This is a genomic window from Deinococcus roseus (assembly GCF_014646895.1).
GTDB lineage: Bacteria > Deinococcota > Deinococci > Deinococcales > Deinococcaceae > Deinococcus_C > Deinococcus_C roseus.
The window spans coordinates 111159-196348 of sequence record NZ_BMOD01000008.1 but is presented as its reverse complement, the minus strand read 5'-3'; the positions used below and the strand labels follow the sequence as shown (position 1 = coordinate 196348).

Here is an 85190-nt window from a genome sequence, read left to right as displayed (position 1 = left end):
CCGCCTTCGTTTCTGCATTGCTGCTTCCTCTCGGGCGAAGAAAAGAATACTACGGATACCCGGTTATGTCAACACCTGCAGATCAGGGTTTTTGGCTGCCCGATCGAATGCGTGCCACACGGGGTTTTCAAAGCACCAAATCCCCACAACAAAACATCTGGACTTGGTATAAAAATAGCAGATCTGACCGATTTGCCTGTGAAATCCGCTGATACTGAAAGCTTATGTCCCTGAAAAGACAGCAATGGATTTTGCTTAAGCCAGACGAACAAATCCACCTGGTTTCACAGGGCTTCCAGCAGGTCTACATATATAAGTGGTTCTGATGCAGCAAGCCCACCTCTGAAGAACAGTCTCACCAGATTAGCTGTAGACATAATTTCCACATAAGATATGCTATAATTCAAAAAGCGAGGTTTAGCCCTCCAGGAGCACTGACATGAGTACACGTATCTACACCACCGAACATCCAGAACACGGAGATGTGGCTGTGATCAGTGGCTGGGACCCGGAAGATCGGAAATATTATCTGCTGGTTCAGCTGCTGGATTCCAAAGACCCGCCTCTGTATGACAGCCAGAACCGCAAAACCACTCCCTCTGGAATCATCCAGAGACTCAAGAGCATGGACCTCTCTCCTCCCCTGGTGCTGCAGGAAGACCTGGAAGATGATGCCGTCAACCAGCGGGACGGGTATTACCAGCACTACGGGTACATCAAACCCATCAAGAAAAGAAAGAGAACCCCTGCTTCATCCCTGGCTGCTCGTTAACCCGAGCAGTTTTTTGATTTCTGCTCCTGCCGCTGCAATGTCCTTCACTGGGCTTGCTGAAAATCCATGGGCGACAAACGGCACCTGAGCAAAGGTGTGGGTTTTGATGGTGGTGTCTTCCATGTTGCCGTGGTCTGAGGTCATGATGATTTTGACCTCCTGCTCCAGCAGACCTTCCAGAAAAGCATTCAGATGCAGCAGGTAATTTCTGGCAGCCATAACATCCTGGGCATGCCCCAGAAAATCGCTGAACCACAAATCCAGCAACACCAGATCCAGCTGCTCTGCAGCCTGGGCTGCCTGTCTTCCCCACTGTCTCACTTCCTGCAATGAAAGATAAGGGGCATACGGAGGCTCAAAATTCAGTCCCAGGGTGGTGCGAATCCCGGGAAAACCGGCTGGGTTGCGCACCTCTCCAGCATCCAGTACCGCCTGCACAATGGCTCCATGCTTGCCTGCAGGAGGGGCGTAGGTGGACGGATAGAAATTGAGCAGTTTAAAACTGCCTCCTGCCTGCACCAGTTGCCCTGGCGTTCCATGCTCCCTGATCACGGCCCTCAGGGTAGGACCAGGAACAGGTCCATAATGACGGTCCATGTGTTTTGCACCATTGATGCCTGTGATGATGCTGGTCTGTCCGGTTCCAGATTGGGGCAAGCCTGCTACACCCAGGGTGGCGTCGACTTTCTGTCCAGCCTGGATCAGCGGCAACAAAGCAGGCAAATCCTGCTCCCAGCAGCTTCCAACTGGAGCAGCTTCGGGATGGCCAATCCCATCCAGACACAGCCAGACCACAGGCATCAGAGGGCCTTCTGATGTTTCACGTGAAACAGGAGGGCATCAAAACCAACAGAAAAACAGCAGAGGACCCAAAGGTCTTCTGCTGTGCAAACACAAGGGAAAAGTGGCATTACCCTTCCAGTTTAAAGTCCTTGAATTGATCCCGCAATGCGCGTTTGAGGAATTTCCCGACTGTGGTTCTGGGAATCTCCTGCACAAACACGTAAGCATCTGGCAACCACCATTTGGCAAACTTCCCGATCAGGAAGGCATCCAGGTCTTCTTTGGAAGGCTGGTCATGGCCGGGTCGGACCACCAGCACCCCGAGAGGGCGCTCTTCCCATTTGGGGTGGGGCGCTGCAATCACTGCAGCTTCGGCAAGGGATGGATGGCCCATCAGGGCGTTTTCCAGGTCCACACTGGAAATCCATTCCCCTCCGCTCTTGATCAGGTCCTTGGCGCGGTCCTGAATGCTCATGTAGCCTTTTTCATCAATGGTGACGATGTCTCCGGTGTCAAACCACCGCTGGCCATCCAGTTCCACCTGGGTGGCACGGGTGCCTTCCGGGTTGTTGTAATACTCGCCACTCACCCAGGCCCCCCGGATCAAAAGTGCCCCCATGGTTTTGCCATCATGAGGCACATCTTGCAAATCCCCATCCACAGCCCGTACATCCACCAGAGGCACAGGAATCCCCTGTTTGGCCCGAAAGTGATAGCCCTCATCGCTGTCCATTTCGATGCCTGAAGGCACGGAGGCGCAGGTGCCCAGTGGGTGGGTCTCGGTCATGCCCCAGGCATGGAAAAGGTGCAGGCCCACCCGGTCACAGGCCCGGATCAGGGATTCGGGAGCGGCACTTCCTCCCACCACCAGCAGTTCCAGCTGGCTCAGGTTGTAAGGGGTGCCTGCAGCAATGGCCCTTTCCACCTCCTGCAGCAAACCCATCCAGATGGTGGGAACCCCGGCTGTGCGGGTGCACTTCTCCTCTGCCAGCAGTTTTGCCAGCGAAGCCCCGTCGCTGAAGATGGAAGCAAAAACCTGTTTGGCCCCCACCATGGTTGAGGTGTAAGGCAAACCCCAGGCATTCACGTGAAACATGGGCACCACAGGAAGCAGGGAATCTGAACGCTTGAGGTTGAGGGAATCAGGCAGAGCAGAAGCCAGGCTGTGCAACAACGTGGAACGGTGGGAATACACCACCCCTTTGGGATGCCCGGTGGTTCCAGAGGTGTAGCACATGCCTGCAGCATCGTTCTCATCCAGGGCTGGAGGGGTGAAGGTGGTGGGCTGGTCTGCAATCCACTGGTCGTAATCCAGCATTCCCGGGATGGGCTGGGGGGTGGGACCCATGATCACCACTTTTTCAATGCTGGGGCAGTGGGGCAGCAAGGCTGGCAACAGCCTTGCAAACACATTGTCGATCAGCAGGATGCGGTCCTGGGCATGGTTGATGATGTAGACCAGTTGCTCTGGATGCAGCCTGACATTAACGGTGTGCAGCACAGCACCCGTGATGGGAATGCCAAAATAGGCTTCCAGGTGCCGGAAGTGGTTCACGGCAAAGGTGGCCACACGGTCTCCCTTCTGGATGCCTGCTGCAGTCAGGGCATTGGCCAGCTGTCTGGCCCGTGCCACCATCTGGGCATAGGTGTAGCGGTGTTTGCCCGGAATGGGCTGTCCGGCTTCGTTCATGCCTGCCGGGATCAGGGAGATGATCTCACGGTCTGCAAAATACTTTTCGGCCCGGTCCAGGATGTGGGGGATGGTCAGGGGAAAATGCATGATGGTGCTGTGCATGAAAACCTCCAGGTCTGCCGTGAAGGGCAGCGAAGATGAAATTTTGAACTTGGTTCCATTTTATCAGTCTGGCTGCCTGCAATGGCAAACCCGGACACATGCTGCACCCCCATCAAGGTTTTGTCTCCAGGTCCTACCCCCGATGGTAAGGTTCTCCTTTGGCGATGGTGCTGGCCCGGTACAGGGCTTCGAGCATCACCACCATGGCCAGATCATGTGGAAAGGTGAGTTTTCCCATGCTCCACAAAAAATGGGCTTTGCTGCGCAGCTCATCGCTGTGACCATCGGGGCCGCCAATCACCAGGGCCATCTCTCCATGTCCAGAGAGCGCCACCTGTTCCAGATGCATGGACAGTTCCTCGCTGGTGAACTGCTTGCCTCTGGGGTCCAGCAGCATCAGGTAAGCGTTTCCGGTGGCTTTGAGGATGTCCTGGGTGGGATCTGCTCTGTCTTTCAGGCGGGTGGTCTTCAATTTGTGGTAGCGGGTCAGACGCTGGTGGTACTCCTCCCAGCCGCGTTTCGCGTAATCCAGGCGGGGTTCTCCCACCGTGATGAAATGCAGTCTCATGACTTCACCCTAGCACAAGCACAGAAGCCAGGAAAAACCCTGTTCTGGTGAATAAAAATACCGTTCTCCCCTTTGGAAATTCAGGCTTTTGGAGTACACTGACCAGAGAAGTATGAATTATGCGGCGGTTCTGGCATTTGTGATGGTGTTCGCGTTTTCCTTTCCAGTGCTGGTGAGGATTGCGAACAGCGTTGGCGTGGCCAGGTCCACCATTGTGATCACGGTGGTGCTGCTGGCGTTCCTGCTTTTCCTGACCCAGTGGGTCAGAATGCGGGTTTCCAGGTACCGCAACACCGTCAGCAAGATCGAGCAGGCAAAAGCACAAACCTCACAAAGTCCAAACTCAGACAGTGCATACTATGTGGGAGGAGAACACCTGGGGGAATTGCTGCTCAGGGTCGGCAAACGCCGCGAGGCCATTGCCGTTTACCAGCGTTATCTGGAGTTGCAGAGGTCCGAGGGCAAAGACGGGCAGGCCATCCTGACCCGACTGCAAGCCCTGAGATCGCAGGAGGAAGTATTGTGAAGGCTTACAAAGGCGTGGTGGTGGACGGCGTGGTCGTTCTGGAAGGGGTCAAACTTCCCGACGGCACAGTGGTCACTGTCACTGTGGGCGAAGCAGAACTGTTGCGCGCCACCATCAGCAACGCACTCCGTATTCGTCGCAACAAACGTGCCAAAGTTCGCATCAAGACCCAGCCCATTTATGCTGAAAAGCTGTCGCTGGAATGACTTGAGCCTCTGATTTCAACTTCTGCTTCACCTGGTGGCAAAATCACCCTTTAGACTGTAAGGGTGATTCATGTCACCCTTGTTCCCACGCCAGTAGGCAATTTATCGGACATCACCCTCAGGGCCCTGGAGGTCCTGAAAAACTGTGATGCCGTTGCCGCCGAGGACACCCGTCACACCGGCATCCTCCTGAAGCACTTCGGCATCGACAAGCCCCTGGTCCGCCTGGACCAGCACACCATCAGAGACCGCGCAGAGGGGGTGCTGGAAAAGTATCCCAGGCTGGCTTTTGTCAGCGATGCAGGCACCCCTGGGATCAGCGATCCCGGTGCAGAACTGGTTCAGATTGTGTTGAACCTGGGAGGGCACATTGAGGTGCTGCCCGGTCCCACTGCATTGATTCCTGCCCTGGTGCTTTCTGGTCTGCCCACCCAGCCTTTCACCTTCGAGGGGTTCTTGCCCCGTTCTGGCTCTGAGCGCAAGAACCGGGTGCAGACCATGATCGAACGCACCCACACCAGTGCTTTCTATGAAAGCCCACACCGTTTGCTGGACACCCTGGAGGAACTCAAAAAGCTGTGTGGTCCAGAACGTCAGGTCAGCATCACCCGTGAGCTCAGCAAGAAATTTGAAGAAACCTACCGGGGCAGCTTGCAGCAGGCCCTGGATCACTTCCAGAAGGGCATCAAGGGAGAGATTGTGGTGGTGCTCTCCCCTGCCGCTGCCCAGGATCCCACTCAAGGACTGGATTTCCGGGAACTGGCCCGCAAGCTCTATCAGGATGGCCTCTCCACCCGTGAGGTGCGGGACGAACTCATCAAGGCAGGTTTGCGTAAGAATGACGCTTACATGGTAGCCTTAGAGTTGCGTGAATCGTCCAGCTGAAGGACAAAGCCGTGGGCATTCAGGAAGAGGGATAGAGACATGAAACGAATCGCTGTGTTTACCAGTGGGGGCGACGCCCCTGGCATGAATGCGGCTGTGCGTGCTGTGGTGCGTGCAGCCACTGGAAAAGGAATTGAAGTGGTCGGCATCATGCGCGGCTATCAGGGCATGATTGAAGGCGACATGCGGCTGCTCGGCCCCCGGGATGTGGCCAACACCATCCAGCGCGGAGGCACCATCCTGCTGACCGCCCGTTCCAAAGAGTTCCGCAACCCTGAAGGGCGTGCAAAAGCTGCCGAGCAACTGAAAAAATGGGACATCGACGGTCTGGTGTGCGTGGGTGGAGACGGCAGTTTCCACGGTGCCCATTACCTGCACACCGAACACGGATTCAAAGTGGTGGGCTTGCCTGGCACCATCGACAACGACCTGTACGGAACCGATTACACCATCGGATACTTCACAGCGGTGGACACGGCCCTGGACTGCATTGACAAGCTGCGGGACACCGGAGCCAGCCACGAGCGGATTTTTGTGGTGGAAGTGATGGGACGCCACGCTGGCTTCATTGCCCTTGACGTTGGTATCGCTTCCGGTGCAGAGGAAGTGCTGCTTCCCGAGCACCCTACCCCCATTGAAGAGGTGATCCACACCCTCAAAGAAAGCGAAGCCAAAGGCAAGAAATCCAGCTTTGTGATTGTTGCCGAGGGTTATCCTGGTGGTGGTCAGGGCGTGCAAGATGCCATCGAAGCTGCAGGTTTTGAATCCAGATTGACCATTCTGGGTCACGTGCAACGTGGAGGCAGCCCCAAAGCCGAAGACCGCATTTTGGCTTCCCGTCTGGGAGAAGCAGCTGTGCAGGCGCTGGTGGAAGGCAAAAACGATGTGATGATCGGGGTCACCAACCACGACATCTCCCACACCCCTCTGGCCGACACCTGGGAAAAACGCAAAGATGTCAACGCACACCTGAGAAGCTGTGTCAAAACCCTTTCTGTGTAATCCCACAAACGTTCTTCAGACCTCCTGTGTGTTTCAGGAGGTTTTTTGCTGGTCTTTTGGTCCAGAATGAAGGCATGTTGCTTTCAAGACTTCAACTCATGCAGCAGGAACAGCAGGCCCTGCTCCCTTATGCCACATTGAATTTGCACACCAGAGGCAGGCTCCATCCCGAGCCAGAAAGCGAGCACCGCCTTCCCTTTCAGAAAGACCGGGACCGCATTTTGCACACCACCGCTTTCCGTCGGCTGGAGTACAAGACCCAGGTGTTTGTGAACCACGAGGGGGATTATTACCGCACCCGACTCACCCACACGCTGGAAGTGGCCCAGGTGGCACGGTCCATGGCGGTGGCCCTTGGCGTCAACGAAACCCTCACCGAGACCATTGCCCTGTCCCATGACCTGGGTCATCCGCCTTTTGGTCATGCCGGGGAACACCAGCTCGACCACTGGATGAAGTCCAGAAACGCTGGAAGCTTCAACCACAACGAGCAGGCTTTTCGCATTGTCACAGAACTGGAGAAGCGCTACCAGGATTTTTCTGGACTGAACCTGAGCTGGGAAACCCTGGAAGGCATGGTCAAGCACGATGCAGATGCAGAACGCTTTCCAGCTTTTGCAGCTCCCTTTGAACCCCAGTTCCGGCCTGGCCTGGAAGCCCAGATTGCAGCCATCGCAGATGGTGTGGCCTACAACACCCATGACCTCGATGATGGCCTCAAAGCGGGCATCCTGACGCCCCACCTGCTGCAAAACCTGCCCATCTGGCAAGAATTGACCGACAAACTGCAACTGGACACCACCCCCCTCAGTGAATTGAGCCGCAGAAGACTGATCCGGGAGTTGCTGGGCTGGATCATCAACGACATCCTGCAGGAAACCGAAAAGCGCTTGCAGCAAAACCACATTCAAAGTCCCCAGCAGATCCGGGATCACCCCGGAGTGCTGGTGGCTTTCAGCCCGACCATGCAACAACACATGGCAGAATTGAAGGCTTTTCTGTATCAGCACCTTTATTACCATCCCAGCAAAATCCAGCAGACGTTCAGGGCAGAGCATTTCATTGATGGGTTGTTTTCGGCCTACCTGAAACACCCCAGGCTGCTTCCCCTGCACGTGCAGGCTTGTGTGCCTCTGCTGGGTTTGGAACGCACCATTTGCGATTACGTTGCAGGCATGACCGACCGTTTTGCCATGGATGAATACAGCAAGCTGTACTCTCCCAGAGAGCACTAATGCGCCCAGAGGAACCGACCAATTGACAGTTCGCACATAAGCTGCTATTATTTCTTTCGCCTTGTGCGGGAGTAGCTCAGCTGGTTAGAGCGCACGCCTGATAAGCGTGAGGTCCCCAGTTCAAGTCTGGGCTTCCGCACCAAACCAGAACAACAGAAAGCCGCGTCCAAAAGACGCGGCTTTCTGTTGTGGGGCTGCTGGGTCACGGCGTTGGTGTTCCCGCCAACAATTCGCTCATGTTTTTCAGATTTCTCTCAGATGTTTTCAGCGCAACATAAGCCAGCAGCGCTAAACTGATCTCATTCATTGAGAAAAGGAGGGCAGCATGCTGATCACCGCCCTGGTGTTTGCAATCATTTGTGCAATTGTGCTTTCCCTGATGGTGATGGGGGTGTATTCATTGCTGGAAAAAATCTTTGAACATCTGGATGCCCATCCTCCCACCCATCACCACCAGCCCTGAAACACCTGGGGGTTTTAAAGGTTATGTTTCAGGGTTGATGTTTTTTCAGATTGGAATAAGGGAAATCCCGATGTGCTGAAAACCACAGGACTTACGCTTGTGGCACAGTAAACTGAAAAAATGCAGCTGTATTTATTTTTGATGGGATGGGGTTTCTGATGCCCGCATCGCAGGCCAGCACTTCACAAATGGGCACGTTTCAGGCCCAGGGTTTAAAGCAGGCTGTGGTGATTGGTGCCAGTTTCAGTGGTTTATGCGCTGCCCGTGTATTGAGTGAATTTTTTGAACGTGTTTTGATTCTGGAAAAAGATCCCCTGGATGAAACAATCCGCAGGGGTGTTCCACAATATTTGCAATCGCATGTTTTGCTGGGTCAGGGCTTTCAGCAGCTCACTGAGCTGTTTCCAGACCTTGAGCGGGAAATGCTGCAGCAAGGAGCCCACAAAACCGACATTGGAACCTATGCCCACTGGTACCAGTGGGGAGGCTGGAAACGCAACATGCGCACCGGGGTGTCTGCCCTCTCCTGCAGCAGGGCCCTGCTGGAAACCACCCTCAGAAAACAGGTGGAAAAACTGCAGAATGTGCAATTGCTGCCTGCCCACAAGGTGCTGGGGTTGCTTTCAGAGGCATCACCCAGAGAACAGGCCATCCATGGACTGAAAGTTCAAACCCCCCAGGGAGAACAGGAGTTGTCTGCCCAGCTGGTCATCGACTGCTCTGGTCGGGGTTCCCATGTCAAACAGTGGTTGGTTCAACTGGGTTTTGTCGCTCCTAAAGAATCGGAAATCCCGGCCAAAGTGGGGTACGTCACCTGCAGGTACCGGTTTCCTTCTCCTGATCCCCTGAAAGGACAGGCCCTGGTGATCACGCCGGCAGCACCGGCAGAGACCCGCGCTGGCATGGCCTTGCCCATTGAGGATGATCAATGGAGTGTCACCCTGGCGGGATGGTGTTCTGACCATCCTGAACCCACCCCGGAAGGCATCCTCAAATTTGCCCAGTCCCTGCCTGTTCCTGACCTGCATCAGGTGTTGCTGACTGCAGAACCCCTGACCGACCCCCTGCGCCACCTGATCCCCAGCAGCATCAGAAAACACTTTGAAAAATTGAAAACCTTTCCCAGAGGTTTGCTGGTGATGGGAGATGCCCTGTGCAGCTTCAATCCCACCTATGGACAGGGCATCACCGTGGGCGTGCTGGAAGCGCAACATCTGCATGACTGTCTTTCCGAAAGCCAGGGGGATTTGCGGGATTTGTGGCGCTGGTTCTTCAAAAGAATTCAGCCTGTCCTCAAAACCGCCTGGAGCATGGTGGAGCTGGAAGACAGCCGTTTCTTTCCTGAGCACACCATCTCTCCCATGGACCGCGTTTTGCAACGTTATCTGGTTCGCATGCAACAGGCAGCCACCCGCAGCGAAGAGGTGGCCGAGGCTTTTTACCGGGTTTTAAACATGATTGACCCGCCACAGGCCCTGTTTCATCCCAGGGTGTTGTGGCGGGTGCTGCTCAGGGGCCAGAAGGTTTCCAGTCAGGCTGTACCGCTTTACCAGCGCAGTTCCAGACTGTAACGTCCTTTGTTCTTGAATTTGAGTTTGACGGTGATGGTGTCGTCTTCCTGCCCACCTTTGCGGGTGAATCGGGCATCCACATCGTTCTTTTTCTGGTTCAGGCTGACCAGACGGTAGCCCTGATTTTCCAGGTCATGCTGGTAAAAGTCCCACACCGAATCGGTTTCATCTGCAGTGGTAAAGTCCAGCACCAGACGGTCATTTTTCTTGCTCTGCACGCTGACCCGTGCACCAGGATAGTTGCTGAGGTGTACATCACCATAAGAAGGGGCTGGAGGTGGAGCAACCACACCGCCCACCACTTTGTACAGCGTGGTTGCAGTGATCCAGTTGTCCTGCGGGATGGGTTTCACAATGATGGAAAGCTTCTGGGCCAGTTGCTCTTGACCCTGCACATTGCTCTGGGCAAAACCATTGCTCTGGCCCGACTGAAAGCGGGCAATGTCGTTCACATTGAGCTGGGTTTTGCTGGCCAGGGCCAGCACCTTGTTGGTTCCGTAAGGTGCAGTGATCTCATATTCAAAAGGATCGTTCCTGTCTGGGAAGGTCTTGGTGACATTGGCCTTGATGAAGTTGCCTCCACCTGCGTATTTGTTGGGAAGGATCATGTCCACCCGACCATCCGGGTCCACATTGAACAGGTAAACGTAAGCGTCCTGATTGATCCGGGTGAAAATCTTGATTTTCTCACCGGGGGTGTATGCAGGATTGGTTCCGCTCTTGTCCAGCCAGACACTGACTTCCAGGTTGGTGGGAACGGGGTTGACGATGATGCGCTGGGGGCTCACCTGGGGAGCAGCAAGGGCAAAACCCAGAAGAAGTGTGCTTAAAGTTGCAGCATGGCGTTTCATGTCCTTAGCGTACAGAGTCAGGCAGATCTGACGGTGAAAAAAACCTTTTCATTTCTTAAGCAAGACTGAAGTTTGCCTTGATCCAGCCTGAAGACCGCTGGCTGTGTCCGTCCTCAGTTTCACGTGAAACAAATTGAGCTTTGTTGCAAACCCTGATATAATCCTTTGATATTGCGTCTTTGACGCCATTGAAATTTTAAGCATTGAGACACCACAAGCGACCCCAAGGAGCACAATGAGCGAAAAACACCTGGAAATCATTCCGCTGGGCGGAATGGGCGAAATTGGCAAGAACATGTTCGCCTTCCGTTACGCGGATGAAATCATGATCGTGGATGGCGGTCTGGCCTTCCCCGATTCCCACATGCCTGGAATTGACCTGGTCATTCCCCGCATCGACTACCTGCAGCAACATGCCAGCCTGATCAAAGGCTGGGTGCTCACCCACGGTCACGAAGACCACATCGGGGCCATACCATACATCCTGCCCCGCCTGCCCCGTGTGCCCATTTACGGAGCAAAACTGACCCTGGGCCTGCTGAAAGAAAAACTCAGTGAATTCGGGGTCAAGGAAGCCGATCTGATGCTGAAAGAGGTCACCACCGACGACCGCATCAAGCTCAGCAAATACTTCACTGTGGACCTGTTCCGCATGACCCACTCCATCCCCGACAACTCCGGAATGATCATTCACACCCCCGTGGGCCGCATCGTGCACACCGGTGACTTCAAGCTGGAACAGCACCCCACCGACGGCAAACCCTCACACCTTTCCAAGCTGGCCCAGGCTGGCGCAGAAGGTGCCCTGGTCCTGATCTCAGACAGCACCAATGCCGAAAGGCCCGGTCAGACCACCAGTGAACAGGAAGTGGCCAGTGCCATTGAGAAAATTGTGGCCGGAGCCAGAGGCCGGGTTTTTGTGACCACCTTCGCTTCCCATGTGCACCGCGTACAGAACATCGTGCACATCGCTGAAAAACACCGTCGCCGCGTGGTGATGGAAGGTCGCAGCATGGTCAAATATGCCCAGGTGGCCCAGACCCTCGGGTACCTGACCCTCAAAGATCCCCTGATCAGCACCGACGAGATGGGCGATCTGCAGGACGATCAGGTGCTGTTCATGTGCACGGGTTCACAGGGGCAACCCATGAGCGTGCTGTCCCGTCTGGCCATTGGCACCCACGCCAAACTGAGCCTCAAAGCCGGGGACACCGTGATCCTCTCCTCGAGTCCGATCCCAGGCAACGAGGAAGCCGTGAATGCTGTGATCAACCGCCTGTACTCGCTGGGTGTGGATGTGTACTATCCGCCCACCTACAAGGTGCACGCCTCTGGACACGGCAGCCAGGAAGAACTGAAGATGATCTTCAACCTGGTCAATCCCAAATACTTCCTGCCCTGGCACGGCGAGCCCCGCCACCAGATCAACCATGCCCGTCTGGCCCAGGCCCTGCCCAACCCCCCCAAACGCATCATCGTGGCCCAGAACGGCGACATCATCCGCATCAACAAAGATGAATTCAAGATCTCTGGTAAAGTGCCTGCTGGCGATGTGTACGTGGATGGCCTGGGTGTGGGAGACATCAACGATGAGATCCTGCTGGACCGCCGCACCATGTCTGAAGACGGCATCCTGATCATCACCGCTGTGCTGCACCCCGAGCCCCATGTGGAACTGGTGTCCCGTGGTTTTGTGCGCACCAACCGCGACCTGGAGAACAGCATTCGCAATGTGGCCCTGGAAGTCATTGAAATTGGCACACGCGAAAAACGCTCTCTGGAAGACATTCGCGATGACATGTACTCTGCAGTGCGCAAATTTGTGCGCAAAGTCACCGGGCGCACCCCTGTGCTGATCCCCATGCTGGTGGACTGAACCTCAAAATTCTCCAACTTTCACCACCTGCTTTGATCAAAGCAGGTGGTTTTTTGATGTAACTTTTGAACATGGAACTCAAACGCATGCGCAGTTTGTGGGGGGTCGAAGCCCCTCTTGAAGAAGCCCTGCCTGATTTCAAAACCAGAGGCTATCAGGGCATTGAAGTGGCAGTCATTTTCACCCCTGAACTGGAAAACCTGGCAGCCCTATGCAAAGACCAGAATCTGGAAGTCATTGCTCAAATTTTGACAGCTTTTCCGGGGACACCCAGAACCCCCAAAGCCCACCTGCAAGCCCTGAAAGCCCAGGTGGAACTGGCCCGTCCTTTAGAACCCATCCTGTTCAATGTGCAGGGAGGGTGTGACAGCTGGAGTGAGCTCGAGCAAGATCAGTTTTACGATGCCGCCCTCAGGTATGCCTCCACCCTGGAAGCACCCCTGGCTTTTGAAACCCACAGGGGCCAGCCCACTTTCACACCCTGGACCACTGCCCGGATTTTGCAGGCCTTTCCAGAAATGCGACTCACCTGTGACCTCAGCCACTGGGTCAACGTGTGCGAGAGGTTGTTGGAAGACCAGGAAGACAACATCAGGCTTGCAGCCCAGCACTGCATCCACATTCATGTCCGCGTGGGTTATGAGGAAGGACCGCAAGTCACAGACCCCAGTGCGCCAGAATTTGCCACCCATCTGACCGCACATGAACAGTGGTGGGAATGGATGTGGGAAGCCCAAATGGCCCGCGGGCAACAGTTCAGCACCCTGACCCCTGAATTTGGACCTCCTGGTTACCAGCACACTTTGCCTTTTTCTGGAGAGCCTGTGGGACAGCTGGATGCCATCTGCAACTGGATGGCAGAGAAACAACTGCACCACTTCAATTTCTGGAAATCCTCCATCGAAATTTCTCAATAAGATACACCAGGGTGATTTTCAGTAATCCAACAAAAGCAGCCCAACAAAAAGGGAAGAGACAGCAATGTTCTCTTCCCTCCTGCTCAGAAATGAAAATTCAGGTCTGGTAGCCCAGCAATTCCAGCAAGCGTTCCAGTTCTTCCTGGGAGTGGTAACTGAGTTCAATCTTGCCTTTTTCCTTGCCAGCAATCCTGACTTTGGTCCCGATGTGACGTGCCAGTTCCAGCTCAATGCTCTTGAAGGTCCGTTCTTCCAGGGCTTTGGCGGTGCTGGCTTTTTCAGGCCTTTCCCGCTTCAGGGCCTCGGCATCCCGCACATTCAGACCCCTGGAGAGGATCTGCCCCAGTGCCCACAGGCGGTCGTCTTCTGGAAGGGCCAGAATGGCTCTGGCGTGCCCTGCAGTGATCTGTTTCTGCTCCAGAGCGTCCAGGGCTTTCTGGGGCAGGGTGAGGAGGCGCAAAGCATTGGCCACCGTGCTGCGGCCTTTGCCCAGTGCTCTGGCAATGCCCTCCTGGCTGAGGCCCTGCTCCAGCAGTTTCTGGTAAGCCACTGCTTCTTCCACAGGGTTCAGGTCTTCGCGTTGCAGGTTCTCAATGATGGCAATTTCCAGGGCTTCCAGATCATTGAAGTTTTTCAATATTACCGGAACTTCAGTCAGCCCTGCCAGTCTGGCGGCCCTCCAGCGGCGCTCTCCAGCAATCAGTTCGTATTTGTCCCCTTGCTGGCGCACCAGAATGGGTTGCAAAACCCCTTTTTCCTTGATGCTGGCAGCCAGCTCAGAAAGTGCTTCAGGGTCAAACACCTGTCTGGGCTGATACGCTGCCTGCTGGATCTGGTCGAGGGGGAGTTGAAGCAGCTTTTCCCCTTTTTCAGCTGTTGCAGCAGTGTTCAGCGGAGATTTTCCGAGCAGGGCGTCCAGACCCCGACCCAGGTTAGATCTTTTTGACACGCTGCATCACCTCGTCTGACAGGCGCTTGTAAGCCCCGGCCCCACTGGACATCGGAGAATACAGGTTGATGGGTTTGGCGTGACTGGGAGCCTCAGAAAGGCGCACATTGCGGGGAATCACACTCCAGAACACCAGATCCCCGAAGTGGTTGCGCACGTTCTCCTCGATTTGCACGGACAGATTGGTGCGACCATCGAACATGGTGATCACAATGCCCAGCACCTGCAAAGCAGGATTGAGTCCGCCCTTCACCCGTTCGATGGTGTCCATCAGGCCTGCGATGCCCTCCAGAGCGTAGTATTCAGCCTGCAAGGGCACAATCAGGGCGTCTGCTGCCACCAGGGCATTGATGGTCAGGGGCCCCAGGCTGGGAGGAGCATCAATCAGGACCAGATCGTACTTTTGCAGCCCTGAGAGCAGGTTTTTCAGGGCATCGGGATCATCGGTGAGCTCCACCCCTGCACCTGCCAGATCCGGGGTGGCAGGGAGCACATGCAGGTTCTTGATTTCGGTTTGCTGGATGAAGTCTGTAAGGCGTTCAGGTTCCCGCAGGGCATCGTACACACCCACCTCTGCCCCACGCACCCCCAGACCGCTGGAGGCATTGGCCTGCGGGTCAATGTCCACCACCAGGATCCGGCGGCGGGTGTTGGCCAGATAGGCCGCCAGATTCACTGCAGTGGTGGTTTTCCCCACGCCACCTTTTTGATTGACTAACGCAAGCACTTTCATTGTGCTCCAGTATACCCAACAGGGGTTTCATTTTCGGGAGAGATGTAAAACCACCAGATCAGCATCTTCATCCAGGCCTTGGCGCTCTTGCTCAACGCTGTATGGCCCAACTTTTTCCGGGACAACCCAGTCCTTTGGGCGTCTGGAAAGCAAATGCCATTCATCGGTGACGGTGTGTTGAATGAGTTTCAACAGCACACCCAGATCTCCCACTGCCTGCGCTGTCACCCAGGAAACAGGCTCTTTGAATTTGCGCACATCGCCTGCAAAAATCCGCACATTGGAAAGGCCCAGCTGTGAACGGGCAATGTTCAGAAAAGACGCCCTGCGCTGGCGAATTTCACAGAGGATCACTTTGATGTCTGGGCGGGCCAATGCAATGGGAATGCCAGGGAGTCCTCCACCAGACCCCACATCAAGCAGGGTTTCACCTTCTGGGATGTACTTTGCATATTCTTCTGCACTGTCCATGTGCATGTCAAAATGGATCTCCACCGAGGGACCGAACAAATCCAGGGAGCGGGAGTACTGCTTGACCAGTGCCTTGTACTTCTGTTTCACGTGAAACATTGTAGCAAGTGGGCGATAGGCAGGGTTTTCACGGATGGATACAATAGATGAAAATGGACTGCACCACAGTCATACAAGCCCTCATGGAATCAGAACATCCTGAAGGATATCCTGAAGGTACAACGTTGGATGAAATTCAGGCTTTTAGCACCCATACAGGGATTGTTTTTCCACCAGAATGGATTGCCTGGTTGTTGAACGTCAACGGAGCCTTTGTAGGTGGACAATTTTTGACAGGTATAAACACCAAAAATTCACTTACCATAGAACTTGTTTTTCAGAGACATCCTCTCTGGAAAACCAAAAAATACATTCCTGTAGCAGGAGATGGGCTGGGCAATTTTTATGTCATTGTTACCCAACAGGAATATGGCTCAGGCCATCCAGTCTGTTTTATGGACCGCGAATGTGGGCCACAAAAACCGACCTTTCTGGTGGCATCCAGATTTTCAATTTTCATCACGCAATGGATCAAGAAAGAAACTACGAAAGAGTCTTTTTGGCCTTTTGATCCCACCACTACAGCCAGAGTCGACCCTGATCTTCTCAATTTTTCAGGCATTGATCTGCCCTGGAGCAAATAAAACCACCCCAGTTTCCTGAGGTGGCACCATTGATGAATGAAATCAGGGGTGCTGGGTTTTCAAATACACCAGCAGTGCACTCAGGTCAGAAGTGCGAACCCCTGGTACCCTGGCAGCCTGGGCCACGGTTTGAGGTTGTGCTTTTGAAAGCTTCTCGCGGGCCTCATTGGACATGGCTGTGATCTGGCGGAAATCAATCCCAGACAGACTGCGCTCACCGTATTTGCGTTCAGCTTCCAGTTGCTGGCGGCTGCGCTCGATGTAGCCCGCGTATTTGACGTGGATCTGCACGCTCTCCGCTTCCTGCCAGGAGGCCATGCCCGTCAGTTTGATGCCCAGCGCTTCAAGATCACTGAGGTTCATGTCCGGGCGGCGCAAAAGTTGCTCTCCGGTGATCCCCTGATGCCGCTGGGTGCGCAGTTGCTGGATGCCTGCTTCAATGCGCTGGTACTTGTTCTGCACGGCTTTCAGGGCATCATCACCCACCAGACCCAGTTCATGGGCAAAGGGGGTCATGCGCTGGTCTGCATTGTCCTGGCGCACCAGCAGGCGGTGTTCCACCCGTGAAGTCATCATGCGGTAAGGTTCATCGGTGCCCTTGTAGACCAGGTCGTCCAGCATGACCCCGATGTAACTGCCTTCACGGGTGAAGAAGCGGTCTTCCAGACCCAGTGCCCTGCGTGCAGCAGCGGTTCCAGCCACCAGTCCTTGCGCGGCAGCTTCTTCATAGCCACTGGTCCCGTTGATTTGACCCGCAGTGAAAATTCCGGGCATGAATTTGGATTCCAGGTTGGGGGTGAGCTCCAGAGAATCCACCACGTCATATTCCACAGCGTAGGCATAACGCTGGATCACCGCGTTCTCAAAACCAGGAAGGGTTCGGACCATCTGGTCTTGCAGTGCAGGGGGCAGGCTGCTGGAGAAACCTTGCAGGTACACCTCACTGGTGTCTACACCGTCTGGCTCGACAAAAAGCAGGTGTCTGTCATGGTGTGCAAACCGCACGATTTTGTCCTCAATGCTGGGACAGTACCGGGGACCCAGCCCCTCGATGTCACCCGCATACATGGGAGACAGGTGCAGGTTTTCCTGAATCAGGCGGTGGGTTTCCGGGGTGGTGTGGGTCTGCCAGGTGGGGCTTTTTCTGGCCTCAGGACCGGGGTTTCCGGTGAAACTGTGCACCTGATCATCACCAGGAAGCTCCAGCAGAGCGGCGAAATTCACCGAATCTGCACGCACCCGGGGAGGGGTTCCTGTCTTGTAGCGCTTGAGCTTGTGGCCTCCACGTTCCAGGGACTGGGACAGAAAACGGGCAGGAGGTTCACCCTGACGGCCTTCCGGGCGGGAATGGCGGCCATACCAGGTCAGACCCCGCATGAAGGTTCCAGCAGCGATCACCACGGTTTTTGCAGGATAAGCGCGGCCATCGATGGTCTGCACCACCCAGGTCTCCCCTTCCTGGTACACATCTGCGGCCTCACCCCGGATGATCTCGATGGCGGCATTGCCCAGCACGTACTCCTGGGCTTTTGCAGCATACTGGTCCCGCTCGTTCTGGACCCTGAGGCTCTGGACGGCAGGTCCTTTGGAGGCATTCAGCATGCGGCTGTGGATGGCGGTGTCATCGGCCACACGGCCCATCAGGCCCCCCATGGCGGTCAGCTCAAACACCATCTGGCTTTTGCCTGGACCTCCCACAGCAGGGTTGCAGGGCATGCGTCCAATGGTGGCAGGGTTGGAAATCATCATTGCGACAGTGCCGTATTTGGAGGCCGCCCACGCAGCTTCGATGCCTGCATGGCCTCCCCCAATCACGATCACGTTGAAAACTCTCGACATAACCCATACACTTTACCCTAGTTTTTAGTAGGGGTACTATGAGGCGTGCCACGTTAGATGAACAACCCTGGCCGCCTCATTTTCGTTTGCCGCGAAAGGGGCCCTGGCTGAAATCAAGCGACATCAACAAGGGAGGCTGTAATCTCTTTGGACATCTGGTCTAACATTCTCGACTACGTGCGGCAGAACATCTCCGATGTGGAGTACCACACGTGGTTCAGGGACGTGAAGCCGCTCGGTGTGGAGCAGGGTGAATTGATCCTCGGGGTCAAAAATGCCTTCTCACAGGAGTGGTTCAAGTCCCATTACGTCAAGCTCATCGAGATGGCCATGCGGGACATGGGGGCACAGAACCCCAAAGTCAATTTTCAGGTGCTGCCTGCTGTGCAGGATGCCATGTTGCTGGCCAGTGCACCCACCCCAGCCCCCAAAGCAGAGCCCCGTTCTGTGCCCACCGTGAACATGGTCACCGAGCCCAACCGGGTCAACCTGAATGCCAAGTACATTTTCGACAACTTTGTGGTGGGTCCCAACAACAACCTGGCCCATGCTGCTGCAGTCGCAGTTGCCGAATCTCCTGGCAAGGCCTACAACCCCCTGTTCATTTATGGGGATGTGGGACTGGGGAAAACCCACTTGATGCATGCTGTGGGGCATTTTGTCTCTGAGCGGCATCCCCACATGCGAATCGAGTATGTTTCCACCGAGTCTTTCACCAATGACCTGATCAATGCGATCCGCGATGACAAAATGACGGCCTTCCGCAACAGGTACCGTTCCATTGATTTGCTGCTTGTAGACGACATCCAGTTTCTGGCGGGTAAGGAAAGAACGCAGGAAGAGTTCTTCCACACTTTCAACGCCCTGCACGAGAACCACAAGCAGATCATCCTGTCCTCAGATCGCCCACCCAGAGACATTGAAACACTGGAAGCCCGACTGAGGTCTCGCTTTGAATGGGGCCTGATCACCGACATCCAGAGTCCGGAATTTGAAACGCGGGTGGCCATTCTGAAAATGAATGCGGAAATCCGCCGGATCAGTGTGCCGCAGGATGTGCTAGAGCTGATTGCCAAGCATGTTACCAGCAACATCCGTGAACTCGAAGGTGCCCTGATGCGGGTGGTGGCTTTTGCCAGCCTGAACAATGTGGAAGTGAACCGTTCTGTGGCAGCAAAAGCCCTCTCTGAAATCTTCACCCCCAACACAGTGCAACTGGACATGAACGATATTCTGCGTGCTGTGGCCAATTATTACGGCGTGACCCCTGAAGCCCTGAAAGGTTCAGGACGGGCCAGAGAGATCGTGATTCCCCGTCAGATGGCCATGTACATGATCCGGGAACTCACCACCCATTCCCTGCCTGAAATCGGTCAGTTCTTCAGCCGTGATCACTCCACAGTGCTGTATTCCATTCAGAAGTTGACCGAGCAGATCCAGAAGGACACAGAACTGACCAAAGTGGCCCAACAGCTGTCCCAGCGCCTGAAACAGAGCCCGATATGAAGGGTTCTGTAAGCATGTGCCAAAAATCACTTTCTGTGGATAAGTCTGTGGATAAGTCTGTGGATAACCTGTGGATAACCCTGTGGATAACCTGTGGATAACTTTGCCTGTGGATAACTCCCCCACTTATCCACAGGTTATCCACAGGAAAGTGCCAGTTATCCACAGACTTATCCACAGGCACTTTGTTGTCTGAGAGAGGAAAAAAGTGGGTTATCCACAGTATCCACAGGCCCTATTACTACTACTACTGTTTAAAATATCTATATATATAATCCTTAAAAGAGGAGAAAGCCATGCAGATTCAGGTCACCAAAAAGTTCCTCAGTGATGCCCTAAGCACCCTGGAAAGAATCATTCCTGCCAGAAGCAACAACCCCGTGCTCTCTTACGTCAAGATTCAGCCCTCTGACAGAGGAATTTTCCTGACTGGAACCAACCTGGAACTGGACATGGAAGGTTTTGTTCCTGCTCAGGTGGAAAACGGACAGCCTGTGATAGTTCCTGCCCACCTGTTTGCCCAGATTGTCAGAAACCTGCCAGGAGAACTCGTTGAGATCAACCTCAACCAGACGGAAATCACCCTCACTTCGGGGGGAAGCAACTTCAAACTGCAAACCGGGGACCTCTCTGCGTTTCCAGAAATTCAATTTCCTGCCCACTCTGATATGGAAATGGATGCAAAAGAACTGAACCGCTCGCTGAGCAGTGTTCGCTATGCCACCGCCACCGAAGCTTTTCAGCAGGTTTTCCGGGGCATCAAGTTCGAGCTTCGTGCAAAACAGGTGCGTCTGGTGGCTTCAGATGGTTTCAGGCTGGCCCTGCGGGATTTCACCGGGTCAGGTGTGGACAGAAACCTGATTGTTCCGGCCAAAAGTGCCGATGAACTCAACCGCATCCTCAAAGAGGGTCTGGTCAAACTGACCTTTGGAGACCACCTGCTTTCGGTGTCCTCAGACCGCACCAAAATGAACATCAAGTTGCTGGATGGTGAATTCCCTGATTATGAGCGGGTGATTCCCAGCAGCATCAAAGTGACGGTCCAGCTTCCAGCCTCCAAACTCAAAGAAGCGGTTTCACGGGTGGCGGTGCTTGCGGACAAGAACGCCAACAACCGGGTTGAATTCCTGGTCTCGGAGTCCAAGCTGCAATTGATCGCCGAGGGGGATTACGGACGCGCTCAGGAAGTTTTAGAGGTACTTCAGGAGGGGAGTGAGCCCGCCATTTCGCTGGGGTTCAATGCCAAGTTCGTTTCTGATGCCCTGGGTCCCATGGAAGGGGATGTGGTGTTGCAACTTTCCGGGGTGACCACGCCGGCCCTCTTCAAAACCACCGATGAGTCGGGTTACCTGGCTGTGGTGGTGCCCCTGCGCATCTGAGTGGAGGACCCAGAAACTGAAGTTTCAAAGCTGAAGTTGCGCTGTAGGAGGGGCAAATGTCCCCAAGTTATCCACAGGTTATCCACAGCAGGTTGTGGAAAACCTCGATTTCAGCAGAGGATTTGTCCCTTTGGACAGGACGGCAGATCTCTAGAGGACTTGAATCTCCGACAAGACAATTTGACGAAGTGGTCTTAAAAATCGGTTATAGTGTCACAGGTACACTTCCCTAGGGAAGTTTTTTAATGGAGGTCATCATGACGAAAATCGCTAACATCATCGCCCGTGAAGTGCTCGACTCCCGTGGTAACCCCACCGTCGAGGCTGAAGTTCACCTTGAGAGCGGTTTCGTTGGGCGCGCCATCGTTCCCTCGGGAGCCAGCACCGGCAGCCACGAAGCCAACGAGCTGCGTGACGGCGGCAAACGCTACCTGGGCAAAGGTGTGGAAAAAGCTGTGGAGAATGTGGAAAACCTCATTCGTCCTGCCTTGATTGGCACCGACGCCCTCGACCAGGTTAAAGTTGACCAGATCATGCTGGACCTGGACGGCACCCCCAACAAGAGCAAACTGGGGGGCAACGCCATCCTGGCCGTGTCTCTGGCCAATGCCCGCGCTGCAGCCAACGCGCTGGGCGTTCCCCTGTACCGTTACCTCGGTGGGAACAACGCCAAGGTGCTGCCCGTTCCCATGATGAACGTGATCAACGGTGGCGCACACGCCGACAACCGTGTGGACTTCCAGGAGTTCATGGTGATGCCCCTCGGTGCACCCAGCTTCAAAGAAGCCCTGCGTTACGGTGCAGAAGTGTTCCACGCCCTGAAAAAAGTGCTTAAAAAGCGCGGCTACAACACCAACGTCGGTGACGAAGGTGGCTTTGCTCCTGACCTCCAGAGCAACGAAGAAGCCCTTGAAGTGCTGATGGAAGCCATCAAGGACGCTGGCTACGAAGCAGGCAAGGACATCTTCATCGCCCTTGACCCCGCCACCAGCGAGCTGTACAAAGACGGCAAATACCACCTGGAAAGCGAAGACCGCATCCTGACCAGCGAAGAAATGGTGGACTTCTGGGCCGACTGGGCTGCCCGTTACCCCATCGTCTCCATCGAAGACGGCCTGCACGAAGACGACTGGGCTGGCTGGGAACTGCTGACCGCCAAAATCGGCGACAAGGTGCAACTGGTCGGTGACGACCTGTTCGTGACCAACGTCAAGCGCCTGCAGCAGGGCATCGACACCAAAGTGGGCAACTCCATCCTGGTGAAAGTGAACCAGATCGGCAGCCTCACCGAAGCCATGGACGCCATCGAACTGGCCCAGAAAAACGGCTATACCGCCGTGATCTCCCACCGCAGTGGCGAGTCCGAAGACAGCTTCATCGCTGACCTGGCCGTGGCCACCAACGCTGGACAGATCAAAACCGGTTCTGCCAGCCGTTCTGACCGCATTGCCAAGTACAACCAACTCCTGCGCATCGAGCACGAACTCGGCGCAGCCGCAAAATTCCTGGGGAAAGATGCTCTTTAAACGATCCACCAAAATTGTTGCGACCATTGGTCCAGCAAGCGAAAACCCCGAAGTCCTGGAGCAGATGATTGACGCTGGCCTGAACGTGGCCCGCCTCAACTTCTCCCACGGCTCCAAAGAAGACCACCAGAAGCGCGTGGACATGATTCGCGCTGCTGCTGCAAAAAAAGGTGTGAACATCGGCATCCTGCAGGACCTGCAGGGCCCCAAAATCCGCACCGGCAAATTCAAGGACGGCCCCATCACCCTGGTCAAGGGCCAGCAGTTCATTCTGACCTCCGATGATGTGGAGGGCAACGCTGAAAAGGTGTCCACCACCTACAAGCCCCTTCCCCAGGACGTCAGCGTTGGAATGACCCTGCTGCTCGATGACGGCAATCTGGAACTCCGCATCAGGGAGATCAAGGGCAACGACATCATCACCACCGTGGAAATCGGCGGCGTGCTCAGCAACAACAAGGGCATCAACGTCCCCGAAGCTGACCTCTCTGCCCCTGCCCTCTCGGACAAGGACATTGCAGACCTCGGTGTGGGCGCAGAAATCGGCGTGGACTGGGTGGCCCTCAGCTTCGTGCGCACCCGTGACGACCTGATCCTGGCCCGTCACCACCTGCGCATGCTGGGCTCCAGCGCCAAACTGATGGCCAAAATCGAGAAGCCCCAGGCTGTGGACCGCTTCGACGAAATTCTGGCTGAAGCAGACGGCATCATGGTGGCCCGTGGGGACCTCGGTGTGGAAATGCCCACCGAACAGGTGCCCATCATCCAGAAGATGATCATCCGCAAGTGCCGTGAAGCCGGAAAACCTGTGATCACCGCCACCCAGATGCTGGAAAGCATGCGCACCAACCCCCGTCCCACCCGTGCAGAGGCCAGCGACGTGGCCAACGCCATCTTCGACGGCACGGACGCAGTGATGCTTTCCGCAGAATCTGCCAGCGGCATGTACCCTGTGGAATCTGTGGGCATGATGTTCAAAATCGCTGAGACCGCTGAAGGCACTTCCCAGTACGAAGAAGAACTCATCAAGATCCCCGAGGACCGGCACACCACCCAGGACGCCATCTCCCACTCTGCCAGTGAGATTGCAGGCTTCCTGAATGCCAAGGCCATCGTGTGCTTCACCTCCTCTGGAGCCACTGCAGCCCGCGTGTCCCGCCGCCGTCCCCGCAAACCCATCCTGGCCCTCACCCCCAACGAAAAAGTGGTGAACCAGCTGGCCCTGATGTGGGGCGTGGTGCCCCTCCTCACCCGCGACCCCAAAGACACCGATGACATGGTGGAAATCGCCGTCCAGACCCTGCAGGAGCTGGAACTGGTGCAATCTGGTGACCGCATCGTGATCGTCGCTGGCGTGCCGTTCGGCATGAAGGGGACCACCAACACGCTGCGTGTGGCGCGGATTCCTTAACCTGATCCCCCACCCTCACCCTGACCTCACCCCGGCCTTCGGCCTCCCTCTCCACTTAAACGGAGAGGGTTTCTGTTGTCTTCCTGTCCACCCAATGAAAAACCTCTCCCGCGAAAGTGGGAGAGGGCGCGAAGAGACGCTGTCTCAAGCGGGGTGAGGGTGATTACGCAGGCACAATCCGTGCACTGTTCGCCAGATGCTCGCCCTGTTCCATCTGGTAGTAACGCCCGAAACGGTTCTCCAGGAAAGCCTGCAGGGGCACATCTTCCTGACGCACAAAGCCCTGCAGGGGCAGGAATTCTTCGGCGTGGAGGTCCAGGATAGCGCACAGGGAGGCGGCCGTGGTGAGCTGGATGGCGCTCCAGTGCTGACCGTGCACCATCTGGTCGTAGATCTTGCGGGCATCACTGACCTGGGTCAGGCGGCCATCCTTGTAGCCTGTCACAGTGCAGAAGGTCAGGACCACATCCTGAGGGGTGATGGGGAGGGCATTCTCCAGGATGTCTTTGAGCATCTCGCGTCGCTCGGAGAGGCGCAGGTCGCGGATCAGGAACTGCATCAGGTAGCGGTGGCCAGGGTAACGCACGGACTTGTAATCCAGACGTTGAACTTTGCCTTCCAGGGTTTCACAGAGGGTGCCCAGACCGCCAGAGGTGTTGAAAGCCTCATACGTGATGCCGTCCAGAGAGAAGCTCTCCAGTCCTTCCAGGGCCTGCATCTCGACAATTTTGCCGTCCTGTAGGGCTTCACAGGGGTTGATGTACTCGTTGACCACCCCATCGGTGGACCAGGTGAGGTTGTACATCAGCATGTTGGTGGGGAACTGCGGCAAGGCCCCCACACGCATTTTGATGTCCAGAATGCTGTCAAATTCTCTGGCAAGGTCTGCAGCCAGAATCCCAATGAAGCCCGGGGCCAGACCGCACTGGGGCATGAACACCTGACCGGGTTTTGCATGCTTCGCCAGGTCACGGATGTGGGCGGTGGTGTCCCGGTCCTCGGTGAGGTCGAAGTAACTCACCCCGGCGTTCAATGCAGCTTCTGCAATGAATTTGTTGACGAAGTAAGGACCGGCGGAGACCACCTGATCCACTTCTTTGAAGGCCTCCTGCATCATGCCAATGTCGGTGGCGTCCAGCACCACGCTTTTCACGGGCACGGTTTTGACGGCACGCTCCAGGGCCTGTTCACTCTTGTCTGCGAGGGTGACCTCGTAATTCTGGGCGTGGTGCAGCAGGTGTGCGATGGTGGTGCCGACTTTTCCGGCACCGAAAATCAGGACTTTGCGTTTCATGGTGTGTGACCTCCCTGCCAGGGAGGCAAACCCTCTCTGACACTTTTTTGGATGTGGGTTTTAAGGGGTAATGGAAAAGGTTGCTGAAGAGAAAATGTAGGGGCGAGGCATGACTCGCCCTTTACGGGTTTACAGCTCGGAAACGTTTACAGGGGCTTTCACATCGGCGTATTCGGTTTCCATCTGGGCCAGTTGCAGCTTGCCCGAGATGTCGTCGTTGACGCCGTGCCAGTAGGTGTAGTTGTCGATCACCCAGATGCCAGATTCACGGGTGCCGTTGCCGGAACTTTTGGTGCCACCGAAGGGCATGTGGGCTTCTGCACCGGTGGTGGAGTTGTTGATGGAGGTCATGCCTGCCTGGATGTTCTCGCGGAACTTGTAGGCCCATTCGCGGTTGTTGGTGTAGATTGCGCTGGAGAGGCCGTATTCCACGCTGTTGGCCACTTCCAGGGCTTCGTCGATGCCGTCCACTTTCACCAGGTTGATGGTGGGTCCGAAGCATTCACGCTGGAAGATCTGCATGTCTTTGGTGACGTTGTCCCAGACGGTAGGCCAGCCATAGAAGGCTTCTTCAGGGTCGCCCTGGAAACCTTCGGGTTTGTTGTCACGGGTGATGCGTTTGTTGCCGTGCAGCAGGGTTGCACCATCTTTTTCGCCGAGGTCGTAGTGGGCTTCCCAGCTCTTGAAGAAGCGCTCGTTGATGAAAGGGCCATAGAGTACGTCATCGTGTTCGCCAGGGTTGCCGATTTTGATTTTTTGCACTTGTTCGAGGTATCGCTTCTTGAACTCCTCGTAGATGGGGGCGTCCAGAATGATGTTGCCTGCACTGGTGCAGCGCTGGCCTCCGGTGCCGAAAGCGGCCCACAGGGCACCTGCCACGGCATTGTCAAGGTCTGCATCGCGCATGACCACCAGGGGGCTCTTGCCGCCCAGTTCCAGGGTGGGGTGGGTGAGGTTGCGGCCTGCCACCTCGCCAATTTTGCGTCCCACAGTGCTGGATCCGGTGAAAGCGATCTTGTTCAGGCGCTTCTCGTCCATCATGTCCACCAGGAATTCACCGGTGGAGCCTCCGCCGTATCCGAACACCAGGTTCATGACCCCATCGGGCAGACCGCCTTCAATCAGCAGCTGGGTGAAAGCGTAACTGGTCAGGGGAGCATCTTCACTGGGCTTCCAGACGATGGTGTTTCCAGTCAGCAGGGCCGGGATGATTTTCCAGGCAGGCACGGCCACAGGGAAGTTTCCTGCGGTGATGATGCCCACCACGCCCAGAGGACGGCGGAAGGTCATCAGGTCTTTGGTGTGCATCTCGCTGGGCACGGTCTGGCCGTACAGGCGGCGACCTTCAGACTGGAAGAAGTGGCAGGTGTCGATGGCTTCCTGTACGTCTCCACGGGCCTCTTTCAGGGTCTTGCCCATTTCACGGGAGAGCAGGCGGCTCAGGGCTTCTTTTTCACGCTCGATGGCCTTGCCGATGTTCCCGATGATGTTGCCCCGGATGGGAGCAGGTGTTTTGCTCCATTTTGCAAAAGCAGTTCTGGCAGCGATGCAGGCTTCACGCACCTGCTTTCTGGTGGCGACGGGGAATTCTCCAAGCACGTCGCTGAGTTTTGAGGAGTTGTGGCTCAGGTAATGCTCCTGGCTGTCCACACTTTTTCCATTGATGATGTTGAGGTAACGCTTCACGGTGTGTTCTCCAGTGTGTGGTTTCTGAGCAGTCTGGGTCACTTCACGACCTCCCTTTTCTGGGTCTGGGTGGTGTAGGTGCTCTCGAAGATTTTATCTGCATTTCCAGCTTCAAAACCCTCACGGCGGTGTTCGCGCTTCAGTTCGGATTTTGAGAGGTGGCTGTAGGCAGGGAGCACCCGTCTTTCAGCAAATTCCACGTAGGAACCGCTGATCATTTTCTTTTTGCCTTCGGCGAATTCGGCCTCGATCATCTCTGCAACGGTGGAGGACTGCAGCAGCAGGCCATCAGGACTGACCTTGATCTTGCCGCCAGAGTCATTCAGCTTGAAGCCGTTTCTCTCCAGGAAGTCGTTGTAGCCCTGGATGCTGTTGTAACCCTCAGGCAGGCTATGGATGGACACGGTGAAGTGGTTCAGGTAATAACGGTTGTAGATCACCCAGGCAGCGTATTCGGATTCCTGCTGCAGGCGCTCGTAATCTTCCAGCGTGGGAAGCCTCCAGAGGGCCTTGTGCAAGAAGGCATCCACTTCTTCCCAGTGGTCGAGGTTGAGGTCATCCACTGGATCAGATTTCACTTCATCGGTGTAGCTGTAGATGATGCGCTGGGCCACTTCGGAAAGTTCATGGACGCGCAGCTCGGACACAAAGATTCTGGGGAACTCCGGGGAGGGGGGAGCGTACCAGAAGGCGTTCAGCTTCTTGGCCTGAAAGTTGTAGCGTTCCTGTTTGCGGTAGCCGTAGTGCAGGAAGATCTTTTCAAAGGACTGGATCCCAAGCTGGGGCACGCCCATTGTTCTGAAGGCGATGTGGTCGTTTTCAATCTGGCTGAGGTCTGCGATGGTGCCTTCTGCCAGCATGGCTGCAATCACGCCTTCCACATCGGGAACGCGGTCCTGGTAGCGGCGCATCAGGCCATCCAGCACTTTTTTCAGGGTTTCATGCATGTGCAAGTTCCTTTCTTCATGAAGACACCATACCCTCTGGGAAATCCATCCCAGAGAAGTTGATTTGTCCTGTGTTGGGACGTTTATCCTGTTCTTGTCTTCATGCTAGCACCCCGCTGAAAACACCCTGACCTGCCATTTGAAAAGTGTATACAATCTGAAATCCCCAGAAGCCTGGGGTGGGCAGATCCCAAAAGTTAACGCCCGCTGTGGAAACGGGCGCAGGGGTTTGCAAAAGCCAAGTGTGAAACTTACATGAGAATCAGAGGTCACGCCGTCGGAAGACCACAATCGCCAGGCCCAGCAACGCCACCAGATAGAAAAAAGCCCATACCAGATCACCGCTCTGGACTTCTGTGCTGCCCACCAGGGGGTTGCCATCCCTGATCCCTGGAGGCAAATCCCGCATGGTGCGGGTTTGCAGGTAATAGCTGGCAAAACGCCACATGGCATCGCTCGGAAAGATGTAATGCGAGTACAGCCCGATTTTCTCCATCAACGGGGTGTCCGTAAATTTCCCCAGATTTCCCACCAGTCCGCCTGTCCAGGACAGCGCATACACCATGAACATCACCACGCCACTGGTCAGCACCGGAAAAACGGCACTGCACAGCACCGTGCTGGTGAGCAAAATCCAGGTGCCCAGGGCCATCAGCAGGATGGTCTTGAGGTAATCTGCAGGCAGGTAACCGGTGATCCAGTACGTCCCATACACCACCCCCAGACCCAGCAAAGCCAGATACACCAGGCTGACCAGACTGAGGCCCAGCCATTTCCCAAGCACCAGTTCGGCCCGCCTGAGGGGTTTGATCAGGATGGTCATCAAGAGGCCACTTTCCACCTCTCCAGAGAGCGTCGAAACCCCCAGCATGATGCCCACCAGACTCCCCAGAAAGTTCACCACATACAAACCCATGATGCTTAGGGTGGCGTAAATCTCATCTGCACGGCGCAGGCGTTCTCGGCCCAGTTCTGCAGCCCTTTCGGTCAGGTTTTCTTGCAGGGCGTGGGCCCCATAAAAATACAAACCCAGAAAAACCACGGTCAGAATGAGTAAAGCCAGAATCAGTTTTTTGGCGAAAGCCTCCTGCAAGGTGAAAGCAGCCACTTTGAAGATGTTGTTCATTTCGCCTCCATTAAAGAGACATAGAGGTCTTCCAGCGTGCGTTTCTGGGGGGTCAGGCCATAAATTGGACACTGGTGTTTGAACATCACTTCTGCAATGCGGGCCACTTCCTTCTCCTCAGAAACCCTGAGCAGGGCCATGTGTGCAGAGAAAGACAGAACCTCGGCAAATGAAGCAAACTCCTGCTGGAGGTCTGTTGTCATGTTCTCGCTGTGGACTTCCACCTCCAGCGTTCCTTTCAGGAGTTCCTGCAGGGTTCCTGTGCGCAGCACCTGCCCGTTTTGCACGATGCACACCCGATCACAGGTCAGTTCCACTTCCGAAAGCAGATGGGAATTCAGAAACACGGTGGTTCCCTGTTCCTGCAAGTGGTGAATGATGTTGCGCACCTGCCGGCGACCCAGAGGATCGAGAGCAGAGGTGGGCTCGTCCAGAAAGACAATTCTGGGTTTGTGCAAGATGGCCTGGGCCAGTCCGACCCGTTGCTGCATGCCTTTGGAATAGCCTTTGACCTTGCGGTCTCCATGCGGCGAGAGGCCCACCTGATCCAGCACTTCTGGAATGCGCTGGTCCAGCTGCTGATCGGTCATGCCACACAGCCTGCCGTGCCATCTGAGCAGGTCCTTGCCAGACAGCCAGTCATGGAAACGGAAAAGCTCTGGTAAAAACCCCACCTGCCGTTTGACTTCCACATCTGAAATGGGATGGCCCAGCAGGGTTGCACTGCCCTTGGTGGGGGAGGTCAGGCCCAGCAGCATTTTGATGGTGGTGGTCTTTCCGGCTCCGTTGGGGCCCAGAAAGCCAAACACCTCCCCCTGTCCCACCGAGAAACTGATGTCCTGAACGGCCACCTTCCTGGGATACGCTTTGTGCAGATTTCTGGCTTCGATGTCCATGCTGATTTCAGGGTACGGGGTTTTTTCTTGAGAAATGCTGTTGCAGCCTGACTTCAGCCAATTCCAGCTTCCGCAAACGTGGCCATATTTTTCAGAACACTGGCTGCTGCCTGCAGGATGGGCACGCAGAGCACCCCTCCTGTGCCTTCTCCCAGACGCATGTCCAGGTTCAGCAGGGGTTCCAGACCCAGGTGGATCAGTTGCCGGATGTGTCCGATTTCCACACTCTGGTGGCTTGCAAAGAAATACTGGGCGGCCAGGGGAGAAAGGGCAGCAGCAATCAGGGCTGCGGATCCAGCAATGAAGCCATCAATAACCACCGGGACACGGTGGGCTGCACCTGCCAGCATCACCCCGGTCATGGCTGCAATTTCCAGACCCCCCAGGTCTGCCAGCACCCCCAGAGGATCCTGGTTGTCGCTGGCTTTGCGGCCCAATGCATCTGCAATCACCTGAATTTTGTGGGCCAGGCCTTCGTCAGAAATCCCTGTGCCCCTTCCTGTGACCTGAGCAGGATCAAGGTCCAGCATGCGGGCGGTGATGGCGGCAGCAGGGGTGGTGTTGCCAATGCCCATCTCGCCGGGAACCAGGATGCCTGCTCCTGCCTGAATGGCTTGTCGCGCTACCTCTGCCCCCAGCAGCACGGCCTGTTCTGCTTCTTTGCGGGTCAGGGCGCTTTCCAGGCGCAGATTGCGGGTTCCTTTGCTTACAGGTGTGTTGACCAGTGCAGGATGGTCCGGCAGGTCTGCATTCACACCAGCATTGATGACCTGCACTTTTGCACCCACAGTGCGGGCAATGGCATTCACTGCTGCTCCACTGGCCAGAAAGTTCAGCACCATCAGGGGGGTCACACTGGCAGGAAAGGCGCTGACGCCTTCCTCGCACACGCCGTGATCTCCGGCACACACGATGGCCACAGGGTTTTTGATTTCGGGTTTTTCGGTGCCCAGAATGCCTGCCAGACGGATGCCCAGGGTTTCCAGTTTGCCCAAGGATTTCGGGGGTTTGGTGAGCTGGTTCTGACGTTCCAGTGCGTTCTGCAAGGCCTGTGCATTGAGGGGTTGAATCTGATCCAGTAAAGTCTGCATTTCAGACAACAGCCTAGCAAATCATCTGGCAAACTATTTTGTTTTCAAAGCCTGCCCCGAGATGCAAAAATAACTTTCCTGGCAGGTGGTTGCAAACAACTGGTTCACCCGTCCCAGAACATCGCGGTAATCGCGGGCCAGTTTGTTGATGGGAACAATGCCCAGTCCCACCTCGTTGCTGACCACGAGGGTCTCACCCGTTCTGGATTGGATTTCTGCACACACTGCAGCAGCACGTTCCAGAATTTCTGCTTCAGAAAGCTCCTGCAGCATCAGGTTGGAGACCCACAAGCTCAGGCAGTCAATCAGCAGGGTTCCTGAAGTTTGCTGTACAGCTTCCAGCAGGTTTACAGGAGCTTCCAGGGTCTGGAAGTGCTCTGGACGGTCTGCCTGATGTCTGGAAATGCGTTCCTGCATCTCTCCGTCAAAGGCCTGTGCCGTGGCAATGAAGGTGACAGGGCCATTGGTTTCAGCGGCCAGCCTTTCAGCAAATGCACTTTTGCCGGATCTGGCTCCTCCAGAGATGAAGGTTCTTGTGGGTTGGGTTTCTGGGAAAGTGATATTTAAATGCTTCAATGTCCAGATCCCCTGATGCTCGGTCAGCACGGTCAGGCTGGCTGGGGAGAGTTCAAAATGCTGAAAGTCCAGGGTGAGGCGCAGGATGGCCCGGATCACCCCCAGGTGGCTGACCAGCACTGTGTTGCCTTCTGGAAGCTGGTTCAAGACCCCCTCCACCCGCTGAAAGAAGGCCTGCCCGGATTCTCCTTCAGGAGCACCAGAGGTTGCTGCTGGATCCTGCATGTCTTCCAGCCATTTCAGCGGTGCGTCACCATGCAGTGCTTGCAGTTCTGCCCAGGTGTGACCTGCCATGATGCCAAAATCCATTTCTCTTAAATCTGAATGCACGACAGGAGAGAGGCACAGGGCCTGACAGCTTTGCAGGGTGCGCAGGCTGGGGGAACTCAGGACATGGGCTTCTGGGAGCAGAAAAGGTTTAAGTTTGCCAACAGCCGTTTTTCCTGCTGTGCTCAAAGGTGAGTCTGTGCTGGGGTAGCGTTTCAGGTGGTTGTCTTCTGTGCTTCCATGTCGAATCAAGAACAGGATGCGGCTCATTTGTGTCCTCCTGACACCAGCACCCACAAAAGAAGCACAGCAATTTCAGTGCATTCGATGATGGCCCCATACACATCCCCATTGATGCCCCCTCCCAGCCTGCCTGCAGCAAAACGGGCCACCAGCAGGGCTGACAGCATTCCAGCCAGCAGCATCCACCAGCCACCTGGAAAAACCAGCACTGGAAGGATCAAAAGGAGCCCCATCTGCCACCAGCCTTCTCTGGACCTGGCCCCCAGGGATTCTTCTCTGGCTGCAGGAAACAGGTTCATGGGGATCAATACGGAAAAGCGGGCAATGGCTGGAACAAGGACCAATGGAAAAAGTGTGGTCCATTTGTGGCCATGCAGTTCGGTCAGCAGGCTCCATTTGAACAGCAAAGCCACCACTGCAACAGCCAGCCCAAAAGCCCCGATGTGCACATCTTTGAGGATTTCCAGGCGCTTCTGGGGGGATTTCATGACCAGCAGTGCGTCTCCAGCATCCACCAGACCATCAAAGTGCAGCATTCCGGTGATCCACAACCATGCTGTGAGGGCCAGGGCACCACTGACACCAGCAGGAAAGAACTGACCCAGCAGCAGCACCAGAAACAGGACCAGACCCACAGCATAACCGGCCAGAGGATAGAATCCACTGGCTTTCTTGAATTCTCCTTCCCTGACCTCACCCACGTCTGGGAGAGGCAGGGTGGTCAGGAAAGTCAGGGCGAGGTGGGCGTAACGCAACATTGCCCCACAGTATCACCCTGAACGGGAGGAACCTCGAACAGTTTTGACCCCCGAACATAAAGCATTTTGCATCTGGGACATTTGAAAGCCAGCTCATGGGACCTGCGAATGTACCATTCCAGCGGTCCTCCACACCCAGAACAGGGTGCAACTGCTGGACGTTCGGATTTGCGCTTTACAGGATCCTGCATGATGCGCCTGAGCTTTCGGAGGTAACTCTTTTTGTGGATGATCTGGGGGTTTTTGTGCCAGTAATTCTTGCGCCAGTAGAACCAGGTTTCGGGATCAGAAGAGAGGTCCATTTGCAGGCAAAGCCTGTTTGACATCAGAAAATCTTTTCTCAGGATCAGGCGAAATTCTGGATCAAATTCAATGGCCTCTTGTTCATGTGCCTTGGTCATCAGAGAGCATTTTGATGCAGCCCGCTGGTGCCTGTAGAGATGCTGGGTGCTCCAGAAGGAATCAAAGATCAGAAATCCATCCAGATCTTCTGTCCAGCCACACATTGGACATTTGGTGTCATGTGAATAAGGGGCAATGATGGCCTGCTCGGTGTGCACCAGAGCGCCACAGCCACGACAGGGCAAAAGTTTGTTTTGAGGCATGTTTTCAAGAACTCAAATGGATTTGGGCTGACCCCGTTGCGGAGTTCTTCTTTTCCAGTTTACCCTTTTTGGCTTCTGCCTTCTGTTTGACCCTGACGACGTGCCTCCATAGCGGTCTGGTCGGCACTGGGTCGTTGCCCTTGGCTCTCGGCCCTCGGCGTCTTTAGCGCCTTCTGCTCCCGAATGTTTCACGTGAAACACCCACCCCCGACTTTCCCACTGCAGTGTTAAGCTGTGAGGTGCTGGGAACCGCTCCGCGTAGGACGGTTTGAGGGTGAAAACCCAAGTGGGGAATCTGGTGCGCGGTGCAGGAGATGCTGCGGGCAAGTCCAGAACTGACGCGCAACGGTGATAGATGCAGCAAAAGTCTTCAGTCCGAATGCCACCCCAGTGAATGCCTCGCGATTGGGTGCGTGCAGCGCAATTCAAACCCGCTCGTGTGTGGAGAACCATGCAGAGTCTGGAAACCGAGCAGGTCTGTCTGACCCTCAAACCCTCAAGCCTCATTCTGGATTTTCTGGAGCCCAGAACCGTCCTGTCCAGTGCCCCTTTCAATGGTGGCCTGACCCGCGCAAGGTATGTGCTGAACCGCACGGTGGGGATGGATTTCTGCCCTGTTGATGTTCAACAGGCGGTGCGTGAAGAAATCAGGGCGGTGAACCTGCCTCCCGAACAGACGGTGTGCTGCCTGACTGCAGTGGACGTCTGGAAATTTGGAGAGGGCAGGGCAGAGGAGCAGGGCATCAACGTCACGGCTTTTGTGACGGCGGGACTGGGCAACCTGAGTGCTCCAGGGCTGACCCCAGTCAGTGATCACAAACCAGGAACCATCAACACCATTGTGTGCATCGAGGCCCACCTGCCGGATGCTGCCCTGGTAGAAGCCGTGCAGATGGTCACCGAGGTCAAAGCCCGTGTGCTGCAGGGCCGTGAAACCCGTGAAGGTTTTCCTGGCACCGGAACCAGCACCGACACCGTGACCGTGGTGATGCTGGGAGGCAAAGAAGAGAAATACTCGGGTGCCGTGACCCCGGTGGGCCGTGCAGTGGCCCGTGCCTTTGAAGATGCTTTCAGAGAGGCGATCAAATGAGCAGCCAGCCTCACACCACCAAACCTTACGAGAAACCCCAGGGAGAGCGCCGGGGTCTGCTGATCATCAACACTGGAAATGGCAAGGGCAAGACCACTGCTGCGCTGGGCCTGCTGGTGCGTGCCCAGGGTCGCGGTCTGAGAACCCGCCTGCTGCAGTTCATCAAGCATGAAAGTGCGAATTTTGGAGAGCACCGCAGCCTGAAAACGCTGGGCATTCCTTTTGCAGGGCTGGGAGATGGGTTCTCCTGGACCAGCAAGGACCTGGACCGCAGCAAAGAGATGGCGCAGATGGGCTGGCAGGAGGCAAAAGAGGCCATGCTGTCTGACCAGTATGACCTGATTGTGCTGGATGAGGTGACCTATCCCATCAACTGGGGCTGGATTGATGTGCAGGATGTCCTGGCCACCCTGAAAGCCCGTCCGAAGATGCTGCATGTGGTGCTCACGGGTCGCAATGCCCCTGCTGCACTGATCGAAATGGCTGATACAGTCACCGAGATGACCCCCATCAAGCATGCCTTTGAGGCTGGAATCCCTGCCCAGAAAGGGATTGAGCACTAAACCATGCGCACGTTGCTTTTCCTCGGGGTGGCCCTGGTCTATGTCCTGATCACGGTGCAGGTGATCAGGAAGCCTTCCAGCGTGATGCAGGACCTGGGCCTCAGGTTTGACAACATAAATGGCCTGAGTGAATTTCACGCCATTTATGTGGGGGTGTGGTCGGTCACTGCAGCCATGCTGATTTATGCGGCTTTTTTGCCCCATGAAAGACCTGTGGCCATTTTTGCTGCCCTGATGGTGCTGGCCCAGCCCATGGGGCGCATTGTGGCTTTGTTTCGGGGTGGGGCACCCCGGGGAAAAATGCAGCTGATGTTCATTCTGGAAACCATTGGGGGATTGTGGCTCTGTTTTCTGGCCTGACCATCCTGCTGGCTTTTGGGCTGGACCATCTGGGAGAACCCCCCAGCAAACTTCACCCGGTGGTCTGGATGGGCAATTATTTGCAACTGGCCCGCAGGGTTTTGAAGAAGGGCTTCTTGCCCGGTTTGCTGGGCTGGGGTGTGGGTGCTGGACTGGTGGTGCTGGTTGCTCTTGTGGTTCAGATTCTGCTTCAGCTTTTTCCCACAGGAATCCAGTTGCTCTTGCTGACCCTGTGCCTGAAACCCCTGATGGCCTGGAAAGCCCTGAAACAGGCAGGAGAAAAAGTGCTGGATGCCCCCACCTTGCCAGAGGCCAGACAGGAACTCTCCTGGCATCTGGTGAGCCGCAACACCTCAGAACTGTCTGAAAGTGAAGTGATGGGTGCAGCCATGGAATCCGTGGCCGAAAACCTCTCGGATTCTCTGGTGGCCCCACTGTTCTGGTTTCTGGTGGGAGGGTTGCCCATGGTGGCCTTCTACCGTTTTTGCAACACAGCAGATGCCATGTGGGGTTACCGCAGCCTGGAACTGGAACATTTTGGTAAGGTGGCGGCCCGCATGGATGATGTGCTCAACCTGATTCCTGCCCGGCTGACCGGCGGGCTGATCTGTGCGGTGGGCAAGTCTGAGCGGGCTTTCCAAACCATGTTGCGGGATGCCCAGATGACCCCCAGCCCCAACTCGGGGTATCCGATGGCAGCCCTGGCCGGTCTGCTGGGGGTCAAACTCAGCAAACGGGAAACCTATGTGCTGGGAGCAGAATTCAGGGAACCTGAGCGCAAAGATCTGCAGGAAACGCTGTCTGTCCTCCATCGGGTGGCCTGGGTGGCTGTGGCTTTACTGGCTGTGGTGGCATGTTTCCGCTGATCCCAAAAGCCCTCCACGGGGGCAAACAAGCCGAAGATCAGCCGCTGGATTTCTCGGTGAACAGCAATCCTCTGGGACCCAATCCAGTGTTGCTGCAGGCCTGGAAAGCCGCAGACCTGACCGAATATCCAGAGCCCACCTACCTGCACACCCGCACCGTTCTGGCCCACTGGCATCAGGTCAGACCAGAACAGGTGGTGCTGGGAGTGGGGGCCAGCGAACTGATGTACCGCATCTGTTTTGCCCTGCTCCGTCCTGGAGATGAAGTGCTGTCTGTGGGTGCGCCTTTTGGAGAATTTGCCCGTGCAGTGGAGTTGTGCAGAGGCAAGCTGCAGGTCACAGACCGCCTGAACCCACAGCTCAAACCAGTGAAATTGCTTTACCTCTCCAACCCCCACAACCCAACAGGGCATTTCTGGGAAGACCTGCAACCCTTGCTGGATCAGGCAGAGCATGTGTTGCTGGATGAAGCTTACCTGCCTTTTCTGGGCATCCATCCAACAGCACTTCCCGAGCGGGTGATCCGACTGCAATCTCCAGGGAAGGTGCATGGGGTGGTGGGGATGCGCCTGGCTTATGCCCTGTGCAGCGAACCCATCGCCCAGCAGTTGAGCAACCTGCAGAGTGCGTGGCATTTGCCCGCCAGTCTGGATGTGGCCCTCAGGAGCCTGCCTGTGGCCCAGGATTTTGTGCAGCAGACCCTGCCTGTGGTGCAAAAAGCTGCAGCACAACTGGCTGTTGCCCTGAAGGTCCAGCCTCAGGGTTTGCCTTTCATGCTCTTTCCAGCCCCTGAAACCCCCAGACTGAATGCTTTTCTGCTGGAAAGGGGAATCCGGGTCAGGGACTGTGCCAGTTATGGTTTTCCTGATCACATCCGGGTCAGCACCCAGCTTGAAAAGGATGCATTTTTGCTGCAAGGCCTGCGTGACTTTTATGGCCTGCAGCACTTTTGACCTGCAACACTTTTAAAGAGAAAAAACATGAACCATAAAACAGAAAACATGCACAAAAAACCCCTGAAAACCATCATGCTGATGGGATGCACCTCAGATGCGGGCAAGTCGTTTCTGACGGCGGCCCTGTGCAGGCACTATGCCAACCTGGGTTACCAGGTGCGCCCTTTCAAAGCCCAGAACATGAGCAATTTTGCTGCTGTGACGCGGGATGGACTGGAGATCGGGCGGGCACAGTACCTGCAGGCGCTGGCAGCGAGGGTTTTGCCAGATGTGCGGATGAATCCGGTGCTCCTCAAACCCATGGCAGACACCCGCAGTGCCGTGGTGGTTATGGGCAAGCCTGATCCTGAAATTTCTGCTTTGCCCTGGTTTGACCGCAAACCCAGGCTCTGGGGTGTGGTGCAGGAAGCCCTGCACAGCCTGCAGCAGGAAGCTGAAATCCTGATCATTGAGGGGGCGGGAAGCCCGGCAGAGATCAACCTCAAAAAGAGCGACATCGTGAACATGCGGGTGGCAAAAGAAGCCCAGGCAGAGGTGTACCTGATTGCAGACATAGACAAAGGAGGCGCTTTTGCGCATTTGCTGGGCACCTGGATGTGCCTGGATGAGGAAGAACGGTCTCTGGTCAAAGGCTTCATCCTCAACAAATTCCGGGGAGACAAAACCCTCCTCAGGGAAGCCCCGATGTGGCTTGAACAGCAAACCGGGATTCCTGTGGTGGCCATTGTGGACATGCTGCCCAACAAACTTCCTGAAGAAGACACCCTGCATTACCGGGCAGAACCCAGGTTCGGGGTGAAAAACATTGCGCTGCTGTGTTATCCCTATGCCAGCAACCTGGATGAGTTTGATCCGCTGGTGCACCAGTCCGGGGTGCAGGTGGTGCCGCTCAGGGACCTGCAAAACCTGGAGGTTTACGATGCCCTGATTTTGCCGGGCTCACGCAACACCGCAGAATCCCTGCGCTGGCTGGACCAGACCGGCTGGAAAGTGCAGGTTCAGCAATTTGCATCCACAGGGAAACCTGTTCTGGGCATTTGTGGAGGCATGCAATTGCTGGGCCGCCGCTTGCTGGACCCCCACAACATTGAAAGCGGAGATGCAGAAGGTCTGGGTCTGCTGGAAGTGGAAACCACCCTGGACCCGGACAAGACCACCCTGCAAACCTGCATCCCTTATCTGGATGGTGAGGTCTCAGGTTATGAGATTCACCATGGCATCACCCGCAACCTGGGAGCCACCCCCTGGTTGCCCCATGAACTGGGATGGCAGCAGGGAAACGTCAGGGGGGCTTACCTGCATGGTCTCTTTGAAAACCGGCTTTTTGTTCAGGAATTTCTGAACATCCTGCAGCTTCAGGCCGAAGTGCCAGATTGGAGTGGTGAATTGGAGCAGGAACTCAACAGAATTGCAGAACAGGCAATCAAAACCTCTGGCTGGGAAGGCTTTTTGTCCTGATTGTTCCGCATTTTCTGCACGCTTTGCTTAAATTCTTGCATCAAAATGCGAAACTTCCTGGAGAACCTGCTAGACGTTCATGAAATTTGGGCTTGACTGCACAAATGAAGCACACAAAACGCAAAGGCGGTTACGCTGGAACCATGACGCGCCTTCTTCCCCTGTTGGTGTTGCTCAGCGGCCCTGCCCTGGCTGCAAGCGGCAAGATAGACTCGGGAGACACCGCATGGGTACTTGCCTCAAGTGCCCTGGTGCTCCTGATGACCCCCGGACTGGCCCTCTTTTACGGAGGTCTGGTCTCCACCCGCAGCGTTCTCAACACCATGATGATGAGCTTCGCCGCCATTGCCATTGTGTCGGTGCTGTGGATTTTCTTCGGCTACTCCCTGGCTTTTGGTGAGGGAAGCTGGATCGGCAACCTTTCCCATGCCGGTCTGGCAGGCCTGGACAACCAGGTCTGGGGCACCATCCCCGAATATGTCTTTGTGCTGTTTCAGACAGGTTTTGCCATCATCACCCCGGCCTTGATCAGCGGTGCAGTGGTGGAAAGGATGCGTTTCGGAGCCTACCTGCTGTTCATCACCCTTTGGAGCATTCTGGTGTACATCCCCCTGGTGCACTGGCTGTGGACCCCAAACGGCTGGCTGGCCAAACTGGGTGTGCTGGACTTCGCCGGAGGCCTCCCCATCGAGGTGGCCTGCGGATTCTCTGGCCTGATTGCCGCCATGATGGTGGGTGGGCGTTTTGGCTGGCCCCGCCGTGCTGTGCTTCCCCACAACATGGTTTATGTGCTGCTGGGTGTGGGCCTCCTGTGGTTCGGCTGGCTGGGCTTCAATGCAGGGTCTGCCCTCACTGCTGGAGAAAGCGCAGGACGGGCCATCACCGCCACCAATGCCGCTGGCGCTTCAGCCATGCTGAGCTGGATGCTGTGGGAATACGTGCACTCCAAACGCGCTACCGTGCTGGGTGCGGCCACCGGAAGCATTGCAGGCCTCGTCGCTGTAACACCTGCTGCGGGCTTCATCAGCCCTCTGGCTGCCCTCCTGCTAGGCTTCCTGGCCACCACCGTGTCCTTCTGGATTCTGGCCTACAAGCACAAACTGAAATTCGATGATTCCCTTGACGTGTTCGCCGTGCACGGCATGGGCGGCGTGGTGGGCATCCTGTTCACCGGTCTGTTCGCTTTCACCACCGGGCAGGGCAAAGACCCCCTCACCCAGTTTGGGGTTCAAGCCCTTGGATTGATCTTCACTGTGGCCTTCTGTGCGGGCCTCACTTTTGTGAGCATGAAACTCACCCAGATTTTCATTCCCCTGCGGGTGGATGTGCATGAAGAGAGCATTGGGGTGGACCTGGCCCTCCACCAGGAATCCGGTTACAACAACGATGACTTTGGTTTTTCCACCCAGGACACCAGCAACCTGGCGGCTCCGGTGCTGATCTCCTCGGACTGAGGTTCAGTCAGAACAGAGAAACCGGGCCAGGGCCCGGTTTCTTTTTGGTGCTTGTTTGTTTCAGAGGTTTAGGAAACCTCAGCTGCTTTTTTCCACCACGTAGGCTTTTTCAATGACATCGGGTTGGATTTCCTTGGAAGGACGCATGGGATCGATGCGCTGCAGTCTGTCCAGCACATCCAGACCTTCGGAAACCCGACCAAAGACGGCGTGTTTGCCGTCCAGCCAGGGGGTGTCCACAAAGGTGATGAACAGCTGGGAGCCGTTGGTGTTGGGACCCCGGTTGGCCATGCTGAGCACCCCTTTGCCGCGGTGGCGCAGGTCACGGTCAAACTCGTCTTCGAAGTTGTAGCCAGGGCCACCGCTGCCGGTTCCAGTGGGATCTCCGGTCTGGGCCATGAAGTCTTCCAGCACCCGGTGGAACACGATGCCGTCGTAGTAATGGTTGCGCAGCAGGTACACGAAGTTGTTGACCGTGACAGGGACCTGATCTGCGTACAGGTCAATCACCAGACGGCCTTTGTTGGTTTCAAAAACGGCCTTGTACTGCTTGCCGGGCTCGATGCCATCCCCGAGTTCGGGGGCCTGGTTGAATCGGGTTTTGCGCTCGCTGGACAGCTCAGGGGTGAGGGCATAACCCTGGGGAATGTAAATGTCACTCATCCAGAGCATTGTATGACAAGAAGCGGGAAAAAAAGTGCAGTTTTGCTGCTTTCTGCCTGCAAAGAGGACCATCCCCAGCAGAATCAGGCCACTGGGTTTGAACAGGAAGCCCAGGATCACCAGCAATGGCCCAAGATGGGCTCCGAACATCAGGGCTGGGGATTGTAACCCATCAGGGCCTGAGCGGGGTTGTGCAGGGCATCCTGGAGGGAGGGTCAAAGACCAGGTTTGTCCCCTCCAGGGTTGCGCCCTCAGGCTCCAGCAGGGTTTATGCTGAAACCATGATCACCGGACTGGACCATGTGTTGATTCCCGCTCCCAGAAACAGCGAAGCGGCCGTGAGGGCTTTTTATGGTGGAATTCTGGGCCTGATGGAGCTGGAAAAACCTGCACCCTTGCAGGGCCGTGGAGGGGTGTGGTTTGGCCTTCCAGATGGACGGCAAATTCACGTTGGCAGTGAAGATCCCTTTGTGCCTCAGAAAAAAGCCCATCCCTGCTTCAGAACAGCAGACCTGGAGCAGGTCAAGCGCCATTTTGAACAACATCATCTGGCCTACACCCTGGACGATACCCTGGAGGTGCCCCGGATTTTCACCACCGATCCCTGGGGAAACCGCCTTGAAGTGGTGCAGGGCCAGCACCACAGCACCCTCAAATGAGGTGACAAAAACAGGCCCGTAGCGATGGGGGCGCTACGGGGTTGGGTAGTGGGGGAGAAGCATTCAGGAATGGAAGATGCAGCCTCTTTAAAGAAGCAGGTAACAGTTGTTACTTGCTCTTAGTATAGATCGAAACGGTCTTCATGCTGTCGGGTTCGCCTTCAGCAGGGGCTTCATACTTTTTGATTTTGTCCAGCACATCGAGACCAGACAGCACTTTTCCAAAAACCGTGTATTGACCGTTCAGGGATGTGGCAGGAGCCAGCGTGATGTAAAACTGACTGCCGTTGCTGTTGGGATCCTGGGCACGGGCCATGCCCAGAATGCCCTTCTCATCGAAGTTGAGGTTGGAACGCACTTCCAGACCAAACTGGTAACCCGGTCCGCCCTGGCCCCAGGTGTTGCGGTCTTCTTGCAACGTGTTGGGGTCTCCGCCCTGCACCACAAATCCGTCGATCACCCGGTGGAATTTGATGCCATCGTAGTAGTGGTTGAGGGCCAGAAACACAAAGGAATTCACCGAGGCAGGGGTGTCTTCCTCGAAGAGGTCCATCACGATGTCCCCCTGGGTGGTTTCAATTTTGGCCACGTAATCGGTGTTGTCCTTGAGGATGCGGTCGGGTTCTTCCTTGAAAGAACGGATGGGCTTTTCACTCAGGGCTTTTTCCTGGGTGTAGCCCTTGAGGACTTCCGCTGCAGTGACTGTGGGGGTGGTTTCTGCTGGCTTGGTCTCGGTGGGCTTGGTTTCCGGGGTTTCGGTGGTCTGGGAGGTGCTGGAATCGGTGGTGTCATCTTTGGGTTTGCATGCCACCAGAGATGCAGTGAGGACCATTGCACAAAGCAACCATTTGGATTTCATACAAAAACCATTTTACGCACAGGGAATGAGTGTATTACCATAAGCCGTGACTGTGATCATCACCATCGACGGCATTGCGGCCAGCGGAAAATCCAGCGTGGCATCGCGCGTTGCCAGCAAATTGAAGGTCCCCTACATCAGCAGCGGTTATCTATACAGAGCCGTGACCTACCTGGTGTACGTGACCCAGACCGATCCTGCCGATCAGGATGCCATTGTGGCGGTCTTGCAAACCCATCCCCTCACCCTGATTCCCAGACCCGAAGAAAACGAAGTCTGGCAGGGAGAAGAAAACTATACACCCTTCTTGCACACCACCGAGGTGGACCTGACGGTCAGTGAGATTGCCCAGCATCCCAAAGTGCGGACCTGGGTGACCGAGCAACTCAAAGATTTGCCCCCGCCTTTTGTGGCCGAGGGCAGAGACATGGGCACTGCGGTTTTTCCTCATGCCAGACACAAGTTTTATCTGATAGCCAGCCCACGGGTGCGGGCACAACGCAGGGCAAAGGAACGCCCTGAAGACCTGGAGAGCATTCAGGCCGCCCTGGAAATGCGAGACCGCGAAGACCGGGTGCAATCCAGACCTGCCGAAGATGCCCATGTTGTGGAAACCAGCGACATGACCCTGGAGCAAGTGGTGGAGCACATTTTGAAAGGAGTTTACCTTGATTCCCATTCCCTGGATGTATGACCTGACGGTGTTTCTGTCCAGCCTGCTGGTTTACCCCTCTGGACTGAAAGTGATTGGCAAGGAAAAGCTGCCCCACACCGGGCGGGTGATTGTGGCTGGAAACCATGTGGGCAACATGGATCCTTTTGTGATCACAGTGGCAGCCAAAAGACGACTGCGTTTCCTGTCCAAAAAAGAGCTGTTTGCCCACCCCATCATGAAGTGGTACATGCTCAAGGTGGGCAACATTCCTGTGGACCGGCAAAGCAAAAGCGACATCGCTTCGATCCGCGCTTGCATCAAGGCCCTGGAAGAGGAAGAAGGGTTGGGGATTTTCCCACAGGGCACCCGGGGGGGTTCCCAGGTGATGGGTGGGGTGGCCCTGATTGCCCTGAAGGGCAAAGCCCCCATCATGCCGGTCTATGTGGAGAAGAAAGGCAAGTGGATTGTGCGTTTCGGAGAGCTGATTCCACCCGAAGGCACCATGCAGGAGCTGACCCAGAAACTTGCAGTGGCGCTGGAAAATTTGAAGCAACTGTAGGTGGGCTGAGGAATTGATTAAAGCCTTGCAGGACAGGAATTTTGCGTTCCTGTCTTTTTTTCGCATGAGAGATTGACATTCTTTCCCTGAGAAAGTTATGCTTGGTGTCACAAAAAGCTGTACGGGGTCCATGGTTGCCTAGGTTGGTGCGAACCAGTGGACGGTGTACTGTATTGGGCTTTTTGCGAGGTGACGCATGTATAAAAAAGCGCTTGGTTTGTCCTTAACCACAGCATTCCTGCTGGTGGGCTGTAATAACCTCAAGGCAGACATCATGGCCCCCCTGGTTGTGGTTTCTGGACCGGCAGAAAATGCAGTGATTGCCACCAACAGTGTGGAAATCACTGGCACCCTCTCCGATGACTTCATGGTGGTTGCTGCCAGCTACACCGTCAATGGCGGCGCTCCAAAGGGCATCACCATCAACGCAGATGGCAGCTACAAAATCAACCTCACAGGGCTGGCCGAAGGCGATTACACCGTGGTGATCAGCGCCTGGGACAAAGCTGGCAACCGCAAGGATGTCACCCTGCACTTCAAAGTGCTGTACACCGATGTCACTGCGCCCAGCATTGTGCTTGACGCTCCTGCCAGCGGTTCCACCGTCACCACCCCCTCCACCAACATCAGCGGAAAAATCACCGACAACCGTGGTGTGGCCTCTGCCACCATTTCCATCAACGGTGGAGAAGCCCAGAACCTGACCCTGGGTGCAGATGGATCTTTCACCTTCATGCAAAACAACCTGGTGGACGGCAACTACAACATCAGCATCACCGCCAAAGACACCTCCAACAACACCAAAACCTTCACCTCCTCCTTCAAAGTGGTGCTGCCTGATTTGCTGGAGCCCAACAACACCTTTGACAAGGCCAGCCTGCTGACCTTTGGACAGACCACCGGCAAGGCCATCATTGATGGTTCTGACAGAGATGTGGACTGGTACAAGTTTGAAGGCCAGAAAGGGCAGATGGTTCGCATTGAAGTGATGACCCAGAGCGCCTATGCAGACTCGCAACTGGATTCTGTGGTCTTCCTGTACCCACCCATTTTGAATGCTGCCACGGACTTCCTGGCCTTCAATGACGATGCAGAGCCCCTCAAAGGGACGGACATGGGGTCCAAAATCGAATACACCCTCACCGAAGACTCCACCTATTACATCAAGGTGACCAGTTTCAAAGCAGATGCTGGAATGGCAGACAACGATGCCAAAAACACCTACAAAGTGCGCCTCACTCTGGTAGAAGGAGAGTAATGTGAGCAAGAAGTTCTTTTCATCTCTGACCCTGATCACCGCGACCATCATTCTGGCCGGGTGCTCAGGCGGTACAATCCCCACCCAGAAAAGCCTGCCTGCCCCCCATGCGCCCCAGACCAGTCAGCCCACCACCAAAACATTGCAATCTCAAACCCGCTGGATGGTGGAGTTTGAGACCCAGGGTGTAGGGATCCAGCGTCTGTCTGTGCAAAGCTTCTCCAAACTGGCCGCAGACCAGAACATCCAGTACCAGCAGAACTACGCTTACAGCAGGGTGTTCAATGGGGTGTCGGTCACAACCACCCGTGGCAACATCGAGCGGCTGGCAGCATTGCCAGGTGTGAAAGCCGTTTATCGCGTGGGCCAGATTTCTCTGCCCAAAGATGTTCCCGCAGCAGCACCCAGCCCGGCCCTCACCACAGCCCTCGCACAGACCGGGGCAGACATTGCCCAGAACGAAATGGGCCTGAGCGGTAAGGGCATCAAGGTGGGCATCATTGACACCGGGATCGACATTGACCACCCAGACCTCAAAGACCACATCATCGTCCAGCATGACTTTGTGGGCGACAATTACGGCAAACCCGGCAATTATGTGCCCAAGCCAGACAACATTGCCGATGACTGCAACGGGCACGGAACCCATGTTGCCGGGATTGTAGGTGCACACGGTACGGTCACAGGTGTGGCTCCACAGGCTTCGCTGGGCGCTTACCGGGTTTTTGGTTGTGAAGGTTCCACATACGATGACATCATCATTGCAGCCCTGGAACAGGCCGTTGCAGACAAGATGGACGTTGTGAACATGAGCCTGGGCAGCTTTGGCACCTGGGCCGGTGGACTGCGCTCTGAGGTTTTCAAAAAAGCCGCGGATGCAGGCACCATTGTGGTGGTTTCTGGAGGCAATGAAGGCAAGGAAGGTCCTTTTGCCACAGGCAACAATGCAGCCGATCAAAACACCATTGCAGCGGTCAGCTATGAAGCCACCATGTTGAACCTGAATTACTTCACAGCCAATGGTGTGGATGTGGGTTTCATCAAAGGTTCTGCCAGTGCACCTGTGCCCACCACAGGCACCCTGCCCCTCACCCGCACGGGCACTGCAACCACCACCAATGATGCTTGCAGTCCGCTGCCTGCAGGAAGCCTGACCGGCAAAGCCGTGCTGATCCGTCGGGGCACTTGCGCTTTCACGGTCAAGGCACAGAATGCCCAGGCCGCAGGTGCTGCAGCCGTGGTGATTTACAACAACACAGCTGGCTACATCAGCCCCAGTGTGGTGGCAGACATTCCAGTGGTGTCCATCGAAAAATCTGCGGGTGAAGCCCTGGATGCTAAGCTGGCTGCAGCTGAGGCCGTCACCATCACCTGGAAGTCAGACATCAAGAGCTTCCCCAACCCTGTGGGTGGCTTGCCCTCTGATTTCACCAGTTACGGTCCCACCCAGACCCTTGCTTTCAAGCCTGATGTTGCTGCACCTGGTGGACAGATCTACTCCACCTACCCCTTGGAAAAAGGCGGATATGCCACCGAGAGCGGCACCTCCATGGCCTCTCCCCACGTGGCAGGTTTGATTGCCCTGATGCTGGAAGCCCGCCCCACCCTCAAAGGCAACCTTGAGCGCGTGAGGGGCCTGCTCCAAAACAATGCTGTCCCTGCTGCATTCAAAGGCACCCCTTACCTGGACGCTGTCCACCGTCAGGGTGCAGGCATGGCCAATGTGGTCAAGAGCATCCTGAACCCCGTTTACACCGAGCCCAGCCGTCTGGCCCTGGGCGAAGTGCAGGGCACGGTGTCCAAAACGGTGCGCCTGTACAACAACGGAACCAAGGCGCTCACGTACAAGCTGTCTGTGGCCCCTGCAGTGGGAACCTACGGCACTTACCCCGTGGAGTTCAGTGGAGAAGTTCCAGATGTGCAACTGCAATACTCTACAGTCACCATCTACCCTGGTGAAAGCTTCCCTGTGAAGGTGGACATCACCCCAGCTCCAGATGACCGCGATGGTGTGGTGTTTGGTGGGTACATTGTCATGACCCCCAGCAAAGGTGATGTGGTGCGTGTGCCCTTCATGGGATACAAAGGGGACCTGCAAGCCCTGCCCGCCATGACCGACAACGTCATGACCATGTTCGATCCAGAAACCGGAAATGAGTTCGAGCAGATTGATGGTGCGGTCTTTGACTTCTCCAAAGGACAATTCCCCACCCTTTACTTCCAGATGTCCTATGCTGCCCAGCAAATCGTGATCGATGTGCTTGATGGCAGAACCGACAAACCCATTTACGACACAGGTAGTGAGGTCTACGTTGAGAATGACCTTCCACGCAACCAGCTTCTGAACCCAGACCGTTCTCCTTACTACGACTTCACCTGGTATGGTGGTGCCAAGAAAGCCCAGCTGAAAGCAGGCGTGGCTGTCACCAAGACCGTGAAAGACGGTGCCTACCGTCTGCGTCTGCGTGCCCTGCGTGCAGGTGGAGACCCCACCAACCCTGAGCACTGGGACACCTGGATTTCCCCCCTGTTCTACGTCAAGAACTGAATCCTCTGAAAGCCAGAAAGCCCGGAAATCTCCGGGCTTTCGTTGTTTGCTTGAGTCTGTCTTTTGGGGTTCGGGGTGCTACCACCACCGTGCCCGGCGCACGAAATACCACAACACCCCGACAGCCAGAGCCCCCACCACCAGCACAAAGTAAAACGACCAGTGGGTGTTCTGAAAGGGAATGGGCACATTCATCCCATACAGGCTGGTGATCAGGGTGGGAATGGCTACCATGATGGTGGCCACCGTCATCACTTTCATCACGGAGTTCACGTTGTTGGAGATCACGCTGGCAAACGCACCCATCATGCTGGCCAGAATCTGGGTGGCAATGTCAGTCATCTCGATGGCCTGCTGGTTTTCAATGATCACATCGTCCAGCAGTTCCTGATCGTCTGCGTACATTTCAAAGACCCGGTCCCGGCGCACCCGTTCCATCATGATCTCGTTGGATTTGATGGCGGTTTTGAAGTACACCAGCGATTTTTCCAGCTTCAGCAAAGACAGCAATTCCTGGTTGCGGGTGGAGTTCTCCAGCTGGTCTTCCACGGCATCCACCTGCTTGTTGATCTTGCGCAGATCCACCAGGTAACGCTGGGCGGTCCTGTGAAACAGTTGCAGGGTGAAACGGTTCTTCTTGGCTGTGGAGACATACCGCACCATCCCTTTTTTCATGTCCTGGATGATGGGGTTGTCCTGGGCGCACACCGTCACAATGCAGTGTGTCCCGTGAATGATCCCCAGAGGAATGGTGTCATAGGGAATGTCGCTGTTGTCTCCCAGGGGGAATGAGGTCTGGATCAGGAAGAGGATGAAGTCATCTTCTTTCTCGAAACGGGGCCGTTCGTCCACGTCCAGTGGGTAATTCAGGTAATCGACAGGAATGCCGATTTCGTGGTGCAGGTAGTCAATTTCTTCCAGGCTGGGGGCGATGGCATTGATCCAGCACCCTTCCATGTAATCGTCAACGAGGTGGAGCTTCCCTCCAATGCTGCGGTAGTATTCCAGCATCAGCACACCCCCCCTGCGCAGGTGTTCTTGCGCATGATTGAAACCTCCTAAGGGTCAAACGGGCTTAAAGCAGTGAAGACGGGTGGTGGGAGGGTTGACTGGGAGGGTTGTCTTCTTTTGTCATGCCACCACCTCCTTAGGGGTTCGTTTTTCCAGAACAAGAAAGCGCATTGAAGCGCCGACCCTTCAAGTCTAACAAGGGCTGGAGGGGAATACAAGTTTTGCGGACCGGTTTATTCTTCAGCGTTTTCCAGGGCTGCCAGGGCTTCCTGTGCTGCTTCCAGATGGGACTTGCAGGATGTGTAAGCCGCGGTGGCCTCTCTGAGCAACACCACCAGATCATCCAGGGGCAGTTCGGGGTTTTGCAGTTCTTCGGAGATGCGCTTCAGGGTGAAAAAATCGGTTTCAAAGCTCATGGTTTGGCTCCTTCATGCTGGACTTCCAGGTCTCCATCCTGAAACCGCAGAGTGAAGTGGTTTTGCTTCAGGGCCTGCTGTCGGGTGGCAATGCGTTCCTTTCCCCGGAAGGGCAGCGCATAGCCCCTCTGCAGGGTGCTCTGGGGATCCAGATGGATGATCTGCAACATCTGTTGTTCCAGGGCATGTTTGCGGTTCTGCAGGGCTGTTCGGGTGTTTTGCACCACAACCCCCTTCAGGTGGTTCAGGGCCAGGGTGTATTGCTCCAGGCGCTCATGGGCACACTGCAGGATCTCCTGATAATGCTGCAGGGCTTCCGTGGGTGCCCTGAGGGCCTCCTCAAGCACCCACTGGGCCACCTTGGAGGGGGTGCCCAGACTGAGGGCTGCCACCTCGTCCAGCAGGGTCTGGTCGCGGGTGTGGCCAATGCCAGTGACCACAGGCAGGGGGTACTCACAGAGGGTGCGGGTGAGGGTTTCATCGGAAAGCCAGTGCAGGTCGGTGACAGAACCGCCTCCGCGCAAAAGGACCAGCACCTGCCAGTCCCATTCAGAGCGCAGTTGCTGGGCTTCAATCAGCACTTTCAGCAAAGAGGGAACGGCCTGTTTTCCCTGAAATGTGGCGGTCAGGTAACGAAATTCACACACCCCAGTGTGCTGCAACACCTCTGTGCGCTCCTGAAAATCCCCCAGGCTGGCGGCATCTTCAGGGGTGACCACCAGCACCCTGGAAAGCACCTCTGGAAAAGACAGCCTGGATTGCAGATCCCACACCCCCAGCTTTTGCAGTTTTTCCCGGATGCGCTCCAGTTTGATTTGCAACTGCCCCACTGTAAAAGCCGGAGAAATGTCCAGGATGTTCAGGCTGAAACCATAGCGGGGATGGAACTCCACGGTGGTCTTCAGCAGCACTTCCATGCCTGCCTGCAGGGGATTTCCTGTGGCCGCTTTGAACTTGTTCTCGATGCGGTAACGGTCCCTGGCCCACAAGGAAGCCCGACATTTGGCAATTTCTTCGCTGCCCTCCATCTCAATGAGTTCCAGATACAGGTGCCTGCGGTCTGCCAGTGAGGCAATCTCTGCCTGCACCCACACAAACCCCGAGAAGGTTTTCTGCACCATCAGGCTGGTGTACTGCAGGAGTTCGGAAAGCTTGAGGGTGTCTTCCATCAGTGAACAGTATACAGTTTTCAGTTTACAGTTAAAAACATCTGGCGACTTACGCTTCCAGTGAAGCTCTGGTGGTCTTGAAAACACGACACTGGCCTGATCTGTCTGCTGTGAACTGTGGATTGTTGACTTCCCAGAATCGTGATCCACCTTTTGCTTCCTTTGCGCCCCACACTGTAGAATGGGACGGATATGGGAGTGGTTCGTTTCACCAAACAGCGTCAGGCCATTCTGGATGTGGTGCAGGGCACCGATGTGCACCCGGATGCCTCCTGGGTGTATGCACAGGTCAAACAGCTGATGCCCAACATCAGCCTGGGGACCGTGTACCGCTCACTGGAGGCCCTGGCAGACGATGGTTACCTGCTGAAGATCCACAGTGCCGGAGATGTCACCCGTTACGATGCCCGCAAAGAAGACCACCACCATGCGGTGTGCAAATGCTGTGGCAAGATTCTGGACGTGTTCTCCCCCCATGTGCGGGAGTTGAAAAAAGCGCTGGCCGCCCTCCCTTCAGGTTTTGAGTTGCAGGAAGTGCGTCTGGAATTTCATGGCATCTGCCCTGAGTGTGCCACCCGCCGCTCCACGCACTGAAAACAAAGCTCAGCGTTTTTCCCAGTCCAGAATTTCTTTTTTGCGCTCAGGACCCCAGCGGTATCCGCTGATGGAACCGTCGCTGCGCACCACCCTGTGGCAGGGAATGACCAGGGCCACCACGTTGCTGGCACAGGCACGGGCCACCGCCCGGACGGCTTTGGGTTCACCCAGGGTGGCAGCCACCTGGGCATAAGAGCGGGTTTCGCCTGCTGGAATGCGCCGCAAAGCCTGCCAGACTTTCCACTGGAAGTCGGTGCCCCGCACATCCAGGGCCACCTCCACGGTCTGGGTTTTGCCCTGCAGATAATCCAGCAGGGCTTCCCGATAAAGTCGGGTTGCTTCGGCATCCTGCACCAGCTGGGCTTTCGGATAGTCCTGCTGCAACTCCTGCAACAAGGTGTCCTGGTCCCCGAATTTCAGGCTGCACACCCCCAGTTCGGTGCTGCCCAGCAGCATGAAACCAAAAGGGGTGTCGAAGGTGTCGTAAAAAATGGTCATGTTTTTTCCTCCCTGCTGGTAGGTTCTGGGCCGCATGCCCAGAAAACCACTGCTGCGCTCATAAAGGGCACGCAACGATTCGAAACCCGCTTCGTACAGGCTGCGGGTGATGCTGTGGTGGGCCAGTTCTTCCCGGAAGCGCTCCAGTTTCTGCAACTGGGCAAATTGCTTGGGGGTCATGCCGGTGTGTTTCTTGAAGGCCCGGATGACCTGATGGGGGGTGTGCCTCAGGTTTTCACTGAGTTGCTGCACCGTCAGGGCAGGCTGTTCCAGCAGCATCTCAGCAATCTTTTCGGTGAGGCGCAGGGAGTCTGGGATGGGCCCAAACCCCTGTGCTTTGGCTTCCTGCTCAGAAGCAAAAAAGACCAGGTCCTGCGGCTCAGGCAGCAAGCGCAAATCTTCCGGGCTGTAGTACACCGAGAGGTATTTCACCCCAATCCACATCCCGGACAGGTCATGCTGCTTCAGGGCTTTGTGGGCATCAACGGACATGGTTTCAGCTTAAAGGTCCAGGGCAAACAAAACCATCCGATTCTGGATGCTTCACTCTTCTTCCACCGCAGGCAGTTCCACCCGGAAGGTGGCCCCTCCTCCGGGGGTGTCCAGCACCTTGATGCTGCCCTGGTGCATGCGGATGATCTGGGCCACAATGGTGAGCCCCAGCCCACTGCTCCCCGAGTGCTTGCCCCGGTAGAACTTCTGGAAGATTTTCTCTTTCTCTTCGTCGGTGATGCCAGGGCCGTGGTCAATCACTTCCACCCTCAGGGTGTCTTTGATGCGGGTGGCTGCAATTTCCACTTTGGTGATGTCTCCAGCAGCACGGGAGGCATTGCTGACCAGGTTGCGCCACACCTGGTTCAGGCGCTCGGGGTCTCCAATCAATTCCAGAATGCCACTGGTGTTGACCTCCAGCCCTGGAAAATCTCTGGAGAGGTCGTCAAGCTGTTCATCCAGCTCAATGAAGTGGGGGGTGTAAGACTGCTGGATTTCCCCACGTGAGAGTTGCAACAGGTCATTGACCAGCCGGGTCATGCTTTCTGAAACGCGGGCCGCATCCCGGATGTACTGCTTCTGCTCTTCGGGAACTTCCCGTTCTGCCCGGCGCAAATAACCACTGATGGCGGTCAAGGGGGTCCTCAGCTCGTGGCTGGCCTCTGCCAGCAGCACTTTCTGCTGGTGGATGGCTTCCCCCAGGCGGTTGAGGGTGCGGTTGAGGGTGCCCACCAGCAAGCCCAGTTCATCGTCTGCTCCATGATACTCAATGGGTTTGAGGTTGTTCTCGTTGATGGCGCGGGTCTGGCGGGACACATCCACCAGAGGGGCCAGGGCGGTGCGCGTTACCACATACACAGCAGCAATGGAGATGATCAGCATGCCCAGCACCACCCCGGCCAGCACCGTCAGGGCGTCTTTTCCCACATTGTAAAGGTAGGTGGTGTCTTTGCGAATGGCCAGCGTGAAATCTGCCCCTGCAAATTTGGTGGGCTTCAGGAAAATCAGGTAGTTGCGTCCGCCATAGGTGCGTTGAAACACCTCGTTGTTGTTCTCCTGCAAATCCGAGAGGGTCAGGGCTGGAATAGAGCTTTTGTAGATGCGCTCTCCGCTGTCCGGGTCGTACATGTCCACTTCCAGACCCCCGGTGGAGGTCTGTTTCTGGTCCCCATCAATGTCTTTGCGGTACACCTCATCGATCAGGGCAGCGTCCTGGGTCAGCTGGTTTTTTTCCTGGTTGTTGAGCCCCACAAAGAGGGCCACAAAAGCAGAGGCTGTGCCCACCAGAATCACCAGCAAAGTGAGGGCACTGACCAGCAGGATGTTTCTGGCACGGATGCTCAGCATGAAGGTCCCATCAAAAAAGACACCTGCAGGTTTTGCAGGTGCAGAACAAAATTCTGGGTCATATCAGGAGGGCCTTTTTTGTTCCTCAGGGGGTTTTCAGGGCATAACCGATGCCACGCACGGTGCGGATCAGACCGTAACCGTCCAGGTCGCGCAGTTTGGCCCGCATGTTGGCCATGTGCACATCCACCACGTTGCTGTTGGAGGGCAGTTCACCGTTCCAGACTTCCCGTTCGATTTCCTCGCGGGAGTACACCCGTCCAGGCTGACGCGCCAGGAAGGCCAACAGATCAAACTCCTTGGGAGAAAGGCGCACTTCCTGCCCGGCGTACTGGCACAGGCGTTTCTGGGGGTGGATTTCCAGTTTGCCAATGGCAATCACTTCGCCCTGTTGCTGGTGCCTGAGTTGCACCCGCACGCGGGCAATCAATTCATCGGCATGGAAGGGTTTGGTGAGGTAATCGTCTGCTCCGGCTTCCAGCAAATTGACTTTGCGGTCCACAGCGTCGAGTGCCGTCAGGATGATGATGGGCACACTGCTGGTCTTTCTGAGTCTGCGGGCAATTTCTGCACCATCAAAGTCAGGGAGACCCAGGTCCAGAATCACCAGGTCGGGGTTTTGTTCACGGGCCATGGTCAGACCGCTGACTCCATCGGGAGCAGCCAGAACCTGGTATCCCGAACGCTCCAACTCGTAGGTGACGATGTTGGTGATGTCGAGATTGTCCTCAATGATCAGGATGCGTTTTTCCATCTGCGCTTCTCCTTCAGGTCAGGGGGGTCAAGTGCGGGTCATTCGAATTTCAGGCGGATTTTGTAGTTCTCACTGAGTATTTTACGAAAACTGTTTCTGCCTGTCCCAAAGTCGAGCAGAATGTCTTTGCCGTCGTTGGTGGTGATCCCCTCAAAACCTTTCTTGATCTGGTTGGGCTGTGGGGTCACGATCAGCATTTTGACTTCGGTTCCCCCCGGCAACATGTTTTTGTTGTTGATTTTGAGGTTCAGGGTGAAATCCTGAATTTCCCCACGGGCGATGGAGGTGGCCCCCTCTTTGCTGGTGATCAAAATCTGGGTGCCATCGGGAAGGGACGGGACGCCCAGACCGATCAGTGTTGCGAGGGTAATGAAGACCATGCCTACCATACTGTCACCCATGCTATAGGCTCAACCCCTCAGATTGCACAGAAGCGCATGAACCTTTCTTAATCTTAATTCAAAAGTCACTGGTGGCCCACCAGGGCTCGCGTTTTGCCGCTCTGGGAGCGTGAGGATCTTTGAGGGCAGTCAGGGTTCGGGCCAGTCCATCCCAGGCACTGTCTTGCAGGGGGTCCAGTTGCACGGTTTGCTGGTAGGCATTGGCTGCCAGACGCACCTGCGAGCCCTGCTCATAGCCTTCTGCAAGGCTGAGCAGCAACCTGAGCTGGGATTCCATCAATTCTGCACGGCGATCTGCACACCAGTCGGAATCAAAATCCGGCAGAAACGTTCCATAGGTGTTGACCGCCTGCTGCAGCAGGTCGAAATTCTGTGAGTTGGTCAGGGCTTTCTGGGCAAGCTGGGTGTAATTGCGCACATCGTATTCCAGAGACAGTTTGGGGTCAATGAAATAACGGCGGTTGTTGGTGGCAATCACCTCTGGATACAGCGACTTTCTCAGGCGGTGGAGGGTGGTGTGAAACAGGCTGCTGGCCCGCTCCTCGTCTTTTTCAGGCCACAGGGCTTCTGCAGCTTCCCAGCTGGAGACCTGTCCTTTTTCCAGCAGGAAGTAAAACAGTTCACAGGCTTTTCTGGAGGCCCAGGTCACCACTTCCTTCTGGTACAGCACCACCGACTTGTTGAGGGCGAACACCTGCATCAGCACGCTGGGTTCTGGCGAGGCCTTGAATTCCTGCACCCTCCTGAGGCGGAGCTCAATGGCGTCCAGAAGTTCCTGGCGGTCAAAGGGCTTGGCGAGGTAATCATCTGCGCCGCTGCCCAGCCCGGCCCGAATGTGCTGGATTTCCGCATGGCTGGACAGGAACACAAAGGGAACATGGGTGATTTTCATCTCTTCCCGCACCACTTGCAGGAAGCTAAGACCGTTCATGGAAGGCATGGCAAGATCCGAAACGATGATGTCTGGAACCTGATTGCGCAGGAGTTCCAGCGCAGCAAAAGCACTGCTGGCGGTCATCACTTCATATCCGGCCCGTTCCAGGGTCATTTTAATCAGTTGCAGGATGGACGCTTCATCATCCACGACCAGGACTGTAGGCATGGTGTTAGTTTATCAAAATTCGTACAGCTGCGTTGCAAGCGTGGTTTTTCACACAGAGTGGGGATGCCGAGGGCACAGGGCCGAGAGCCGAGAGCCGAGAGCCGAGAGCCGAGAGCCGAGAGCCGAGAGCATCATGTCTATGTCTCAGATTTTTTGTCAATGGAATCAGACAATGGATGGCATGAACTTTTCTGTATTTGCAACAATGCCTGAGCGCCTCAGCATGTGCTCTCTTTGCCCTCGGCTCTCGGCCCTGTGCCCTCGGCATCTTTCCCACAACCCACACAACATCCACCCCTGAATTATGTTATAATCGTACTCAGTTGCGCAGATACACCCCTTCCCAGCTGCCCGTTTTTTGGTATACTTGTGTCTTGCGGTTTCCCGCATGAAAGGAGGTGCAACATGACCCAGTATGATCTGAACCTGATCCTCAACCCCAACCTGAGCAGCGAGCAGGTCCTCACCGAGAAGGAATACGTGGAAGCCACCGTCAAGAACGCCGGAGCTGAAATCGTAAAAGTGGATGAGCCCGGCAACCGCCGCCTCGCCTACACCATCGAGAAGGACCGCGAAGGGTACTACCTGTACTACACCATCAAGGCCAGCGGCAACCCCCTGACCACCATTGGTGATGTCCTTCGCCTGCGTGACCACGTCCGCCGCGTGGTGGTCGTCAAAGACCGTCCCGAGTGGAAAACCAAAAAAGCGTAAATTTTTGACGCTTTTGGGGAATTCACCCTCAGTGCTTAAGCATTAGAAGTGCGTTCCCAACAGGGTTTTCCCGAATCCCAAAAGCTCGGGCTATGTGACAGAGTAAGTAAGCAAATCCATAAGCTGTGAACACGAACGAAGGAGAACACAAATGGCTCGAGGAATGAATCACGTTTTTCTTGTTGGAGCACTCGCCCGCGACCCCGAACTGCGTTATACCCCCAACGGAACCCCCGTTTGCGATTTGACCATTGCTGGCGAAGATCAGGTTTTAGGATCTGACAGCCAGACCCGCAGCCTTCCCTGGTACCACCGGGTCGGACTGATGGGCAAGCCCGCCGAAGCCGCCGCTGAACAGTTCAAAGCTGGCAGTGCCGTGGTGGTGGAGGGCAGCATGGAACAGCGCGCCTGGGAAGATCCCAACGGACAGAAACGCAGCATGATCAGCATCAAAGCACTTCGTGTGGATGGGCTTGCCCGTCCTGAAAGTGACCTGGTGCGGGACAGCGGCGGCGGTTTCCGCCTGCAACACGCCCTCAACGAGGCTGTGCTGGTTGGAAATCTGGGGCGCAAGCCCGAACTCCGTTACACCCCCAGTGGGGACGCTGTGGTGGGTTTTTCCATCGCAGTCAGTGAATCCTGGAAGGGCCGTGACGGAAACTGGCAGGAAAAAACGCACTGGCTGGACATCAACGCCTGGCGTGAACTCGCCGACCTGGTGGCCACCCTGGACAAAGGGGATTCGGTGCTCGTGCATGGTCGGATCAAGAACGAAACCTGGACCGACCGTGATGGACAGAAACGCAACTCTACAAAAGTAGAAGCGACTCGCGTCGAAGCTTTAACTCGAGGTCCGGCTCCATCTGGTGCAGTCGGAACCACCCAGCCCGCAGCCCAAAAAGCCTATGGGAATGCAGGCAACGCAGCGAAAGCTGCAGGGACCCAATCGAGAAGCTTGGATATTGATGAGGGCTTAGATAATTTTCCACCAGAGGAAGAAGATCTTCCCTTTTGAGCAACTGCCTGTTTTGAGGCAGTTCTAAGGAAATCACCATGACCGAGAAGAAACCCCGTCCAAAAGGACCCAAGCGTCCCCGCAAGCCAAAGGTTGATCCCTTTGCCATCGGAGAGCTGGAAATCACGGACTACAAAGATGTCAAAATGCTCCGCCGCTTTGTCAGCGACACCGGCAAAATCCTGCCCCGTCGCCGCACAGGTCTGAGCGCCAAGAACCAGCGCCGCCTGTCTGGCACCATCAAAATTGCCCGCCAGCTGGCCCTGATTCCCTACACCGAGAAACTGGTGCGCAAATGAGCAGCGTCAAGGTCATTCTGCTGGAACCCCAGGCCAAACTGGGCAAGGCTGGCGAAGTGGTCAACGTCAAAGCTGGCTATGCTCGCAACTTCCTGGTGCCCCAGGGCCTGGCCCTGCCCGCCACCAACAGCAACCTGAAAACCCTGGCTGCCCGCCTGAAGTCCAAAGAGAAGCAACTGGCTGCTCTGAAGTCCGAAGCCGAGAAGCTTGCCGAGGAACTCAAGGACCTGGCTGTGGTGCTGCACGTCAAAGCTGGCGAAGGCAAGATCTACGGTGCCGTCACCAACAGCGACGTGGCCGAGGCTGTCAATGCCCAGACCGGCAAAGCCCTGGACCGTCACAAGTTCGTGATGCCCAAGGCCATCAAGGAAACCGGCGAGTACGAAGTGAGCTACAAAGCCCACCACGACGTGTCCATTCCTGTCAAACTGACCATCACCTCCCACTAAAACGGGGCAGTGATGTGAGAAGACCAGAGCATTGCTCTGGTCTTTTTGTTTTCTTGTTTTGAAGTTTAGTTCTGGCGTTCTGCAGTCAGGGTGAGGCTGTCTGGAATCTGGGCCTCGGGGAGGCGCTCCTTGAGGATCCCCAGCAGCAGTTTCACCAGCACATTGCCCATGGCCTTTTGCCGCACAGCCACGCTGATCTGGCGGTAAAAAGGATCTTCCAGCCTGAGCATTTTCACACCAGAGGGCAGCATGAAGACCGCAAGCCGCGGCATCAGGCTGATGCCCATGCCACGGGCCACCAGCGGAAAGATGATCAGTTCGTCTTGCACCAGATTGATTCTGAGGTCCCGGAAGCCTTTTTGCTGCAGGTATTCCTGGCTGCGAACAGCGCAATTGCCATCGTTGCCCAGGATGAGCGGTCTGGAGGCCAGCATCTCTGCGGTGACGGTGGTCAGGCCTTCTGCCCAGGCTTCGGGGAACAGGGCCACATAAGGGTCTTTGAGCACAGGCCAGCCCAGATGGTCTGCAAAGTCCTCTTCTGGCAGGAAGGTCAGGTCTGCACATCCATCTGTGAGGTTTTGCTGCAGAACTGAAACCTCGCAGGCGCATTCCAGCAGCTGGATGTTCACCGCAGGATGCTGGCGGTGCATCTCGGCAATCACATCGGGCATGATCTGGCTGGCCACACTGCGGAACACCGAAACGGTCAGTTGCCCGGAAATTTCGCCTTTGAGCTGGCGGCTGGTCACCTGGATGCTTTCTGCAGCTTGCAGGGTCAGGCGCACCTGAGGCAGAATCTGTTCTCCTGCGGGGGTGAGCTTTGCCCCAAAACGTCCCCGCTGCAAGAGCTTGACCCCCAGGCTTTTTTCCAGTCCTGCAATGGCATCGCTGAGCGAGGACTGGGAAATGCCCAGAGAAAAAGCGGCCTCGGTGAATTGACCGGTTTCTGCCACAACAGCGAATGCCTTCAACTGCGAGATCCTCATGCTCCAAGTGTAGCTTCAAAATGCAGGTGGACACGTGACACTTCTAGAGCCTTTGACAGAAGAATAAGAAGTTTACTCTCTGTACGGTGTTTTTTGAAATGGAAGGATTCACCAGAATCCTTCCATTTCACTGATAAACGCAGTAGGGTGTGTTGCAGCATAATCCCCGAGAGGTCAGCCCTCGGGGAAAGAAAAGTCAAAGTTGCTCTGACCCGCAAATCACTGCAAAACCGTCTGCCAGCGGATGGTCTGATCCACCGCCAGGTTCATGCTGGTTTTCACGATCACTGGAACCTGCGGCATGTTCATGATCAGGGTCATTTTCATGCTCTGGCTGGTTTTCTGGAACAGGGGCAGGCCATCTTCGCTGATGCGGTTTTCTCCAGAGACCTTCACCTGATCCATGAAGATCTTCATCACGATGTTGTTCTTGTCGTCCAATGCACGAATTTCTGTCAGACCAGAGCTGCCGTTCACCTGAAAAATGTATTCCTGACTTGCGCCACGCTGCACGTAAGTGGTGGTGGTGTTCATGTTGAAATTGCCAGTCAACCTGTAAGGAAGTCCTTCTGTGAACTGCTCGAACGGCAGGGAAACCGACTGGTTCAGGCTCTCTCCGGGGGTCCAGGGTTTGTTGTAAATCGCCTGAAGCTGGGGGTTGTTGACCAGGTCTTTCATGCCGCCCAGCATTTTCTGGAAGGTGGGGTCGCTGACCTCATCAAATTCTATTTTGACCGTGCCATCCGGGTAATAAATGGTGCGGGCTGAGAATTTGAGGGGATCTTTGCCTGCTCCCATGGGGATGTCCATGTTCATCTGCACCGGAATGCCACCGTCTTCACGGTCTTCCAGCACCTGCAAGGTGGCCGGAATGTTCTGGGTGGTGGTGGCTGGAGGATTCAGACCTGCCCCAAAGCTCTTGCGGTAATCTTCAAGGGCCTGCGAGGTGATGCGCACATTGGGTTTGGGTTGCACGTCTACAGTCATGTTGGTGATGGTGCTGGTGCTCTGCAGGGTGCCTGTGAGCTGGGTTCCAGGAAGAGCAGTCATTTCCACAACGGTCTGGGCCTGGGCGAGTCCGCAAACACCAAGACCAAGGGTGATCATCAACATTTTTTTCATAATTCCGTTGTACTACATGTGCCGTGAATCTTGAAGCCCTGCTGAAGTGGGGTTTCCCCTTTATGGGGCAAAATTGAAAAGTCCCAGAGGTGTTTCTGAGGCAAACAGCACAAATGCAAACGGTTCAGCATAATGCAGTGCAAAGCTTTTGTGCAAGCTGTTTCACGCATGGAAAGGTAAAGGCCCTGCGTTTTAGGGTAAACTTGTACGCATGAAACTCGCCGTGATCGCAGATCTTCACGCCAACCTGACAGCAACACTGGCTGTCCACGAGGACATCAAACGGCGGGGGATGAGCGAAATTTGGGTCCTGGGTGACCTGGTGGGCAAAGGCCCCCGTCCAAAAGAAGTGGTGGACTGGGTGGCAAACACTGCCGACCGGGTCATCATGGGCAACTGGGATGCAAGGGTGGCCGGAGCAAGCCACCGGCCCCAGGACATCTGGCCCCGTTCCCAGCTCTCCCCTGGACAGGTGAGCTACCTCGCCAATTTGCCTTTCGCCATTGAAGAGACTTTTGGAAACCTGCTGTGGCGTTTTGTTCATGCCAGTTCCAAAGGGGTGTTTCACAGGGTGTATCCCCACTCCAGCCTCCCTGAGCAGCGGGAAATGTTCTATCCCCAGCCGGAAAGGGGCCTCAGTGAATTTGCAGACGCTGTTGTGTACGCAGATGTGCACGAGGCGCTGCTGGTGGATGTGGAAGGCCGCCCCCTGATCAACACCGGTTCGGTGGGCAATCCGCTGGACAGTGTGCTGGCCACCTACCTGGTTCTGGAATTTGAACGCTCCGGGTTCACCATGGGGTTTGCACGGGTGATTTATGACCGGGAAGAGGAAGTGACCTGTGCAGAGCGCAGCGACATGCCTTTCGTGAAGGAATACATCCAGGAAATCCGCACCGGGCGCTACCAGAAACGCAGGCCCCGCAACCTGGAAAGCACCTGAGCTGCCAGCCACTGGACCTGACGCTCAAACCAGAATCAAAAAGAGAAAAAGAGAACAGGAGCTTAACGCTCCTGCTCTTTTTGTTGTGGGCGCGGGGTAGTTGAAGCACGCCCATGAACATCTTAATGAAGAACCTTCAGGTTTTTTGGTGTCTGCAATCACTCCACAAAATCTCCATCTTTGCAGAGTGCCCCTTCAGATCATTCACATTTCAGCGTCTGGCACACATGGAAGCTGGTGAATTGGCTGGTGGTCAGGTCCCTGAAGGTGAAGATAACATGAATGCCTGCAGCATCCTGGTAGTAGGTGTCGCCCATGGTGCCCTTGTAGAGGTCGCTGCGGATGGCCACTTTGTTGAGCCCTTTGCCCGAGTTGTAGCCAAAATAGTAGGTGCGGTACACGTAAGCAGGCCCATTGAAGGGCAAGACCAGTTCCACCCAGGAATTGGCTGCACTGGCGGTGGGCACCGTCTTGATGAACAGGGCATCGGTGGGAAGGCTGTCCAGGGTCAGGGAAGCCAGATATTTGGTGGGCACTGCGCCCGTTCCGCTCTGCAACTGATAGACGTAACGGGGAACCGTGCCGCCACGGGTGGCAATCAGGCGGGTCTGGAAGGAATTGTTGGGTGTGCCCACCCCGTTGGGTGTGCCCCACAGATCGATGCTGGGACCATCGGAACGCAGGACTTTGTAAGGGGCTGTGGGGGTGGTCACTTCGGTGGTGTCCAGGATCCTCAGGCCCAGGTTCAGGTAGGTGTTGCGGCAGGTGTAGGCGTTCCATTCGGTTTTGAAGCTGCAGGAACTGTTGGTGAGGAACGGATGGTTGACCGTCACGTAAGTGTCGGTTGCACCCGTCACGCTGCCATCGTGGTCGTAGAACACCGCTCCCCGGTAACCATCTTTGGAGTCCTCGGTGGTGGCATTGAAGACCGGAGCAGGTGGGGTGTCCAGGTACACCCGGTTGCTGTTCTCAAAAGTCAGTCCAGAAGCGTAATTCTGCGCCACCAGCGAGAAACTGGTGTGCCTGAGGTAGCCCAGCGCAGCACTCTGGGGGGTGGTGAAGTTGCGGAACAGGGTGTTTCTGACCCCCACGTGTCCGTCGTAGAACTGGAATCCGGTGCGGGGTTCAATGTCTGCAGCATCTCCCAGGGTGTTGGGGGTGCTGCCCACCACCAGGCCGTAATTCAGGTACACACGGGAAGCTGCAAAAATGGCTCCGATTTTGTTGTCGGCCATTCTGGGTTTGTTGAGTTGCTGGTAACTTCCCCTCAGCCACACGGCCTGATTGCGGTGTTTGTAGGCCGTGAAATTGTTGAAGCTGGCCACCACAGGCAGGTTGAGCACTGCAGCATCGGTGCTGGTGAAGTTGTAGTCCTGGGCAGGTTTCTGTCTGGGGGCATAATTCACCGCGCCAGCGTCTTTCAGCAGGGACAGGTTGGAATGGTCTTTGCAGGTGTTTCTGGACATGGTGCCGTCACAGAGGGTGCTGGCAATGGCACCGTCCACAAAAAGCCCCTGCCAGTTGGAGTGGGCCACGTTGGAATCAAAGTACCCCAGGGCTTCCCGGCGGGGGTAGATGCTGTCCATCCAGGCAAGGTCCTGGGTGCCGCGTCCGAAGGGAATGGGTTTTTCAGGCAGGGCATACCAGTATCCGATGTGCGCTTCGCTGGCACTGTTGCCACTGAGGTAATTGCCTGGACGGGTGATCCAGTAGGCTGCCGGGCGGTCATCGGTGGGAATCAGGCGTGCAGCGTCCTTGAGGGCCTTGACGTAGGCCACCACGTTGTTGCGGATGGTGTTGCCGGTTTCCGTGCCTTCTTCAAAGTACACACAGTGCCCGGTGGAGTTGTACATCACGTTGTTTTCCAGGATCAGTTTGTTGGTGCCGTGAATCACCACGCAGCGGTTGTAGGTGCGCCAGATGCTGTTGTTGCGCACATACGACCCCAGACCCCCATCGGAAAGCTGGTGGAAGTGGATGGGGTAACGGCCAAACACGCTTTTCTGGCCCATGTCCCGGAATTCGGCATTCTCGATGCGCACTTTGGAACCCACCATGGCCATCAGGTGGCCCCCCTTGCTGATGGAGCCTGCCGGGGTGGTGGTGTCCAGCACGCTGTCATCGCTGTGGATCAGCACATTGCGGCTCAGCAGGCCCACTTCGGCCTGTTCGTTCACGCCTGCGGCATCTGCGCCCCAGTGTCCGTAGGTGAGGCCCTGGTTGAGGGTCAGGGTGTTGCCACTGATGGCAGTGATCAATCTCTGTTCGGTCTGGGATTTGGGGCTGTAAGGGTTGTAGAAACTGCTGGAGGTGATGATGATGGCATCTCCCACCTTCCAGTTCACCGGGTCCTGTACGGTGATGGTTTTGCTGCCCACCGCCACGGTGCCATTCAGTTTGGTCCAGCTGCGCAGGGTGGGCTGCCCGTGGATGTCGATGGTGCCCCCTCCCATGGCCCCCAGCACTTTGGCCCCCATGCTGTGGATGTTGTCTGCCAGGTTGTTGCTGGTCAGCACGATTTCGGCTTTGCCCTGGATGGGTGCGGCCTCGGTGCCCACCTGCAAAGCCCCCATCACCATCAGGTAGTCGGTTTTGAGCATCAGGTTGAGGGCCGGGTCAAAGCTGAGCATGCCATTGACTTCCACGCCCCTGAGGGCTGGAGGGCTGACATCCAGCAGCACTGCTTTTCCGGCGGGAATGGTGACGGTGTCTCCAGCCACAGGAACTTTTCCGCCCCACGTGGCAGGGTCGGACCATTTCACAAAAGTGATGGCCTGGCTCTCCAGGGTGTGGTCGGTGGGATGCGGATGGACGATGTTGCAAGAAACCAGTGTGGCAGTAAGGACCAGCAGGAGAGTTTTTCGCATCCCTTACAGTTTACTTGCAAATGTACAAATTGTAACAATTCTTATGTTCAAAACAGGACATTCTCATCATTGGGTTTTTCTGGTCCGGGTTCAGTCCTGCAGCAGCATGGGGGTTTCAGTTGCAGCAAGGTGCCCTTTCAGCAAGGCCAGAGCTGCCAGTTTCAGTTCCTGGTGAAAATCCAGCAGCAAACAGGCCAGCTCGGGATTGAGCTGCAGGGCTTCTTTTAATGGAACAGGCAGGTTGGCGGTCTGGTACAGGCCCATGATGGTGCCGTACAAATGCATCAGAACCTGGACGCCGTTTCGCACGGGCAGGGCAGCTTCCAGCAGGCCCCCCAGTTTTGCCAGTTCGCCATTCATCCACATTTTGAAGTTCAGGCCCGCTTCCACGGTGATTCCAGCTTCCAGCACCCCGGAAAGCATGCCCAGCAGGCGCAGCATGTCATCTTTGTCTCTCAGGGTCTCACTGAGGCTGGCCACCATGCGTTCTGGTGTGAGGGGAGGCTGCATCAGTCCATGCAGTTCTGCAAACCAGTCCAGCAATTTGACCTTGAGGATTTCCAGAAACAGCTCTTCTTTGCTCTGGAAGTACAGGTACAGGGTGCCTTTGGCCAGATCGCTGGTTTTTGCGACCATCTGCATGGTGATGTCGGTGTAGGGGGTGGTGTGCCACAGTTCGAGTGCGCTGTCCAGAATCTGCAACTTGCGGTTCTCTTTTTGGGTGTCGCTTCTGGCTCTTCGCATCACGGATCCCTTTCATCTTTAATGACCAACGGTCATCTGTCAAGGTGATTCATTCGGTCAGGCGGGTGAGCAGCTTGCGCAACACCGAGAGTTCCTCTGCAGAAAACCCCTCGAACACCTTCTGCTTGTCCTGAATGTGCAGGGGGAACATCTTTTGCACCAGTTGTGTGCCTTCTTCGGTCAGGCGGATTTTGAAAACCCGGCGGTCTTCCGGATCGAGGTCCTTGGCAATCCAGCCAGAATCCAGCAATTTGTCGATGCGTGCTGTCATGGCTGGCGGGGTCACGGCCATCACCGAGGCAAGTTTTGCCAGGGTCAGGCCTTCAGCAGGAGCAGAGCGGTACAAACTCAGGAGCACATCTGCTGCAGCATGGTTCAGGCCAAACGAAGAGAGAAACTGGTCGTGTTCTTTCATCAGCTTGTGGCTGGCCCGGTGCAGCACAATCAGGGTGAGGATTTCTTCCAGAGGAAGTTCGGGGTGTCTGGCTTTCCACTGGGCTTCAATTTGCTCGATCGGATGTTCCATTTTTCTTCTCCATCAGCAGCCACATGGCCACAATCAAAAGCAGGCCAGAAAGGATCTGGTGCCAGGACAGGTGCCGGTTCAACACCAGACGGTCCAGCACCTGCGACATGATCACCTGTCCCAGCACACTGGCCACCAGCCAGCCAGTTCCGCCCAGTTTGGGCGTGAAGATCACCCCGGCAATCACAAAACCGATGCCCACCAGCCCACCCAGGTAAGACCACCAGGGACCACTGGCCAGCCCTCCGGGATGGCTGAACAGAAAGACAGCTCCGGTGCAGATGGCCCCCAGCAGGAAGTTCAGAAAAGTGGTGTGCCAGCGGTTCCCGTGGTGCTGCGTGAAGCGCACATTGAACATCAGGCCCAGCCAGGCGGCTGTTCCCGCAAGCAGGCCCAGGAAGATCATGGCATTCCTTTCAGGTACACGGCAGCCACCAGCAGCAATGCGGCCACTGCCCGTTTCAGGTCAAAAGGTTTGCGGGGCAATCCAAAAGCCCCGAAGTGGTCAATCAGCAGGCTCAGCACGGTCTGGGTGGTGATCAGGAGGACCACCGTCCAGGCAGTCCCGAGGTGCTGGGTCACGATGATGCTGGTCAGGATGTAAATGCTGCCCCAGAACCCGCCCAGCCAGATGCCAGGAGGGGCACTGCGGATGGTGGCCACCGAAAACCCCCTGGCCCGTCCGGTGAACAGCAAAATCAGGGTGCCTCCGGTCATGGAAACCATGGCAGCAAACAGAGAAGATCCAGAAGCGTGGGCCAGCGTGGAGTTCACCAGCAGTTGCAAGGGGAGCAGGGTTCCAGCCAGGATCGCCAGCAGCCAGATCAGGAACACAAAAGACTCCAATCATTCATGTCTTAATTATTAAACGTTTAACCAAATCTGTCATCTGCCAGATGGACAGGACACCTCGCCAGCAAAAAGAGAGGCTTTGCAGCCTCCCTCGGTTGTGCTTCAGGACTTACTTTTGCATCCAGAAGGTGTAAGACCCGGTGCCTGTGTAGGAGGTCACCAGCCAGATGTAATACCCACTGGTTCCGGTGTAGGTGATGCTTTCCTCGCTGGTGGGGCTTTCGGAGACGCCCACCACTTCCCAGTCAGACCCATTCCACTTGTAGAGGTACAGATCAAAATCGGTGCCAGAGGGGCCTTTCATCCAGGCTTTCAGGGTGCCGCCAGAGTACTCGAAGTAATCGTTGGCCGGTGGGAAGTAGTATTCCCCCTCGGCGTTGAATTTTCCGGTGTAGGTGGTGCAGTTGGCTCCCGAGCAGGGACCGGTGGTGGTGGGTGGAGGGGTGGTGGTGACGGGTTCGCTGCCAATGTACAGCAGTTTGTTGGGGCTGCCAGCAGGGTCGGAAACCTTGTTGGGGGTGGTGTTCCCCAGAATGGCCGCCGTCACCTGTGCAGGAGTGGATGAAGTGTGACCAGCAAGGTAAAGGGCCACTGCGCCTGCCACATGGGGTCCAGCCATGCTGGTGCCACTGTAGGCATCGGTCTGGTTGTTCAGCACCGTGGAAGTGATGGCCAGACCCGGAGCGAACAGATCCACACAGCTTCCCTTGTTGGAAAAGTAGGTGCGTTTGTCTCCAGAATCGGTGGCTCCCACAGTGAGGGCTTCTGGGACACGGGCAGGGCTGTATTTGCAGGCATCATCGTCCTGGTTGCCAGCAGCAAGCACCACCGTCAGACCGGACTGGATGGCATTCTTGACCGCCTGGTCCAGGGTGGCATCTGCTTCAGAACCCAGGCTGATGTTCACTACAGCGGGTTTTTTGGCGTTCTTGATCACCCAGTCGATGCCCTCGATGACCCCATCCATGCTGCCTGAACCTTCACAGTCCAGCACCCGCACCGAGACCAGTTTGACGTTCTTCGCAACTCCATAGGTGTTGCTTCCAATGATCCCGGCCACGTGGGTGCCGTGACCATCGCAGTCGATGCCAGCTTTGCCATCTCCCACGGTGTCGATGCCCACACTGGCCCGACCACCAAAATTGCTGTGTGAGGTCTGGATTCCGGTGTCCACCACGTAAGCTGTCACGCCTGAACCATCGGTGGCATAGGTGTAACTGTTGTTAAGGGGCAAATCCCGCTGGTCAATGCGGTCCAGACCCCAGGAAGGCGGGTTGCTCTGGGTGCCCTGCTTGCGCACTTTCTGCACAGGCTGAATGTAAGACACCTGGGGATTCTGGGCCAGCGCTGCCAGTTGTGCAGCATTCAACTGGGCACTGAAACCATAAACGGCCTCGGTGAAGATTTTCTGCACCTGCCCTCCGGTTTTGCTGATGCCCAGTTTTTCGGCAATGGCTGCTCTGGACAGTTTGAGGATGCCCTGAGCGGCAATCCCTGCTGCAGGCTTTTTCAGCACCACAATGTATTTCTGGGCCACCACAGCAGCAGGGTCCACATCCAGCACAGGGGCTTTTTTCTCTCCAGTGGTGACTCTGGGAAGGGGAAGGTCATGGGTTTCAGGCAGGGATTGTTGGGCACAGGCCCCCAGGGTGAGGGCAAGCAGTGCAAATCCCAGTTTGATTTTTCTGGACATGGTCAACATCCTTTTGCTGACGGAGAACCTGTAAGTTCTCTATCAGGCATGCAAATGGGTCAAATGCGGCCCGCAGGCCAGAAAACACGCTGCGGTCGGGTCACTTCAGAATGTAACACCTCGTGCAATGTGTTAAAAGGTACGCGATACCCTCAAAACTTTAGAGACCCTTAAGTTGACCTTGAGCAAAAGCACAATTTGTGTGGATGGGGTGGAGGTGTCACGACTTCAGTGCTCAACTGTGAGTTGAACACCGTGCCAGAATTACCGTTCGGAATTTTAAACCCAGTCAAAATATCATTCATGAAAGCCCTCTACACTGCACAGGCCACCGTTGAAGGTGGAAGAGACGGCACCGTTCGCACCAGAGACGGCAAACTTCACTTGCAACTCAGCACCCCAAAAGTCCTGGGGGGCAAAGGGGGAGAAGCCACCAACCCGGAAGAACTGTTTGCTGCAGGATATGCAGCCTGCTTCCAGAGTGCCCTGCAACTGGTGGCCTTCAAACAGAAAACCCCTCTTCCCAGCAACGGCAGCATCACCGCCTCTGTAGATCTGGGAAAACTGGACAGTGGCATTTTCAATCTGGCTGTGGAATTGCAGATTCACCTGCCCGGCATGGACCAGCAGGTGGCCCAGGAACTGCTGGAAAAAGCCCACCAGATCTGCCCTTACAGCAATGCCACCCGCGGCAACATCGAGGTGAAGCTCACTTTGCAGACCGCCGAAACTGTGGGCATTTGAACCCACCCAGCCTTCAGGCAGCTCACTTTCAGGACGGGACCGCCCCGTCCTTTTTTGTGCCTCTTGACTTAGAGTGCACTCTAACCTCTAGAGTGGGGTTGTGCAGCGCTGCACCACAGCATCAGGGCCTCACCCTTCAACATTGAAACCCCATTCTGAAAGGCACAGGAACAGGAATGGATGCAAGAATGGATGCAAGAATGGATTACAGCATTGAAGACATCACCCGCCTCACCGGGTTTTCCAAACACACCCTCAGGTACTACGAAAAAGCTGGACTGCTGGACCCCATTGACCGCAACACCAGCGGACACCGCAGGTACACCGAACAGGACCTGGGCCGCCTGAACTTTCTGGGGAAACTCCGCACCACAGGCATGAGCATCCAGGACATGCGCCTCTACATTGAACTTCTCAGGCAGGGAGACCACACCCGGGTGGAACGCCTCAACATCCTGGAGCATCACCACACCCAGGTCTCCGAACAGATTGCTGCACTGCAGGACGCCCTGAAAGCCATTGAGTACAAGATTCAGCTTTACCGCAAGACCAGCAACTGAAGCTGGCAAAGGAGCCTCACATGGAACAGCGCAAATTGGGAACACTGACCGTCAACGCCCTGGGTCTGGGCTGCATGGGCATGTCTGATTTTTATGGTGCCACCGACGATGCAGAGTCTTTCCGCACCCTGGATTACGCCCTGGACCACGGCATCAATTTTCTGGACACCGCTGACATGTACGGTCCGCACACCAATGAAGAACTGCTGGGCAAATACCTGCAGGGCAAACGCGATCAGGTGGTGCTCGCCACCAAATTCGGGATCATGCGCAGCAAAACCGAGCGCCTGGGCATCAATGGCAAACCCGAATATGTGAAGCAGGCCATCGAGGGCAGCCTGAAACGCCTGCAGACCGACTTTATTGACCTGTACTACCTGCACCGCGTGGACCCCGGAACCCCCATCGAGGACACCGTGGGTGCCATGGCCGAACTCGTAAAAGCTGGACTGGTGCGCCACATTGGTCTGTCAGAAGTTTCTGCTGAAACCCTCAGGCGTGCCCATAAAGTGCACCCGATCACTGCTGTGCAAAGCGAATACTCCCTGTGGACCCGCGACCCTGAAGATGGCTTGCTGGCCACCCTGAGGGAGCTGGGTGTGGGTCTGGTGGCCTACAGCCCCCTCGGACGGGGTTTCCTTACTGGAGCCTTCAGCACCCCGGATGACATTCCGGCCGATGACTTCCGCAAGCACAACCCCAGATTCCAGGGCGAGAATTTTTACAAAAACCTGGAACTGGTGACCCAGATCGAGAAGTTTGCTGCAGCCAAAAATGCCACACCTGCACAGGTGGCACTGGCATGGGTGCTGGCACAGGGACAGGACGTGGTGCCCATTCCTGGAACCAAACGGGTCAAGTACCTGCAGGACAACCTGGGCAGCCTGGATGTGCAATTGACCCAGGAAGAATTGCAGACCCTGGACACCATCGCACCCAAAAACATTGCTGCTGGTCTGCGTTATGCAGACATGGGTTCAGTGAACAGATAAACCTCACAAGCAAACACCCCCAGAGGATTTCTGGGGGTGTTTCACATGAAACAGGGATCAGGCGCTTTTCAGGTAATCCGGAATGGCACCCAGGGGGTTGTCGATGTGCTCGGGGCCGAACTCGATGTCGGTCAGGCCGGGCATGGGCAGTTCAAACAGCAGGTCGGTCATGGCTTTTTCCATGACGGCACGCAGACCACGGGCACCCGTTTTGCGGCTGAGGGCACGGCGGGCCACTTCCTTCAGGGTTTCTTCTTTGAAGTGCAGTTTCACGCCCTGAAACTCGAAGAGGGCCTGGTACTGCTTGATGATGGCTCCATTGGGCTCGGTGAGGATGCGCACCAGGGCGTGCTCATCGAGTTCCTGCAGTTGCACCATCAGGGGCAGACGGCCCACAAATTCAGGAATCAGACCGAACTTGACCAGATCGTCTGGCTCGAAACGCAGGTCCTCGAGTTCCTTGTCGCCTTTGACCACACGGCCAAAGCCCAGGGAACGCTTGTTGCTGCGCTGGCGGGCCAGATCCTCCAGACCATCAAAGGCTCCACCACAGATGAACAGGATGTTGCGGGTGTTCACCTGAATGAGTTCCTGATGGGGGTGCTTGCGGCCCCCCTGGGGGGGCACCTGGCTGGTGGTTCCTTCAATGATCTTCAGCAGCGCCTGTTGCACACCCTCACCGGACACATCGCGGGTGATGGAGGTGCTTTCAGACTTGCGGGCAATCTTGTCGATCTCGTCGATGTAGATGATGCCCCGCTCTGCAGCGGCCACATCGTAATCTGCAGACTGCAGGAGGCGCACAATCACGTTCTCCACGTCATCACCAACGTAACCCGCCTCGGTGAGGGTGGTGGCGTCTGCAATGGCGAAAGGCACTTCCAGCATCTCTGCCAGAGACTGGGCCAGCAGGGTCTTGCCGGTTCCCGTGGGGCCAATGAGCAAGATGTTGCTCTTGCCCAGACCTGCCTCGGGGTGTTTGAGGCGCTGGTAGTGGCTGACCACAGCAACGGCCAGCGCACGTTTGGCCTCGTCCTGACCGATCACAAATTCATCCAGGTAAGCCTTGATTTCTTTGGGACTGGGCAGGTCAGAGAGCTCAAAATCCCCATGCTTGACTTTCTGGGTGCCCAGAATTTCATGCGCCCGCTCCACGCATTCATTGCAGATGAAGGCATTGCGGGTGGGGGATTCGATCAGATGGGCGATCTGCGGGTACGCGCGCCCACAGAAACTACAACGGTCAGCCATTATTGCATCTCACCTTTAGGGGTCGGTTGGACCACCTCGTCGATTAACCCATACTCCAGCGCCTGCTGGGGGGTCATGAAGAAGTCACGCTGCAAATCCCTGCGGATCTGCTCGTCACTCTTGTCCGTATGCTTAGTGTACATCCCCACCAGGATGTCTTGCAGGGCCATGACCTCCTGCGCCTGCACCTGGAGGTCGGGCACACTGCCCCGGAAGCCTGCAGAGCCAGCGTGAATCATGATGCGAGAGTGGGGCAGGGCCTTGCGGCGACCCTTGTCTCCGGCCATCAGGATCACAGAACCCATGCTCATGGCAATGCCCACGCAGATGGTGGAAACGGGGGCTTTGATGTACTGCATGGTGTCGTAGATGGCCAGACCCGCGTACACCTCGCCACCAGGGCTGTTGATGTAGATCTGGATTTCACGCTCGGGGTTCTGGCCGTCCAGCAGGAGAAGCTGAGCCACCACGGTGTTCGCCACCTGAGAGTCGATGGGCGTGCCCAGAAAGATGATCCGGTCTTTCAGCAGGCGAGAATAGATGTCGTACATGCGCTCGCCGCGGCCACTCTGTTCGATGACGTATGGAATGATGCTCATGCCTAGCATTATGTCATGGCTTTGGCGAAAAACACGAGGGTGAATTTCACACTGGGCTTAAAGGCCAGAGCACAAAGCGCTCTGGCGCAGAAGGCTGAGGGCAGCGCCTCAGTGCGACCCAGCCGCCTGGGGAGCACGTTGTCAGAGGCAAGGCAGAAAGCAGAAGGCTTAAAAAGCTTCAGCCAGAGCTTCTGTTGCGCTCTGCCTTCTGCTTGCTCCTTAAAGCGTGCCTCGGTGACGGCACCGTCGGCACTGGAGCGCTGCCTTCTGCCTTCTGCTGCAACATTCACAGGTCTAGATCCACAGACCAACGTTTTTTGGAGAAATAAAAAAGCATTGCCGGTGAGCAACGGCACCCACTGGGCATCCCTTAAGGCTGCTACCTTCCGGTCCTGACCTGGTTCGAGAGCCAATGCTGCGTTGCGCCAGCAATGCGACAGGTATAGTAACACACTCTGGTGTGGCAGGCAAATTTATAGGATGGTGTTCATGGAAAAACTATATTCTTATGTGGGTCCCAGAAACCTGTTGTCGCTCTCCATTCCTGCAGACCTGTTGCGAGTGGTTTCTGTTGCAAGTCTGCTCTGCTGGCTGCAAAAAAAGACCTCTGCCAGTGAACCATGCACAGCCACTTACATTGTTTCCCGAGACAGGGAACTTAAAATTGCTGAAAGGCAAACCGAGCATGTGGCCTGCACTCAGGGAGGCCCTGTGCTGGCGGCAGGAGAAATGACTCTGCAATGGTTCAAAAATCAGGTGCAAGTGCTGGGACTCAGCAACCTGAGCACACGCTTCTGTCCAGAGCCTGCTTGCCTGCAGGTGGGTTTGACCTTGCTGGAAAACCTGAAATTGGATTTGACAGGCTGCACCGTCTATGCATTTGATTTCAGGCTTTGCCCAGAATGCCAGACCATCAATGTGGTCAAAAACCAGGAATTTTATTGTTCTGTGTGCGATGCAGCACTGCCACTTCACTGGAATTTTGAGCACCCGCAGTGAGCCATCCAGCCTAAGCTTTCAGAGGGGCTTGCAAGTTCCAGACTTTTCAAGTAATATTCTTTCTGCCCATCTGGGCAACGTGTCGAGGCGTAGCGCAGCCTGGTAGCGCACTACCTTGGGGTGGTAGGGGTCGTGAGTTCAAATCTCGCCGCCTCGACCAGAATGGATCGAGTGGACCAGACACTCAAACAAAAAGAAGCAGCGAAAGCTGCTTCTTTTTGTTTTGCACCTGTCCTTATGGCGAATCACCCCTCACCCAGATCCAGTCCCATGTTGTTCTGCTCATTTGCAGGCAGGATTTCCAGCCAGTGGGAAGGGCAGGGTCTGAGCAGGTCATGGAGGTCGGTTTTGCCGTCCAGCCATTCCCTGGCGGCTTTCTGGCCCAGAATCACGGGCATGCGCTGGTGAATGTCGTCGAGCAGTGCATTGGCCGGGCAGGTGAGCACCGTGAAGGAGTCCAGCGGTTCTGCTTCAATGAAAGCCCGGTCCCACAGTCCAGCCAGAATCAGGGGACCACCAGAGCTGCTGACGATCTGGTGTTTCTCTTTGAATTTATCGATTTTGCGCCATTCATAAAAGGCAGCAATCTGGATCAGGCAACGCCTGCGCTGAAAACTGTCCCGAAAGGTGGGGAGTTCCTGGGCGGTCTCGGCCCTGGCATTGAAGGTTTTCGAGCCATATTTTTCGATGTCTTCCAGGGTGGTGGACCAGTGGGGAACCAATCCCCAGCGCATCAACACGGCTTCGAGTTGTTCTGGATGCAGCGGATTTTTGCGAATCACAGGGTAGGCATTCCCTGGAAACACATCCAGACCAGGGAGAAAACCATCTGGAAGGGGGATCTTCCAGATGAACTCGGGTTCACGGTTGCCTGCAATCCACACCGTTTCCTCCAGGGGGCATGATTGCATTATGCTTGCAGCGAAATCAGATTGCAAAAGCAGCCTAAAATGACACAACTTCAAAGGGCAGACCACAGAAAACCACCCTTTTTACGGGGCGGTCTCTGCATGATTTCTGGGGGAAGTTGAAACTTTGATTCTGAAGGCTGGAGGTCAGCCTTCTCTGCGGCTGCCGTTGGTGCCTACACCACCATTGGTGCCTTGCCCACCACCCATACCGGTGTTGGGTCCGACATTGCCTCCGGTGGATCCACCTTCACCACCACCACGGTGGTCTTTGTGGACTTTGCCCGTATCGCCCTGGGCATTTTTGTCTTGTTTGATGTGCTTGTCAGTGTCATGGTGATGCTCGGGTTTGTAATTGGGTTCACTCATGTGAATGGTCTCCTTTTTCCGGACTCGGCATCCGTTTGAGATTGGTGCCATTATGCACCGGATGAACCACCCACAATGTCAGAAATCCTGATTTATTTTGCTCACTTTGCTCAAGGAAATCCCATGAATTTGATGTGCGGATGCTGATGATTTCCATATGAAGGCAGATGATTTATGTCAGATAATTTGATTTTGATTTGAAAAAAAGCGGTGTTGTGAATGGGAATGGATTCCTGTCTCGCAAAGGAAACCTCTGATCGCATCTGCCCTCGATCCACTGCAGCCCAGAACCCAAAAGAAAAAGTCGGCTTTCGCCGACTGATGTAAAGCATTATAGCAGGTTATGCATTATTCATCAACTCTACCCAGGACCAGTTTTACAGTTCAGGCAAACCATAGTCCTTCCAGTGCGCTGAGACATGCTTTTTCACTTCTGCGGTCATGGTGATTTTCTGGGGCCACACCCGGTGAAAACCCTCGTCTTCCCGTTTGGGGGTGCCGTCCCAGAACATCTTTCCACTCAGAACTTTGACATCGCGTTCAGGGTCAATGTTGTTGAGGATGGTCCACCAAACGTCTTGCAGGTCTCGCACATCGGTTTGCTCATCCACCAGCAGCACATGGCGGATGCCTGAGGCTGCCGTGTGCTGGATCAGGGCTTCACCCAGTTCACGGCCCTGGTGGGCTCTGGTTTTGTGGACTTTCACCACCCAGTAGCCGTCCGGGGTTTGCCACTGGTCCAGCATGCCTTCCAGCACAGGGAGGTCTTTGACGGGCAATGGTTTGAAGTCATCCTGCACTTTTTCTTCCGGGTGTTTGGTGGTGGCGTCCAGAATCAGTTTGCCACCATAAGACCACTGTCTGGAACTGTGGTCCAGCACATCAATGGGGCCGCGTCCGTGCAGGGTGTGGGGGCCTGGAACGGATTTTAAAGCCACCTCACGCCAGACCCGGTCAAAGTCTGTGACCGGCACGTCTTCATCCAGCACCACGATCACCTTGGCGAACATCATCTGCCCCAGTCCAAAAAGACCGTTTGCAACCTTGTAGGCCTGACCTGGATAGGTTTTTTTCATGGCCACAAAGACCAGGTTGTGGGCCACACCAGCAGGAGGCATGTTGTAGTCCTTGATCTCTGGCACGATCAGTTGAGCTGCAGTCAGAAAGATGCGTTCTGAAGCCTCGATCAGGTAGGCATCTTCCATGATGGGTCTGCCCACGATGGTGGCTGGATAAATGGGATTTTTGCGCATGGTGATGGCCGTGACGTGGAACAGCGGGTATTTGTCCACTGGCGTGTAAAACCCCGTATGATCCCCGAAAGGCCCCTCATCAATCCACGCTTCTGCAGGGTCAACGTAACCTTCCAGAATGAATTCTGCGTTGGCTGGAACGTCCAGATCCACAGTGATGCCTTTCACCACAGGCTGGTTCTGGCCGCGCAAAAAACCCGTCAGGGAATATTCGTTCAGGCCAGGAACCGGGGGCAGAGGAGCAGTTGCAGCATAAATCAGGGCAGGATCTCCTCCAAGGGCCACAGCCACCTCCAGCCGTTTTCCAAGTTTTGCTGCACTTTCCAGGTGCCGTGCTCCGGTCTTGTGGCGTTGCCAGTGCATGCCTGTGGTGTTTTTGCCCATCACCTGCATGCGGTACATGCCCATGTTGTACTCGCCCGAAATGGGGTCTTTGGTGATCACCAGAGGAAAGGTCACGAAAGGCCCGCCATCGTCCGGCCAGCAGTGCAAAACCGGGATCTTGGAGAGGTCCACCTCATCCCCACGCCAGATGACCTCCTGCACAGGGGCGTTTCTGACCTTTTTTGGAGGCAAACTGGCCAGATCTTTGAGTTTCCCCAGGTTGGAGGCCATGCCCAGCAAACCCCCACCCATTTTCACATCCAGCAGTTTTTTGATGCGGTCTGCCACCTCATCCAGCGAATTTGCCCCCAGCGCCCAGGCCATGCGCTCGCGGGTTCCCATCAGGCCGATGGCCAGCGGGAAAGGGCTGCCTTTCACGTTCTCAAACAGCACTGCAGGACCGTCTTTTTTCACCAGACGGTCTGCGATTTCGGTGATTTCCAGGTTCCGGTCCACTTCCCGTTTCACACGGATCAGCTGGCCTTTGCTTTCCAGCAGGGCGATGAACGATTGCAGGTCATTGAAAGCCATAGGCACAGTCTACCCTCTGGTACAGTGAAAAAATGTCCCTGCCCTTTCAGAAGCCATGGGTCTTCATGTGTCTGCAGGCACCATCTTGAGTCCCATCTGCCCGATGACCTCCAGACGGTCCATCTGGCCATATCTTTCGGTCACCAGTCCGTCTTGCAGGGTGTACACGTGGTTGGCCTTGATGGTGAGGGGTTTTCCACTGGGGGCAAAGCCCAGAAAAGGCCCCAGGTGGGTGCCCCGCATGGTGATGCGGGTGGCAACTTTGTTTTCCTCTCCCAGAATGTCCTCGATGGTGACGTGCAGGTCAGGCATGGCCTGCAGCAGTGCCCCGAGTTGCTGTCTGAAGCCGGTAAGTCCTCCGCTGTTGCACTGCTCTGAAATGTACTGGCTGGCCTCTTCGATGTTGTGGTTGTTCCAGCCCGCAAAAATGTTCTGAATGATGCTCTTGTTGTCGGTCATCTTCACCCTCCAGCGTCAGTATGGCTCTGGGTGCGTGATAAAAACGTCAAAACCCGGACGGAGCATCCGGGTCAAAAGTGGTTTTTGTCTTCACTGCTGTCTTGTTCAGAAGTGCAGCTTCAGTGAGGCCCGACGGCTGATCGCTGACGGCTGACCGCTCTTTCAAAACAGGTACTTGCTCCAGGCTTCCTGGGCCACATGGTCCTGTCCCATGGTGAGGACATTGAACTTGGGGGCCTTGGGCACATGGTGCAGGGGCATGTTTGCTTCCTGGGGGGTCTTGTTCCCTTTTTTCTGGTTGCACTCCCGGCAGGCCGTCACCACGTTGTCCCAGGCGTGGCGTCCTCCGCGGGAACGGGGCATCACGTGGTCGATGGTGAGTTCCAGGGTGGAACCGCAGTACTGGCAGGTAAAAAAATCGCGGCGCAGTACATTGCGCCGCGAGAAGGGAACAACTTGCACTCTCGGACGCCGGATGAATTTTCTGAGGCGGATCACGCTCGGCACAGGCATGATGGTGCTGGGGGAGTGGATGAAGTCCTGGCTGTCTTCCAGAACTTCTGCGACCTCATGCATGATCAGCGTGATCGCCCGTTTGATCGACACAATGTGCATCGGCTCATAGCTGGCGTTGAGCACCAGCACTCGGGGTTTGTTGAGGTTCAATAGAACCTGCTGAGTCGCATCCATACCATATCCAGTTTAGCGTTTTTTGGTGATTTGTCTGTTGTCCGGGCAGCGTATTTTGATGAGCGTTATGGCTTAAATTCGCTCTTTGAGGGGTGAAAAATCTGCTGTATTCAGCAGTGAAATTTTGTTTGAACCCAGGAAACAGCGGTCCTCATGCAAACTTAACTGATATTTATGGATTGAAACTCAGGAGTTCAGTTGAATGATGCCCCACACCCCATCGGCCACATATTGCACCGCCAGAGCGCCCAGCAAGACCCCCAGCACACGGGTGACCACATGCACCCCGGTCAGGCCAATCACTTTGGCGATCTGCCCAGAAAGCCTGAGGGCCAGGTAACACAGGGCCAGCACCACCACGGTCACCCCAATGACCACCAGCAGTTCCACAATGTGTCTGGAGGTTTTGGTGGCCAGAATCATGATGCTGGCCAGGGTTCCCGGTCCTGCAATCAGGGGAATGGCCAGCGGAAACACGCTGGGGTCCTGTCTGCTCTGGGCTTCTCGTTCTTCCTCTTCGGTTTCCCTGGCTCCACTGGGGCGGGCAAACACCATGTCCAGTGCAATCAGGAACAGCAAAATGCCCCCTGCAATCTTGAAGGAGAAGATGCTGATGCCCAGATGGTCCAGCAAAGCCTGTCCAAAAAAAGCAAACAGCAGGATGATCACTGCTGCCACTGCAGTGGCCTTCAGGGCAATTTTTCTGCGTTCAAAAGAAGGCCTGCTGCCTGCCAGACCAATGAACACCGGAGCCAGACCAATCGGGTCCATCACAACGACCATGGTCAAAAAAGTCTGGGTGGCAAGGGCAAACAGATCCATCAGCAGACATTGTATCCAATTTGCTCGGGGGAAAATGTCACTGGGTGTTTTGGGGCATGTTGTGTTGGGGTTTCTGAGGCCAGATCCCCCTGTCTTTCGCTAACGCTTCAAGGCTGTCCCTTAACGAAGGGGGATTGGTGTAGGACGAGAGAAATTCCAACACAACACTTCAAACAAGCAGGGGGATCACGAAACCAGCAATGCGCTCAGTTCTTCCAGCAGGTTTTCCCCGTCCTTGACGGTGCGGGCCACCAGCATGATGGTGTCCTGTCCGGCCAGGGTGCCGATGATGTCATCGCGGGTGAGTTTGTCGATCAAATAAGCCACCCCGTTGGCGTGTCCTTCTGCGGTTTTGATCACGATGATGTTCTCGCCGCGGTCCATGTCCCGCACAAAAGAGCGGAACAGTTTGGCAAGTTCATCCATCACGTCGCTTTCGTTGGCGACATGGGCGAGGGCGTAGCGGTGCTTGCTTTTGCCAATGGGCAGGCGCACCAGCCTGAGTTCGTTGATGTCGCGGGAAATGGTGGCCTGCGTGACGTTCATGCCTTCATCGTTGAGGCGTTTGACCAGTTCGGCCTGGGTGGAGATGGCTTCCCGGGAGATGATTTCCTGAATGCGCCGTTGACGTTGTTCTTTGGTGAGTGCCATAAGGATACCTGTAATTATGCAACAGTATATACGGTTTAGAAAAGGGTATTTTTATGCAGTTCTTTTATTCAATCGCGCAACAGCCTCGAAAAGCAGCCAGATTTTGCTCTTGCACTTCCGGGGTTTATTCAGAATCCTGCATGCGTTTGCGGGCCTCATCCAGCAGGTGGCGGGCCACCTCCCGTTTGCTCATGCGCGGGAGATCTTCATGGGAGCCGTCTGGAAACACAAAAGTCACCTGATTGTCGTCTCCACCGAAAGCGGTGCCTTCCCGGGTGGGGTAATTCAGGCAGATGAAATCGGCATTTTTGCGCTGGGCCTTGCCTGCGGCCCGCTCCACCCCTGCATGGGTTTCCATGGCAAATCCGACCAGCACCCTCTGGCCTTTTCTTGCTCCCAGAGCTGCCAGGATGTCCGGGTTGGGCACCAGTTCGATGCTGATGTGTTCACTGACTTTGGCCTGCTTCTCGGTTTTGAGGTCTGCTGCGCGGTAATCGGCCACTGCTGCGGTCATCACCACCACATCGGACCACTCAAAATGCTGTTCCATGGCGTCTTTCATCTGCAAAGCAGACTCCACGGGCACCACTTTTGCACCTGCGGGCGCAGCAATGGACACTGGACCTGAGACAATCACCACTTCTGCCCCTCTGGAAAGCGCTTCCTCTGCCACGGCAAAACCCATCTTGCCGCTGGAGGGATTGGAGATGAAGCGCACAGGATCGAGGTACTCACGGGTCGGGCCAGCGCTGATCAGCACCTTTTTGCCAGACATGTCTTTCGGGGCAAAGACGCGCTTCACCTGCTCTGCGATCTCCTCGGGTTCCAGCATGCGGCCCATGCCTTCCCCCTCGCCTTTTGTGCCCAGTTTTCCAGAAGTCGGTCCCAGAAACTGGTGCCCCCAGCTTTGCAGGGTTTGCCTGTGTGCTGCTGTGGCAGGATGCTCCCACATGGCAGGATTCATGGCAGGTGCCCACAACACCGGACCCCGCACCGAAAGCAGGGTGGCTTGGCCCAGATCGGAACCCAGGCCCAGTGCTGCACAGGCCATGAAATCTGCACTGGCCGCCACGATCACCACAGCATCCGCCCAGTGGGCCAGTTCCAGGTGTTGCGCTCCGGCCTGTGCACTGAACCAGCTTTCATTGGTGTACACAGGGTTTCCAGAAGCGCTGCTTAACGCCAGAGGGGTTGTGAAATTCAGGGCGTGCGCGGTGGCGATCACACGGGTTTCAAAACCCGCCTCCCGGATGCGCCTGAGGACAAAAGGGGCTTTCATGGCGGCCACCGATGCGCAGACCATCACCAGAACTCGATGCATACCGCCAAAGTACCACTTTCCAGAATGGTGTACTTCACCTGCGTGTCAGAAAACACCACAGGATCCAGAGCAGAAGTTCAGAATGACAGCATGAAACCCCTGTTTGCACTGCTGGCCTTTGGTGCCCTCGGTTCTGCATTTGCCGCGTCCTGCGAAGCTTCCTCCAGTGACGCAGCCTGGAAGACCTGTCTGGCCTCTGAATTGCGCTCTTCAGACGCCCTGATCAACAGCGAATACCAGAAACTCCTGAAAACCCTCAGCACTGCCCAGCAGAACACCCTGCGCTCTGAACAGCGCCAGTGGCTGAAAACCCGCGACCAGTCCTGCAAGCTGGACAGCAAGGAAACCAACCGGGAAAAGTGGTTCCAGAAGATCCTCAAAGACCCCTACCAGACGGTCTGTGTGGTGCGCTTCACCGATGCCCGCATTGAGGAACTGAAAACCTACAACCCCAGACAGGACCTGATCGCTGAAAACTACAGCGCAGACGACTACGAATTCTACAGTTCGCAGCAGTACAGCAAGGGCAAATATTACTTTGAAGTCGAGGTCAACACCCCACAAATTGCCAGGAAGCAGGAGGTTTCTCTGTACATCGGGGTGGCGTCTGACCACATGCAGTCTGGCTGGACAGTGAATGTGCGCAAGTACATGACCCAGGACCGCAAGAACATCGTGGGCATCGCTTTCGATCTGGACAACGGCAAAATCTACACCATGCAGGACGGCATCTGGAGGGATGAACCCGGAGGCAACACCGGACTGGACCTCAAGCTGGGCCAGCCTTACCACGCCCTGGTGTCTTCCAGCGTGTCTTTAAAAGGGCTGCAAAACCAGAAATGGGTCAGGATCAACCTGGGACAGGAAAAATTCAATTACGCCATTCCAAAAGGCTACAAAGCTTTTTCCAAATGAAGACCCTCAAGAACAATGCTGTGCTGGTGCTGCACCTGCCAGACGGAAAACACATCATTGTGCAGGACCGCAGGGGCTACAAACCACCCCTGTGGGGTTACTTTGGAGGCGGTCTGGAAGCAGGCGAAACCCCACTGCAGGCCATTCTGCGGGAAATCCGGGAAGAACTGGATTTGCACCTGCAGTCTGAAGATGTAGAACTCTGGGGGTGCTGTACAGGCGAAACCCAGCACATGATGTACACCATCCACGTGTTCGGCCATGCTTTCTCTGGAGATCCTGCTGCCCTGACTGTTCTGGAAGGCGCAGGGCTGGATGTGGTGATCCCACAGGAGATGCTGACCCGCTGTGAAGAGGGAGGGCCAGACGAGGCCATCACAAAGCTGGTGATGGAAAAGCTGCCCTCACAGACATAAAAAAATCCTCCTCTGCATTGAGAGGAAGATTTTGTAGGGGTGCAGCGTGCTGCGCCCTTTGCTTTGGGATCAGTCCCGCTCTAAAGCGTGAACGGTCTGGGCCTGTAACAGGGCCTGTTTGGTGCGTTGCAGGTCCTGGGCCAGCTTCTCCTCGTCGATGAGGTTTTCACCAACCTGCAGTTTGCCGCTGGCGAGTTCGCGCATGGCGACGGTCACCAGGTTGCGGATCTTGGCCCGCTGGTCCACAGGGAGGGCGCTGGGGGTGCCTGCTTTCAGTTGCAGGGCGCGCTTGGCGACCACCACAGACAGGCTGTACTTGCTGTTGGTCAGGGCGAGCATTTTATCGATGTTGGGTTCTGCCATGGTGTCCTCCTAAAGGCAATACATCAGTATAGGCTCAGAGGTCCTGCTGGTCAAACAGCCAGCCGGAAACCAGCAGCAGCAGGGCAGAGAGGGTCAGCTGGAAAATCACAAACTGGGGGTCCAGGGTGACGATATCATTGCTGGCATTGATCCCCATTCCAAACATTCCAATGTCGGTGCTGCGGTCAAACAGGCCCAGGGCATTGTAAATGGTACCCTGCAGCCAGAGGATCCCCAGGTAGGTGATGCCACTGACCAGCCATTCCACCTTGCCCACCCGCTGTCCCACCAGTTGACTGACGTAAGCCAGCACCGGAAGGGGGAGCACAGCCAGCACGATGGCAAACACGAATTTCAGAAGGTCAAACAGGTGGTTTTGCCTCAGGATGTCCTGGATGGCCTGAACGAGCTGCTGAAACGCTCCGGTGTGGGAATTCAGAATAAAGAAAGCAATGGGCACCATCACCATCAAAGTCAGGATGGTCACTTCAATGGCGAGCCACAGGTACTTGCTGGCCAGAATGTGCAGTCCAGAAGTGGGCAGGGAACGCAGGAAATAATGGGTGTTGCGGGCGTATTCATTGCGGATCTGGTAGAAGCCTTTCATCAGGCCGTCTAAAAAGGGCAGGCTGAGCAGCACGGCACTGAGGGCAATGCGGGCCTCGCTGTCCTTGATCTGGAATTGCAGCACCAGACTGACCAGCAGCACGATGGCAGCGGCTCCGATCACCCACTGGTAGTTTTGCTCGACTTCTTTGCGGAACAGCATCCAGAACTGCATCATTTCCCTCCCCGGCGGCGGCTTTCGGCCAGCATGGCGTCCTGTTTGACGGCCCGGTCTATGCTCACGCCCCTGGCGTTGCGAATGTCTTCTGCGGTGCCTTCCAGCAGCACCCGGCCTCCGTCCAGCACCAGCACCCGGTCAAAGAGGCTCTCGGCTTCTGCAATCTGGTGGGTGGCGAGGATCATGGTGGAGTCTGCGTCGTCTGCGCGGAATTCGCGGATCAGGGTGTGCAGGATCTGTTCGCGGGTGAGGGGGTCAATGCCGCTGAGGGGTTCGTCCAGCAGGTAGAGTTTGGCATCTCGGGCCAGGGTCAGGGCCAGACGCACACGGGTGCGGTTCCCCTTGGAGAGGGTGCCCAGACGTGCGGTTTCACTGACGCTGAGGAATTCCAGCACGTCTTTGAAACGCTGCTCGTTCATGGGGAAAAAGCCCTTCATGAAGTCAAAGGCGTACCGGGCATTCCAGCTCATGTACAGGTGGTCAATTTCTGGGAGGTAGGCCACCTGACGGCGGGTGCTGGCTCCGGGGGCTTCTCCCAGCACTTTGATGCTGCCAGAGGTGGGTTTGACCAATCCTTCGGCCATCTTGATAAGGGTGCTTTTGCCGCTGCCGTTTACGCCCAGCAGACCAATGAATTCTCCAGGGTTGGCGGTAAAGGTGAGGTCTTCCAGGGCCACATTTCCAAAAAAACGTTTGCCCAGGTTCTGGGTCTGTAAAATCATGCGCTGGTCTCCAATTTTTTCTGCACAAGGTTTTCAATGGCCTGGTTGTCCATGCCCAGTTTGCGGAGTTCCTGCAGCAGGCGCTCAATGGCCTGGGAAGCGAGGTCTTCGCGGGCTTCCTGAATGCGGCTGTAGTCTTCGGTGATGAAGCTGCCCAGACCGCGGCGGGTCTGGATGAAGCCCACGCGCTCGAGTTCCTGGTAAGCCCGCACCACGGTGTTGGGATTCACCAGTTTTTCCTGGGCAAAGTCGCGGGCACTGGGGATCTTGTCTCCGGGTTTGAGTTCGCCGCGCACAGCCCGGCTCATGATGTCCTCCATGAGTTGCAGGTAGATGGGGCGGGTCTGATCGAAATTGGGGTCATGCACTGGCATCCTCCTGAGATATACCCTAGTGTACTATTTAAGTAGTACACTGTCAACGGTTGTGCTCCTGGACGTGAAATGTGAGGCTTGATGAGAGAAGATTCCGAGGGCCGAGGGCACAGGGTCAAGGGCGGTTCTGTAGAGCATAAGCCTTCGCTTTATGGACACAGGTGTCCATTTTTCTGAACAGCATGACAAAAGGTTTGCACAATGCTCTCGGCTCTCGGCTCTCGGCTCTCGGCTCTCGGCCCTTGGCAAAGCAAATGCATGTCCCACATCCCCAGAAGCTATATTGAAAAACAACATGAACGCCATTGGACTGGACCTGGGCACCACCGGATGCAAAGCGGTGCTGATTGACGCTGAAGGCAACCCTTTAAGAAGCACCTACCGCAGCTACCCCCTGATCAAAACCGAACCCGGAGAGGCCACCCAGAATGCAGAGGTGATCTGGAAAGCCGTGCAAGAAGCCCTGCTGGACCTGAAAGCTGTGAATGCAGATGGACTGTCTTTCAGCGGGGCCATGCACAGTTTGCTGCTGGTGGATGGGCAGAACAAACCCCTGGCTCCAGCCCTGACCTGGGCGGACACCCGGCCTCTGGACACCCTGGCAGACATTCCTCTGGAGGCGCGTGCCACCTACCTGAAAACCGGTGCGCCTTTAAAAACCCCTTACCATCCAGCCAAAATCACTTACCTGCAAAAAAAACAGCCTGCTTTGTTTGCCCAGGCCCACCAACTGGTCAGCATCAAGGATTACATCGCGTTTCAACTGACCGGAGTCTGGAAAGCAGACATCGGACTGGCCAGCAGCTCAGGGCTTTTAAACCTTCACACAGGCCATTGGGACGAAGACATTGTCAAAGCCCTGCAGGTGAAGTCCCTGCTGCCAGAAGTGCTGGATGCCACCGACCTGCTGGGCAACATTACCCCGGACGCAGCCACCCACACAGGTCTGAAAGCGGGAATGCCTGTTTTCGCAGGCAGCAGCGATGGAGGACTGGCCAATCTGGGCACCGGAGCAGGCGTGCAGGACACGGTGATCACCGTGGGAACCAGTGGAGCTGTGCGCAGCATGGTGACCAGCCCACAACTGGATGCCAGAGGCCGCACCTGGTGTTATTTCCTCTCCAGAAACCAGATGTTTGCAGGAGGGGCCATCAACAATGCGGGTTTGCTGATCGACTGGGTCAGGCGCATGTGTTTTCCAGCTGACACCTTCGAGGTGCTGTTCAAAGAGGCTGCAGAGGTGCCAGACTCTGAAGGCTTGCTGCTGCTGCCCTACCTGACCGGGGAACGCAGCCCACACTGGAAATCTGACCTGACCGCCACGTTGCATGGTCTGGCCTTGCAGCACACCAGAGGGCACATTGCCAGGGCTGCTCTGGAAGCAGTGTGTTTCTCGCTGGCAGAGGTGCACGATCTGGTTTCTGCCGGAACCACCCGTGTGCTGGTGACCGGGAACATCACCAGAAGCCCACTGTGGATGCAGGTGCTCAGCAACGTGCTGAACCGGGATCTGGTGGTGGCCAGCAGTGTGGACGCTTCTGCACTGGGGGCAGCAATGGTGACACGGCACGCATTAGACAACCGTCTCGGTGAGTTAACGTACAAAGTACAATATGCTTTAGGTTTTGCCCCCCAGCCTGAGGAAGCCGCTCTGCTCAGGGCCACCAGGGAACACTGGAGGGGTTTATTCACCAGCATCTGG

90 protein-coding genes, 2 tRNA genes and 1 other RNA gene (1 of these 93 only partly in view) are annotated in these 85190 nt (G+C 55.8%); 43 read left to right on the top strand and 50 right to left on the bottom strand.

The window, feature by feature from the left end:
* On the top strand, positions 1 to 234 hold a 234-nt coding region (locus tag IEY52_RS26705; protein WP_229684776.1), incomplete at its 5' end, for a hypothetical protein.
* Positions 235 to 439: 205 nt separating this feature from the next.
* Positions 440 to 772: a hypothetical protein gene (locus tag IEY52_RS12890; protein ID WP_189003095.1), complete on the top strand. Its 333-nt coding sequence runs from the start codon at positions 440 to 442 to the stop codon at positions 770 to 772.
* Here IEY52_RS12890 and IEY52_RS12885 read toward each other — a convergent pair.
* From IEY52_RS12885 to IEY52_RS12875, 3 genes are all read right to left on the bottom strand, one after another.
* Positions 752 to 1573: a metalloenzyme domain protein gene (locus tag IEY52_RS12885; protein ID WP_189003094.1), complete on the bottom strand. Its 822-nt coding sequence runs from the start codon at positions 1571 to 1573 to the stop codon at positions 752 to 754. The two genes, IEY52_RS12890 and IEY52_RS12885, sit on opposite strands and share 21 nt — an antisense overlap.
* A gap of 109 nt (positions 1574 to 1682) precedes the next feature.
* The gene (locus tag IEY52_RS12880) at positions 1683 to 3350 is read right to left on the bottom strand and encodes a long-chain fatty acid--CoA ligase (protein WP_189003093.1); all 1668 of its coding nucleotides are present in this window, start codon (positions 3348 to 3350) and stop codon (positions 1683 to 1685) included.
* 133 nt (positions 3351 to 3483) lie between these two features.
* Complete coding sequence (locus IEY52_RS12875) at positions 3484 to 3918, bottom strand: 23S rRNA (pseudouridine(1915)-N(3))-methyltransferase RlmH (protein WP_189003092.1); 435 nt, start codon at positions 3916 to 3918, stop codon at positions 3484 to 3486.
* A 112-nt stretch (positions 3919 to 4030) separates the two neighbouring features.
* Here IEY52_RS12875 and IEY52_RS12870 point away from each other — a divergent pair, with 112 nt between their 5' ends.
* From IEY52_RS12870 to IEY52_RS12835, 8 genes are all read left to right on the top strand, one after another.
* Complete coding sequence (locus tag IEY52_RS12870; protein ID WP_189003091.1) at positions 4031 to 4444, top strand: hypothetical protein; 414 nt, start codon at positions 4031 to 4033, stop codon at positions 4442 to 4444.
* Entirely contained in the window at positions 4441 to 4650 is a 210-nt protein-coding gene (locus tag IEY52_RS12865; RefSeq protein WP_189003090.1) for a hypothetical protein, read from the top strand. The genes IEY52_RS12870 and IEY52_RS12865 overlap by 4 nt, the downstream gene beginning before the upstream one ends.
* Before the next feature lie 63 nt (positions 4651 to 4713).
* Positions 4714 to 5535 carry a 16S rRNA (cytidine(1402)-2'-O)-methyltransferase gene (rsmI, locus tag IEY52_RS12860; protein WP_189003089.1) on the top strand — a complete coding sequence of 274 codons (822 nt, stop codon included), beginning with the start codon at positions 4714 to 4716 and terminating at the stop codon, positions 5533 to 5535.
* 39 nt (positions 5536 to 5574) lie between these two features.
* Positions 5575 to 6537, top strand: a complete 963-nt coding sequence (gene pfkA, locus IEY52_RS12855) for a 6-phosphofructokinase (protein WP_189003088.1) — start codon at positions 5575 to 5577, stop codon at positions 6535 to 6537.
* A 74-nt stretch (positions 6538 to 6611) separates the two neighbouring features.
* Positions 6612 to 7772: a deoxyguanosinetriphosphate triphosphohydrolase gene (locus tag IEY52_RS12850; protein WP_189003087.1), complete on the top strand. Its 1161-nt coding sequence runs from the start codon at positions 6612 to 6614 to the stop codon at positions 7770 to 7772.
* A 65-nt stretch (positions 7773 to 7837) separates the two neighbouring features.
* A tRNA-Ile gene (locus tag IEY52_RS12845) sits at positions 7838 to 7914 on the top strand.
* Positions 7915 to 8097: 183 nt separating this feature from the next.
* Complete coding sequence (locus IEY52_RS12840) at positions 8098 to 8235, top strand: hypothetical protein (RefSeq protein WP_189003086.1); 138 nt, start codon at positions 8098 to 8100, stop codon at positions 8233 to 8235.
* 158 nt (positions 8236 to 8393) lie between these two features.
* Entirely contained in the window at positions 8394 to 9806 is a 1413-nt protein-coding gene (locus IEY52_RS12835; protein WP_189003085.1) for an FAD-dependent oxidoreductase, read from the top strand.
* Here IEY52_RS12835 and IEY52_RS12830 read toward each other — a convergent pair.
* Positions 9782 to 10657, bottom strand: a complete 876-nt coding sequence (locus IEY52_RS12830; RefSeq protein ID WP_189003084.1) for a DUF4384 domain-containing protein — start codon at positions 10655 to 10657, stop codon at positions 9782 to 9784. The genes IEY52_RS12835 and IEY52_RS12830 overlap by 25 nt on opposite strands.
* A gap of 235 nt (positions 10658 to 10892) precedes the next feature.
* Between IEY52_RS12830 and IEY52_RS12825 the strand changes: the two genes are divergently transcribed.
* Positions 10893 to 12533 carry a ribonuclease J gene (locus IEY52_RS12825; RefSeq protein ID WP_189003083.1) on the top strand — a complete coding sequence of 547 codons (1641 nt, stop codon included), beginning with the start codon at positions 10893 to 10895 and terminating at the stop codon, positions 12531 to 12533.
* A gap of 71 nt (positions 12534 to 12604) precedes the next feature.
* Positions 12605 to 13450 carry a sugar phosphate isomerase/epimerase family protein gene (locus tag IEY52_RS12820; RefSeq protein ID WP_189003082.1) on the top strand — a complete coding sequence of 282 codons (846 nt, stop codon included), beginning with the start codon at positions 12605 to 12607 and terminating at the stop codon, positions 13448 to 13450.
* 97 nt (positions 13451 to 13547) lie between these two features.
* Here IEY52_RS12820 and IEY52_RS12815 read toward each other — a convergent pair whose 3' ends face one another.
* The 3 genes from IEY52_RS12815 to IEY52_RS12805 are packed head-to-tail and all read right to left on the bottom strand — an operon-like array spanning position 13548 to position 15693.
* A complete protein-coding gene (locus IEY52_RS12815; RefSeq protein WP_189003081.1) occupies positions 13548 to 14399 on the bottom strand; it encodes a ParB/RepB/Spo0J family partition protein in 852 nt (283 codons plus the stop codon).
* The gene (locus IEY52_RS12810; RefSeq protein ID WP_189003080.1) at positions 14383 to 15132 is read right to left on the bottom strand and encodes a ParA family protein; all 750 of its coding nucleotides are present in this window, start codon (positions 15130 to 15132) and stop codon (positions 14383 to 14385) included. The genes IEY52_RS12815 and IEY52_RS12810 overlap by 17 nt, the downstream gene beginning before the upstream one ends.
* A gap of 27 nt (positions 15133 to 15159) precedes the next feature.
* Complete coding sequence (locus tag IEY52_RS12805; RefSeq protein WP_229684775.1) at positions 15160 to 15693, bottom strand: 16S rRNA (guanine(527)-N(7))-methyltransferase RsmG; 534 nt, start codon at positions 15691 to 15693, stop codon at positions 15160 to 15162.
* Positions 15694 to 15755: 62 nt separating this feature from the next.
* Here IEY52_RS12805 and IEY52_RS12800 point away from each other — a divergent pair, with 62 nt between their 5' ends.
* On the top strand, positions 15756 to 16286 hold the full coding sequence (locus IEY52_RS12800) for an SMI1/KNR4 family protein (RefSeq protein ID WP_189003078.1): 531 nt from the start codon (positions 15756 to 15758) through the stop codon (positions 16284 to 16286).
* A 42-nt stretch (positions 16287 to 16328) separates the two neighbouring features.
* Here the strand turns inward: IEY52_RS12800 and mnmG are convergent, their stop codons facing one another.
* Positions 16329 to 18125, bottom strand: coding sequence for a tRNA uridine-5-carboxymethylaminomethyl(34) synthesis enzyme MnmG (mnmG, locus tag IEY52_RS12795; RefSeq protein ID WP_189003077.1), 1797 nt, complete (start codon positions 18123 to 18125; stop codon positions 16329 to 16331).
* A 141-nt stretch (positions 18126 to 18266) separates the two neighbouring features.
* On the opposite strand from mnmG, the gene dnaA reads away from it, so the two are divergent.
* From dnaA to pyk, 4 genes are all read left to right on the top strand, one after another.
* Positions 18267 to 19631 carry a chromosomal replication initiator protein DnaA gene (gene dnaA, locus IEY52_RS12790; RefSeq protein WP_229684779.1) on the top strand — a complete coding sequence of 455 codons (1365 nt, stop codon included), beginning with the start codon at positions 18267 to 18269 and terminating at the stop codon, positions 19629 to 19631.
* A 296-nt stretch (positions 19632 to 19927) separates the two neighbouring features.
* On the top strand, positions 19928 to 21010 hold the full coding sequence (gene dnaN / locus IEY52_RS12785) for a DNA polymerase III subunit beta (RefSeq protein WP_189003076.1): 1083 nt from the start codon (positions 19928 to 19930) through the stop codon (positions 21008 to 21010).
* Between the two features lie 257 nt (positions 21011 to 21267).
* On the top strand, positions 21268 to 22536 hold the full coding sequence (gene eno, locus IEY52_RS12780) for a phosphopyruvate hydratase (RefSeq protein WP_189003075.1): 1269 nt from the start codon (positions 21268 to 21270) through the stop codon (positions 22534 to 22536).
* Positions 22526 to 23947 (top strand): pyruvate kinase, encoded by a 1422-nt coding sequence (pyk, locus tag IEY52_RS12775; protein WP_189003074.1) that lies wholly within the window; start codon positions 22526 to 22528, stop codon positions 23945 to 23947. The genes eno and pyk overlap by 11 nt, the downstream gene beginning before the upstream one ends.
* A 163-nt stretch (positions 23948 to 24110) precedes the next feature.
* Here the strand turns inward: pyk and IEY52_RS12770 are convergent, their stop codons facing one another.
* The 9 genes from IEY52_RS12770 to IEY52_RS12730 form a co-directional block, all read right to left on the bottom strand.
* Complete coding sequence (locus IEY52_RS12770) at positions 24111 to 25241, bottom strand: saccharopine dehydrogenase family protein (protein ID WP_189003073.1); 1131 nt, start codon at positions 25239 to 25241, stop codon at positions 24111 to 24113.
* Between the two features lie 129 nt (positions 25242 to 25370).
* A complete protein-coding gene (locus tag IEY52_RS12765) occupies positions 25371 to 26969 on the bottom strand; it encodes an aldehyde dehydrogenase family protein (RefSeq protein WP_229684774.1) in 1599 nt (532 codons plus the stop codon).
* A complete protein-coding gene (locus IEY52_RS12760; RefSeq protein ID WP_189003072.1) occupies positions 26966 to 27874 on the bottom strand; it encodes a DUF1338 domain-containing protein in 909 nt (302 codons plus the stop codon). The genes IEY52_RS12765 and IEY52_RS12760 overlap by 4 nt, the downstream gene beginning before the upstream one ends.
* Positions 27875 to 28136: 262 nt before the next feature.
* Positions 28137 to 29000 (bottom strand): ABC transporter permease, encoded by an 864-nt coding sequence (locus tag IEY52_RS12755; RefSeq protein WP_189003071.1) that lies wholly within the window; start codon positions 28998 to 29000, stop codon positions 28137 to 28139.
* Positions 28997 to 29896, bottom strand: coding sequence for an ABC transporter ATP-binding protein (locus IEY52_RS12750; protein WP_189003070.1), 900 nt, complete (start codon positions 29894 to 29896; stop codon positions 28997 to 28999). The genes IEY52_RS12755 and IEY52_RS12750 overlap by 4 nt, the downstream gene beginning before the upstream one ends.
* Before the next feature lie 53 nt (positions 29897 to 29949).
* Positions 29950 to 30987: a nicotinate-nucleotide--dimethylbenzimidazole phosphoribosyltransferase gene (gene cobT, locus IEY52_RS12745; protein WP_229684773.1), complete on the bottom strand. Its 1038-nt coding sequence runs from the start codon at positions 30985 to 30987 to the stop codon at positions 29950 to 29952.
* Between the two features lie 33 nt (positions 30988 to 31020).
* Complete coding sequence (gene cobU, locus IEY52_RS12740) at positions 31021 to 32100, bottom strand: bifunctional adenosylcobinamide kinase/adenosylcobinamide-phosphate guanylyltransferase (protein ID WP_189003068.1); 1080 nt, start codon at positions 32098 to 32100, stop codon at positions 31021 to 31023.
* Positions 32097 to 32831, bottom strand: a complete 735-nt coding sequence (locus IEY52_RS12735) for an adenosylcobinamide-GDP ribazoletransferase (protein ID WP_189003067.1) — start codon at positions 32829 to 32831, stop codon at positions 32097 to 32099. The genes cobU and IEY52_RS12735 overlap by 4 nt, the downstream gene beginning before the upstream one ends.
* Positions 32804 to 33232, bottom strand: a complete 429-nt coding sequence (locus IEY52_RS12730; protein ID WP_189003066.1) for a hypothetical protein — start codon at positions 33230 to 33232, stop codon at positions 32804 to 32806. Before IEY52_RS12730 ends, IEY52_RS12735 begins: the two co-directional genes overlap by 28 nt.
* Positions 33233 to 33887: 655 nt before the next feature.
* Here IEY52_RS12730 and IEY52_RS12725 point away from each other — a divergent pair.
* The 7 genes from IEY52_RS12725 (at position 33888) to IEY52_RS12695 (ending at position 40183) form a co-directional block, all read left to right on the top strand.
* Positions 33888 to 34526, top strand: coding sequence for an adenosylcobinamide amidohydrolase (locus IEY52_RS12725; RefSeq protein ID WP_189003065.1), 639 nt, complete (start codon positions 33888 to 33890; stop codon positions 34524 to 34526).
* Positions 34523 to 35089: a cob(I)yrinic acid a,c-diamide adenosyltransferase gene (gene cobO, locus IEY52_RS12720; RefSeq protein ID WP_189003064.1), complete on the top strand. Its 567-nt coding sequence runs from the start codon at positions 34523 to 34525 to the stop codon at positions 35087 to 35089. Before IEY52_RS12725 ends, cobO begins: the two co-directional genes overlap by 4 nt.
* A gap of 3 nt (positions 35090 to 35092) precedes the next feature.
* Positions 35093 to 35449, top strand: a complete 357-nt coding sequence (locus IEY52_RS12715; RefSeq protein ID WP_189003063.1) for a DUF4345 family protein — start codon at positions 35093 to 35095, stop codon at positions 35447 to 35449.
* Positions 35428 to 36315, top strand: a complete 888-nt coding sequence (gene cbiB, locus IEY52_RS12710; protein ID WP_229684772.1) for an adenosylcobinamide-phosphate synthase CbiB — start codon at positions 35428 to 35430, stop codon at positions 36313 to 36315. The genes IEY52_RS12715 and cbiB overlap by 22 nt, the downstream gene beginning before the upstream one ends.
* Complete coding sequence (locus tag IEY52_RS12705) at positions 36303 to 37268, top strand: pyridoxal phosphate-dependent aminotransferase (RefSeq protein ID WP_189003062.1); 966 nt, start codon at positions 36303 to 36305, stop codon at positions 37266 to 37268. The genes cbiB and IEY52_RS12705 overlap by 13 nt, the downstream gene beginning before the upstream one ends.
* 48 nt (positions 37269 to 37316) lie before the next feature.
* A complete protein-coding gene (locus IEY52_RS12700; protein ID WP_229684771.1) occupies positions 37317 to 38729 on the top strand; it encodes a cobyric acid synthase in 1413 nt (470 codons plus the stop codon).
* A gap of 104 nt (positions 38730 to 38833) precedes the next feature.
* On the top strand, positions 38834 to 40183 hold the full coding sequence (locus IEY52_RS12695) for an ammonium transporter (RefSeq protein ID WP_229684770.1): 1350 nt from the start codon (positions 38834 to 38836) through the stop codon (positions 40181 to 40183).
* Positions 40184 to 40261: 78 nt separating this feature from the next.
* On the opposite strand, the gene IEY52_RS12690 is transcribed toward IEY52_RS12695, so the two are convergent.
* Positions 40262 to 40846 carry a peptidylprolyl isomerase gene (locus IEY52_RS12690; RefSeq protein WP_189003061.1) on the bottom strand — a complete coding sequence of 195 codons (585 nt, stop codon included), beginning with the start codon at positions 40844 to 40846 and terminating at the stop codon, positions 40262 to 40264.
* A gap of 281 nt (positions 40847 to 41127) precedes the next feature.
* Here IEY52_RS12690 and IEY52_RS12685 point away from each other — a divergent pair, with 281 nt between their 5' ends.
* Positions 41128 to 41505, top strand: coding sequence for a VOC family protein (locus tag IEY52_RS12685; protein WP_189003060.1), 378 nt, complete (start codon positions 41128 to 41130; stop codon positions 41503 to 41505).
* Between the two features lie 109 nt (positions 41506 to 41614).
* Here the strand turns inward: IEY52_RS12685 and IEY52_RS12680 are convergent, their stop codons facing one another.
* The gene (locus IEY52_RS12680; protein WP_189003059.1) at positions 41615 to 42364 is read right to left on the bottom strand and encodes a peptidylprolyl isomerase; all 750 of its coding nucleotides are present in this window, start codon (positions 42362 to 42364) and stop codon (positions 41615 to 41617) included.
* A 46-nt stretch (positions 42365 to 42410) separates the two neighbouring features.
* On the opposite strand from IEY52_RS12680, the gene cmk reads away from it, so the two are divergent.
* The 4 genes from cmk to IEY52_RS27045 all read left to right on the top strand — a co-directional run bounded on the left by cmk (position 42411) and on the right by IEY52_RS27045 (position 47384).
* Complete coding sequence (gene cmk, locus IEY52_RS12675; protein WP_308425016.1) at positions 42411 to 43058, top strand: (d)CMP kinase; 648 nt, start codon at positions 42411 to 42413, stop codon at positions 43056 to 43058.
* Positions 43033 to 43578: a lysophospholipid acyltransferase family protein gene (locus IEY52_RS12670; protein WP_229684769.1), complete on the top strand. Its 546-nt coding sequence runs from the start codon at positions 43033 to 43035 to the stop codon at positions 43576 to 43578. The genes cmk and IEY52_RS12670 overlap by 26 nt, the downstream gene beginning before the upstream one ends.
* A gap of 274 nt (positions 43579 to 43852) precedes the next feature.
* Positions 43853 to 44836 (top strand): Ig-like domain-containing protein, encoded by a 984-nt coding sequence (locus tag IEY52_RS12665; protein ID WP_189003058.1) that lies wholly within the window; start codon positions 43853 to 43855, stop codon positions 44834 to 44836.
* Between the two features lies 1 nt (position 44837).
* Entirely contained in the window at positions 44838 to 47384 is a 2547-nt protein-coding gene (locus IEY52_RS27045) for a S8 family serine peptidase (protein ID WP_189003057.1), read from the top strand.
* A 78-nt stretch (positions 47385 to 47462) separates the two neighbouring features.
* Here IEY52_RS27045 and IEY52_RS12655 read toward each other — a convergent pair whose 3' ends face one another.
* The 3 genes from IEY52_RS12655 to xseA form a co-directional block, all read right to left on the bottom strand.
* A complete protein-coding gene (locus tag IEY52_RS12655; protein WP_189003056.1) occupies positions 47463 to 48395 on the bottom strand; it encodes a magnesium transporter CorA family protein in 933 nt (310 codons plus the stop codon).
* 233 nt (positions 48396 to 48628) lie between these two features.
* Positions 48629 to 48811, bottom strand: a complete 183-nt coding sequence (gene xseB, locus IEY52_RS12650) for an exodeoxyribonuclease VII small subunit (protein WP_189003055.1) — start codon at positions 48809 to 48811, stop codon at positions 48629 to 48631.
* Positions 48808 to 49980 (bottom strand): exodeoxyribonuclease VII large subunit, encoded by a 1173-nt coding sequence (gene xseA, locus IEY52_RS12645; RefSeq protein WP_189003054.1) that lies wholly within the window; start codon positions 49978 to 49980, stop codon positions 48808 to 48810. Before xseA ends, xseB begins: the two co-directional genes overlap by 4 nt.
* Positions 49981 to 50172: 192 nt before the next feature.
* Here xseA and IEY52_RS12640 point away from each other — a divergent pair, with 192 nt between their 5' ends.
* A complete protein-coding gene (locus tag IEY52_RS12640; RefSeq protein ID WP_189003053.1) occupies positions 50173 to 50574 on the top strand; it encodes a Fur family transcriptional regulator in 402 nt (133 codons plus the stop codon).
* Between the two features lie 9 nt (positions 50575 to 50583).
* Here IEY52_RS12640 and IEY52_RS12635 read toward each other — a convergent pair whose 3' ends face one another.
* The 5 genes from IEY52_RS12635 to IEY52_RS12615 all read right to left on the bottom strand — a co-directional run bounded on the left by IEY52_RS12635 (position 50584) and on the right by IEY52_RS12615 (position 55171).
* Positions 50584 to 51567, bottom strand: a complete 984-nt coding sequence (locus IEY52_RS12635; protein ID WP_189003052.1) for a bifunctional transcriptional activator/DNA repair enzyme AdaA — start codon at positions 51565 to 51567, stop codon at positions 50584 to 50586.
* A 51-nt stretch (positions 51568 to 51618) separates the two neighbouring features.
* The gene (locus IEY52_RS12630) at positions 51619 to 52914 is read right to left on the bottom strand and encodes a HAMP domain-containing sensor histidine kinase (protein WP_189003051.1); all 1296 of its coding nucleotides are present in this window, start codon (positions 52912 to 52914) and stop codon (positions 51619 to 51621) included.
* A gap of 85 nt (positions 52915 to 52999) precedes the next feature.
* Positions 53000 to 53668 carry a response regulator transcription factor gene (locus IEY52_RS12625; protein ID WP_189003050.1) on the bottom strand — a complete coding sequence of 223 codons (669 nt, stop codon included), beginning with the start codon at positions 53666 to 53668 and terminating at the stop codon, positions 53000 to 53002.
* Between the two features lie 38 nt (positions 53669 to 53706).
* On the bottom strand, positions 53707 to 54048 hold the full coding sequence (locus IEY52_RS12620; protein WP_189003049.1) for a hypothetical protein: 342 nt from the start codon (positions 54046 to 54048) through the stop codon (positions 53707 to 53709).
* Positions 54049 to 54127: 79 nt separating this feature from the next.
* Positions 54128 to 55171, bottom strand: coding sequence for an AfsR/SARP family transcriptional regulator (locus IEY52_RS12615; RefSeq protein ID WP_189003048.1), 1044 nt, complete (start codon positions 55169 to 55171; stop codon positions 54128 to 54130).
* Positions 55172 to 55576: 405 nt separating this feature from the next.
* On the opposite strand from IEY52_RS12615, the gene rpsF reads away from it, so the two are divergent.
* From rpsF to rplI, 4 genes are all read left to right on the top strand, one after another.
* On the top strand, positions 55577 to 55885 hold the full coding sequence (rpsF, locus tag IEY52_RS12610) for a 30S ribosomal protein S6 (RefSeq protein ID WP_189003047.1): 309 nt from the start codon (positions 55577 to 55579) through the stop codon (positions 55883 to 55885).
* A 151-nt stretch (positions 55886 to 56036) separates the two neighbouring features.
* Complete coding sequence (locus tag IEY52_RS12605; protein WP_189003046.1) at positions 56037 to 56900, top strand: single-stranded DNA-binding protein; 864 nt, start codon at positions 56037 to 56039, stop codon at positions 56898 to 56900.
* A gap of 38 nt (positions 56901 to 56938) precedes the next feature.
* A complete protein-coding gene (gene rpsR, locus IEY52_RS12600) occupies positions 56939 to 57199 on the top strand; it encodes a 30S ribosomal protein S18 (RefSeq protein WP_034342595.1) in 261 nt (86 codons plus the stop codon).
* Positions 57196 to 57648, top strand: coding sequence for a 50S ribosomal protein L9 (rplI, locus tag IEY52_RS12595; RefSeq protein WP_189003045.1), 453 nt, complete (start codon positions 57196 to 57198; stop codon positions 57646 to 57648). The genes rpsR and rplI overlap by 4 nt, the downstream gene beginning before the upstream one ends.
* Positions 57649 to 57713: 65 nt before the next feature.
* Here the strand turns inward: rplI and IEY52_RS12590 are convergent, their stop codons facing one another.
* Together IEY52_RS12590 and IEY52_RS12585 are read right to left on the bottom strand one after the other, a co-directional pair.
* A complete protein-coding gene (locus IEY52_RS12590) occupies positions 57714 to 58634 on the bottom strand; it encodes a LysR family transcriptional regulator (RefSeq protein WP_189003044.1) in 921 nt (306 codons plus the stop codon).
* Between the two features lie 219 nt (positions 58635 to 58853).
* A complete protein-coding gene (locus IEY52_RS12585; protein ID WP_189003043.1) occupies positions 58854 to 59756 on the bottom strand; it encodes a hypothetical protein in 903 nt (300 codons plus the stop codon).
* Between the two features lie 211 nt (positions 59757 to 59967).
* Between IEY52_RS12585 and IEY52_RS12580 the strand changes: the two genes are divergently transcribed.
* Positions 59968 to 60699, top strand: a complete 732-nt coding sequence (locus tag IEY52_RS12580; RefSeq protein WP_189003042.1) for a metallophosphoesterase family protein — start codon at positions 59968 to 59970, stop codon at positions 60697 to 60699.
* A gap of 200 nt (positions 60700 to 60899) precedes the next feature.
* Here the strand turns inward: IEY52_RS12580 and IEY52_RS12575 are convergent, their stop codons facing one another.
* From IEY52_RS12575 to IEY52_RS12550, 6 genes are all read right to left on the bottom strand, one after another.
* Entirely contained in the window at positions 60900 to 63566 is a 2667-nt protein-coding gene (locus IEY52_RS12575) for a G8 domain-containing protein (protein WP_189003041.1), read from the bottom strand.
* 90 nt (positions 63567 to 63656) lie between these two features.
* Positions 63657 to 64310, bottom strand: a complete 654-nt coding sequence (locus IEY52_RS12570) for a TetR/AcrR family transcriptional regulator (RefSeq protein WP_189003040.1) — start codon at positions 64308 to 64310, stop codon at positions 63657 to 63659.
* A gap of 49 nt (positions 64311 to 64359) precedes the next feature.
* A complete protein-coding gene (locus IEY52_RS12565) occupies positions 64360 to 64836 on the bottom strand; it encodes a MarR family winged helix-turn-helix transcriptional regulator (RefSeq protein WP_189003039.1) in 477 nt (158 codons plus the stop codon).
* Positions 64811 to 65242 carry a DMT family transporter gene (locus tag IEY52_RS12560; RefSeq protein ID WP_189003038.1) on the bottom strand — a complete coding sequence of 144 codons (432 nt, stop codon included), beginning with the start codon at positions 65240 to 65242 and terminating at the stop codon, positions 64811 to 64813. The genes IEY52_RS12565 and IEY52_RS12560 overlap by 26 nt, the downstream gene beginning before the upstream one ends.
* Positions 65239 to 65670 (bottom strand): DMT family transporter, encoded by a 432-nt coding sequence (locus IEY52_RS12555; RefSeq protein WP_189003037.1) that lies wholly within the window; start codon positions 65668 to 65670, stop codon positions 65239 to 65241. The genes IEY52_RS12560 and IEY52_RS12555 overlap by 4 nt, the downstream gene beginning before the upstream one ends.
* 127 nt (positions 65671 to 65797) lie before the next feature.
* Positions 65798 to 67381 carry a S8 family peptidase gene (locus IEY52_RS12550; RefSeq protein ID WP_189003036.1) on the bottom strand — a complete coding sequence of 528 codons (1584 nt, stop codon included), beginning with the start codon at positions 67379 to 67381 and terminating at the stop codon, positions 65798 to 65800.
* A 303-nt stretch (positions 67382 to 67684) separates the two neighbouring features.
* Here IEY52_RS12550 and IEY52_RS12545 point away from each other — a divergent pair, with 303 nt between their 5' ends.
* The 3 genes from IEY52_RS12545 to IEY52_RS12535 all read left to right on the top strand — a co-directional run bounded on the left by IEY52_RS12545 (position 67685) and on the right by IEY52_RS12535 (position 69677).
* On the top strand, positions 67685 to 68125 hold the full coding sequence (locus IEY52_RS12545; RefSeq protein ID WP_373289864.1) for an organic hydroperoxide resistance protein: 441 nt from the start codon (positions 67685 to 67687) through the stop codon (positions 68123 to 68125).
* Between the two features lie 188 nt (positions 68126 to 68313).
* Entirely contained in the window at positions 68314 to 68685 is a 372-nt protein-coding gene (locus IEY52_RS12540; RefSeq protein WP_229684768.1) for a MerR family transcriptional regulator, read from the top strand.
* A gap of 20 nt (positions 68686 to 68705) precedes the next feature.
* Complete coding sequence (locus IEY52_RS12535) at positions 68706 to 69677, top strand: aldo/keto reductase (protein WP_189003034.1); 972 nt, start codon at positions 68706 to 68708, stop codon at positions 69675 to 69677.
* Positions 69678 to 69734: 57 nt separating this feature from the next.
* Here IEY52_RS12535 and clpX read toward each other — a convergent pair whose 3' ends face one another.
* The 3 genes from clpX to ffs all read right to left on the bottom strand — a co-directional run bounded on the left by clpX (position 69735) and on the right by ffs (position 71959).
* Complete coding sequence (gene clpX, locus IEY52_RS12530; protein ID WP_189003033.1) at positions 69735 to 70928, bottom strand: ATP-dependent Clp protease ATP-binding subunit ClpX; 1194 nt, start codon at positions 70926 to 70928, stop codon at positions 69735 to 69737.
* Complete coding sequence (locus tag IEY52_RS12525; RefSeq protein WP_189003032.1) at positions 70928 to 71527, bottom strand: ATP-dependent Clp protease proteolytic subunit; 600 nt, start codon at positions 71525 to 71527, stop codon at positions 70928 to 70930. Before IEY52_RS12525 ends, clpX begins: the two co-directional genes overlap by 1 nt.
* A 333-nt stretch (positions 71528 to 71860) precedes the next feature.
* Positions 71861 to 71959, bottom strand: an RNA gene (gene ffs, locus IEY52_RS12520) — signal recognition particle sRNA small type.
* 297 nt (positions 71960 to 72256) lie between these two features.
* Here ffs and IEY52_RS12515 point away from each other — a divergent pair.
* Together IEY52_RS12515 and IEY52_RS12510 are read left to right on the top strand one after the other, a co-directional pair.
* A complete protein-coding gene (locus IEY52_RS12515) occupies positions 72257 to 72526 on the top strand; it encodes a hypothetical protein (protein WP_189003031.1) in 270 nt (89 codons plus the stop codon).
* An 83-nt stretch (positions 72527 to 72609) separates the two neighbouring features.
* A tRNA-Pro gene (locus IEY52_RS12510) sits at positions 72610 to 72686 on the top strand.
* A gap of 85 nt (positions 72687 to 72771) precedes the next feature.
* On the opposite strand, the gene IEY52_RS12505 is transcribed toward IEY52_RS12510, so the two are convergent.
* The 8 genes from IEY52_RS12505 to coaBC all read right to left on the bottom strand — a co-directional run bounded on the left by IEY52_RS12505 (position 72772) and on the right by coaBC (position 79914).
* Complete coding sequence (locus IEY52_RS12505) at positions 72772 to 73437, bottom strand: SOS response-associated peptidase (protein WP_189003030.1); 666 nt, start codon at positions 73435 to 73437, stop codon at positions 72772 to 72774.
* Positions 73438 to 73581: 144 nt separating this feature from the next.
* Positions 73582 to 73803, bottom strand: coding sequence for a hypothetical protein (locus IEY52_RS12500; RefSeq protein WP_189003029.1), 222 nt, complete (start codon positions 73801 to 73803; stop codon positions 73582 to 73584).
* A gap of 377 nt (positions 73804 to 74180) precedes the next feature.
* Positions 74181 to 75971, bottom strand: coding sequence for a menaquinone biosynthesis decarboxylase (locus tag IEY52_RS12495; protein WP_189003028.1), 1791 nt, complete (start codon positions 75969 to 75971; stop codon positions 74181 to 74183).
* A gap of 63 nt (positions 75972 to 76034) precedes the next feature.
* Positions 76035 to 76430 carry an ester cyclase gene (locus IEY52_RS12490; protein ID WP_189003027.1) on the bottom strand — a complete coding sequence of 132 codons (396 nt, stop codon included), beginning with the start codon at positions 76428 to 76430 and terminating at the stop codon, positions 76035 to 76037.
* A gap of 162 nt (positions 76431 to 76592) precedes the next feature.
* Positions 76593 to 77120, bottom strand: a complete 528-nt coding sequence (locus tag IEY52_RS12485; RefSeq protein ID WP_189003026.1) for an HNH endonuclease — start codon at positions 77118 to 77120, stop codon at positions 76593 to 76595.
* Between the two features lie 186 nt (positions 77121 to 77306).
* The gene (locus IEY52_RS12480) at positions 77307 to 77942 is read right to left on the bottom strand and encodes a MarC family protein (RefSeq protein WP_189003025.1); all 636 of its coding nucleotides are present in this window, start codon (positions 77940 to 77942) and stop codon (positions 77307 to 77309) included.
* Between the two features lie 186 nt (positions 77943 to 78128).
* Entirely contained in the window at positions 78129 to 78593 is a 465-nt protein-coding gene (gene argR / locus IEY52_RS12475; RefSeq protein ID WP_034344550.1) for an arginine repressor, read from the bottom strand.
* A gap of 124 nt (positions 78594 to 78717) precedes the next feature.
* Entirely contained in the window at positions 78718 to 79914 is a 1197-nt protein-coding gene (coaBC, locus tag IEY52_RS12470) for a bifunctional phosphopantothenoylcysteine decarboxylase/phosphopantothenate--cysteine ligase CoaBC (protein WP_189003024.1), read from the bottom strand.
* A 90-nt stretch (positions 79915 to 80004) separates the two neighbouring features.
* Here coaBC and IEY52_RS12465 point away from each other — a divergent pair, with 90 nt between their 5' ends.
* A complete protein-coding gene (locus IEY52_RS12465; protein WP_189003023.1) occupies positions 80005 to 80829 on the top strand; it encodes a lysozyme inhibitor LprI family protein in 825 nt (274 codons plus the stop codon).
* Positions 80826 to 81245: an NUDIX domain-containing protein gene (locus tag IEY52_RS12460; protein WP_189003022.1), complete on the top strand. Its 420-nt coding sequence runs from the start codon at positions 80826 to 80828 to the stop codon at positions 81243 to 81245. Before IEY52_RS12465 ends, IEY52_RS12460 begins: the two co-directional genes overlap by 4 nt.
* Positions 81246 to 81314: 69 nt before the next feature.
* Here the strand turns inward: IEY52_RS12460 and rpoZ are convergent, their stop codons facing one another.
* From rpoZ to IEY52_RS12440, 4 genes are read right to left on the bottom strand one after another with little or no spacing between them, the layout of a single operon-like run.
* On the bottom strand, positions 81315 to 81608 hold the full coding sequence (rpoZ, locus tag IEY52_RS12455) for a DNA-directed RNA polymerase subunit omega (RefSeq protein WP_189003021.1): 294 nt from the start codon (positions 81606 to 81608) through the stop codon (positions 81315 to 81317).
* Between the two features lie 34 nt (positions 81609 to 81642).
* Positions 81643 to 82392 carry a hypothetical protein gene (locus IEY52_RS12450; RefSeq protein ID WP_189003020.1) on the bottom strand — a complete coding sequence of 250 codons (750 nt, stop codon included), beginning with the start codon at positions 82390 to 82392 and terminating at the stop codon, positions 81643 to 81645.
* Entirely contained in the window at positions 82389 to 83114 is a 726-nt protein-coding gene (locus tag IEY52_RS12445; RefSeq protein ID WP_189003019.1) for an ABC transporter ATP-binding protein, read from the bottom strand. The genes IEY52_RS12450 and IEY52_RS12445 overlap by 4 nt, the downstream gene beginning before the upstream one ends.
* Positions 83111 to 83482, bottom strand: a complete 372-nt coding sequence (locus tag IEY52_RS12440; protein ID WP_189003018.1) for a GntR family transcriptional regulator — start codon at positions 83480 to 83482, stop codon at positions 83111 to 83113. The genes IEY52_RS12445 and IEY52_RS12440 overlap by 4 nt, the downstream gene beginning before the upstream one ends.
* 301 nt (positions 83483 to 83783) lie before the next feature.
* On the opposite strand from IEY52_RS12440, the gene IEY52_RS12435 reads away from it, so the two are divergent.
* Positions 83784 to 85190: the 5' portion of a gluconokinase gene (locus IEY52_RS12435; protein WP_189003017.1), read on the top strand. 12 nt of this gene lie beyond the right edge of the window; only the first 1407 of its 1419 coding nucleotides appear in the window; it begins with the start codon at positions 83784 to 83786; its stop codon lies beyond the right edge, outside the window.

Coding starts and splice junctions, on each gene's coding strand:
- IEY52_RS12890 (WP_189003095.1), top strand. CDS start 440: ATGAGTACACGTATCTACACCACCGAACATCCAGAACACGGAGATGTG.
- IEY52_RS12885 (WP_189003094.1), bottom strand. CDS start 1,573: ATGCCTGTGGTCTGGCTGTGTCTGGATGGGATTGGCCATCCCGAAGCT.
- IEY52_RS12880 (WP_189003093.1), bottom strand. CDS start 3,350: ATGCACAGCACCATCATGCATTTTCCCCTGACCATCCCCCACATCCTG.
- IEY52_RS12875 (WP_189003092.1), bottom strand. CDS start 3,918: ATGAGACTGCATTTCATCACGGTGGGAGAACCCCGCCTGGATTACGCG.
- IEY52_RS12870 (WP_189003091.1), top strand. CDS start 4,031: ATGAATTATGCGGCGGTTCTGGCATTTGTGATGGTGTTCGCGTTTTCC.
- pfkA (WP_189003088.1), top strand. CDS start 5,575: ATGAAACGAATCGCTGTGTTTACCAGTGGGGGCGACGCCCCTGGCATG.
- IEY52_RS12850 (WP_189003087.1), top strand. CDS start 6,612: ATGTTGCTTTCAAGACTTCAACTCATGCAGCAGGAACAGCAGGCCCTG.
- IEY52_RS12840 (WP_189003086.1), top strand. CDS start 8,098: ATGCTGATCACCGCCCTGGTGTTTGCAATCATTTGTGCAATTGTGCTT.
- IEY52_RS12835 (WP_189003085.1), top strand. CDS start 8,394: ATGCCCGCATCGCAGGCCAGCACTTCACAAATGGGCACGTTTCAGGCC.
- IEY52_RS12830 (WP_189003084.1), bottom strand. CDS start 10,657: ATGAAACGCCATGCTGCAACTTTAAGCACACTTCTTCTGGGTTTTGCC.
- IEY52_RS12825 (WP_189003083.1), top strand. CDS start 10,893: ATGAGCGAAAAACACCTGGAAATCATTCCGCTGGGCGGAATGGGCGAA.
- IEY52_RS12820 (WP_189003082.1), top strand. CDS start 12,605: ATGGAACTCAAACGCATGCGCAGTTTGTGGGGGGTCGAAGCCCCTCTT.
- IEY52_RS12810 (WP_189003080.1), bottom strand. CDS start 15,132: ATGAAAGTGCTTGCGTTAGTCAATCAAAAAGGTGGCGTGGGGAAAACC.
- IEY52_RS12800 (WP_189003078.1), top strand. CDS start 15,756: ATGGACTGCACCACAGTCATACAAGCCCTCATGGAATCAGAACATCCT.
- mnmG (WP_189003077.1), bottom strand. CDS start 18,125: ATGTCGAGAGTTTTCAACGTGATCGTGATTGGGGGAGGCCATGCAGGC.
- dnaN (WP_189003076.1), top strand. CDS start 19,928: ATGCAGATTCAGGTCACCAAAAAGTTCCTCAGTGATGCCCTAAGCACC.
- eno (WP_189003075.1), top strand. CDS start 21,268: ATGACGAAAATCGCTAACATCATCGCCCGTGAAGTGCTCGACTCCCGT.
- pyk (WP_189003074.1), top strand. CDS start 22,526: ATGCTCTTTAAACGATCCACCAAAATTGTTGCGACCATTGGTCCAGCA.
- IEY52_RS12770 (WP_189003073.1), bottom strand. CDS start 25,241: ATGAAACGCAAAGTCCTGATTTTCGGTGCCGGAAAAGTCGGCACCACC.
- IEY52_RS12760 (WP_189003072.1), bottom strand. CDS start 27,874: ATGCATGAAACCCTGAAAAAAGTGCTGGATGGCCTGATGCGCCGCTAC.
- IEY52_RS12755 (WP_189003071.1), bottom strand. CDS start 29,000: ATGAACAACATCTTCAAAGTGGCTGCTTTCACCTTGCAGGAGGCTTTC.
- IEY52_RS12750 (WP_189003070.1), bottom strand. CDS start 29,896: ATGGACATCGAAGCCAGAAATCTGCACAAAGCGTATCCCAGGAAGGTG.
- cobT (WP_229684773.1), bottom strand. CDS start 30,987: ATGCAGACTTTACTGGATCAGATTCAACCCCTCAATGCACAGGCCTTG.
- cobU (WP_189003068.1), bottom strand. CDS start 32,100: ATGAGCCGCATCCTGTTCTTGATTCGACATGGAAGCACAGAAGACAAC.
- IEY52_RS12735 (WP_189003067.1), bottom strand. CDS start 32,831: ATGTTGCGTTACGCCCACCTCGCCCTGACTTTCCTGACCACCCTGCCT.
- IEY52_RS12730 (WP_189003066.1), bottom strand. CDS start 33,232: ATGACCAAGGCACATGAACAAGAGGCCATTGAATTTGATCCAGAATTT.
- IEY52_RS12725 (WP_189003065.1), top strand. CDS start 33,888: ATGCAGAGTCTGGAAACCGAGCAGGTCTGTCTGACCCTCAAACCCTCA.
- cobO (WP_189003064.1), top strand. CDS start 34,523: ATGAGCAGCCAGCCTCACACCACCAAACCTTACGAGAAACCCCAGGGA.
- IEY52_RS12715 (WP_189003063.1), top strand. CDS start 35,093: ATGCGCACGTTGCTTTTCCTCGGGGTGGCCCTGGTCTATGTCCTGATC.
- IEY52_RS12705 (WP_189003062.1), top strand. CDS start 36,303: ATGTTTCCGCTGATCCCAAAAGCCCTCCACGGGGGCAAACAAGCCGAA.
- IEY52_RS12700 (WP_229684771.1), top strand. CDS start 37,317: ATGCACAAAAAACCCCTGAAAACCATCATGCTGATGGGATGCACCTCA.
- IEY52_RS12695 (WP_229684770.1), top strand. CDS start 38,834: ATGAAGCACACAAAACGCAAAGGCGGTTACGCTGGAACCATGACGCGC.
- IEY52_RS12690 (WP_189003061.1), bottom strand. CDS start 40,846: ATGAGTGACATTTACATTCCCCAGGGTTATGCCCTCACCCCTGAGCTG.
- IEY52_RS12685 (WP_189003060.1), top strand. CDS start 41,128: ATGATCACCGGACTGGACCATGTGTTGATTCCCGCTCCCAGAAACAGC.
- IEY52_RS12680 (WP_189003059.1), bottom strand. CDS start 42,364: ATGAAATCCAAATGGTTGCTTTGTGCAATGGTCCTCACTGCATCTCTG.
- IEY52_RS12665 (WP_189003058.1), top strand. CDS start 43,853: ATGGCCCCCCTGGTTGTGGTTTCTGGACCGGCAGAAAATGCAGTGATT.
- IEY52_RS12655 (WP_189003056.1), bottom strand. CDS start 48,395: ATGCTGGAATACTACCGCAGCATTGGAGGGAAGCTCCACCTCGTTGAC.
- xseB (WP_189003055.1), bottom strand. CDS start 48,811: ATGAGCTTTGAAACCGATTTTTTCACCCTGAAGCGCATCTCCGAAGAA.
- xseA (WP_189003054.1), bottom strand. CDS start 49,980: ATGGAAGACACCCTCAAGCTTTCCGAACTCCTGCAGTACACCAGCCTG.
- IEY52_RS12640 (WP_189003053.1), top strand. CDS start 50,173: ATGGGAGTGGTTCGTTTCACCAAACAGCGTCAGGCCATTCTGGATGTG.
- IEY52_RS12635 (WP_189003052.1), bottom strand. CDS start 51,567: ATGTCCGTTGATGCCCACAAAGCCCTGAAGCAGCATGACCTGTCCGGG.
- IEY52_RS12630 (WP_189003051.1), bottom strand. CDS start 52,914: ATGCTGAGCATCCGTGCCAGAAACATCCTGCTGGTCAGTGCCCTCACT.
- IEY52_RS12625 (WP_189003050.1), bottom strand. CDS start 53,668: ATGGAAAAACGCATCCTGATCATTGAGGACAATCTCGACATCACCAAC.
- IEY52_RS12620 (WP_189003049.1), bottom strand. CDS start 54,048: ATGGTCTTCATTACCCTCGCAACACTGATCGGTCTGGGCGTCCCGTCC.
- IEY52_RS12615 (WP_189003048.1), bottom strand. CDS start 55,171: ATGCCTACAGTCCTGGTCGTGGATGATGAAGCGTCCATCCTGCAACTG.
- rpsF (WP_189003047.1), top strand. CDS start 55,577: ATGACCCAGTATGATCTGAACCTGATCCTCAACCCCAACCTGAGCAGC.
- IEY52_RS12605 (WP_189003046.1), top strand. CDS start 56,037: ATGGCTCGAGGAATGAATCACGTTTTTCTTGTTGGAGCACTCGCCCGC.
- rpsR (WP_034342595.1), top strand. CDS start 56,939: ATGACCGAGAAGAAACCCCGTCCAAAAGGACCCAAGCGTCCCCGCAAG.
- rplI (WP_189003045.1), top strand. CDS start 57,196: ATGAGCAGCGTCAAGGTCATTCTGCTGGAACCCCAGGCCAAACTGGGC.
- IEY52_RS12590 (WP_189003044.1), bottom strand. CDS start 58,634: ATGAGGATCTCGCAGTTGAAGGCATTCGCTGTTGTGGCAGAAACCGGT.
- IEY52_RS12585 (WP_189003043.1), bottom strand. CDS start 59,756: ATGAAAAAAATGTTGATGATCACCCTTGGTCTTGGTGTTTGCGGACTC.
- IEY52_RS12580 (WP_189003042.1), top strand. CDS start 59,968: ATGAAACTCGCCGTGATCGCAGATCTTCACGCCAACCTGACAGCAACA.
- IEY52_RS12575 (WP_189003041.1), bottom strand. CDS start 63,566: ATGCGAAAAACTCTCCTGCTGGTCCTTACTGCCACACTGGTTTCTTGC.
- IEY52_RS12570 (WP_189003040.1), bottom strand. CDS start 64,310: ATGCGAAGAGCCAGAAGCGACACCCAAAAAGAGAACCGCAAGTTGCAG.
- IEY52_RS12565 (WP_189003039.1), bottom strand. CDS start 64,836: ATGGAACATCCGATCGAGCAAATTGAAGCCCAGTGGAAAGCCAGACAC.
- IEY52_RS12560 (WP_189003038.1), bottom strand. CDS start 65,242: ATGATCTTCCTGGGCCTGCTTGCGGGAACAGCCGCCTGGCTGGGCCTG.
- IEY52_RS12550 (WP_189003036.1), bottom strand. CDS start 67,381: ATGTCCAGAAAAATCAAACTGGGATTTGCACTGCTTGCCCTCACCCTG.
- IEY52_RS12545 (WP_373289864.1), top strand. CDS start 67,685: ATGAAAGCCCTCTACACTGCACAGGCCACCGTTGAAGGTGGAAGAGAC.
- IEY52_RS12540 (WP_229684768.1), top strand. CDS start 68,314: ATGGATGCAAGAATGGATTACAGCATTGAAGACATCACCCGCCTCACC.
- IEY52_RS12535 (WP_189003034.1), top strand. CDS start 68,706: ATGGAACAGCGCAAATTGGGAACACTGACCGTCAACGCCCTGGGTCTG.
- clpX (WP_189003033.1), bottom strand. CDS start 70,928: ATGGCTGACCGTTGTAGTTTCTGTGGGCGCGCGTACCCGCAGATCGCC.
- IEY52_RS12525 (WP_189003032.1), bottom strand. CDS start 71,527: ATGAGCATCATTCCATACGTCATCGAACAGAGTGGCCGCGGCGAGCGC.
- IEY52_RS12515 (WP_189003031.1), top strand. CDS start 72,257: ATGACTCTGCAATGGTTCAAAAATCAGGTGCAAGTGCTGGGACTCAGC.
- IEY52_RS12505 (WP_189003030.1), bottom strand. CDS start 73,437: ATGCAATCATGCCCCCTGGAGGAAACGGTGTGGATTGCAGGCAACCGT.
- IEY52_RS12500 (WP_189003029.1), bottom strand. CDS start 73,803: ATGAGTGAACCCAATTACAAACCCGAGCATCACCATGACACTGACAAG.
- IEY52_RS12495 (WP_189003028.1), bottom strand. CDS start 75,971: ATGGCTTTCAATGACCTGCAATCGTTCATCGCCCTGCTGGAAAGCAAA.
- IEY52_RS12490 (WP_189003027.1), bottom strand. CDS start 76,430: ATGACCGACAACAAGAGCATCATTCAGAACATTTTTGCGGGCTGGAAC.
- IEY52_RS12485 (WP_189003026.1), bottom strand. CDS start 77,120: ATGGATGCGACTCAGCAGGTTCTATTGAACCTCAACAAACCCCGAGTG.
- IEY52_RS12480 (WP_189003025.1), bottom strand. CDS start 77,942: ATGGATCTGTTTGCCCTTGCCACCCAGACTTTTTTGACCATGGTCGTT.
- argR (WP_034344550.1), bottom strand. CDS start 78,593: ATGGCACTCACCAAAGAACAACGTCAACGGCGCATTCAGGAAATCATC.
- coaBC (WP_189003024.1), bottom strand. CDS start 79,914: ATGCATCGAGTTCTGGTGATGGTCTGCGCATCGGTGGCCGCCATGAAA.
- IEY52_RS12465 (WP_189003023.1), top strand. CDS start 80,005: ATGAAACCCCTGTTTGCACTGCTGGCCTTTGGTGCCCTCGGTTCTGCA.
- IEY52_RS12460 (WP_189003022.1), top strand. CDS start 80,826: ATGAAGACCCTCAAGAACAATGCTGTGCTGGTGCTGCACCTGCCAGAC.
- rpoZ (WP_189003021.1), bottom strand. CDS start 81,608: ATGGCAGAACCCAACATCGATAAAATGCTCGCCCTGACCAACAGCAAG.
- IEY52_RS12450 (WP_189003020.1), bottom strand. CDS start 82,392: ATGATGCAGTTCTGGATGCTGTTCCGCAAAGAAGTCGAGCAAAACTAC.
- IEY52_RS12445 (WP_189003019.1), bottom strand. CDS start 83,114: ATGATTTTACAGACCCAGAACCTGGGCAAACGTTTTTTTGGAAATGTG.